Annotated in this window: 95 protein-coding genes, 2 pseudogenes and 1 riboswitch; of the genes and pseudogenes, 61 read left to right on the top strand and 36 right to left on the bottom strand. The window is 72.5% G+C overall.

All coding sequences use genetic code 11. From position 1 onward, the window contains the following. The 4 genes and pseudogenes from ACFU97_RS07775 to ACFU97_RS07790 form a co-directional block, all read right to left on the bottom strand. A pseudogene (locus ACFU97_RS07775) lies at positions 1 to 364 on the bottom strand (glycosyl hydrolase); the annotation flags it as partial. 50 nt (positions 365 to 414) lie between these two features. Next, positions 415 to 1,314 (bottom strand): carbohydrate ABC transporter permease, encoded by a 900-nt coding sequence (locus ACFU97_RS07780; RefSeq protein WP_384252283.1) that lies wholly within the window; start codon positions 1,312 to 1,314, stop codon positions 415 to 417. Positions 1,315 to 1,318: 4 nt separating this feature from the next. Further along, positions 1,319 to 2,200, bottom strand: a complete 882-nt coding sequence (locus tag ACFU97_RS07785; RefSeq protein WP_384252286.1) for a carbohydrate ABC transporter permease — start codon at positions 2,198 to 2,200, stop codon at positions 1,319 to 1,321. Continuing rightward, positions 2,197 to 3,531, bottom strand: coding sequence for an ABC transporter substrate-binding protein (locus ACFU97_RS07790; RefSeq protein WP_384252288.1), 1,335 nt, complete (start codon positions 3,529 to 3,531; stop codon positions 2,197 to 2,199). The genes ACFU97_RS07785 and ACFU97_RS07790 overlap by 4 nt, the downstream gene beginning before the upstream one ends. Positions 3,532 to 3,638: 107 nt before the next feature. Between ACFU97_RS07790 and ACFU97_RS07795 the strand changes: the two genes are divergently transcribed. The 7 genes and pseudogenes from ACFU97_RS07795 to ACFU97_RS07825 all read left to right on the top strand — a co-directional run bounded on the left by ACFU97_RS07795 (position 3,639) and on the right by ACFU97_RS07825 (position 10,396). Continuing rightward, entirely contained in the window at positions 3,639 to 4,670 is a 1,032-nt protein-coding gene (locus tag ACFU97_RS07795) for a LacI family DNA-binding transcriptional regulator (protein ID WP_384252291.1), read from the top strand. A gap of 108 nt (positions 4,671 to 4,778) precedes the next feature. Next, positions 4,779 to 5,949, top strand: a pseudogene (locus ACFU97_RS07800) (endo-1,4-beta-xylanase). Positions 5,950 to 6,032: 83 nt separating this feature from the next. After that, positions 6,033 to 7,088 (top strand): LCP family protein, encoded by a 1,056-nt coding sequence (locus ACFU97_RS07805; RefSeq protein WP_384252293.1) that lies wholly within the window; start codon positions 6,033 to 6,035, stop codon positions 7,086 to 7,088. A gap of 69 nt (positions 7,089 to 7,157) precedes the next feature. Next, positions 7,158 to 7,910 carry an FG-GAP-like repeat-containing protein gene (locus ACFU97_RS07810; protein ID WP_384252295.1) on the top strand — a complete coding sequence of 251 codons (753 nt, stop codon included), beginning with the start codon at positions 7,158 to 7,160 and terminating at the stop codon, positions 7,908 to 7,910. Between the two features lie 20 nt (positions 7,911 to 7,930). Next, on the top strand, positions 7,931 to 8,554 hold the full coding sequence (locus ACFU97_RS07815; protein WP_384252297.1) for an FG-GAP repeat protein: 624 nt from the start codon (positions 7,931 to 7,933) through the stop codon (positions 8,552 to 8,554). A gap of 148 nt (positions 8,555 to 8,702) precedes the next feature. Continuing rightward, a complete protein-coding gene (locus tag ACFU97_RS07820) occupies positions 8,703 to 9,059 on the top strand; it encodes a YciI family protein (RefSeq protein ID WP_384252300.1) in 357 nt (118 codons plus the stop codon). Between the two features lie 68 nt (positions 9,060 to 9,127). Continuing rightward, on the top strand, positions 9,128 to 10,396 hold the full coding sequence (locus ACFU97_RS07825; protein WP_384252303.1) for an RNA polymerase sigma factor: 1,269 nt from the start codon (positions 9,128 to 9,130) through the stop codon (positions 10,394 to 10,396). An 18-nt stretch (positions 10,397 to 10,414) separates the two neighbouring features. Here ACFU97_RS07825 and ACFU97_RS07830 read toward each other — a convergent pair whose 3' ends face one another. Further along, on the bottom strand, positions 10,415 to 11,581 hold the full coding sequence (locus ACFU97_RS07830; RefSeq protein WP_384252305.1) for a methyltransferase domain-containing protein: 1,167 nt from the start codon (positions 11,579 to 11,581) through the stop codon (positions 10,415 to 10,417). Between the two features lie 90 nt (positions 11,582 to 11,671). On the opposite strand from ACFU97_RS07830, the gene ACFU97_RS07835 reads away from it, so the two are divergent. From ACFU97_RS07835 to groL, 4 genes are all read left to right on the top strand, one after another. After that, on the top strand, positions 11,672 to 12,601 hold the full coding sequence (locus tag ACFU97_RS07835; protein ID WP_384252308.1) for a polysaccharide deacetylase family protein: 930 nt from the start codon (positions 11,672 to 11,674) through the stop codon (positions 12,599 to 12,601). Next, a complete protein-coding gene (locus ACFU97_RS07840) occupies positions 12,598 to 13,404 on the top strand; it encodes a polysaccharide deacetylase family protein (protein WP_384252311.1) in 807 nt (268 codons plus the stop codon). The genes ACFU97_RS07835 and ACFU97_RS07840 overlap by 4 nt, the downstream gene beginning before the upstream one ends. Before the next feature lie 264 nt (positions 13,405 to 13,668). Then, a complete protein-coding gene (gene groES, locus ACFU97_RS07845) occupies positions 13,669 to 13,977 on the top strand; it encodes a co-chaperone GroES (RefSeq protein WP_016434667.1) in 309 nt (102 codons plus the stop codon). A 117-nt stretch (positions 13,978 to 14,094) separates the two neighbouring features. Further along, positions 14,095 to 15,720: a chaperonin GroEL gene (gene groL, locus ACFU97_RS07850; RefSeq protein ID WP_384252315.1), complete on the top strand. Its 1,626-nt coding sequence runs from the start codon at positions 14,095 to 14,097 to the stop codon at positions 15,718 to 15,720. Between the two features lie 61 nt (positions 15,721 to 15,781). Here groL and ACFU97_RS07855 read toward each other — a convergent pair whose 3' ends face one another. The 3 genes from ACFU97_RS07855 to ACFU97_RS07865 all read right to left on the bottom strand — a co-directional run bounded on the left by ACFU97_RS07855 (position 15,782) and on the right by ACFU97_RS07865 (position 18,088). Beyond that, the gene (locus ACFU97_RS07855; RefSeq protein ID WP_384252318.1) at positions 15,782 to 16,489 is read right to left on the bottom strand and encodes an ester cyclase; all 708 of its coding nucleotides are present in this window, start codon (positions 16,487 to 16,489) and stop codon (positions 15,782 to 15,784) included. A gap of 80 nt (positions 16,490 to 16,569) precedes the next feature. Further along, positions 16,570 to 17,343 carry an SDR family NAD(P)-dependent oxidoreductase gene (locus ACFU97_RS07860; RefSeq protein WP_384252321.1) on the bottom strand — a complete coding sequence of 258 codons (774 nt, stop codon included), beginning with the start codon at positions 17,341 to 17,343 and terminating at the stop codon, positions 16,570 to 16,572. A gap of 76 nt (positions 17,344 to 17,419) precedes the next feature. Continuing rightward, on the bottom strand, positions 17,420 to 18,088 hold the full coding sequence (locus ACFU97_RS07865; protein WP_384252324.1) for an MOSC domain-containing protein: 669 nt from the start codon (positions 18,086 to 18,088) through the stop codon (positions 17,420 to 17,422). An 82-nt stretch (positions 18,089 to 18,170) separates the two neighbouring features. Here ACFU97_RS07865 and ACFU97_RS07870 point away from each other — a divergent pair, with 82 nt between their 5' ends. Continuing rightward, the gene (locus ACFU97_RS07870; RefSeq protein ID WP_384252327.1) at positions 18,171 to 19,076 is read left to right on the top strand and encodes a LysR family transcriptional regulator; all 906 of its coding nucleotides are present in this window, start codon (positions 18,171 to 18,173) and stop codon (positions 19,074 to 19,076) included. 45 nt (positions 19,077 to 19,121) lie between these two features. On the opposite strand, the gene ACFU97_RS07875 is transcribed toward ACFU97_RS07870, so the two are convergent. Further along, positions 19,122 to 19,445 carry a WhiB family transcriptional regulator gene (locus tag ACFU97_RS07875; RefSeq protein WP_384252330.1) on the bottom strand — a complete coding sequence of 108 codons (324 nt, stop codon included), beginning with the start codon at positions 19,443 to 19,445 and terminating at the stop codon, positions 19,122 to 19,124. 381 nt (positions 19,446 to 19,826) lie between these two features. Between ACFU97_RS07875 and ACFU97_RS07880 the strand changes: the two genes are divergently transcribed. The 4 genes from ACFU97_RS07880 (at position 19,827) to ACFU97_RS07895 (ending at position 24,189) form a co-directional block, all read left to right on the top strand. Continuing rightward, a complete protein-coding gene (locus ACFU97_RS07880; RefSeq protein ID WP_003948568.1) occupies positions 19,827 to 20,438 on the top strand; it encodes a response regulator transcription factor in 612 nt (203 codons plus the stop codon). A gap of 265 nt (positions 20,439 to 20,703) precedes the next feature. Then, positions 20,704 to 21,291 carry a sigma-70 family RNA polymerase sigma factor gene (locus ACFU97_RS07885; protein ID WP_115906402.1) on the top strand — a complete coding sequence of 196 codons (588 nt, stop codon included), beginning with the start codon at positions 20,704 to 20,706 and terminating at the stop codon, positions 21,289 to 21,291. A gap of 153 nt (positions 21,292 to 21,444) precedes the next feature. Then, positions 21,445 to 22,947, top strand: coding sequence for an IMP dehydrogenase (gene guaB / locus ACFU97_RS07890; RefSeq protein WP_384252334.1), 1,503 nt, complete (start codon positions 21,445 to 21,447; stop codon positions 22,945 to 22,947). A gap of 117 nt (positions 22,948 to 23,064) precedes the next feature. Next, a complete protein-coding gene (locus tag ACFU97_RS07895; RefSeq protein WP_384252337.1) occupies positions 23,065 to 24,189 on the top strand; it encodes a GuaB3 family IMP dehydrogenase-related protein in 1,125 nt (374 codons plus the stop codon). A 75-nt stretch (positions 24,190 to 24,264) separates the two neighbouring features. Here ACFU97_RS07895 and ACFU97_RS07900 read toward each other — a convergent pair whose 3' ends face one another. Continuing rightward, complete coding sequence (locus ACFU97_RS07900) at positions 24,265 to 25,473, bottom strand: nucleotide sugar dehydrogenase (protein ID WP_384252340.1); 1,209 nt, start codon at positions 25,471 to 25,473, stop codon at positions 24,265 to 24,267. 273 nt (positions 25,474 to 25,746) lie between these two features. Between ACFU97_RS07900 and ACFU97_RS07905 the strand changes: the two genes are divergently transcribed. Then, complete coding sequence (locus tag ACFU97_RS07905) at positions 25,747 to 27,453, top strand: glycerol-3-phosphate dehydrogenase/oxidase (protein ID WP_384252343.1); 1,707 nt, start codon at positions 25,747 to 25,749, stop codon at positions 27,451 to 27,453. Positions 27,454 to 27,587: 134 nt separating this feature from the next. On the opposite strand, the gene ACFU97_RS07910 is transcribed toward ACFU97_RS07905, so the two are convergent. Beyond that, positions 27,588 to 28,631 carry a serine hydrolase domain-containing protein gene (locus ACFU97_RS07910; protein ID WP_384252346.1) on the bottom strand — a complete coding sequence of 348 codons (1,044 nt, stop codon included), beginning with the start codon at positions 28,629 to 28,631 and terminating at the stop codon, positions 27,588 to 27,590. Positions 28,632 to 28,802: 171 nt separating this feature from the next. On the opposite strand from ACFU97_RS07910, the gene ACFU97_RS07915 reads away from it, so the two are divergent. The 8 genes from ACFU97_RS07915 to ACFU97_RS07950 all read left to right on the top strand — a co-directional run bounded on the left by ACFU97_RS07915 (position 28,803) and on the right by ACFU97_RS07950 (position 44,495). Next, a complete protein-coding gene (locus ACFU97_RS07915; protein ID WP_384252712.1) occupies positions 28,803 to 30,968 on the top strand; it encodes a serine/threonine-protein kinase in 2,166 nt (721 codons plus the stop codon). A 164-nt stretch (positions 30,969 to 31,132) separates the two neighbouring features. Then, on the top strand, positions 31,133 to 33,922 hold the full coding sequence (locus ACFU97_RS07920; protein ID WP_384252349.1) for a protein kinase: 2,790 nt from the start codon (positions 31,133 to 31,135) through the stop codon (positions 33,920 to 33,922). 162 nt (positions 33,923 to 34,084) lie between these two features. Further along, complete coding sequence (locus ACFU97_RS07925; protein WP_384252351.1) at positions 34,085 to 35,722, top strand: serine/threonine-protein kinase; 1,638 nt, start codon at positions 34,085 to 34,087, stop codon at positions 35,720 to 35,722. Between the two features lie 59 nt (positions 35,723 to 35,781). Beyond that, positions 35,782 to 37,440, top strand: a complete 1,659-nt coding sequence (locus ACFU97_RS07930) for a serine/threonine-protein kinase (protein WP_384252354.1) — start codon at positions 35,782 to 35,784, stop codon at positions 37,438 to 37,440. Between the two features lie 106 nt (positions 37,441 to 37,546). Continuing rightward, complete coding sequence (locus ACFU97_RS07935) at positions 37,547 to 39,166, top strand: serine/threonine-protein kinase (protein ID WP_384252356.1); 1,620 nt, start codon at positions 37,547 to 37,549, stop codon at positions 39,164 to 39,166. A gap of 70 nt (positions 39,167 to 39,236) precedes the next feature. Beyond that, positions 39,237 to 40,955 (top strand): serine/threonine-protein kinase, encoded by a 1,719-nt coding sequence (locus ACFU97_RS07940; RefSeq protein WP_384252359.1) that lies wholly within the window; start codon positions 39,237 to 39,239, stop codon positions 40,953 to 40,955. Between the two features lie 136 nt (positions 40,956 to 41,091). Continuing rightward, complete coding sequence (locus ACFU97_RS07945; protein WP_384252361.1) at positions 41,092 to 42,705, top strand: succinic semialdehyde dehydrogenase; 1,614 nt, start codon at positions 41,092 to 41,094, stop codon at positions 42,703 to 42,705. A gap of 14 nt (positions 42,706 to 42,719) precedes the next feature. Further along, entirely contained in the window at positions 42,720 to 44,495 is a 1,776-nt protein-coding gene (locus tag ACFU97_RS07950) for a GMC family oxidoreductase N-terminal domain-containing protein (protein ID WP_384252363.1), read from the top strand. 87 nt (positions 44,496 to 44,582) lie between these two features. Here the strand turns inward: ACFU97_RS07950 and ACFU97_RS07955 are convergent, their stop codons facing one another. Next, the gene (locus ACFU97_RS07955; protein WP_384252365.1) at positions 44,583 to 45,629 is read right to left on the bottom strand and encodes an LAETG motif-containing sortase-dependent surface protein; all 1,047 of its coding nucleotides are present in this window, start codon (positions 45,627 to 45,629) and stop codon (positions 44,583 to 44,585) included. A 680-nt stretch (positions 45,630 to 46,309) separates the two neighbouring features. Continuing rightward, a complete protein-coding gene (locus ACFU97_RS07960) occupies positions 46,310 to 46,597 on the bottom strand; it encodes a chorismate mutase (RefSeq protein WP_384252367.1) in 288 nt (95 codons plus the stop codon). A gap of 315 nt (positions 46,598 to 46,912) precedes the next feature. On the opposite strand from ACFU97_RS07960, the gene guaA reads away from it, so the two are divergent. Next, positions 46,913 to 48,493, top strand: a complete 1,581-nt coding sequence (gene guaA, locus ACFU97_RS07965) for a glutamine-hydrolyzing GMP synthase (protein WP_384252369.1) — start codon at positions 46,913 to 46,915, stop codon at positions 48,491 to 48,493. Between the two features lie 6 nt (positions 48,494 to 48,499). Here guaA and ACFU97_RS07970 read toward each other — a convergent pair whose 3' ends face one another. Beyond that, on the bottom strand, positions 48,500 to 48,973 hold the full coding sequence (locus tag ACFU97_RS07970) for a pyridoxamine 5'-phosphate oxidase family protein (RefSeq protein ID WP_384252372.1): 474 nt from the start codon (positions 48,971 to 48,973) through the stop codon (positions 48,500 to 48,502). A 138-nt stretch (positions 48,974 to 49,111) separates the two neighbouring features. Between ACFU97_RS07970 and ACFU97_RS07975 the strand changes: the two genes are divergently transcribed. Then, positions 49,112 to 49,921 carry a class II aldolase/adducin family protein gene (locus ACFU97_RS07975; protein ID WP_384252375.1) on the top strand — a complete coding sequence of 270 codons (810 nt, stop codon included), beginning with the start codon at positions 49,112 to 49,114 and terminating at the stop codon, positions 49,919 to 49,921. Positions 49,922 to 49,955: 34 nt separating this feature from the next. Here ACFU97_RS07975 and ACFU97_RS07980 read toward each other — a convergent pair whose 3' ends face one another. Next, positions 49,956 to 50,834 carry a DUF4429 domain-containing protein gene (locus tag ACFU97_RS07980; RefSeq protein ID WP_384252377.1) on the bottom strand — a complete coding sequence of 293 codons (879 nt, stop codon included), beginning with the start codon at positions 50,832 to 50,834 and terminating at the stop codon, positions 49,956 to 49,958. Between the two features lie 182 nt (positions 50,835 to 51,016). Between ACFU97_RS07980 and ACFU97_RS07985 the strand changes: the two genes are divergently transcribed. Both ACFU97_RS07985 and ACFU97_RS07990 read left to right on the top strand, forming a co-directional pair. Beyond that, positions 51,017 to 52,300 carry a hypothetical protein gene (locus ACFU97_RS07985; RefSeq protein WP_384252379.1) on the top strand — a complete coding sequence of 428 codons (1,284 nt, stop codon included), beginning with the start codon at positions 51,017 to 51,019 and terminating at the stop codon, positions 52,298 to 52,300. 135 nt (positions 52,301 to 52,435) lie between these two features. Continuing rightward, positions 52,436 to 52,966, top strand: a complete 531-nt coding sequence (locus tag ACFU97_RS07990; RefSeq protein WP_384252382.1) for a DoxX family protein — start codon at positions 52,436 to 52,438, stop codon at positions 52,964 to 52,966. 91 nt (positions 52,967 to 53,057) lie between these two features. Here the strand turns inward: ACFU97_RS07990 and ACFU97_RS07995 are convergent, their stop codons facing one another. Further along, positions 53,058 to 53,309 carry a hypothetical protein gene (locus ACFU97_RS07995; RefSeq protein ID WP_384252384.1) on the bottom strand — a complete coding sequence of 84 codons (252 nt, stop codon included), beginning with the start codon at positions 53,307 to 53,309 and terminating at the stop codon, positions 53,058 to 53,060. Continuing rightward, positions 53,296 to 54,732, bottom strand: coding sequence for a PspC domain-containing protein (locus ACFU97_RS08000; protein ID WP_384252386.1), 1,437 nt, complete (start codon positions 54,730 to 54,732; stop codon positions 53,296 to 53,298). The genes ACFU97_RS07995 and ACFU97_RS08000 overlap by 14 nt, the downstream gene beginning before the upstream one ends. A 179-nt stretch (positions 54,733 to 54,911) precedes the next feature. Here ACFU97_RS08000 and ACFU97_RS08005 point away from each other — a divergent pair, with 179 nt between their 5' ends. Both ACFU97_RS08005 and ACFU97_RS08010 read left to right on the top strand, forming a co-directional pair. Beyond that, positions 54,912 to 56,201, top strand: coding sequence for a PspC domain-containing protein (locus tag ACFU97_RS08005; protein WP_384252389.1), 1,290 nt, complete (start codon positions 54,912 to 54,914; stop codon positions 56,199 to 56,201). After that, positions 56,201 to 56,920 carry a LuxR C-terminal-related transcriptional regulator gene (locus ACFU97_RS08010; protein ID WP_384252391.1) on the top strand — a complete coding sequence of 240 codons (720 nt, stop codon included), beginning with the start codon at positions 56,201 to 56,203 and terminating at the stop codon, positions 56,918 to 56,920. The genes ACFU97_RS08005 and ACFU97_RS08010 overlap by 1 nt, the downstream gene beginning before the upstream one ends. A 52-nt stretch (positions 56,921 to 56,972) precedes the next feature. On the opposite strand, the gene ACFU97_RS08015 is transcribed toward ACFU97_RS08010, so the two are convergent. Then, positions 56,973 to 58,055, bottom strand: coding sequence for an NlpC/P60 family protein (locus ACFU97_RS08015; protein ID WP_384252394.1), 1,083 nt, complete (start codon positions 58,053 to 58,055; stop codon positions 56,973 to 56,975). A 366-nt stretch (positions 58,056 to 58,421) separates the two neighbouring features. On the opposite strand from ACFU97_RS08015, the gene ACFU97_RS08020 reads away from it, so the two are divergent. Then, positions 58,422 to 58,775, top strand: coding sequence for a hypothetical protein (locus tag ACFU97_RS08020; RefSeq protein WP_384252397.1), 354 nt, complete (start codon positions 58,422 to 58,424; stop codon positions 58,773 to 58,775). On the opposite strand, the gene ACFU97_RS08025 is transcribed toward ACFU97_RS08020, so the two are convergent. Beyond that, on the bottom strand, positions 58,753 to 59,727 hold the full coding sequence (locus ACFU97_RS08025; protein WP_384252399.1) for a tellurite resistance/C4-dicarboxylate transporter family protein: 975 nt from the start codon (positions 59,725 to 59,727) through the stop codon (positions 58,753 to 58,755). The genes ACFU97_RS08020 and ACFU97_RS08025 overlap by 23 nt on opposite strands. Before the next feature lie 92 nt (positions 59,728 to 59,819). Further along, positions 59,820 to 60,983, bottom strand: a complete 1,164-nt coding sequence (locus ACFU97_RS08030) for an NlpC/P60 family protein (protein WP_384252401.1) — start codon at positions 60,981 to 60,983, stop codon at positions 59,820 to 59,822. Positions 60,984 to 60,990: 7 nt separating this feature from the next. Next, a riboswitch (cyclic di-AMP (ydaO/yuaA leader) is annotated at positions 60,991 to 61,161 on the bottom strand. A 261-nt stretch (positions 61,162 to 61,422) separates the two neighbouring features. Between ACFU97_RS08030 and ACFU97_RS08035 the strand changes: the two genes are divergently transcribed. From ACFU97_RS08035 to pcrA, 3 genes are all read left to right on the top strand, one after another. Further along, the gene (locus tag ACFU97_RS08035) at positions 61,423 to 61,941 is read left to right on the top strand and encodes a hypothetical protein (protein ID WP_384252404.1); all 519 of its coding nucleotides are present in this window, start codon (positions 61,423 to 61,425) and stop codon (positions 61,939 to 61,941) included. After that, positions 61,845 to 62,501, top strand: coding sequence for a ScyD/ScyE family protein (locus tag ACFU97_RS08040; RefSeq protein WP_384252406.1), 657 nt, complete (start codon positions 61,845 to 61,847; stop codon positions 62,499 to 62,501). Before ACFU97_RS08035 ends, ACFU97_RS08040 begins: the two co-directional genes overlap by 97 nt. Positions 62,502 to 62,579: 78 nt before the next feature. Next, positions 62,580 to 65,066 (top strand): DNA helicase PcrA, encoded by a 2,487-nt coding sequence (gene pcrA, locus ACFU97_RS08045; RefSeq protein ID WP_384252409.1) that lies wholly within the window; start codon positions 62,580 to 62,582, stop codon positions 65,064 to 65,066. A gap of 56 nt (positions 65,067 to 65,122) precedes the next feature. Here pcrA and ACFU97_RS08050 read toward each other — a convergent pair whose 3' ends face one another. Next, a complete protein-coding gene (locus ACFU97_RS08050) occupies positions 65,123 to 66,676 on the bottom strand; it encodes a M23 family metallopeptidase (protein WP_384252715.1) in 1,554 nt (517 codons plus the stop codon). 236 nt (positions 66,677 to 66,912) lie between these two features. Further along, complete coding sequence (locus ACFU97_RS08055) at positions 66,913 to 67,779, bottom strand: lipase family alpha/beta hydrolase (RefSeq protein WP_384252412.1); 867 nt, start codon at positions 67,777 to 67,779, stop codon at positions 66,913 to 66,915. 355 nt (positions 67,780 to 68,134) lie between these two features. Here ACFU97_RS08055 and ACFU97_RS08060 point away from each other — a divergent pair, with 355 nt between their 5' ends. Next, positions 68,135 to 68,545 carry a cobalamin B12-binding domain-containing protein gene (locus tag ACFU97_RS08060; protein ID WP_384252415.1) on the top strand — a complete coding sequence of 137 codons (411 nt, stop codon included), beginning with the start codon at positions 68,135 to 68,137 and terminating at the stop codon, positions 68,543 to 68,545. An 11-nt stretch (positions 68,546 to 68,556) separates the two neighbouring features. Here the strand turns inward: ACFU97_RS08060 and ACFU97_RS08065 are convergent, their stop codons facing one another. Further along, a complete protein-coding gene (locus tag ACFU97_RS08065) occupies positions 68,557 to 70,176 on the bottom strand; it encodes a DUF5691 domain-containing protein (protein ID WP_384252417.1) in 1,620 nt (539 codons plus the stop codon). A gap of 92 nt (positions 70,177 to 70,268) precedes the next feature. Further along, complete coding sequence (locus tag ACFU97_RS08070; RefSeq protein WP_384252420.1) at positions 70,269 to 71,624, bottom strand: SWIM zinc finger family protein; 1,356 nt, start codon at positions 71,622 to 71,624, stop codon at positions 70,269 to 70,271. A 133-nt stretch (positions 71,625 to 71,757) separates the two neighbouring features. Between ACFU97_RS08070 and ACFU97_RS08075 the strand changes: the two genes are divergently transcribed. The 9 genes from ACFU97_RS08075 to sucD all read left to right on the top strand — a co-directional run bounded on the left by ACFU97_RS08075 (position 71,758) and on the right by sucD (position 83,086). Further along, positions 71,758 to 72,888, top strand: coding sequence for an AAA family ATPase (locus tag ACFU97_RS08075; RefSeq protein WP_384252423.1), 1,131 nt, complete (start codon positions 71,758 to 71,760; stop codon positions 72,886 to 72,888). Further along, entirely contained in the window at positions 72,885 to 73,055 is a 171-nt protein-coding gene (locus tag ACFU97_RS08080) for a hypothetical protein (RefSeq protein ID WP_384252425.1), read from the top strand. The genes ACFU97_RS08075 and ACFU97_RS08080 overlap by 4 nt, the downstream gene beginning before the upstream one ends. 13 nt (positions 73,056 to 73,068) lie before the next feature. Then, entirely contained in the window at positions 73,069 to 75,564 is a 2,496-nt protein-coding gene (locus ACFU97_RS08085) for a DUF5682 family protein (protein ID WP_384252427.1), read from the top strand. Then, a complete protein-coding gene (locus ACFU97_RS08090; RefSeq protein ID WP_384252430.1) occupies positions 75,561 to 75,725 on the top strand; it encodes a hypothetical protein in 165 nt (54 codons plus the stop codon). The genes ACFU97_RS08085 and ACFU97_RS08090 overlap by 4 nt, the downstream gene beginning before the upstream one ends. Positions 75,726 to 75,751: 26 nt before the next feature. Beyond that, positions 75,752 to 76,948 carry a vWA domain-containing protein gene (locus tag ACFU97_RS08095; RefSeq protein ID WP_384252717.1) on the top strand — a complete coding sequence of 399 codons (1,197 nt, stop codon included), beginning with the start codon at positions 75,752 to 75,754 and terminating at the stop codon, positions 76,946 to 76,948. A gap of 312 nt (positions 76,949 to 77,260) precedes the next feature. Then, complete coding sequence (locus ACFU97_RS08100; protein ID WP_384252432.1) at positions 77,261 to 78,400, top strand: hypothetical protein; 1,140 nt, start codon at positions 77,261 to 77,263, stop codon at positions 78,398 to 78,400. A gap of 192 nt (positions 78,401 to 78,592) precedes the next feature. Next, positions 78,593 to 80,479 carry a hypothetical protein gene (locus tag ACFU97_RS08105; RefSeq protein ID WP_384252434.1) on the top strand — a complete coding sequence of 629 codons (1,887 nt, stop codon included), beginning with the start codon at positions 78,593 to 78,595 and terminating at the stop codon, positions 80,477 to 80,479. A gap of 524 nt (positions 80,480 to 81,003) precedes the next feature. Next, positions 81,004 to 82,182 (top strand): ADP-forming succinate--CoA ligase subunit beta, encoded by a 1,179-nt coding sequence (gene sucC, locus ACFU97_RS08110; RefSeq protein WP_384252437.1) that lies wholly within the window; start codon positions 81,004 to 81,006, stop codon positions 82,180 to 82,182. 19 nt (positions 82,183 to 82,201) lie between these two features. Then, complete coding sequence (gene sucD / locus ACFU97_RS08115) at positions 82,202 to 83,086, top strand: succinate--CoA ligase subunit alpha (RefSeq protein ID WP_384252439.1); 885 nt, start codon at positions 82,202 to 82,204, stop codon at positions 83,084 to 83,086. Positions 83,087 to 83,148: 62 nt separating this feature from the next. On the opposite strand, the gene ACFU97_RS08120 is transcribed toward sucD, so the two are convergent. Continuing rightward, the gene (locus tag ACFU97_RS08120; protein WP_384252441.1) at positions 83,149 to 84,234 is read right to left on the bottom strand and encodes a helix-turn-helix domain-containing protein; all 1,086 of its coding nucleotides are present in this window, start codon (positions 84,232 to 84,234) and stop codon (positions 83,149 to 83,151) included. 96 nt (positions 84,235 to 84,330) lie between these two features. Here ACFU97_RS08120 and ACFU97_RS08125 point away from each other — a divergent pair, with 96 nt between their 5' ends. After that, positions 84,331 to 86,331, top strand: coding sequence for a DUF6350 family protein (locus tag ACFU97_RS08125; RefSeq protein ID WP_384252444.1), 2,001 nt, complete (start codon positions 84,331 to 84,333; stop codon positions 86,329 to 86,331). Between the two features lie 18 nt (positions 86,332 to 86,349). Here ACFU97_RS08125 and ACFU97_RS08130 read toward each other — a convergent pair whose 3' ends face one another. Then, a complete protein-coding gene (locus tag ACFU97_RS08130) occupies positions 86,350 to 87,123 on the bottom strand; it encodes a hypothetical protein (protein ID WP_384252446.1) in 774 nt (257 codons plus the stop codon). Between the two features lie 276 nt (positions 87,124 to 87,399). Between ACFU97_RS08130 and purN the strand changes: the two genes are divergently transcribed. Together purN and purH are read left to right on the top strand one after the other, a co-directional pair. Beyond that, the gene (gene purN, locus ACFU97_RS08135) at positions 87,400 to 88,029 is read left to right on the top strand and encodes a phosphoribosylglycinamide formyltransferase (RefSeq protein WP_384252448.1); all 630 of its coding nucleotides are present in this window, start codon (positions 87,400 to 87,402) and stop codon (positions 88,027 to 88,029) included. Further along, positions 88,026 to 89,588 carry a bifunctional phosphoribosylaminoimidazolecarboxamide formyltransferase/IMP cyclohydrolase gene (gene purH, locus ACFU97_RS08140; protein ID WP_384252451.1) on the top strand — a complete coding sequence of 521 codons (1,563 nt, stop codon included), beginning with the start codon at positions 88,026 to 88,028 and terminating at the stop codon, positions 89,586 to 89,588. The genes purN and purH overlap by 4 nt, the downstream gene beginning before the upstream one ends. Positions 89,589 to 89,714: 126 nt before the next feature. On the opposite strand, the gene ACFU97_RS08145 is transcribed toward purH, so the two are convergent. The 3 genes from ACFU97_RS08145 to ACFU97_RS08155 form a co-directional block, all read right to left on the bottom strand. Further along, positions 89,715 to 91,265, bottom strand: coding sequence for a protein kinase (locus ACFU97_RS08145; protein WP_384252453.1), 1,551 nt, complete (start codon positions 91,263 to 91,265; stop codon positions 89,715 to 89,717). Continuing rightward, on the bottom strand, positions 91,262 to 92,008 hold the full coding sequence (locus ACFU97_RS08150) for an FHA domain-containing protein (protein WP_384252456.1): 747 nt from the start codon (positions 92,006 to 92,008) through the stop codon (positions 91,262 to 91,264). Before ACFU97_RS08150 ends, ACFU97_RS08145 begins: the two co-directional genes overlap by 4 nt. A gap of 153 nt (positions 92,009 to 92,161) precedes the next feature. Then, positions 92,162 to 92,728, bottom strand: a complete 567-nt coding sequence (locus ACFU97_RS08155; RefSeq protein WP_384252459.1) for a hypothetical protein — start codon at positions 92,726 to 92,728, stop codon at positions 92,162 to 92,164. 272 nt (positions 92,729 to 93,000) lie between these two features. Here ACFU97_RS08155 and ACFU97_RS08160 point away from each other — a divergent pair, with 272 nt between their 5' ends. From ACFU97_RS08160 to ACFU97_RS08185, 6 genes are all read left to right on the top strand, one after another. Then, entirely contained in the window at positions 93,001 to 93,855 is an 855-nt protein-coding gene (locus tag ACFU97_RS08160) for a bifunctional methylenetetrahydrofolate dehydrogenase/methenyltetrahydrofolate cyclohydrolase (RefSeq protein WP_384252461.1), read from the top strand. Continuing rightward, on the top strand, positions 93,845 to 94,330 hold the full coding sequence (locus ACFU97_RS08165) for a DUF3017 domain-containing protein (protein WP_384252463.1): 486 nt from the start codon (positions 93,845 to 93,847) through the stop codon (positions 94,328 to 94,330). The genes ACFU97_RS08160 and ACFU97_RS08165 overlap by 11 nt, the downstream gene beginning before the upstream one ends. A 283-nt stretch (positions 94,331 to 94,613) precedes the next feature. Next, positions 94,614 to 95,072 (top strand): helix-turn-helix domain-containing protein, encoded by a 459-nt coding sequence (locus tag ACFU97_RS08170; RefSeq protein ID WP_384252466.1) that lies wholly within the window; start codon positions 94,614 to 94,616, stop codon positions 95,070 to 95,072. Positions 95,073 to 95,313: 241 nt separating this feature from the next. Next, positions 95,314 to 96,561 carry a helix-turn-helix domain-containing protein gene (locus tag ACFU97_RS08175; RefSeq protein ID WP_384252468.1) on the top strand — a complete coding sequence of 416 codons (1,248 nt, stop codon included), beginning with the start codon at positions 95,314 to 95,316 and terminating at the stop codon, positions 96,559 to 96,561. A gap of 343 nt (positions 96,562 to 96,904) precedes the next feature. Next, a complete protein-coding gene (locus ACFU97_RS08180) occupies positions 96,905 to 97,894 on the top strand; it encodes a malate dehydrogenase (RefSeq protein ID WP_384252471.1) in 990 nt (329 codons plus the stop codon). A 145-nt stretch (positions 97,895 to 98,039) separates the two neighbouring features. Further along, complete coding sequence (locus ACFU97_RS08185; protein ID WP_384252474.1) at positions 98,040 to 99,032, top strand: hypothetical protein; 993 nt, start codon at positions 98,040 to 98,042, stop codon at positions 99,030 to 99,032. Between the two features lie 2 nt (positions 99,033 to 99,034). On the opposite strand, the gene ACFU97_RS08190 is transcribed toward ACFU97_RS08185, so the two are convergent. Both ACFU97_RS08190 and ACFU97_RS08195 read right to left on the bottom strand, forming a co-directional pair. Further along, entirely contained in the window at positions 99,035 to 99,724 is a 690-nt protein-coding gene (locus tag ACFU97_RS08190; RefSeq protein WP_384252477.1) for a siderophore-interacting protein, read from the bottom strand. Between the two features lie 47 nt (positions 99,725 to 99,771). Further along, positions 99,772 to 101,175 (bottom strand): MFS transporter, encoded by a 1,404-nt coding sequence (locus ACFU97_RS08195; RefSeq protein ID WP_384252480.1) that lies wholly within the window; start codon positions 101,173 to 101,175, stop codon positions 99,772 to 99,774. Between the two features lie 94 nt (positions 101,176 to 101,269). On the opposite strand from ACFU97_RS08195, the gene ACFU97_RS08200 reads away from it, so the two are divergent. After that, complete coding sequence (locus tag ACFU97_RS08200; RefSeq protein WP_384252482.1) at positions 101,270 to 102,208, top strand: LysR family transcriptional regulator; 939 nt, start codon at positions 101,270 to 101,272, stop codon at positions 102,206 to 102,208. Between the two features lie 111 nt (positions 102,209 to 102,319). Here the strand turns inward: ACFU97_RS08200 and ACFU97_RS08205 are convergent, their stop codons facing one another. Beyond that, on the bottom strand, positions 102,320 to 103,255 hold the full coding sequence (locus tag ACFU97_RS08205; protein WP_384252484.1) for a GNAT family N-acetyltransferase: 936 nt from the start codon (positions 103,253 to 103,255) through the stop codon (positions 102,320 to 102,322). Between the two features lie 175 nt (positions 103,256 to 103,430). Between ACFU97_RS08205 and ACFU97_RS08210 the strand changes: the two genes are divergently transcribed. From ACFU97_RS08210 to ACFU97_RS08230, 5 genes are all read left to right on the top strand, one after another. Next, the gene (locus ACFU97_RS08210; RefSeq protein WP_384252487.1) at positions 103,431 to 104,960 is read left to right on the top strand and encodes an aldehyde dehydrogenase family protein; all 1,530 of its coding nucleotides are present in this window, start codon (positions 103,431 to 103,433) and stop codon (positions 104,958 to 104,960) included. A 78-nt stretch (positions 104,961 to 105,038) separates the two neighbouring features. Continuing rightward, on the top strand, positions 105,039 to 106,568 hold the full coding sequence (locus tag ACFU97_RS08215) for a GMC family oxidoreductase (RefSeq protein ID WP_384252489.1): 1,530 nt from the start codon (positions 105,039 to 105,041) through the stop codon (positions 106,566 to 106,568). Then, positions 106,568 to 107,665 carry a glycine betaine/L-proline ABC transporter ATP-binding protein gene (locus tag ACFU97_RS08220; protein ID WP_384252491.1) on the top strand — a complete coding sequence of 366 codons (1,098 nt, stop codon included), beginning with the start codon at positions 106,568 to 106,570 and terminating at the stop codon, positions 107,663 to 107,665. The genes ACFU97_RS08215 and ACFU97_RS08220 overlap by 1 nt, the downstream gene beginning before the upstream one ends. Next, positions 107,665 to 109,617: an ABC transporter permease gene (locus tag ACFU97_RS08225; RefSeq protein WP_384252494.1), complete on the top strand. Its 1,953-nt coding sequence runs from the start codon at positions 107,665 to 107,667 to the stop codon at positions 109,615 to 109,617. Before ACFU97_RS08220 ends, ACFU97_RS08225 begins: the two co-directional genes overlap by 1 nt. A gap of 130 nt (positions 109,618 to 109,747) precedes the next feature. Continuing rightward, positions 109,748 to 110,629 carry an ABC transporter substrate-binding protein gene (locus tag ACFU97_RS08230; protein WP_384252719.1) on the top strand — a complete coding sequence of 294 codons (882 nt, stop codon included), beginning with the start codon at positions 109,748 to 109,750 and terminating at the stop codon, positions 110,627 to 110,629. Here the strand turns inward: ACFU97_RS08230 and ACFU97_RS08235 are convergent, their stop codons facing one another. The 3 genes from ACFU97_RS08235 to ACFU97_RS08245 are packed head-to-tail and all read right to left on the bottom strand — an operon-like array spanning position 110,630 to position 112,322. After that, on the bottom strand, positions 110,630 to 111,358 hold the full coding sequence (locus ACFU97_RS08235) for an isocitrate lyase/phosphoenolpyruvate mutase family protein (RefSeq protein WP_384252496.1): 729 nt from the start codon (positions 111,356 to 111,358) through the stop codon (positions 110,630 to 110,632). Beyond that, positions 111,355 to 111,798 (bottom strand): carboxymuconolactone decarboxylase family protein, encoded by a 444-nt coding sequence (locus ACFU97_RS08240; RefSeq protein ID WP_384252498.1) that lies wholly within the window; start codon positions 111,796 to 111,798, stop codon positions 111,355 to 111,357. Before ACFU97_RS08240 ends, ACFU97_RS08235 begins: the two co-directional genes overlap by 4 nt. Then, positions 111,795 to 112,322 (bottom strand): carboxymuconolactone decarboxylase family protein, encoded by a 528-nt coding sequence (locus ACFU97_RS08245; protein ID WP_384252501.1) that lies wholly within the window; start codon positions 112,320 to 112,322, stop codon positions 111,795 to 111,797. The genes ACFU97_RS08240 and ACFU97_RS08245 overlap by 4 nt, the downstream gene beginning before the upstream one ends. Before the next feature lie 47 nt (positions 112,323 to 112,369). Between ACFU97_RS08245 and ACFU97_RS08250 the strand changes: the two genes are divergently transcribed. Continuing rightward, entirely contained in the window at positions 112,370 to 113,884 is a 1,515-nt protein-coding gene (locus ACFU97_RS08250) for a PLP-dependent aminotransferase family protein (RefSeq protein ID WP_384252504.1), read from the top strand. 50 nt (positions 113,885 to 113,934) lie between these two features. Here the strand turns inward: ACFU97_RS08250 and ACFU97_RS08255 are convergent, their stop codons facing one another. Continuing rightward, positions 113,935 to 114,780, bottom strand: coding sequence for a hypothetical protein (locus ACFU97_RS08255; RefSeq protein ID WP_384252722.1), 846 nt, complete (start codon positions 114,778 to 114,780; stop codon positions 113,935 to 113,937). Between the last annotated feature and the right edge of the window lie 69 nt (positions 114,781 to 114,849).

Genomic DNA, 114,849 nt, shown 5'->3' on the forward strand with positions numbered 1-114,849 from the left:
TGCCCCCCCGGCCCGTAAACCCTACAGGCCCCTCTTTGTGGGCGACGATCGGGCTACAAAAATGCCCCCCCCCAACATTCTGCTCTTGGCCTCCCCCCGTCCCCTCCCCCCCCCCCCCCGGGTCGACGGGGGCGGTGCCGAAGGAGCGGGTGAGCTGGCCCAGGCCGTGCGTGATCAGCTCGTCCCAGTCGTAGTCGGCCGTCATCTCCGACTGCAGGGGGGCGACTCCGTCGCCGTCCGTGGCGGCGCCCACCCAGACGCCGTAGAGCTGGGCGGTCTTCTCCTGCAGGGTCATCCGGGAGAGGAGGTCGTCGACGCGGGAGGCGGCGGGCAGGGCGGGGTCACGCCAGGGCGCGATGGTCATGGAACTCCTGTCGGGGGAGAGGGGGGTGGGCTGCCCGGACGGGTTCGCTGTCACTTGCCACCCACACCCATCAGGCCGCCCACCAGGGCTCGGCGGGCCACCAGGTACACGGCGAAGATGGGGATGCCGGAGAGGACGACCGAGGCGAGCAGGGCGGGGATGTTCACGCCGAACTGGCTCACGTAGTTGAACAGGCCGAGGGTCAGCACGCGCGGACCGTCGGACTGGGTGAAGATCAGCGGGAAGAGGAAGCCGTTCCAGGCCTGCAGCGCCGCGTAGATGACCACGGTGCTGATGCCGCCCTTGGTCATCGGGATGACCAGCTGGAACAGCATGCGGGTGGTGGAGGCGCCGTCCAGGGCCATGGCCTCGTACATCTCCTCCGAGATGTCCCGCAGGGTGCTGGTGAGGATCAGCACCGACACCGGCATCGCGAAGGCGGCCGTCGGCAGGATGATCGCGAGGAGGCTGTCGTACAGGTTCAGCTTGGCGATCATCAGGTAGAGGGGGACCACGACGGCCTGCGCCGGGATCGCCACACCCATCAGGAACATCCGGAACGCGGAGGTCGACCAGATGTTCCGGGTCCGTACGGCGACATAGGCGAACGGCACGCACAGGACGAGGACGATCGCCACGACCGCCGCGGCCACGACGACCGTGTTCCACAGGAAGTGGCCGAATCCGTTGTGCAGGACGGTGTTGTAGTTGTCCAGGGTCGGATCGCTCGGCGGCTTCAGGGCGTTGCTGCCGAGCGCCTTGTCCTGCTTGGTGAGCGAGGCCGAGATCATCGCGTAGATCGGGACGATCACGACGACGAGCCAGATCGCCGAGCTGATTCCGGCGAGGGGGTTGGCACGCCTGGTCCAGTGGGTGCGGCGGCGGCCGGCGGGTTGCCCGGCGGGCGGCCGGGCGGTCTTCACGGGACGGGGCAACGTGTCGTGTGACATCGCGTCACATTCCTTCCCGGGTGCTGCGCATCGCGCCGAAGCCGGACAGCTTCACCATCAGCAGGGACAGCGCGGTCGCGATCACCACCAGGGAGGAGGCGATGGCGCTGGCGTAGCCGAAGTCGTAGCTCTTGAAGCCCGCCTCGTACATCAGGTACGGCAGGATCGCCGTGTCGGTGCCGGGGCCGCCCTGGGTCAGAATCAGGACGGTCTCGAAGTAGGTCAGGGAGCCGACCACCATCAGCACGCTCGACGTGGCCGCGGTGTTGCGCAGCTGGGGCAGGGTGATCGAGAAGAACTGGCGCAGGCGTCCCGCGCCGTCGATGGCCGCGGCCTGGTACAGGACCTCGGGGATCTGCCGCGCCCCGCCCTGGTAGATCAGGGTGTGGAAGGGGATGAACTGCCAGCCGCCGACGAACACGATCGCCAGGAAGGCGCCGTTGGTCGAACCAAGGGTGTCCCCGTGGACGATGCCGAAGTTCGGGTCCAGCAGTGCGTAGAAGAGCAGTGAGATCGCCGTCGAGGACAGCAGGAACGGCACGAAGAAGATCGCCGACAGGATCGCGCGGTTCTTCTGCCTGCCCGCCGCCCAGACGCCGAGCAGCAGGGAGACGACCGTCTGGAAGGCCCAGCTCACCACGGTCAGCAGGACGGTGACCGTGAGGGACTGGGTGAGCCGGTCGTCGCTCAGCAGCTTCTGCCAGTTGGCGAGGCCGACCGGCTGGGGGTCGCCGAGGCCGTTCCACTTGGTGAAGGACAGGTAGAACGCCAGCGCCATGGGGGTGACGGCGAAGAGCGCGAAGAACAGGACGCCGGGCAGGGCCCAGGCGGCGTGCGGGCGGCCCGCGCCGGAGCGCGAGCCGCCCTTCACTGCGGTGGTGCTCACTTCAGGCCTTTCAGAGCCGCCACGAACTGGCTCGGTGAGGACTTGCCGACGAACAGCTTGTTGATCTCGGTGAGCATCGGCGTCGACACGTTCGGGTCGACCGCCTGGTCCCAGCTCAGCGTGAACGCCGGGGCCTGCTGCACCATCCGGTACTGGAACTTGGCGAACTCCGGGTTCGGCGAGGCGTCGAGCAGCTTCTCGGCGTTCGCCGTGGCCGGGATGTCACCGTTGGCGATCAGGTCCTTGGCGTACTGCTCCGAGGCGCAGTCGCGCAGGAACGCCAGTGCCGCGTCCTTGTTGGACGTACGGGCGTTGACCGTCCAGTAGTTGGTCGGGTTGCCGACCACGTTGCGGATGTCGCCGGCGCCGCCGTCGAAGGACGGGAACGCGCACCAGCCGAGGTCCTTCTTGGCGAAGTCGGGGAACTTGCCGAGCTGCGTGGAGTACTCCCACGAGCCCATCAGGTGCATCGCGGCCTTGCCCTTGGCGAAGACGGCCGGGGCGCCGCCGTTGGTGTAGGCGACCGAGCTGTAGCCCTTGCCGAAGGCGCCGTCGTCGATGAGCTGCTTGACCGTCTGGGCGGCCTTGAGGACGGCCGGGTCGCCCCAGCCGGAGGCGTCGCCGTTCTTGATGCGGTCGAAGACCTGGGGGCCGCCGATGCGGTCGACCAGGTACTCCAGCCACATCAGCTCGGGCCAGATGTCCGCGCCGCCGAGCGCGAACGGGGTGATCTTCGCCTTCTTGAGCTTGGCGTTGATGTCGAGGAGCTGGTCCCAGGTCTTGGGCGGGGTGAGCTTGTGCTCGGCGAAGAGGGACTTGTTGTAGAACAGGATCACGGGCTGCATGCCGCGCATGGGTATGCCGTAGTTGCGCCCGTTGAGACCGCCCGCCGCGAGGACCGCGGGCAGGAAGCCGTCCTTGAGGACCGGGTCCGACGTGATGGTGTCGGTGAGGTCGACGAGCTGGTCGGCGTCCTTGTACGCCTTGATCGAGCCGCCGCCCCAGTTGAAGAACACGTCGGGGGCGTTGGGCGAGCCCATCGCGGTACGCAGCTTGGCCGGGTACTCGGCGCCGGGCACCTTCTCGATCTTGACCTTGCCCTTGGCCTTCTTGGCGGCGGCCGAGGCGTTGAACCGGTCGACGGCCTTGACCTGGACCTTCACGGCGTCGTCGCCGTACACGAAGGCGGTGATGGTGCCACCGCCCCCGCTGCCGGTGCCTCCGGAGGAGCCGCAGGCCGAGAGTCCGGCGGTGAGAACTGTGGTGGCACCTGCGCCTAGCACCCAGCGTCTGCTGAACGTGCGCCCGCCGTTGGACGTGGTGGACTCCATGGACCGTGGCTCCTAGCGAATGTTTCGAGTTGCTTTTCGAATGTTCCGGGAACGTATGGTGGAAGAGTGGCTTCGTCAAGGGGTCTCGCAGCGTTACGATCCCGGGCATGAAGTCTGGGAAGCCCACAGAAACGCAGACGGCGACGCTCGCCGAAATCGCTCGCGAGGCCGGAGTTTCCGCCCCGACTGTTTCGAAGGTCCTCAACGGCCGCGCCGATGTCGCACCCTCGACCCGCACCCGCGTCGAGGAGCTGCTGCGTTCGTACGGCTACCGGCGGCGGCGTGCCGAGGCTTCCCGTTCACCCTTGATCGACCTGGTCTTCCACGAGCTGGAGAGCGCCTGGGCGATGGAGGTCATCAGAGGCGTGGAGAACGTGGCCCGGGACGCGGGCCTGAGCGTGGTCCTGTCCGAGTCCGCCGGGCGGCTCACCCCCGGCCGGACCTGGGCCGACCAGGTCGCCGCGCGCCGTCCGCACGGCGTGGTCCTCGTGCTGTCCGGCCTCGACGACTCCCAGCGCGCACTGCTGACCAGCCGGTCGATCCCGTTCGTGGTGATGGACCCGGCCGGCGATCCCGGGGCCGATGTGCCGTCGATCGGCGCCACCAACTGGCAGGGCGGCCTCGCCGCGACCCGGCACCTGGTCGAACTCGGCCACACCCGTATCGGCGCGCTGAGCGGACCGTCCCAGATGATGTGCAGCCGCGCCCGGGTGGACGGCTACCGGGCGGCCCTGGAGACGGCCGGACTGCCCTTCGACCCCTCGCTGATCGTCCCGGGTGACTTCCATCACGAGGCGGGCTACCGGCAGGGCCTGGAGCTGCTGCGCCGCCCGGACCGCCCCACGGCGATCTTCGCGGGCAACGACCTGATGGCGCTCGGCCTGTACGAGGCCGCGCGCGAGCTGGGCCTGCGCATCCCGGAGGACCTGAGCGTGGTCGGCTTCGACGACCTGCCGGTCGCCCGCTGGGTGGGACCGCCGCTGACGACCGTGCGGCAGCCGCTGACCGAGATGGCGGAGGCGGCCGCCAAGCTGGTGCTCGACCTGGGGCGGCAGGACCAGCCGCCGGTGGCGACCCGGGTGGAGCTGGCCACGAGCCTGGTGGTGCGCAGCAGCACGGGAGCGCCGCCGGCGCTCTAGCGGGACCGTGCCGAGGGCCGTGGGGCTGTGGCGACGGCTGTGACGGACGCCCCCACACTGCTCCGACGCCAATCGGTTGCCCAACCGAAACTTTCGGAGGCATCCGCGATGAGATCTCCGAGAACGGGCTTATCCCTGGCGGCACTTGTCACCGGCGCCGCGCTGCCGTTCACGGCGCCCGTGGCACACGCCGCCGACACTTTCCTCCGCGACCTGGCCGACGCCCGGGGCAAGGCCGTCGGCACGGCGGTGACCGGCTCCAAGCTCACCGGGAGGTACGGCGACATCGCCGGGGCGCAGTTCAACTCGCTCACCCCCGGCAACACCCTGGTCCGGCACAGCCAGAACCCGAGCTGGCCGACCAGCGGGGACCTGGACGCCCGCCCAGCTCGGCAGCCTGCTGCGGAACCACATCAGCACCGAGGTCGGCCGCTGCAAGGGCGAGATCGCCGCCTGGGACGTGGTCAACGAGCCGTTCAACGAGGACGGCACCTACCGCTCGACGCTCTGGTACGACGGCCTCGGCGCCGACTACATCGCCAACGCCCTGACCTGGGCCCACGTCCGCCGACCAGGCGGCCAAGCTCTGCATCAACGACTACAACGTCGAGGGCGTCAACGCGAAGTCCACCGCCCTCTACAACCTGGTCGGGGGGGGCAGGCGCATCTGATCCTCGGCCAGGTGCCGTCGTCGCTGCAGCAGAACATCCAGCGCTTCGCCGACCTCGGCGTGGACGTGGCGATCACCGAGCTCGACGTCCGCATGGCGCTCCCGCCGGACGCCACGAAGCTCGCGCAGCAGGCCACCGACTACAGGTCGGTGGTCAACGCCTGTGTGGCGGTGGCCCGTTGCGCCGGCGTCACCGTCTGGGGCTTCACCGACGCCGACTCCTGGGTGCCGAGCACCTTCCCGGGCTACGGGGCGGCGACCCCGTACGACGAGAACTACGCGCCCAAACCGGCGTACTCCGCGATCGCCGCCCACCGGCGCCGGCGCGGCGGCGTACAGCGTGACGAGCCGGTGGAACACCGGGTTCACCGGCCAGGTCACGATCGCCTGTTCCGGGGCGTCGCTCTCGTCCTGGAGGTGAGCTGGACCTTCGGTGCGGGGCAGCGGATCACCCAGGCGTGGAACGCGACGTGCACGCAGAGGGATTCGGCGGTCAGTTGCGCCAACGCGTCCTACAACGGCCCGGTCGCGGACGGCGGTTCGGTGACGTTCGGCTTCAACGGCTCCTGGAGCGGCGGCAATCCGGCACCGGCCGTGACGCCGGGCTGAGAAACATGAAATTCTCCGAAGAAATCCGCCTCACGTTCCCGTCCCTAACAATCCCCTAATAATTCGGACTTACGTTCCTGCCCGTGACGGGACACGACGAGAACGGCGACGCGGGCAGACCCAGGGGCCGGCGGTCGAGATTGCTGAAGGCCGCCGGCCTCACCCTGGCGGGCCTGCTGGTGCTGGGCGCGGGTGCGGCGGGCTGGGCGTACTGGCACCTCAACGGCAACATCAAGAGCGTCGACATCAACAACGCACTCGGCGACGACCGCCCGGCGAAGCCGGTGACGACCCCGTCCGCCGGCGCGTCCGCCTCGGCCTCCCCGCTCCCGACCGGCTCCCTGAACATCCTGGTCCTGGGCTCGGACTCGCGCAGCGGCAAGGAGAACAAGGCGCTCGGCGGGGGCGACAGCTCCGGCGCCCGGTCCGACACGGCGATGGTGGTGCACATCGACGCGGGCCGCCGGAAGGCCACCGTCGTCAGCATCCCGCGCGACACCCTGGTCACACGCCCGTCCTGCCCGCTGAAGTCCGGCGGCTCGACGGCGGTGGCGTACGGTGCGATGTTCAACAGCGCGTACTCGGTGGGCGGGGCGGTGTGCGCGGTCAAGACCGTCGAGTCGATCACGGACGTACGCATGGACCACTACGTCGAGATCGACTTCTCCGGGTTCGCCCGGCTGGTGGACGCGCTGGGCGGCGTCACCGTGACGCTCGACCAGGACATCGACGACGACGACAGCCACCTGCACATCAAGGCGGGCACCCGCAGGCTCGACGGCACGCAGGCCCTGGCCCTCGCCCGCACCCGGCACGGCATAGGCGACGGCAGCGACCTGGGCCGCATAGGACTGCAGCAGAAGCTGGTCAAGGCCCTGCTGGAGCGGATCTCCTCGACCGACCTGTTCACCGACCCGGCGAAGCTCTACACCGTCGCCGAGGCGGTGACCAGCAGCCTGACCACCGACACCGGCCTCGACTCGCTGAAGGAACTCGTCGACCTCGGCCGGAGCCTGGAGGGCCTGTCCGCCGCCGACGTGAAGACCGTGATGATGCCGGTGGTGCCGGCTCCCTCGGATCCCAACCGCGTGGTGGCGAAGGAACCGGCGGCGAGCGAGCTGTGGAAGTCGCTGCGCTGAGCGCCGGTACAACTCCCGCACCGGGTCACGTGTCTCCCAGGGTGTCGGCGTCACGAGGGAGGTCACCCGGTGTTCTCCGTTCCCCTGCCCGCCCGCTGGACGATCCCGGTCGTCGCGGGGCTGGTCGCGCTCGGCGTGGCTCCGCCCCAGGACCTCGGCCGCGCCCAGGCGGCGCCGTCCGCCCCCGTCCGTGAGGACTTCGACGGCGACGGCTACGGCGACCTCGTGGTCGGCGCCCCCGGCGCCACGGTCGACGGGAGGAAGGCGGCGGGCTACGTCACCGTGCTGTACGGCGGCCCGCACGGCCTGTCGACCGGCCGGCGGTCCGTCATCAGCCGTGCCACGCAAGGGATTCCAGGCGGCCCGACGGCGAACGAGGGCTTCGGGAAGCAGCTCTCCCGGGGCGATCTGGACGGGGACGGCTACGCGGACCTGGTCGTCGGCCTGCGCACCAAGGGCGACGCGGTGATCGTGTGGGGCGGCGGACGGGGCCTGTCCGGCGCGGCCACCTCCATCCCCGCGAGCCGTACCGTCCAGGGCGACTACGACGGCGACGGCCACCTCGACCTCGCCGCCTTCCGCACCTCCGAGTCGCCGGGCGACGATCCCATGGGCACCACGGCGGCCGTCTGGTCCGGCCCGTTCACCCGGGCCGGGAAACCGGCCGCCACCGGCGGCCTGGACGGTGTGGGGGGCTACGACGTCGTCGACGGCGCGAGCGGCGACGTGACGGCGACGGCCGCGACGACCTCGCGCTCAACGTCCACATCGGCGACGGCGGCTTCTCCACGGCCTTCTACCTCGCCTCCACCACGCACCTGACGGCGCTCGGGTCCGAGGCGGTGCCCCAAGGGGTCCACGCCGACGCCGTCGCGCTGGGCGACTTCGACCACGACGGGTACGACGACCTCGTGGTCGGCCTCTGCGGCGACCAGCGGATCGAGGTCGCCCGGGGCTTCGCGAACGGCCTGCGGCCACGGTCCACCTGGACGTCGTACAGCCTGGACACCCCGGGCGTGCCGCGCGCGGCCGAACCGAACGACTGCTTCGGGTCCGCCCTCTCCGCCGGGGACGTCACCGGCGACGGCGTCGACGACCTGGCCGTCGGGGTGAGCGGCGAGGAGATCGGCCACGCCGACGGCGCGGGCGCCGTCACGCTGCTGCACGGCGGCCGCGCCGGCCTGACCGGCAAGGGTGCCCAGACCCTCACCCAGGACACCGCCGGCATCGTCGGCACCTCGGAGGCCGGCGACGGGTTCGGCAGCGCCGTACGGCTCCTCGACGTCAACGGCAACGGGTACGCGGACCTGGCGGTCGCGGCGGCCGGCGAGGACAAGGGCGACGGCCGCGTCTGGGAGCTGCGGGGCAGGCCGGAGGGCATCGTGACGGACGCGGCGCTGCGCTTCGACGGGCGGTCGGTCGGGGCGCCGTACGCGCGCGCGGGCTTCGGGGCCGCGCTCCAGTAGCCCTCCGCGGACGCCTCTGACCTGCGCAGACGTACCCGCCGGAAAATTCTTCGAAGAAATCCGGTGAGTGTGTCGATCCGGCGGGGTCCCGATCGACGCACAGGTGAGAGGCCGGGAGGGACCGGCCGCGCCGACCGAGGAGGCAGTCATGCCGCGTTACCTGTCGCTCGTGAAGATCGACGAGTCCACCGCCCCCGCCGAGGGCCCGAGCCCGGCGCTGATGCAGCGCATGGGCGAGCTGATCGAGGAGGTCACCAAGGCGGGGGTCATGCTCGACACCGCAGGGCTGACGCCGTCCGCGCAGGGCACCCAGGTGCACTGGGAGGGCGGGCGGATCTCCGTCACCGACGGCCCGTTCACCGAGGCCAAGGAGGTCGTCGGCGGCTACGCGATCATGCAGTGCAAGGACATGGCCGAGGCGCTGGAGTGGACCAAGAAGTTCCTGAAGGTGCACGAGGAGTTCTGGACCGTGACGTGCGAGGTCCGGGAGATCGCGGAGGGCTGAGAGCCTGTGAACAGGCTCTGAACGTCTTTCCTTGGCCGTGGGCCGGGAGCGGTGTCGAATGGAGGGCTGTGAGCACACAGCCCTCCGCCGGCGCCGACCCGCGCCACGCCATCGAGACGGTCTTCCGCATCGAGTCGCCCCGCATCATCGCCGGCGTCGCACGCATCGTGCGCGACGTCGGCATCGCCGAGGAGCTCGCGCAGGACGCCCTGGTCGCCGCCCTGGAGCAGTGGCCGCGGGACGGCGTGCCGGACAACCCGGGCGCCTGGCTCATGTCCACCGCGCGGCACCGCGCCGTCGACCTGGTCCGGCGCCGGGAGAACTACGCCCGCAAGCTCGCGGAGATCGGCCGCAGCCTGGAGACGGCGGCCCCGCCCGAGGAGCCCGCCGACCCCGAGGACATCGACGACGACCTGCTGCGCCTGGTCTTCACCGCCTGTCACCCGGTCCTGTCGGCCGAGGCCCGCATCGCGCTGACCCTGCGCCTGCTCGGCGGTCTGACGACGGCCGAGATCGCTCGCGCCTTCCTGGTCCCCGAGCCGACCGTCGCCCAGCGCATCGTCCGCGCGAAGAAGACCCTCGCCACCAGGAACGTCGCCTTCGAGGTGCCCTACGGCCCCGAGCGCGAGGCCCGGCTCGGCTCGGTGCTCGACGTCATCTACCTGATCTTCAACGAGGGGTACGCCGCCACGGCCGGCGACGACTGGGTGCGCCCGGCCCTGTGCGAGGACGCGCTGCGGCTGGCCCGCGTGCTGGCGGGCCTGATGCCCAAGGAGCCCGAAGTGCACGCGCTGGCCTCCCTCCTGGAGTTCCAGGCGTCCCGCACGGCCGCCCGCACCGGCCCCGACGGCGAGCCCGTGCTCCTGAAGGACCAGAACCGGCGCCGCTGGAACCGCATGCTCGTCGCCCGCGGCATCACCGCCCTGCACCACGCCGACGCCACCGCCACCGGCGCCCCGGGCCCGTACGCCCTCCAGGCCGCCATCGCCGCCTGCCACGCGCACGCCTACACCTACGAGGAGACCGACTGGGTGAGCATCGCGACGCTCTACGGCCTGCTCGCCGTCCGCGCGCCCTCACCGGTCGTCGAACTCAACCGCGCCGTCGCCGTGTCGATGGCGCGGGGCCCCGCCGAGGGCCTCGTGATCGCCGACGCGCTCGCCGCCGAACCCGCCCTGCGCGACTACCACTTGCTGCCCAGCGTGCGCGGCGACCTGCTGGCCCGGCTCGGCCGCACGGCCGAGGCCCGCGAGGAGTTCGCCCGCGCCGCGGAACTCGCCCGCAACGAACGCGAACGGGAGCTGCTGCGCGGCAAGCTCCGGTCCCTCGACGTCTAGGGCCCGTCGCGAACGGTCCTACAGGGGAGCGCCGATCAGCATGGTCGGTGCCCCCGCGACCCGGGTCAGGAACACGGTGGCCGCCTTCGAACCCTGCGCCTTCGGGAGGGCCTTGCGGCGCAGCTCCTCCGGCTCGACGGCCGAGCCGCGCTTCTTCACCGTCAGCACCCCGACCTCCCGCTCCCGCAGCAGCGCCTTCAACTTCTTCACGTTGAAGGGGAGTTGGTCGGTGATCTCGTAGCCGGAGGCGTACGGGCTCACGTGCCGTTCGTCCGAAGTGACGTAGGCGATGGTCGCGTCGATCAGCCCGCCGTTCAGCTCCTCGGCCACCTCGGCGACCAGGTGGGCGCGGATGACGGCGCCGTCCGGCTCGTACAAGTACCGCCCGACGGAGCGCACTTGGGGGTCTGGAAGCCCCCTGCCGAGCAGGGTGCGCGGTCCGGGCAGCAGCGTGGCGCGCACGGCGCCCGGCCGGGTCCCGAACCACAGCACCGCCTCCTTGACGTCCCCGCCGTCCGAGATCCACTCGGCCTCGGCGTCCTCCGGCACGGCCTCGTGCGGGATGCCGGGCGCCACCTTCAGCGCCGCGTGCGGGGCCCTGCGGGCGGCCTCGACGGCCCACGACAGCGGCGGCGAGTAGGCCTCGGGGTCGAAGATCCGCCCCCGTCCGCCCCGTCTGGCCGGGTCCACGAACACGGCGTCCCAGCCGTCCGTACTCACCTGGGTGACATCGTCCTCGCGCACCTCGATCAGCTCGCCCAGCCCCAGCGCCTCGGCGTTCGCCCGGGCCGTGGCCGCGGTCACCGGGTCCCGGTCCACGGCGAGAACGCGGATGCCCGCCCGGGCGAGCGCGATCGCGTCCCCGCCGATCCCGCAGCACAGGTCGGCGACGGACGTCACCCCCAGCGCCCGCAGCCGCTGCGCGCGATACGTGGCCACGCTCGCCCGCGTGGACTGCTCCACCCCGTTCGGCGTGAAGAACATCCGCTCCGCGTCCTCGGCGCCGAACTTGGCCGCCGCCCGCTGCCGCAGCCGCGCCTGCCCGATCGCCGCCGACACCAGGTCGGCGGGGTGCGCACGGCGCAGCCGGGTGGCGACGGCGAGTTCGTCGGCGGGGGCCGTGCCGCGCACCTCGTCGAGGAGGGCACGGCCTTCGGGGGTGAGGAGAGGGGCGAGGTCGTTCACCGGGTCATTGTGGGCCAGTCGGTGGACGGTCCGCCGCGAGCAGCGGTGTCGGGCCCGTTTCGACGCTTCGGCCTGCGAGGATCCGGCGCCATGCGAGCAGTAGGACAAAATGAAAAAAATCGGGCTCACCGTGACATGTGGGTCCGCGGCGGCCTCGCCGCCCTCGCCGCCGCGGCCGTCGTCTCGGGCTGCGCCTCGCCCGGCGGCCGCGACGCGCGCCCCGCCGCCGGACCGCAGGCGCTCAAGGCGCCTCCCGCCCGCGCCCTGGACTCCTACGCCACGAAGCTGCGCGCGGCCCACGCCGCCCGCGTCGCCGCGGCGCGGCACTGGAGCCTGGCGAGGGTCCCGCTCACGGCCCCGCCGCCACCCGAACACAAGCCGCGGATCACCGCCCGCGAGGGCTTCGAGGTGCGGGACCAGGAGGAACTGGACCTCCCGCCCGTCTTCACGACGATCCCCACCCGGCAGAAGATCGTCTTCCTGACCATCGACGACGGGTCCGACAAGGACCCGGACTTCTTGCGCATGATGAGTGACCTGAAGATCCCGTACACCGCGTTCCTGACCGACAAGGAGATCAAGGACGACTACGGGTACTTCCGCCGGATGCAGGCCGAGGGCCACACCCTGAACAACCACACCCTCACCCACCCCTACCTGCCCGGGCTGTCCTACGAGGAGCAGAAGCACGAGATCTGCGGCATGCAGGCCGTCATGAGGAAGCAGTTCGGCAGGGCGCCGACCGTCCTGCGCCCGCCGTTCGGCAACTACAACCGCGACACCCTGCGCGCCGCCAAGTCCTGCGGCATCAAGTACGCGCCCATCTGGGACGAGGAGGTCTACGTCGACCACTGGGAGTACCGCGAGGACGACCAGGACCTGCACCCCGGCGACATCGTGCTCACCCACTTCCGCGGCCGCGACGAGTGGAAGGGAACGATGGTCGACGACATGCGCCGCTTCCTGAACATGGTCACGGCCAAGGGCTACGCGGTGGCCCGCCTGGAGGACTACCTGTGAGGCCGAGGGTCCTGGCGGCCGGCGGGCTGGCCCTCGCCCTGCTCACCGGCTGCGCCCAGTCCGTCGACCCCATCGAGCGGCTGAGCGAGAAGGCGGCCCAGCGGGTGCGGCCGCACGAGCCGGCCGGGCGGGCGTACCACCGCTGGGGCCTCGCGGCCCCGCTGGCGCCCGCCCCGACGCCGTCCCGCGCCTCACCGGCCCGGGCGGCGGGCCGCGGCCTGCCCCCGGTCGTGCACCGCGTCCGCACCCGCGACAAGGTCGTCTTCCTGACCTACGACGACGGGGCCGAGAAGGACCCGCGGTTCGTCGACATGGTCCGCGAACTGCGCCTGCCCGTCAGCGTGTTCCTCACCGACAGCGTCGTGGGACCGGACTACGGCCACTTCGCCCGGCTCCGCTCGGCCGGCGCGGGCATCGAGAACCACACCCTGGACCACCCGTCCCTGCGCGGCCTGCCCTACGCCCGCCAGCGCGCCGAGATCTGCGGCCAGCAGGACAGGCTCCGCGCCCGCCTCGGCACCCGCCCCCGCCTCTTCCGCCCGCCCTACGGCGCCTACGACACCACCACCCGCCGGGCGGCCGCCGACTGCGGCATCTCGGGCCTGGTCCTGTGGCACGCGTCCATGACGGGCACCGGCGACCTGACGTACCCGCGGGGCGGCGAGAGCCTCCGGCCCGGCGACGTCGTCGCGGTGGACCCGGACGAGGGCACCGGCCTGACCCTCCGCCAGCGCACCGCGCGCCTGCTGCGCCGCGTGCAGGAGCAGGGGCTGACGGTGGGCCGCCTCGAGGATTACGTCTGACGTCCCCGGTGCCGGTCCGCTGCATTCAGGCCCGTCCGGCGTTCGAGGACGAGGCCCTTCAGGCCGGCAATCCCGGCCGACGCGCCGCGGGCATTGGCACTCCGCTTGACCGAGTGCTAATCCCGGTCATAGTCTCGGCCCTGGCACTCCCCACCGGAGAGTGCCAACAGCGACGGGCAGGTCCGGCACCCGCGACGACGGATCGACCTGGTCGCCACCTCAGACAGTTAACCCCGTGAGATCTCCGAAGGGGGAGGTCGGATCGTGACGACCGCCAGCTCCAAGGTTGCCATCAAGCCGCTCGAGGACCGCATCGTGGTCCAGCCGCTGGACGCCGAGCAGACCACGGCCTCTGGCCTGGTCATTCCGGACACCGCCAAGGAGAAGCCCCAGGAGGGCGTCGTCCTGGCCGTGGGCCCGGGCCGTTTCGAGAACGGCGAGCGTCTTCCGCTCGACGTCAAGACCGGCGACATCGTGCTGTACAGCAAGTACGGCGGCACCGAGGTGAAGTACAACGGCGAGGAGTACCTCGTCCTCTCGGCTCGCGACGTGCTCGCGATCGTCGAGAAGTAAGTCATCTCGCACACATTGCTTTGAGCTGCGCCCCTGGCCCCCGCGACCTTTAACAAGCCGGGCGCCCGGGGCGCAGCGCATTTTCCACCCCTGAAATCCGAGAGGGCTCCCGCTGTCATGGCGAAGATCCTGAAGTTCGACGAGGACGCCCGTCGCGCCCTCGAGCGCGGCGTCAACAAGCTGGCCGACACGGTCAAGGTGACGATCGGCCCCAAGGGCCGCAACGTCGTCATCGACAAGAAGTTCGGCGCTCCCACCATCACCAACGACGGCGTCACCATCGCCCGTGAGGTCGAGGTCGAGGACCCGTACGAGAACCTCGGTGCGCAGCTGGTGAAGGAGGTGGCGACCAAGACCAACGACATCGCGGGCGACGGCACCACCACCGCCACCGTGCTCGCCCAGGCGCTGGTGCGCGAGGGCCTGCGCAACGTCGCCGCGGGTGCCTCCCCGGCGCTGCTGAAGAAGGGCATCGACGCGGCCGTGGCCGCCGTCTCCGAGGACCTCCTCGCGACGGCCCGCCCGATCGACGAGAAGTCCGACATCGCCGCCGTGGCCGCGCTGTCCGCCCAGGACCAGCAGGTCGGCGAGCTCATCGCCGAGGCCATGGACAAGGTCGGCAAGGACGGTGTCATCACCGTCGAGGAGTCCAACACCTTCGGTCTGGAGCTGGACTTCACCGAGGGCATGGCCTTCGACAAGGGCTACCTGTCGCCGTACTTCGTGACGGACCAGGAGCGCATGGAAGCCGTCCTGGAGGACCCCTACATCCTCATCAACCAGGGCAAGATCGGCTCCATCTCCGACCTGCTGCCGCTGCTGGAGAAGGTCATCCAGGCCGGCTCCTCCAAGCCGCTGCTGATCATCGCCGAGGACGTCGAGGGCGAGGCCCTGTCGACCCTGGTGGTCAACAAGATCCGCGGCACCTTCAACGCCGTCGCGGTGAAGGCCCCCGGCTTCGGCGACCGCCGCAAGGCGATGCTGCAGGACATGGCCACCCTCACCGGTGCCACGGTCATCTCCGAGGAGGTCGGCCTCAAGCTCGACCAGGTCGGCCTGGACGTGCTGGGCTCCGCCCGCCGCATCACGGTCACCAAGGACGACACGACCATCGTGGACGGCGCCGGTGACTCCGCCGACGTCCAGGGCCGCATCGCCCAGATCAAGGCCGAGATCGAGAACACGGACTCCGACTGGGACCGCGAGAAGCTCCAGGAGCGCCTCGCGAAGCTGGCCGGCGGCGTGTGCGTGATCAAGGTCGGCGCCGCCACCGAGGTGGAGCTGAAGGAGAAGAAGCACCGTCTGGAGGACGCCATCTCCGCGACCCGCGCCGCGGTCGAGGAGGGCATCGTCTCCGGTGGTGGCTCCGCTCTGGTCCACGCCGTGAAGGTGCTCGAGGACAACCTCGGCAAGACCGGCGACGAGGCCACGGGTGTCGCGGTCGTCCGCCGCGCCGCCGTCGAGCCGCTGCGCTGGATCGCCGAGAACGCCGGCCTGGAGGGCTACGTCATCACCTCCAAGGTCGCCGAGCTCGAGAAGGGCCAGGGCTTCAACGCCGCCACCGGCGAGTACGGCGACCTGGTCAAGGCCGGCGTCATCGACCCGGTCAAGGTCACCCGCTCCGCCCTGGAGAACGCCGCCTCCATCGCCTCCCTGCTGCTCACGACCGAGACCCTGGTCGTCGAGAAGAAGGAAGAGGAAGAGCCGGCGGCCGCGGGCCACGGCCACGGCCACGCCCACTGACACCGGTCAGTACGAAGGCCCGGCACCCCGAGGGTGCCGGGCCTTCGCCCTTTTCCGCTGCCTAGCGCTCGAGCCCTTCCAGCGCTCCCAGCTGCGCCATCAGCCCGAGCCGGTCGTACTGCCACCAGCCCTCCACGATCTTCCCGTGGTCGCCGAACCGGAAGACGGTGGTGCCGGTCATGACCACCTTCCGGCCGGTGGGTGCGAGCCCCATGAACTCGCCCTTGTGCAGGGCGTTCCCGGTCCAGCGGGTGCACACGCGGTCGCCGTCGCAGATCTGGTCCTCGATCGTGAAGTCGAGGTCGAAGCCGCCCCGCCACATCTCGACCTCGCGCCGCATGGCGTCCATGCCCACGGCGTCCTGCTCGTTGCCGGGGTCGTGGTCGTGGTAGTTCTCGGCGAACAGGTTGTCGAGCGGCGGCAGCTCGCCGCGGGTGGCCACCGTCTCGAAGAACCGCCGCGCGGTGGCCGCGTACAGCTGCTCGTCCCGTACGACGTCGAGATCCGTGAAGGTGGGCATCTCGTCGCACAGGGCGACCATCTCCCGGAAGATCTTGTCGGTCTCCGGCAGGCCGGAGTTCCGCATCGCCTCCTCGTACGACGGGAACTCCACGATCTCGATGTAGTGCGACGCGTCCGACCGGTCCTTGCCGATCACGCTGTGCGTCGCCGTCCGCTTCCCCCTGGTCTGCTCGACCCATGTGTCCATCAGCCGGTTCATGTCGTCGAACCGGCTCGTCCTGCAGTCGATGATCTGAACGAAGGTCATGGTCGCCTCCGGTCCCTCCGGGTCCGGTTGAACAGCACCATTTTCCCACCATGGCGCCCTCGCGCCCGCTCACCGGAGGACTACTGCGGCCCGTACTTCCGCCCGGTGCGCGAGGTGATGCCGCCCAGCAGCCCGCGCGGGGTCACCTTCACGAGCCCCATCAGCGCCTTGTACCGCGGATCCGGGATCGACAGCGACTTCCCGCGCGCCAGGTCCGCGAGCGCGGCCGCCACCAGCTTGTCCGCGTCCAGCCACATCCAGCCGGGGATGTTGTCCGTCCCCATGCCGGCCCGCTGGTGGAACTCCGTCCGCACGAACCCCGGGCACAGCGCCATCAAGCGCACGCCGCTGCCCGCCAGATCGCGCGCGGCCCCCTGTGTGAACTGCACGACCCACGCCTTGGAGGCGCCGTAGGTGCCGCGCGGCACGAAGGCGGCCACGGACGCGACGTTGACGACGCCGCCGCGGCCGCGCTCCCGCATCGCCTCGGTGGCCGCCGCCGTGAGCCGCAGCACCGCCTCGCAGTGGACCTTCAGCATGGTCAGCTCGTCGGCCATCGCCACGTCGAGGAAACGGCCCTTGTTGCCGAAGCCGGCGTTGTTGATCAGCAGGTCGACGGGGTTTCTGCGGTCGGACACGCGCGCGGCGACGGCCTCGATGCCGTCGTCCGTGGCGAGGTCCGCGGTGAGGACCTCCGCCTCGATGCCGTGCCGGTCGTGCAGTTCGGTCGCCTGCTCCTGGAGCCGCTTGGTGTCGCGCGCGACGAGAACCAGGTTGTGCCCGTCGGCCGCCAGCCGACGTGCGAACGCGGCACCGATGCCCGCGGTCGATCCCGTAATCAGAGCCGTTGTCATGGCCCAAGGGTAGTGACCAGGACCGACAGTCCCCGCCTCGCGGGGCGCCGTGCGCCGGCCGTGCTCTGACGCTACGTCAGCCGCCGTTCCGTGCCACGTACTTGTGGGCCAGCGCCCGTGCCTCCGAGTGCAGCGCGGGTCCGGCGGCGAGCAGGCGCGGCAGCAGCTCGCGCTCCGTGGTGACCGCGCGGAACTGCAGCGCGGCCGTCACCCCGTGGTCCGGCCGGTGCACGATCTCGACCGGGTCGCCGGCCCGGATCTCACCCGCTTCGACGACCCTCAGATAGGCGCCGGTCACGCCCTTTCGGGTGAACCTCCTCACCCAGCCCCGCTCGTCCATGTGGCCCTGGAACGTACGGCACGGGATCCGCCCCGAGGTGACCTCCAGGACCACCTGCGAGCCGATCCGCCAGCGCTCGCCGATCAGCGCGTGGGTCACGTCCAGGCCGTCGGTCGTGAGGTTCTCGCCGAAGCAGCCGTTGGCCAGCGGCCGGCCCAGCTCGCGCTCCCAGTCGTCGAGGTCCTCGCGCGCGTAGGCGTACACCGCCTGTTCGTCGCCGCCGTGGTGGCGGGTGTCGCACACGGCGTCCCCGCCGAGCCCGCTCGCCCCGACCCCCTTCAGCCCCGGCGCCGCCACCCGCACCGGCCCGTCCACCGGCTGCTTGTCGATGCCGGTCAGACCCTGCGGCTGGTCCGTGTACGGCACGGGCCGGGCGCGGCCGACGTTCACAGACAGAAGCTTCATGCCCGGCACGTTAGGCCACCGGACACCAAAGCGTCGACGCATTATCGGGTGCCGTATCAAAGGATCTCTTATCCTTGGTCCTGTGATCGAAGCCCGTCATCTGCGTGTCCTGCGCGCCGTCGCCGCCACCGGCTCCTTCTCGGCGGCCGGCCGTGAACTCGGCTGCACCCAGCCCGCCGTGAGCCAGCAGATGAAGGCCCTGGAGTCGTCCGTGGGCACCCCGCTGCTGGTGCGCAGCGGGCGCGAGATGCGGCTGACCCAGGCCGGCGAGGCCCTCGTCCGGCACGCCAACGGCATCCTCGCCGGGCTCACCGCCGCCGAGGAGGAGGTCGCGGCCATCGCCGGGCTGCGCGCGGGACGCGTCCGGCTCGTCTCCTTCCCCAGCGGCAGCTCCACGCTCGTCCCCACCGCCCTGGCCGCGCTGCGCGCCGCGCACCCCGGCACCCGGGTCTCGCTGGAGGAGGCGGAGCCCCCCGCCTCCGTCGAGCTGCTGCGCGAGGGCGACTGCGACGTGGCCCTGGCCTTCCGATACGAGGGCGCCGCGGGCGCGGAGGAATGGGACGACCTCGTCGTACGGCCGCTGCTGAGCGACCGCCTGGTGGGGCTCGTGCCGGAGCGCCACCGGCTCGCGGGGGCCGGCTCGGTCGCCATCGGCGACCTCGCGCGCGAGCCGTGGATCGCGGGATGCCCGCGCTGCCGCGGCCAGTTGGTGGAGGTGTGCGAGAGCGCCGGCTTCACCCCGCGCATCGACTTCGCCACCGACGACTACCCGGCGGTGGTCGGCCTGGTCGGTGCGGGCCTGGGCGTCGCCGTGCTGCCGCAGCTCGCCATCGAGTCCGTCCGGCCGCGGCACGCGCGCGTGCTGGAGCTGCGGCCGGCGGTGCGCCGGGAGATCGTGGCGCTGACCCTGCCCGACCTGGCCCAGGTGCCGGCGGTCGCGGCGACCCTGGAGCACCTCGCCAGCGCGGCGGCCCGCCAGCAAAAATGATGGGCACGCGGCGCGTGCCCATCACCAATAGGAAGAAACGTTCCTTCAGGTGTTCGATGCGCTGTCCCCACCAGCCGCAACCACCAGCCGGTTTCGCGCGCGCCCCATGAGTTCTTCGCGCTCGTCCTCGGTCAGGCCGCCCCACACGCCGTACGGCTCTCTCACCGCGAGCGCGTGCGCCGCGCACTGCGCGCGCACGGGGCACCTCATGCAGACCTCCTTGGCCGAGTTCTCGCGAGCGCTCCGGGCCGCACCGCGCTCACCCTCCGGGTGAAAAAAGAGGGAGCTGTCCACCCCACGACAGGCAGCCAGAAGCTGCCAGTCCCAAAGGTCCGCGTTCGGTCCGGGAAGGCGGGAGAAATCTGCCATTACGTGACCCCTTGTAGCCGTTCTGAGCGGATACGGTGCCAACGACCGTACATCTACGATCTAAGGAGATGAAAATATGACTCATTGCGAATCTAGCCTCAGACACCACTAGGTGGGAAGAAAAGGGGTCTAAATGGGGCATGGGTTGTGATGAAACATTGAGGGTCCGCGCCGCATGACTCCACCGTGTCCGGGCCCTCACGTAGAGTGCCGAAGATGGCACACGGCCCCGTAACTCTTTCGAGTGACCGTCGTTGAGAGGGCGAGGCGGTTGAAACAACAAGTGCTCGGGCAGGCGTCCGAGACGGTCGACCGCACAGGTGACGATTTCGTACCAGCCTGGAGGCTCAAGGTGACGCGCATCAGCTGCGGAGGGCGGCCATGACATCCGTCCTCGTCTGCGACGACTCCCCGCTTGCCCGAGAGGCGCTCCGCCGCGCGGTCGCAACCGTGCCCGGCGTCGAGCGCGTGACGACCGCGGCCAACGGCGAGGAAGTCCTCCGCCGCTGGGGCGCGGACCGCTCGGACCTGATTCTGATGGATGTGCGCATGCCCGGCCTGGGCGGCGTCGAGACCGTGCGGCGGCTGCTGTCCGCCGACCCCGGTGCGCGCATCATCATGCTGACCGTCGCGGAGGACCTGGACGGCGTGGCCCTCGCGGTCGCCGCGGGTGCGCGCGGCTATCTGCACAAGGACGCCTCGCGCGCGGAGCTGCGCGCGACGGTCACCCAGGCGCTCGCCGACCCGACCTGGCGGCTGGCACCGCGCCGGCTGCGCTCCGCCGAGATGGGCGCCGCGCCCACGCTCACCGCCCGTGAGATCCAGGTGCTCGAGGGCATGAGTCACGGCCGGTCCAACGCGGAGATCGGCCGCGAGCTGTTCCTCTCCGAGGACACGGTCAAGACGCACGCGCGGCGGCTGTTCAAGAAGCTCGGCGCCTCGGACCGGGCACACGCGGTGGCGCTCGGCTTCCGCTGGGGCCTGGTCCGTTAGGGCCTTGTGTGTGTCACAGCGGGGGTCCGGGAAATCCCCGCCTACCGCACGGTGGGCGGGGGTGGCAAAACGACCCGCCGGGTGCCCGCTGCTCGTTTCGGCGCGGATGCCGCATCCTTGAGGTGTGGAGTCTCTCGGGGACGAGTCGGTCGAGCGGAAGGGGAGGGCGCAAGGGATGAGTTCCGGCGCACCTGCTCATAACGCTTCGGTGCACAACATCGAGCGCGGTGCCACGGACCGTGCAGCCGCAAGGCACCATGGACCGATGCGCGACGACGAGGCGGCCAATGCCGCAGGGGCGATCGGTGCACTCGTCCATCGCGCCGTCGACGGGGACGAACAGGCGACACACGACCTGCTCGCCCACGTCCACCCCCTCGCGCTGCGCTACTGCCGCACCCGTCTGTCCCGTCTGCCGGGCGACGCGCGGCACTTCGTGGAGGACCTCGCGCAGGAGGTCTGCGTCGCCGTCCTGCTCGCGCTGCCGCGCTACAAGGACACCGGCCGCCCCTTCGAGGCGTTCGTCTTCGCCATCGCCGCGCACAAGGTCGCGGACCTGCAGCGCGCGGCGATGCGGCACCCGGGATCGACGGCGGTGCCGTCGGACGAGATGCCGGAGCGGCCCGACGACTCCCTCGGTCCCGAGGAGCGCGCGCTGCTCAGCAGCGACGCCGAGTGGGCCAAGAAACTCCTGGCCAACCTGCCCGAGAACCAGCGCGAACTGCTGCTGCTGCGCATCGCGGTGGGCCTCACGGCGGAGGAGACGGGCCAGATGTTGGGAATGTCACCCGGGGCGGTGCGGGTCGCACAGCACCGGGCCCTGAGCCGGCTCAGGGCGCTCGCCGAGCAGTGACACCCCCGTGTGGGCGCCTTCTTTGAACAGGTGGCTCACCGATTCCGTACGAACATACGAAGCCCGAGGTCATGCGGAACCGTGGAATTTGAGAAGCGCGCTTCCCGTTAGCATGGACATCCGCACCGATCAAGGCCATTTGGGGAAGGTGTCATGACTGCGAACGTCGACGGAGTGCCCGGAAAATTCGCGACACTCGGGCTGACCTACGACGACGTGCTGCTGCTGCCGGGCGCATCCGAGGTGCTGCCCAACGCGGTCGACACCTCGTCCCGCATCTCCCGCAACGTGCGGGTCAACATCCCGCTCCTGTCGGCGGCGATGGACAAGGTGACCGAGTCCCGCATGGCGATCGCGATGGCCCGCCTCGGCGGCGTCGGCGTGCTGCACCGCAACCTGTCGGTCGAGGACCAGGTCAACCAGGTCGACCTGGTCAAGCGGTCCGAGTCCGGCATGGTCACCGACCCCATCACCGTGCACCCCGAGGCGACGCTCGCGGACGCGGACGCCCTGTGCGCCAAGTTCCGGATCAGCGGCGTGCCCGTGACCGACCCGGCCGGCAAGCTCCTCGGCATCGTCACCAACCGCGACATGGCCTTCGAGACCGACCGCACCCGTCAGGTGCGCGACGTCATGACGCCGATGCCGCTGGTCACCGGCAAGGTCGGCATCTCCGGTGTCGACGCCATGCAACTGCTGCGCAAGCACAAGATCGAGAAGCTGCCGCTGGTCGACGACTCGGGCGTCCTCAAGGGCCTGATCACCGTCAAGGACTTCGTCAAGGCCGAGAAGTACCCGAACGCCGCCAAGGACGCCGAGGGCCGGCTGCTCGTCGGCGCCGCCGTGGGCGCCAGCCCCGAGGCCCTGGAGCGGGCCCAGGCTCTCGCCGGGGCCGGCGTGGACTTCCTGGTCGTCGACACCTCGCACGGCCACAACAGCAACGCCCTCAGCTGGATGGCGAAGATCAAGTCGAGCGTCTCGGTCGACGTGATCGGCGGCAACGTCGCCACGCGTGACGGCGCGCAGGCACTGATCGACGCCGGTGTCGACGGCATCAAGGTGGGCGTGGGCCCCGGTTCGATCTGCACCACGCGCGTGGTCGCCGGCATCGGCGTCCCGCAGGTCACGGCCATCTACGAGGCCTCCCTCGCCGCCCGCCCGGCGGGTATCCCGCTGATCGGCGACGGCGGCCTGCAGTACTCCGGCGACATCGGCAAGGCGCTCGCCGCCGGTGCCGACACCGTCATGCTGGGCAGCCTGCTCGCGGGTTGCGAGGAGTCGCCCGGCGAGCTGCTCTTCATCAACGGCAAGCAGTTCAAGTCGTACCGCGGCATGGGCTCGCTCGGCGCGATGCAGTCCCGCGGCCAGGCGAAGTCGTTCTCGAAGGACCGCTACTTCCAGGCCGAGGTCGCCTCCGACGACAAGCTCGTGCCCGAGGGCGTCGAGGGCCAGGTGCCCTACCGGGGTCCGCTGGCCAACGTCCTGCACCAGCTCGTCGGGGGTCTGCGCCAGACCATGGGCTACGTGGGCGCGGCCACCATCGAGGAGATGGAGTCCAAGGGCCGCTTCGTGCGGATCACCTCGGCGGGCCTCAAGGAGAGCCACCCGCACGACATCCAGATGACGGTCGAGGCGCCGAACTACAGCAGGCAGTGACGCGCACGCGCGCGTAGCGGTCGCACAAGGGCGGTCCCGGTACATCCGGGGCCGCCCTCGCCGTGCCCGTCGGCGATACTGGAAGACGCTGCAACGCATCAGGGAAAGGCCACAGACGTGACTGAGATCGAGATCGGGCGCGGCAAGCGCGGCCGCCGGGCGTACGCCTTCGACGACATCGCCGTCGTCCCCAGCCGCCGTACGCGGGACCCGAAGGAGGTCTCGATCGCCTGGCAGATCGACGCCTACCGCTTCGAGCTGCCGTTCCTGGCCGCTCCCATGGACTCGGTCGTCTCGCCGGCCACCGCGATCCGCATCGGCGAGCTCGGCGGCCTCGGCGTGCTCAACCTCGAGGGTCTGTGGACGCGGTACGAGGACCCGCAGCCGCTGCTCGACGAGATCGCCGGACTGGACGCGGACACCGCGACCCGCCGCCTCCAGGAGATCTACACGGCTCCGATCAAGGAGGAGCTGATCGGCCGGCGCATCAAGGAGGTGCGCGACTCCGGCGTGGTCACGGCGGCCGCGCTCTCCCCGCAGCGCACGGCGCAGTTCTCCAAGGCGGTCGTGGACGCGGGCGTGGACATCTTCGTCATCCGCGGCACGACGGTCTCGGCGGAGCACGTCTCCGGCTCGCACGAGCCGCTGAACCTCAAGCAGTTCATCTACGAGCTCGACGTCCCGGTGATCGTCGGCGGCTGCGCCACCTACACCGCGGCCCTGCACCTCATGCGTACGGGCGCGGCGGGCGTGCTCGTCGGCTTCGGCGGCGGCGCGGCGCACACCACGCGCAACGTCCTGGGCATCCAGGTCCCGATGGCCACGGCGGTCGCGGACGTGGCCGCGGCCCGCCGCGACTACATGGACGAGTCCGGCGGCCGGTACGTGCACGTGATCGCCGACGGCGGTGTCGGCTGGTCCGGCGACCTCCCGAAGGCGATCGCCTGCGGCGCCGACTCGGTGATGATGGGCTCCCCGCTGGCCCGCGCGACGGACGCGCCGGGCCGCGGCCACCACTGGGGCATGGAGGCCGTCAACGAGGAGCTGCCGCGCGGCAAGAAGGTCGACCTGGGCACGGTCGGCACGATCGAGGAGGTCCTGACGGGCCCCTCGCACACCCCCGACGGCTCCATGAACTTCTTCGGCGCCCTGCGCCGCGCGATGGCCACGACCGGCTACAGCGAGCTCAAGGAGTTCCAGCGCGTCGAGGTCACGGTGGCGGACTCGCAGCACAAGCGGTAGGGCGTACGGCGCCCCGAAGGCCGGTCACCGCGCTGCGGTGACCGGCCTTTCGCCTGCCCGAGGGGACGGACGCCGTCACAACCGGTGGGCCACCCCGGTGGGTGCGGCGCCCCTCGTGTCCAGCAGCAGCTGTGCCTTCACCGACAGGCCCTGGAGGTCGTACGTGCGGTGCTGCTGGAGCAGGATCGTCAGATCGGCGTCGGCCGCGGCCTCGTAGAGGGAGTCGGCGCGGGGGACCGGGCGGTCGAGGACGTTCCAGGACGGGACGTGCGGGTCGTGGTAGCTGACGGCGGCGCCGAGTTCCATGAGGCGGACCGCGATCTCCCGTGCGGGGGTGCCCTGTTGGTCGGCGAGGTCGGGCTTGTAGGTGACGCCGAGGAGCAGCACGCGGGCGCCCCGGGCCGACTTGCCGTGCTCGTTGAGGAGCGTGGCCGCGCGCCGGACGACGTAACGGGGCATCTGGCTGTTGACCTGCTGGGCCAGTTCGACCATGCGCAGGGTGCGGCCGGTGTGCCCGGTGAGGTCCTGGGGGACGGCGTGGCCGCCGACGCCGGGGCCGGGCCGGAAGGCCTCGAAGCCGAACGGCTTGGTCTCCGCGCAGCGGATGACGTCCCACAGGTCGACGCCGAGGCCGTGGCAGAGGACGGCCATCTCGTTGACGAGAGCGATGTTGACGTGCCGGAAGTTGGTCTCCAGGAGCTGCACGGTCTCCGCCTCGCGCAGCCCACGCGCGCGTACCACCTTGTCGGTGAGGCGGCCGTAGAACGCGGCGGCCGACTCGGTGCACGCGGGCGTGAGGCCGCCGATCACCTTGGGGGTGTTGGCCGGGGTGAAGTCGCGGTTGCCCGGATCCACCCGACTGGGGGAGTAGGCGAGGTGGAAGTCGCGGCCCGCGCGCAGCCCGGAGCCCTGCTCCAGGACCGGGCGCAGGAACTCCTCGGTCGTTCCGGGGGGAACGGGCGACTCCAGGATCACCGTGGTGTGCGGGCGCATGTGGGCCGCCAGCGTGTGGGCCGCCGCCTCCACCTGGCCGAGGTCGAGGCCGCCGTCCGCGCCGCGCGGCGTCGGCGCGCAGATCACCGCCGTGCGGACCCGGCCGAGCTCGGCGGGGGTGGTGGCGTGCTTGAAGCCCCCCGAGAACATGCGGCGCAGTTCGGCGGGGCTGAGGGACCCGGGTTCGGGACCGGTCCGGTAGCCGAGCGTGGGGATGCCCGCGGCGACGGCTGCCTGGGCCAGGGGCAGGCCGAACGGGCCGAGTCCGATGACGGCGAGATCTGCGGGCATGGCGTGGGCCGTCCTTCCCAGTAGCCGAAGCGGGACAGGTGCGCAAGCCCTGTGGACAGGACAGGTGAAGCGCAATGTCACACTAGGAGTAAATATGACCGTCTTGCGGTATTGGCCGACCGTGTTTTCCGCAGGTCCCGGGAATGTTGTCCACAGGCTGGGGGTGAGTGGTGGCTGAACTCGGGCAAGCCGGTCAGAATTTTGGGCAGGGGGGATAGAACACGGGCTTCGCCCGATGGGTGCGGCCGGCGCTATCGATAGCGGGAGGCAGCAGTGAGGACAGCGACACTGGGGCCGGCGCAGCGCGCCGAGTCACTGGCGGCAATGGCCGAGCGCGAGCTGGACGTGCTGGTCGTGGGCGGTGGCGTGGTCGGTGCGGGAACCGCCCTCGACGCCGTGACCCGCGGCCTGTCCACCGGCCTGGTCGAGGCGCGTGACTGGGCTTCGGGCACTTCCAGCAGGTCCAGCAAGCTGGTCCACGGCGGGCTGCGCTATCTGGAGATGCTCGACTTCGCGCTCGTGCGGGAGGCGCTGAAGGAGCGCGGCCTGCTGCTGGAGCGGCTGGCCCCGCACCTGGTGAAGCCGGTGCCGTTCCTCTACCCGCTGCAGCACCAGGGCTGGGAGCGGCTCTACGCGGGCTCGGGCGTCGCGCTCTACGACGCCATGTCGATGGCCCGCGGTCACGGCCGCGGCCTGCCCCTGCACCGTCACCTGACCCGCCGTCACGCCCTTCGCGTGGCTCCGGCCTTGAAGAAGGACGCGCTGGTCGGGGCCCTGCAGTACTACGACGCCCAGATGGACGACGCGCGCTATGTGGCCACGCTGGTGCGCACGGCGGCCTCCTACGGCGCGAAGGCCGCCAACCGTGCGCGGGTGACGGGCTTCCTCCGCGAGGGCGAACGGGTCGTCGGCGCGCGCGTGCAGGACGTCGAGGGAGGCGGGGAGTACGAGATCCACGCCAAGCAGATCGTCAACGCGACGGGCGTGTGGACCGACGACACCCAGGCGATGGTGGGCGAGCGCGGGCAGTTCCACGTCCGGGCGTCCAAGGGCATCCATCTGGTCGTGCCGAAGGACCGCATCAGCTCCTCCTCCGGGCTGATCCTGCGCACGGAGAAGTCCGTGCTGTTCGTCATCCCCTGGGGGCGGCACTGGATCGTCGGCACGACGGACACCGACTGGGACCTCGACAAGGCGCACCCCGCCGCCTCCAGCGCGGACATCGACTACCTGCTGGAGCATGTGAACTCGGTCCTCGCGGTGCCGCTGACCCGGGACGACGTGCAGGGGGTGTACGCGGGCCTGCGCCCGCTGCTGGCCGGTGAGTCGGACGCCACCAGCAAGCTGTCGCGCGAGCACACCGTGGCGCATCCGGCGCCCGGCCTGGTCGTGGTGGCGGGCGGCAAGTACACGACGTACCGGGTGATGGCCAAGGACGCGGTGGACGAGGCGGTGCACGGCCTCGACATGCGGGTCGCCGAGTGCGTGACGGAGGACGTGCCGCTGCTGGGCGCCGAGGGCTACCGGGCGCTGTGGAACGCCCGGGCGCGGATCGCGGCCCGGACCGGACTCCACGTGGTGCGCGTGGAGCACCTGCTGAATCGGTACGGCGCGATGGCCGAGGAGGTCCTCGACCTCATCGCCGCCGAGTCGTCCCTCGGCGATCCCCTCCAGGCCGCCGACGACTATCTGCGCGCCGAGATCGTCTACGCCGCCTCGCACGAGGGCGCCCGGCACCTGGACGACGTGCTCACCCGGCGCACCCGCATCTCCATCGAGACCTTCGACCGGGGGACGCGCAGCGCACGGGAGGCGGCCGAGCTCATGGCCCCGGTGCTCGGCTGGGACAAGGACCAGATCGAGCGCGAGGTCGAGCACTACGAGAAGCGGGTGGAGGCCGAGCGCGAGTCGCAGCGGCAGCCCGACGACCTCACGGCGGACGCGGCGCGACTGGGGGCGCCGGACATCGTGCCGCTGTAAATCCCGTCCTCGTCCCGGGCCTGACCTCGTATCACGCGAGGTCACCCGGGATCACCCCTGGTCATCCTTGGTCACCCGAGGTGTCACCCGAACGAGTGTCAGGATCTGGGATCTTCGTTCGGGACCCGGTCGTTCTACTGGGTGCGGGGGCAGAACTCGGCGTCGAGCAGCCGGGGTTCGAGACCGGGATCCGCGATCCCCGCCGTGTTCACGCGGAAGGTGAGGACACGACGGCCGTCGGCGGTGGCTGCGGTGCGCACGTAGCTGCCGAGGATGCGTCCGTTGTGTCCCCACACCGTGGTGCCGCACGGCAGCTTCACGGGAAACAGGCCCATGCCGTACGAGCCGTGTGCGGTGCGGGTGTCGAGCATCTCGCGCAGCCAGCGCGAGGGCAGCAGTTCGCCGTCGAGCAGGGCCGCGTAGAAGCGGTCCAGGTCGGCGAGCGTGGTCACCATCTCGCCCGCGGCCCCGGCCACCCGCGGGTCGAGATCGGTGACGTCGGTTCCGCCGGCGGTGTAGGCGCGGCCGTGCGGGGAGGGCAGAGAGGTGCGCGAGCCGGGAAAGGAGGTGCCCGTCAGACCCAGCGGGGCGATGATGCGCCGCTCGGCCTCCGTGGCGTAGGAGCGGCCGGTGACCTGCTCGATGACCAGGCCGAGCAGGACGTAGTTGGTGTTCGAGTACGAGAAGCGGCCGGAGTGGGCCGGGGGGTGGGTGAGCGCGATGTGCATGGCCTGAGGAGCGGTGACGGGGGTGACGCCTCGGGTGTCCCGGGTGTAGTCGTACAGGCCGCTGGTGTGGGTGAGCAGGGACCGCAGTGTCAGTGACCGGCCGTCGTTGCCCGCTCCGCGCACCAGTCCGGGCAGGTGCCGCTCGACGGTGTCGGACAGGGAGAGCCGGTGCTGCGCGGCGAGTTGCAGGACGACCGTGGCGACGAAGGTCTTGGTGATGCTGCCGGCGCGGAAGTGGTCGGCGCGGGCGATGCCGCGACCCGCCCGGGCGTAGCGGGTGCCGGACTGTTCCTGGGCCAGCAGGGCCGCGGCGGGCGCTCCACCCTGCGTGACCAGCAGCGGAAGGATCGCGTCCGTGGCGGGTGCCGGGGGAGTCGGCGAGCTGCCGGGGACGAGGGCGAGCAGGGCCAGGGACACAGGTACGGCCAGTAGTGTCCGAAGCGGCGTCATCACGCCTCCTCCCTAGTCACGGCCCATCATGCAGGGTGGCGGAATGCGAGGTTCAGCGGGGTCTTCGGGGCGCAAATCCCCCGTACGGCACCACGGGCACCCTGGGCACTGGGCACTTGTCGGGTGAGGGACAATGGAGGCTCTGTCAGGGCGGGTTGCATGAGGGGACGCATGTCGGAGGCGGAGCGGGCGGGGTCATCTCGTCAGGACACTCGTCAGGACAACCGTGATCGTCTACTCGCCGGGCGCTACCGGCTGGGACGGGTGCTCGGCCGAGGCGGCATGGGCACGGTGTGGCGGGCCGAGGACGAGACCCTCGGCCGGACGGTCGCCGTCAAGGAGTTGAGGTTCCCGTCGAACATCGACGAGGACGAGAAGCGGCGGCTGATCACGCGGACGCTGCGCGAGGCCAAGGCGATCGCGCGCATCCGCAACAACAGCGCGGTGACGGTCTTCGACGTGGTCGACGAGGACGACCGGCCGTGGATCGTGATGGAGCTCGTCGAGGGCAAGTCGCTCGCCGAGGTCATCCGGGAGGACGGCCTGCTGGAACCGAAGCGGGCGGCCGAGGTCGGGCTCGCGGTGCTCGACGTGCTGCGTTCGGCGCACCGCGAGGGCATCCTGCACCGTGACGTGAAGCCGTCCAACGTGCTGCTGGAGTCCGAGACCGGCAGGGTCGTGCTCACCGACTTCGGTATCGCCCAGGTCGAGGGCGACCCGTCCATCACCTCGACCGGCATGCTCGTCGGAGCGCCCTCCTACATCTCCCCCGAGCGGGCCCGCGGGCACAAGCCGGGCCCCGCGGCCGACCTCTGGTCGCTCGGCGGACTGCTGTACGCGGCGGTCGAGGGACTGCCGCCGTACGACAAGGGCTCGGCCATAGCGACGCTGACCGCGGTGATGACGGAGCCGCTGGAGGAGCCGAAGAACGCGGGGCCGCTGAAGGACGTCATCTACGGTCTGCTCACCAAGGACCCGGCCCAGCGGCTCGACGACGCGGGTGCGCGGGCCATGCTCAACGCGGTGATCCACGCGCCCGAGCGCAAGGAGGAGCCGGAGCCGCCGGCGGACGCGACCAAGGTCGTGCCGTTGCCGACGCAGCCCGACGGGCCCGAGGGCGGGCGGAGTTCGGGCGGCTCCGGCGGGAAGCGGGCCGAGGAGGCGGCGGAGAAGCTGCGCGGGGCGCTGCGTTCCGTGCGCAAGGCCGCGACGGCGGCGGGAGCGGCAGCCGGTGCGGCGGCCGCGGCGCGCGGCAAGTCCGGTGGCTCCGATGCCGGTTCGGGCTCCGGCGGTGCGTCCAAGGGGGCGGCGGGGACCGCTGGTTCCACGGCTCCGTTGCCGCCGGTGCCTCCCGGGTCCGCGTCGGCCTCGGCGCCGTCCTCGGCGCCGTCGGCTCCGGGAGGGACATCGGGCTCCGCGGCCTCTTCCGGGACCTCGGGTGCGCCGGCCGCGTCGCGCGGTGCGGACTCCGCGGGCGGGAAGAGTGCGGCGCCGAGCGCGAACACGCCGTCGGGCGGGCGCAGTTCGGGGTGGCCGGTCATGACGCCGCCGGACCTGCCGCCGCGGCCCGTGCCCAGGGCGCCGCTCAGCGACGTGGTGCCGAAGCGGACGCTGGTGATCATCGCGGTGGTGGTCGTGCTGGCCGTGCTGGGTACCGTGCTGGCGCTCACGCTCGGCGGGGACGACGGCAAGGACTCCAACGGCGCGAAGAGCGGTGGCGGGAAGGTCGCGGCGAGCGCGTCCGCCAAGGCCAGCACCAAGGAGGACACGAGCGGGGGGACCAGCAAGGACAAGGGCGACGGTGCCGCGCAGTCCGGCGGGGCCTCGCCGTCTTCCGGCACGCCGGGTGACAACCCGACCGCGACCGGCGGCAGCGCGGGCGACGGGTCGTCCGGGGGCGGCGGCGCGGTGGAGTCGACGTACAAGGGGAGCCAGGGCTACTCGATCGGGCTGCCCAAGGGGTGGAAGTACCAGTCCAACGGCGCGGCGGGGGACCGGTTCACCGGGCCCGACGGGCAGAAGCTGCTCATCGCCTGGACGTCCACGCCCAAGGGCGACCCGGTCGCCGACTGGAAGAACCAGGAGCGCTACATGGTGCGCTCGCAGTACCAGAAGATCCGAATAGAGAAGGTGGACTACCGCGGCTGGAACGCGGCCGACTGGGAATTCACCTACGTGGACGGCGGGACGAAGTACCGGACCATAGACCGGGGATTCGTCGTCAACGACCATCTCGGATATGCGCTGATGTACACGGCGAAAGCGGCCAATTGGGGCAGTGAACTCCGTAAGGACACGTGGAAGACACTCGCGAAGACGTTCGAGCCGAAGTCGTGATGTGACCGTCCCGGCGTTTGGGCCGTGAGATCTGGCATCCCCTCTTTGCGGGTTGCCTCCGGCACGTATCGTGAGTGCTTGCGGACCGTACGCATCCGGGTATCGGTCCGGAACGGCGCGCAAGGCGAACGGAATTGACCGACCGGGCTGCCGGGGGAGGCAACGTGGACGACTATGCGGGTCGGGTGCTCGCCGACCGCTACCGCCTTCCGCTGCCGCCCGCCGACGAGTACGAACTGACCGACACCCGCGCCTTCGACACCTACAGCGGACAGGAAGTCCTGGTCAGGCAGATTCCGCTGCCGGAGGTCGTCGAGGCCGAGGTGATCGACGCCGACGGCCTGCCCGACGGTTTCACGGCCCGTGGCCCGCGGGAGCGGGGCGCCCGGTCCGCGGCACGCAGCGGGACGCGGCGGCCTACCGATCCGGCCGTGCGGCGTGCGGTGGAGGCCGCCCAGGCGGCGGCCCGGATTCCCGACCATCCACGGCTCGACCAGGTCTTCGACGTGTTCGCCGAGGGCGGTTCGCTGTGGATCGTCAGCGAGTTGGTGGAGGCCCGCCCGCTGGCGGCGCTGCTCGCCGAGAAGCCGCTGACGCCGTATCGCGCGGCCGAGGTGGCCTCCGACGTCCTCATGGCACTGCGCGTGCTGCACGCCCACGGCTGGGTGCACCGCAACATCACGGCCAAGACGGTGCTCGTGTGCGACGACGGCCGGGTGATGCTGACCGGGCTCGCGGTCGGTGCCGCGGAGGAGGCACTGTGCGGGTACGACCCGGTGCCGGCTCCGGAGAGTGACGAGAACGGCGGCTTGGGCACCGTGCCCGGGCAGTCCTCGGGCTCGGCCGGGTCCGCTCCCGCCGGCGGCCTGGAGTTGCCGGGCGCCAAGGGGCAGCCGAGCGCTCAGGGCGGTCCCGGCGGCGATCCCGAGGCCGCTCGGCGCGCGGCGATCGCGGCACGGGCGGCCGGGGGACTGGCCGCGGCCGGCCCGGACGCGGCACATGCGGCGGGGGCGCCGGGCGCGGGCGGTGCCTTCGCGCCCAAGGCCCTGGAAAGCGGCGGGGACGTCCGGGCCGCGCGGGCGGGCGCGATCGCCGCGTACCGGGCGGGCGCCCGGGCCGCGGCCAGGGTGCAGCAGGCGCAGCAGAGTCAGCGGGCGGCCCTGCCGGGAGCCCGTTCCGCGCCCGAGGGCGGCCCCGCCTCCCAGGCCAACGGTTCGGCGCAGACGCACACTTCGGGCGACACGGCACCCGCGCCTCCGGGCCAGATAGCCGACCCCTACGGCGTGGGCGGCGCCCCCTGGCACGGCGCCGCACCGCGCCCCGGCGTCAACGGCGCGGCCGGCCTCACGAGCGGCCAGGGCGGACGCACGGCACTACCGCCCGGCGGCACGGAGCCCGGCGGCATGGAGACCACTGCTTTCGGCGGCGCGGAGTTCGGCGGATCGCCCCTCGACGACGGTGCCCCCCAGACCGGTGCCCCTCAAGCGGGCGGCGCCTACGGTGCCACCCAGCCGGGCGGCGCCCACGGTGCCACCGCTCCAGGATCCATGGCTGCCGGATCCACCGCTCCCGGAGCCCCCGCGCCGGGTCTGGACACCGCGCCCCCGGCGGGAGTTCCGCAGCCGTCCGGCGCGACGCCGCCGAGCCGGTGGGACGACCTGGTGGCCGGCAGTCCCTCGTCCCGGGGTCCCGCCACTCCGCTCGCCGCGGAGCGGGCGCGTCAGGCGCGGATGGCCGTCGTCGGGCCGGTGACCGAGCGCTGGGCGCCCGAGCAGGCCGGACCGGTGCACGAGAACTGGCAGTTGGCGCCGCCCATCGGCCCCGCGACCGACCTGTGGGCGCTGGGCGCGCTGCTCTTCCGGGCCGTACAGGGGCATGCGCCGTATCCCGAGGAGTCGACGGCCGAGCTGGTGCAGATGGTCTGCGCCGAGCCGCCCGCCTTCGCCGAGGAGTGCGGGCCGCTGAGGCCGGTCGTCGAGTCGCTGCTGCGCCAGGACCCCACCGAGCGGCTGGAGTTCGAGGAGCTGCGCGGCTGGCTGCGGTCGCTCGTGCGGTCCGCGCCCGAGCCCGACGCCGGCGCGCACGTCATCGCGGCACCGCCGACCGACACCAGCCGACTGCCGGTCGTACGGCGGCGGGGCGAGCTGGTGCGCAGGCGGCGCGCCGGACTCCCCGCGACCAGCCCGCACGGCCGGCACAAGCGGGCCAAGCAGGACGTCAAGTCACCGCGCAGACTGGGCCGCACGCTGCTTCTGCTGGTCCTGCTCCTGCTCGCCGCGGCGATCGCGTACGCCGTGCTGTTCATGCCGAAGGCCGGGGAGAACGGCGCGGCGGGCGACCGTACCGGCAGCGCCGGGGACGTCGGCCCCGTGCCCACGCAGTCGGAGCAGGGCGCGAGCAGCCAGCCGCGGCCCGACCAGACCTCGCCCGGGTCCAAGGACAGCCCCAGCAGCTCCAAGTCGGCCGGTGCGACGGAGAGTCAGACCACCGGCCCCGACCTGCCGGGCGGCTTCACCCTGCGCAAGGACCCGGAGGGCTTCCGGGTCGCGGTGGCCAAGGGCTGGTCGCGGACGCCGAGGAACGCGTGGAACCAAGTCGTCTACTCCCACGGCGACTTCCAGCTCATCGTGGTCAAGGGGCGGGACGGCGCGGTCACCTACGGCAAGGACCCGATGGCCTACCAGCGGGACACGGAGCACGAGTTGCAGCCGTACCGCAGCTCCAGCTGGGCCACCGCGACCGGGCTGCGTACCGTCACCGTGGGCACACGCACCATGGCCGAGGGGCAGTTCACCTGGACCGACGGCGCCGGACGCGACCTGTACGTGCGCAACCTCGCGATGCTCATCGACGGGCGGTACCACATCGTGCAGGTGCGCGGGCCCGAGTCGCAGCGCGACGAGGTGACGAAGCTGTACGAGCAGGCGTCGACCACGTACCAGGTGACTGGCTGAACTCATCCGTGAAGGCTCCGTGAAGGACCCGGATGGTTGCGCCATACGCACGGAAGCGACAACCGTCACAGTGCGGTCTCCTTGGCACCCCCCTGGTTCCGTGCGGGCGGCCCTGTCCTTAGTCTGACCCTGTCAAGAGCATTGCGGGGCAACGTGAATCAGATGCAGGGCCAGCTAGTCGCGGGCCGCTACCGGCTCGCCGACTCGATCGGCAGCGGTGGCATGGGCCGCGTGTGGCGCGCGCACGACGAGGTGCTGCACCGGGCCGTCGCGATCAAGGAGTTGACCGCCGCGCTCTACGTCTCCGAGAGCGACCAGGAACGGCTGCTCGCGCGGACGCGGGCGGAGGCGCGCGCCGCCGCGCGCATCAACCACTCCGCCGTGGTCACCGTGCACGACGTGCTCGAGCACGACGGCCGCCCGTGGATCGTGATGGAGCTGGTCGAGGGGTACTCGCTGGCCGACGCGGTCAAGGAGCGCGGCCGGGTCGAGCCCGCGGAGGCCGCGCGCATCGGGATGTGGGTGCTGCGGGCGCTGCGCGCCGCGCACTCCGCCGGCGTGCTGCACCGCGACGTGAAGCCCGGCAACGTCCTCATCGGGCACGACGGCCGCGTCCTGCTCACCGACTTCGGCATCGCCCAGATAGAGGGCGACTCCACCATCACGCGCACCGGAGAGGTCGTCGGCTCGGTCGACTACCTCGCCCCCGAGCGCGTCCGCGGCCACGACCCGGGCCCCGCCTCGGACCTGTGGGCGCTCGGCGCGACGCTCTACACGGCGGTGGAGGGCAGGTCGCCGTTCCGGCGCACCTCGCCGCTGTCCACGATGCAGGCGGTCGTCGAGGAGGACGCGGCCGCACCGCAGTTCGCCGGCCCGCTCGGGCCCGTCATGGCCGCACTGCTGCACAAGGACCCGGCGGCCCGGCCGGGCGCCGTCGAGGCCGAGCAGATGCTCGCCGAGGTGGCGGAGGGCCGGCGTTCCGACGCGGCCCAGGCGTACGTGGCGACGCAACACGGCGGGTCCCGCTACGAGACGGCGACCGGCACCGGTGCGCAGACGGGCTCCGCGACGCCGTATCCCTCGGCGACGGCGCCCACCATGCTCGGGCCGAACGGCGCGCCGGCGGGCCCCGCCGTCCGGCCGAAGCGCCGCCGGCTGCGCACCCTGCTGCTCACGGTCGCGCTCGCCGCGATCGTCGGCGGCGGCGCGGCCGTCGCCTGGCAGAAGTGGGAGGCCGGGCGGCCGGCCGGCGGCGGGCCCTCCTCGTCGCAGAGCCCCGCCCCGTCCAAGAGCGACGACAGCCGCCCGGTCGGCGGCGTGCCCGCCTCCTGGAAGCAGTACGACGACCCCTGGGGCTTCAGCGTCTGGCTGCCCAAGGGCTGGAAGCGCTCGGTCGTGGGCGTCCAGGGCGACCTGCGGCAGGTCGACTACTCGCCCGACAACGGCCGGCACTTCGTCCGGATCGCCCTCGACACCTCGCCGGACTTCAAGGACGCCTACTCGCACCAGCTCGACCTGGACCAGCAGCTCGACGACCGGCTGGTCAACTACACGCGCCTGCAGCTGCAGAAGAACATCTACCGCGACCGCGACGGCTCGGTGTGGGAGTACACCTGGACGGCGCTGCAGAAGGACTCGCCCAACGGCTACGGCCCGCGGCGCGCCATCGAGGAGACGTACTTCTCGCGTGACAACACGGAGTACGCGATCTACATGAGCACGCCCGCGAAGGACTGGGCCAAGACGAGCAAGCAGTTCGCCGCGGTCCTGCAGGGCTGGCAGGAAAAGACCTCGCAGTAGCCGGAGTTGGCCGATCACCGCCCCGGAGCCGGTCCGTCCGGTGGGGCATGATGGGGCGCATGGGGACCGAGGGGGAGAACGTCCGCGTCATCGCGGGCCGCTACCGGCTCGAGGCCAGGCTCGGGCGCGGCGGCATGGGCGTGGTGTGGCGGGCGACCGACGAGCTGCTCGGCCGGCGGGTGGCGGTCAAGGAGATCCCGCTCGACCTCGACGAGACGCTCTCCGCCGAGGAGGCCCAGCGACAGCGCGAGCGCACGCTGCGCGAGGCCCGCGCGGTGGCCCAGCTGCGCCATCCGCACATCATCGTGGTGCACGACGTCGTGGTGCACGACGAACGCCCCTACCTGGTCATGGAGTTGATCGACGGCGGCACGCTGGCCGACCGGGTCTCCGCGCACGGGCCGGTCGACGCCGCGGAGGCCGCCCGGATCGGCATCGGCCTGCTGAGCGCGCTGCGCACGGCGCACGCGGCCGGTGTCCTGCACCGCGACATCAAACCCGCCAACGTCCTGCTGGAGTCCGGCTCCCGGCGCGTCGTCCTCACCGACTTCGGCATCGCGCAGGTCGCGGGTGCCACCACGCTCACCGAGACGGGGTCCTTCGTCGGCTCGCCCGAGTACACCGCGCCGGAACGGATGTCCGGGGCGCGCACCGGCCCGGAGTCCGACCTGTGGTCCGTCGGCGCGCTGCTGTGCACCGTGCTGAGCGGCGAATCCCCCTTCAGGCGGGACTCGCTGGGCGGCATCCTGCACGCGGTGGTGTTCGACGAGATACGGCCACCGCCGCAGGCCGAGCCGCTCCTGCCTGTCGTACGGGGCCTGCTGGAGCGCGATCCGGACCGGCGGCTGGACGCGGACCAGGCCGAGCGGATGCTGCGCGCGTACCGTTCCACGGGCCGCATCCCGGCGGCCGACTACACCCCGACCCAGCGGGACGTGCCGCGTCCGCGTCCCGCGCCGGCCGCGGCACCGGCGCCGGTGGCATCGCCGCCGGTCACGGTGGAGCAGCCCCGGCACTCCACCCGCGGCATGCTCGTGGCCGCGCTGCTCGTCGCCGCGATGGCCGGGGCGGGGGTGTCGGCGGCGGCGCTGCTGATGCACCGCGGCGGCGAAGGGGGCGGCACACCGGCGAGTTCAAGCCCCGGGACGTCCGTGAGCGCGTCGGCCTCGCCCGGTGGTTCCGCCTCCCCTTCGACCGGCGGTACCGGCAGGACGCCGTCGCCCAGCACCTCCAGCGCGACCCCCTCGGCCCGTACGACCGTCGGTCGCCACCCCTCCGCCCCGTCCGGCTACCGCGTCGCGGACGACCCGGCCGGTTTCTCCCTCGCCGTACCGGAGGGCTTCACGCGGGAGCCGCAGGGGGAGCGTGTCTTCTACATGTCGCCCGGAGAGACGTTCCGCCTCAGCATCAAGGCCGTCGCACCGGACCCGGGCGGTCCGCTCGCGGTGATGCGGCGTTCCGCCGCCAAGGGCCCGGACACCAATCCCGGCTACCACGACGGCCGGGTCACCTCGACCGCGCAGCACGGACACCCGGCCGCCCTCTGGGAGTTCACCTGGAACGGCTTCAGCACGGCGGAGGGTCCCCGGCACACCTACGACCTGTGCTGGGAGGAAGGCGGGCGGATGTACGACGTGTGGGTGTCGGCGCCCGTCGGCAAGGTGCGGGAGGCCAAGGAGTACTTCGACGTCGCGATCGACACGTTCGTACGTACCTGAAAGTACGTTCTCAAAAGGGAGATAAACGGCAGGGTGCGTCACGGGTCTGTGACCGGAAAGCATTCCCTGTGGATACGGGAGCGCCTGACGCGATATGGATGGATCCATGAGCAGCAACGGGGGCGCGGGCCGGGAGTCCGACGAGACGACGAGTTTTGTTCTGCAACCGCCGCAGGAGCCGAACCCGTACGCGGTGCCGACCCAGGTCGCCGCGCCGCCCGACCCGGGCACCGGCCGCCTCATCGCGGGCCGTTACCGGCTGCTGGCGAAGCTCGGGCACGGCGGCATGGGCACGGTGTGGCGCGCCAAGGACGAGACGGTCGACCGTGAGGTCGCGGTCAAGGAGCCCCGCGTCCCGGATCACCTTCCCGACCGCGAACGCGCCAACGTCTTCGAGCGGATGCGCCGCGAGGCGCGTGCCGCGGCCCGGCTGGACCATCCCGCGGTCGTCGACGTCCATGACGTGGCGGTCGTGGACGGCCGGCCGTGGATCGTCATGGAGCTGGTGCGGGGCCGCTCGCTCGGCAGCGCCCTCCAGGAGGGCACGCTCGACGCGCGTGAGGCCGCCAGGATCGGCCTGGAGGTGCTCGGCGCGCTGGAGGCCGCGCACGAGGCGGGCATCCTGCACCGCGACGTCAAACCCGACAACGTCCTCCTCGGCCGCTACGACCGCGTCGTCCTCACCGACTTCGGCATCGCGCAGATCGAGGGCGAGACCAATCTGACGGACACCGGTGGCTTCGTCGGCTCGCCCGAGTACATCGCCCCCGAGCGCGTGCTGGGCCAGCGCCCCGGCCCGGCCGCCGACCTCTGGTCGCTGGGCGTGGTGCTCTACGCGGCCACCGAGGGCGTGTCGCCGTTCCGCCGCAGCAACACGCCGGCCACGCTCCAGTCCGTCCTCAACGCCACGCCCGCACCGCCCGCCTCGGCGTCCGGGCCGCTGGCCGAGGTGATCACCGGCCTGCTCCAGAAGGACCCGGCGAGACGGCCGGGCGCCGCCCAGGTCAGGGCCCTGCTGACGCTGGCCGCGAACCCGCCGGAGCCCGCGCCCGTGGCGCCCACCGCGCCGCTGCAGCCGGTCCATGTCGCCGAGCGGGGGATCCGGCTCGGGCGCAGGACGCTGCTGGGCATCGGCGCGGGCGTCGTCGTGGCGGCGGTGGCGGCGTACCTGGTGCTCGCGGACCCGTTCGCCGGACCGCTGCCCGACGGCTGGAAGAAGCGGGCGAACCCCAAGCTGGGCGTGAGTGTCGGCGTGCCGGCGGCCTACGAGGTGGGCCGTCCGGGCAAGGACGACTCCGACAAGAACTGGGTCACGTACACCGACCCGAGCGGCGCCGTCTGGATCGGCGTGAATCTGGCGCGGAAGAGCGAGGACCAGTCGGGCGACATCAAGAACTCCGCCGCCGCCCAGATGTACGCCGACAACGAGCACTTCAAGAGCGACGGCGAGTACGACCTCGACATGCCCTCCGGGGCGAGGACGAGGACGCACACGAACGGCAACATCACGCACGACGGCAGGCCCGCGGCCGAGAACACCGTCGTCTACACCACCGACGACAGCCAGAACCCGCGCCCGCGCGAACTCCAGATCTGGTACTACCGCACCAAGTCCGGCGACATGTACAAGGTGACCGTCAGCTACCCGGGCAAGGGGGACTTCACGGCCCGCGGGCGCGAGGTGGCGAAGACGGCGCTGGCCAACATCACGATCGACAAGCCGTAGCCGCCGGGCGGCGCGCGAGGTGCCGGGATGCGCGTCGACAACTCGCCGTGCCGCACGGTACTGATGGGGCATGAGCGAAGGCGGCGAACGTGTGCGCGACGGCCGGCTCGTCGGCGGGCGCTACCGGCTGACCGAGCGCATCGGCTCCGGCGGGATGGGCACGGTCTGGCAGGCATACGACGAACTCGTGGAGCGCGAGGTCGCCGTCAAGCAGCCGCGGCTGCCGGGCGATCCGGACGACGAGCAGCATCGGCGGGCCGCCCACCGCCTCTACCGCGAGGCGCGCGCGGCCGCCCGCGTCGACCATCCCGCCGCCGTCTCCATCCACGACGTGGTGGAGGAGGACGGACTGCCGTGGATCGTCATGGAGCTGGTCCGCGGCGAGTCGCTGCACGAGGTGCTGCGGCGCGGGCCGGTCGAGGCCGCCGAGGCCGCCCGGATCGGTCTCGCCGTCCTCGGCGCGCTGCGCGCCGCGAACGCCGTCGGCATCGTGCACCGGGACGTGAAGCCCGCCAACGTGCTGCTCGGCGCCCACGGCCGCGTCGTCCTCACGGACTTCGGCATCGCCCACGTCCAGGGCGAGGAATCCCTCACCGTGAGCGGGGAGTTCGTCGGGTCGCTGGAGTTCGTCGCGCCCGAGCGGATGTCGGGCCGGAGCGCGGGGCCCGCGTCCGACCTGTGGTCCCTCGGCGTCCTGCTGTACGCGGCCGTGGAGGGCGCCTCGCCGTTCCGGCGGACGACGGTGGAGTCCACGCTCGCCGCGGTCATCGCCGCGGATCCGCCGGAGCCGAAACAGGCGGGTCCGCTGGGCCCGTTGATATCCCGCCTGCTGACGAAGAACCCCGACGGCCGCCCCTGCGCGGAGGAGACGGCGACGGTACTGGAGGCGGTGACGGAGGGCCGGCCGGTCCCGCTGATCGAGCCCGGCCGGTCGGAGCCCCAGGACGCCGGGGACCTGAGGGAGTTCGCGGACGACTCGGGGACCGTGCGGTTGCAAGGGAAGGCGGCGTCGAGCGGAGTCGAGGTCGAGGTCGAGCCGCCCCCGGAGTCCGCCGCAACCCCGGAACCGCTCCCCGAACCCCCCACCACAACCCTCCCCGCACCGGCACCCCACCCCACCCCCACCACTACCCCCACCCCCCAACACCCCTTCCGTCGCCCCGTCTTACTCGCCGCCCTCGCCGCGCTGCTCGTAGGCGGTACCTGGGCCGCCGCGTCCTACGCCAACTCGCCCGACGGGAACGGAGCCACCGAGCGGGCCGCCACCCTCACCGAGGCCCCGGCCCGTGTCGCGACGCCGACGCCGACCGCCGTGCCCGCCGGATGGACCGCGCACCGTGAGGCCGCGATGGACGCCGTGCTCGCTCTTCCGGGCCGGTACCGGGAGTCCGCCCGGGAGGGGGACGCCGCCGACCCGCCCCGCCTGGTCGAGTACGACGCGGCAGAGGGCGCGGACGGCGGCGTCAGCGTCCGCCTCACCGAGTGGGACAAGGCCCCCCGCACCCCGATGGCCGAGGCGCAGGCCGCGCACGCCACCTGGAACGGCTACGCAGGGGGCGCCCGCACCCAGTACACGCGCACCACCTTCCACGGCGCCGAGGCCGTCCTCGCCGACACCACCTACGGCGCCTCCGGCACCCCGACCCGGGTCATGCAGCTGCTGATCGGCACCGACGGCGGCCGCCTGTACGAACTGCGCGTCGACATGCCCAAGGGCACCCCGGACGAGAAGAAGGGCACGGCGCTCTTCAAGGGCGCGCGTGACCTCCTCGTCATCGGAAAAAGCTGAACCGTGTCGGGCCGTCCCCGCACAAGTCCTGATCAGCGCATTCGTTGCCAGTGAGCACTGGCATCGTGTGAGCAGTCGGTGAAGTCGCGTTACCGACGGGTACCCAAAGGCTGCGCACCGGCATACCCTGCGCCTCATGACGGACGCGCAAGCCCCGGCCAAGACCGGCACGAATCCCCTCGCCCCCGCTCCGGAGGGCGCCCGTACCGCCGCCGACGTGGTGACGCCCGAACTGGTCGCCCAGCTGACCAAGGGCGTGGTCGGCTCCGGCCGCACCGCCAACCACACGCCGTTCACCGGCGAGAAGCTCGCCGACCTGCCGGAGTCCACCCCCGAGGACGTCGCCAAGGCCTTCGACGCGGCCCGCGCGGCACAGGCGGTGTGGGCGCAGACGCCGGTCCGGCAGCGCGCGGCCGTCCTGCTCCGCTTCCACGACCTGATGCTGGCCCGGCAGGCCGAGGTCCTCGACCTCATCCAGCTGGAGACCGGCAAGGCCCGCCTGCACGCCCACGAGGAGGTCCAGGCCGTCGCCGTGGCCTCCCGCCACTACGGGCGCAAGGCCCCCTCGTACCTCAGGCCGAAGCGGCACACCGGCGCCATCCCGACGCTGACGAAGGTCACCGAACTGCGCCACGCGCGCGGCGTCGTGGGTCAGATCGCCCCCTGGAACTACCCGCTGGAACTGTCGGTCGGCGACGCCCTCCCGGCGTTCGTGGCGGGCAACGCCGTGGTGATGAAGCCCGACACCGAGACCTGCCTCACCGCCCTGTGGGCCCGTGACCTGCTGATCGAGGCCGGCCTGCCCGCGGACGTCTTCCAGGTCGTGCTCGGTGACGGCCCGGTCGTCGGCCCCGAGGTCGTCCGGCACGCCGACTACGTCTCCTTCACCGGCTCCACCCGCACCGGCCGCGAGGTGGCCCAGGGCGCCGCCGCCCGTCTGGTCGGCGTCTCCCTCGAACTCGGCGGCAAGAACGCGATGCTCGTCCTGGAGGACGCCGACATCGAGAAGGCGGCCGCGGGCGCGATCCGCGCCTGCTTCTCCTCGGCCGGCCAACTCTGCATCTCCATCGAGCGGTTGTACGTCCACGAGTCGATCGCCGACGCCTTCCTGGAGCGCTTCGCCGCCCGCACCAAGGCCATGCGCCTCGGCAAGTCCCTCGCCTACGGCGCCGACATGGGCTCGCTGGTGGGGGAGCGGCAGCTGGAGACGGTCACCCGGCATGTCGAGGAGGCCGTCGCCAAGGGCGCGAAGGTCGTCGCCGGCGGTGTGGCCCGCCCGGAGATCGGACCGTACTTCTTCGAGCCGACCATCCTCGACGGCGTGACCGAGCCGATGTCGGTGTGCACGGAGGAGACCTTCGGCCCGGTCGTCTCGATCTACCGCTTCCGCACCGACGACGAGGCGGTCGAGCACGCCAACTCGACGCCGTACGGCCTCAATTCCTCGGTCTGGACGAAGGACGGCGGCCGCGGCCGCGCGGTCGCCGCGCGCCTGCGCACGGGAACGGTGAACGTCAACGAGGGCTACGCCCCCGCCTACGGCAGCGTCCAGTCCCCGATGGGCGGCATGAAGGACTCCGGCCTCGGCCGCCGGCACGGCTCCGAGGGCATCCTCAAGTACACCGAGGCCCAGACGGTGGCCCAGCAGCGCCTGCTGCCGATGGCGCCGTCGCTGGGGATGGACGACGAGAAGTACGCCCAGTTCATGAGCCGGAGTCTGCGGCTCATGAAGGCGTTCCGGTTCCGGTAGAGGAGAGAGTGCGCGTGAGCAACGACGCTTACGACTACGACGTCATCGTTGTCGGATCCGGTTTCGGCGGTTCCGTCACCGCCCTGCGCCTCACCGAGAAGGGCTATCGCGTAGGGGTCCTGGAGGCGGGCCGGCGCTGGACCCGCGAGTCTCTGCCCAGGAACTCCTGGGACCTGAAGAACTACCTCTGGGCGCCGAAGCTCGGCATGTTCGGCATCCAGCGCATCCACCTGCTCGGCAACGTCATGGTGCTGGCCGGCGCCGGCGTCGGCGGCGGCTCCCTGAACTACGCCAACACCCTCTACGTACCGCCGAAGCCGTTCTTCGACGACCCGCAGTGGCGTGACATCACGGACTGGCAGGAAGAGCTCAAGCCGTACTACGACCAGGCGCAGCGCATGCTCGGCGTGCGGCTGAACCCGACGATGACGCCGTCCGACGTGCATCTGAAGGCCGCCGCCGAGCGGATGGGCGTGGGCGACACCTTCCACATGGCTCCGGTCGGCGTCTTCTTCGGCGACGGCAAGGACGCCGAGGGGAAGTCGAGGACCGCCCCCGGCCAGGAGGTCGACGACCCCTACTTCGGCGGCGCGGGCCCGGCCCGCAACGCCTGCACCGAGTGCGGCGAGTGCATGACGGGCTGCCGCCACGGGGCGAAGAACACCCTCAACGAGAACTACCTGTACCTCGCCGAGAAGGCGGGCGCGGTCGTGCACCCGATGACCACCGTCGTCTCGGTCACGGACGACTCGCAGGGCGGGTACGCGATCGCGACCCTGCCCACCGACAACCGGAAGAAGGGCGCGGGGCGCACCTTCAAGGCGCGCCGGGTGGTGCTGGCGGCCGGCACCTACGGCACCCAGACCCTGCTGCACCGGATGAAGGCCGGCGGTCAACTGCCGTACATCTCCCCGAAGCTGGGTGAGCTGACCCGGACCAACTCCGAGGCGCTGGTCGGCGCCCAGACGGACAACCGCCGCTACCGCAGGGCGACGGGCGAGCCGAAGGTCGACTTCACGCGGGGCGTCGCCATCACCTCGTCCATCCACCCGGACGAGAACACCCACATCGAGCCGGTCCGCTACGGCAAGGGCTCCAACTCGATGGGTGGCCTGTCCATCCTCCAGGTGCCGTACGCGGAGGGCTCGTCCCGGGTGCTGGCCTGGCTGCGCAACGCCGTCCGCCACCCGATGCTCGTCCTGCGCTCGCTGTCCAACCGCCGCTGGTCGGAGCGGACCATCATCGGCCTGGTGATGCAGTCCCTGGACAACTCCCTGACCACGTACCTGAAGCCGGACGGCATGGGCAAGGGCCTGCTCACCGCCCGCCAGGGCCACGGCGCCCCCAACCCCAAGCAGATCAAGGCCGCTTCGGAGAGCGCCTCGGTCATCGCCGCCGACATCAACGGCTTCGCGGGCTCCAACGTCGGCGAACTCATGGGCACCCCGCTCACCGCGCACTTCCTCGGCGGCTGCCCGATCGGCTCCTCCCGCGAGACCGGCGTGATCGACCCGTACCACCGGCTCTACGGCCACCCGGGCATCTCGGTGGTCGACGGCGCCGCGGTCTCGGCCAACCTGGGCGTGAACCCCTCGCTCACCATCACCGCCCAGGCCGAGCGTGCGATGTCGTACTGGCCCAACAAGGGCGAGGCGGACCAGCGTCCGGAGCAGGGGGCGGCCTACGAACGCCTGAAGCCGGTCGAGCCGATGGCGCCGGCGGTCCCGGCGGACGCCTTCGGCGCGCTGAAGCTGCCCTTCCTGGGGATGCCGGCGGTGCCGAAGAAGTAACGCGGTCCGCGCGAGGCGGCAAAGAAGACGGAAGGACCCGCACCCCCCTCCGAGTGCGGGTCCTTCCGTTTCTTTCCGCCGGCTTCGTTACGCCTGCGCGCCGGCCTTGCGGCGGCGCACCACGAAGACCGCGCCGGCGCCCAGCGCGACGGCGAGGCCGCCGGTGAGGCCGATCATCGGCAGTGCGGAGCTGGAGCCGGTCTCGGCGAGGCTGCCGGTGGCGTCGACCTCGTTCACGTTCTTGATCGGCTTCATGCCACCGGTCTGCGGCTTGGCGTCGCCCGGCTTCCCGGGGTCGGAGCCGGCGGCGAGGATGTCGAAGAAGTAGACCCAGCCGTTCGGGTCGTCGGCGAGCCAGCAGCCCTGCTCGTCGGCGTACTCGGCGAGGCCGCCGGTCAGACCGAGCGAGTCCGGCACCTTGCCGCTGACGCTGAGGCGCAGCTGGTAGGAGACCGACTGGCCGGCGCCGAGCGAGAACGCGGTGAACGTGCCGCCCTCGCCCGCCGCGTCCGCGATGGTCTGCCACGACTTGGTGGACTTGTCGAAGACCTGGACCTTGATCTGGCCCGAGTAGTCCTGCGCGTCCTCCCAGCCGACGGCGGCGACGCCGATCAGCGGCTTGATGTCCTTGATCTCCTGGTCACCGTGGTTGGAGACGTTGAAGGAGAAGGCGGTCCAGCCGCTGCCCGCGACGATCGTGTCGGGCAGGCCGGACAGGCCGCTCTTGAGGGCGTCGCTCAGCTCGGCGGTGCTGTCGCCGTTCTCGTCGACGCACAGCTCGCCGCCGGCGGGGGTGCTCGCGCTCGGGCTCGGCGACGGGGAGGCGCTGCTGCTCTCGTCCCCGGCCGGGGTGCTCTCGTCCGCGGCGGGCGTGCTCTCGTCGGCCGCCGGGGTGCTCTCGTCGCCGGCGGGGGTGCTCTCGTCCGCGGCGGGCGTGCTCTCGTCGCCGGCGGGGGTGCTCTCGTCCGCGGCCGGGGTGGTCTCGTCGGCCGCGGGGGTGCTCTCGTCGGCGGCAGGGCTGCTCGTGGAGGTGCTGGGAGTCTCGTCCGCGAAGGCAGTCGGGGCCGAGAGCAGGGCGAGGGGCGCTATGACAGCGGTCGCGGCCGCAGTGGCCATGGCACGACGCAGCTTCATGAAAACCTCAAGGGAGTCCGTGTGGAGGGCTCCGCGTGTGGGGCGCGGCTGTTGGCCCTGGTTCGCCTGGTTGGATTCGTGACGCCAGTGAATGGTTGTGCCGAGGCTGACAGAATTCTTATGTGGCCTGGATCACCCTTGATGCGGGCAAGCGAAGGGCCCCGCGGGCTCGAGCCGCGGGGCCCTTCTCCGTCAGCACCGACGTCAGGGCAGCGCCGGTGCCTGGGAGCGGCGCCGGGGGGTTGCGCCGCTTGTCCTGTGTGCCCTGGGTCGCCTCCCCGGCGCAGGTGTGCACACGGGTGGTCTCGACCTCTGGCGGTACGGAAGTGCAAGCAATGCAGTTGTCTGCGGGGGGACTTGGGCTTTGTACGCATCGTGCTGGATGGGCGGTGGCTACGCAACCGTTTCACCCAGGGTTGTGCATTTTTGCATTTTCCGCCGGTCGGCCCCGGGCGTCCCCGGAGCCGACCGTTCTCTTGGGTGACCGGGCTGCTGTCCCCTGCCGTCCGGTCACATCCCTGGAGCGAGGTCCCACGACGCACGGCACGACCCGTGCGTCTCATCGCTCCAGCAAGCCACGCGTGGTTCTTTCGGGCCCGCCCCTGGCTGGCACGGACACCTCCACAACGAAGGGGTCCGCGGGGCGGTCACGCGCCGTACGGGTGAGAGGCGGCCCGAACTCAGATGCGACCGCGGCACAGTTCGAGCAGCGTCATGGCGAGCGCGGTTCCGGGCCTGCCGAGGGCCTCGCTGTAGTGGCCGAGGACCTCCATCTCGCGGGAGAGGTTCACGCGCCGCCCGCCGGAGGCGATGCGCGCCTCCTGGATGACGGCGGAGACGGCCATCCGTTCCTGGATCAGGCCGATGATCCGGTCGTCGAGCGCGTCGATGCGCTCACGGGCGCCGGTGATCACGCCGGCGGCCTCGGGGGTACGGGCACCGGTCTTCTCGTTCGCGACGGCGGTCATGTCGGGGCTCCTCGAAGGGTCGGAGGTCGGTGCCCCGGAGCGGCAGGATCCGGTGAAACGCCAGGCGCCCCGGACCTTGTCGGCCCGGGGCGCCTGGGAAGTCGCTTGTCAGTTGCTCAAGCAGCACGACCATGGCAGCCGGTGGGCCGGTTGCCATAGGTAAAGAGGAAGGTCGTCTGCGTAAGCATGAGGTCAGTATGCACGGGCGGCGGGCCGCGTCCAAGGCGCGTCCACGATCCGGGCGGGAGGTGCCCCACGGGCACCCCGTTAGAATCGGAGACCACAGACCCCCGCCCCACCGCCGGAAGGCACCCCGTGTCATCAGCGACCCCCGCTGCCGCCGCCCCCGACACCGTCCTGGTGGTCGACTTCGGCGCGCAGTACGCCCAGCTCATCGCCCGTCGCGTCCGCGAGGCCCGGGTCTACAGCGAGATCGTGCCGAGCACCATGCCGGTCGCCGAGATGCTCGCCAAGAACCCGGCGGCGATCATCCTCTCCGGCGGCCCCTCGTCCGTGTACGAGGAGGGCGCCCCCGGCCTCGACCGCGCGATCTTCGAGGCCGGCGTCCCCGTGTTCGGCATGTGCTACGGCTTCCAGCTGATGGCGCGCTCCCTCGGCGGCACGGTGGACAACACCGGCGCCCGCGAGTACGGCCGTACCGATCTGCACGTATCGAAGTCGTCCTCCACCCTCTTCGAGGGCACCCCGGCCGAGCAGCACGTGTGGATGTCGCACGGCGACGCCTGCTCCGCCGCCCCCGAGGGCTTCACCGTCACCGCCTCCACCGAGGTCGTCCCGGTCGCCGCCTTCGAGAACGACGAGAAGAAGCTCTACGGCGTCCAGTACCACCCCGAGGTCATGCACTCCACGCACGGCCAGCAGGTGCTGGAGCACTTCCTGTACCGGGGCGCGGGCCTGAGCCCCGACTGGACCACCGGCAACGTCATCGACGAGCAGGTCGCCGCGATCCGCGAGCAGGTCGGCGACCGGCGCGCGATCTGCGGCCTGTCCGGCGGCGTCGACTCCGCCGTGGCCGCGGCCCTCGTGCAGAAGGCCATCGGCTCCCAGCTGACCTGCGTCTACGTCGACCACGGCCTGATGCGCAAGGGCGAGACCGAGCAGGTCGAGAAGGACTTCGTGGCCGCGACCGGCGTCCAGCTGAAGGTCGTCGACGCGGAGGAGCGCTTCCTGACCGCGCTGAAGGGCGTCTCGGACCCGGAGCAGAAGCGGAAGATCATCGGCCGTGAGTTCATCCGCGTCTTCGAGCAGGCGCAGGCCGAGATCATCGCGGACGAGGGGCCCGAGGTCGCCTTCCTGGTGCAGGGCACGCTCTACCCGGACGTCGTCGAGTCCGGCGGCGGCACCGGCACCGCGAACATCAAGTCCCACCACAACGTGGGCGGCCTGCCCGAGGACCTCGAGTTCCAGCTGATCGAGCCGCTGCGCAAGCTGTTCAAGGACGAGGTCCGGATGGTCGGCCAGGAGCTCGGCCTGCCGGACGAGATCGTCCAGCGCCAGCCCTTCCCGGGCCCCGGCCTCGGCATCCGCATCGTCGGCGAGGTCACCAAGGAGCGCCTGGATCTGCTGCGCGAGGCCGACGCCATCGCCCGCGAGGAGCTGACCGCGGCCGGCCTCGACCGCGACATCTGGCAGTGCCCGGTGGTCCTGCTCGCGGACGTCCGCAGCGTCGGCGTCCAGGGCGACGGCCGCACCTACGGCCACCCGATCGTGCTGCGCCCCGTCTCCAGCGAGGACGCCATGACGGCCGACTGGTCGCGGCTGCCGTACGACGTCCTCGCCCGGATCTCCACGCGGATCACCAACGAGGTCGCCGAGGTCAACCGGGTCGTGCTCGACGTGACGTCGAAGCCGCCGGGCACCATCGAGTGGGAGTAGTCCCCGCTAGGTCCGCCTGAGAGTGCGCACCGGCTCTCCGGGCTTCCAGACCTGGGCGACCAGATACGTGTCGTCCTCGACGTAGGTCCGTACGACCTCCGTCAGCTCGGTGCGGAAGAGGTGGAACGGCTCCGGCGGTTCCACCTCTTTCGTGTAGGCGCCCTTCGCGGCCGGGTCCTCGACCTCGACCGCGCGGCCGCCCACCCGGATGTCGCCCGCGCCCGGGTCCTTGCCGGGGCCCGGGTTCGCCTGCAGCGCGAACCGCGGGTCGCGGCGCAGGTCCAGCGCCTTGAGCGAGTCCGGCATCATGCCGAGCCAGAGCTCGCCGTCCAGGAAGCGGACCTCCAGGCCGCTGGTGCGCGGGGAGCCGTCCCTGCGAAGGGTGGCGAGCACGTGGTGGGTGAAGGCGCCGAAGCGTTCCTCGGCGATCTTCGCCAGTTCGGGTTCGGCGGCCGTGAAGGCCGCCCAGTTCCATGCCATACGCCGAGTCTCGCCCCGATACCGGACATCTGCTGTCGGGTATCGGCCGCGCGCGTCATCTTTACAAAACAGCTCTGTTCTCCTTCGCTGACCGGCGGTAACTTCCGCCCCGTACAACAATCCAGTCCTGGAGGACACATGCACGGCACCCCCGGGGCCGGGCCCACTCCGCCCCCCGCCCTCCCGTCCGACCGGCTCCAGTTCGCGATGCCGCCGATGCACGACTCGGTCGACGACGAACGGCGCCACCGCAAGGAGCGGCTCGCGGGCGCGCTGCGGATCTTCGGGCGGCTCGGCTTCGAGGACGGCGTCTCCGGACACATCACGGCGCGCGACCCCGAGTACAGCGACTGCTTCTGGGTCAACCCGTTCGGGATGCCCTTCAAGCACGTCACCGTGAGCGATCTGGTGCTCGCCAACTCGGAGGGGCAGGTCATCGAGGGCCGCTACCACGTCAACCAGGCCGCCTTCACCGTCCACTCCCAGGTCCACGCGGCCCGCCCCGACGTCGTCTCGGTGGCCCACTGCCACTCCGTGCACGGCCGCGCCCTGTCCGCGCTGGGCGAGCTGCTCGACCCGATCACCCAGGAGAGCTGCGCCTTCTACGAGGACCACGCCCTCTACGACGCCTACACCGGTGTCGCCGTCGACGCCGAGGAGGGCCGCCGGATCGCCACCGCGCTCGGCACCCGCAAGGCGCTCGTGCTGCGCAACCACGGCCTGCTGACGGTCGGCGACTCGGTGGACGCCGCGGCCTGGTGGTTCGTGTCCATGGAGCGTTCCGCCCAGGTGCAGCTGACCGCCAAGGCCGCGGGCCGCCCGGTCCTCATCGACCACCGGGCGGCGGTGGCGACCCGGGAACAGCTCGGCGGCGACCTGGTCGCCTGGATCAACTACCAGCCCCTGTGGCAGGACATCAGCCGCAGCGAGCCCGACCTGCTGAGCTGAGCACACCGGCGGCGGCCCCGCACCCCGCCGCCGTCTAGAAACCCCGCAGCACGGCCGCCTTGGTCATCGCGAACTCCTCGTCCGTGAGCACGCCGTCCCGGTGCAGCTCGCCCAACTCCCGCAACCGCCGCAGGAGTACGTCGTGGTGGTCGGCCGGGGGCGCCACGGCCGCCTGCTGGCGCCGGTCGACCAACTCGCCGCCCCGGGTGGACGGGTGCGGCAGACGCGCGGTGATCGCGGTGGCGACGAGCGCGGTGAGCAGGTCACGGCGGGCGCTGCCCCACAGGTCCAGGGCGTAGGGGTCCTTCTCCGGCGGTAGTTTGGAGAACGCCGTCTCGCGGGTCACGAAGCGCAGGAAGCCGTCCTCGTAACCGGAGTTGGGCAGCCACTCGACCTGCACCAGATCCGCCACGGAGATGATCCGCGGCCCGGTCGCCCGCTTGACCCGGTCGGAGGTGTCGGCCCAGTCGATGCGCACCTGGTTGCCGTCGAAGGAGATGGTGCCGTCGGAGGAGCGGACCGAGACCGGGACGGGTGGCCCGGGCAGCAGGTACGCCTTGGTCGGCTCCTTGGGGATCTGGTCCAGCATCAGCGCCCGGCGGATCTCCTCGGCGACGTACTCGGCGACGCCGGCCCGGTCCACGTCCACCACCAGCCGGTACGGATCGGCCGGATCCGGCAGCCGCCCGCCGGTCGCCTGGAGCAGCGGATCCGCCCCCTCGCGCAGCCGCATCCGCAGCCGTCCGCGCTTGCGCTCGGGCTCGAAGACCACGCCCGCGACGGCTTCGAGGGGTACGGCGACCTCCCCGTACGTCTGCCGGAACAGTGGCACGGAGCGGTGGAGACCCGGCGTGATCCTGACCATGGTGCCGTCGAAGGCCCAGGTCCCGTCCCGCTGGATGATCTCGGCCATAGGGAAATTCTCGCAGCCGGGTCAACACGGCGGCCCTCGCTTCACCCGCGCCGACCGGACCTGCCGGACGCGCAGGGGGTGGTGTAGGGCACAATTCGCTGTCATCACACAGGAGTTGCCGGGCCGGGGCCGACGGCCGCAAGGGCGCCGGCGGCACGGTTCTGGGAAGGCGGGCGTCGGGCGTGGCGGTGCAGGAGGCGAGAGGCGGCGCGGACGCGCCGGGCGGCGTCCATGCGGGCGGCTGCACCTGCGGGGACTGCCCGCACGGGGCGCGGGCGGGGCACCGGCGCGCGGTCGCGGAGTTCCTGCTGCTGCGCGACGGGTTCGCGGCCGGAGAGGGGCTGCCCGCCGCGGTGGCCCACTCGGCCTCGGCCTCCCGCCAGTGGGTCTCGGAGGAACTGCGCCAGTCCGCCGAACTCGTCGCCGAACGCGGCCGCGCCGAGGGCGAGGCCTGGCTGGCCCGCCTGTGGCGCTGGACGGCGTGCACGGTGTGGGCGCTGGTGGTCGCGCTGCTGCTGGTGCAGACGCTGACCGCGATCGGCGCGGGCTGGACCGCGGCCCGCACGGCCGGCCTGGTGGCGGCCCTGGTCACGGGCGTCGCGCTGACCGCCGCGTCCTGGTTCCACCGTGCGCGCGGCGGCGTGCTGGCGCCGGTCATCGGCGAGGACAACCGCCTGTCCACCTCCCGCACGGTGGCCGCGGCCTGGGTGCTGTTCGCCGGCTACGCCGTACTCGTCCTCGCCGGGCGCCTCGCCATGGCCTCCAGCCACGCGGAGCGCGACGCCCTGATCGCCGGCCTCGACCTCGCCCGCGGCGCCGGCATCGTCACCGTCCTCGCCGTGATCTGCGGCGTCGCCGTGCTGGTGCGGCGCGTGGTGGGCCTGCGGGTCCTCGGCCAGCGGCTGCAGAAGGTACGGGCGGACCGGCCCCGCTCCGCCGACCTGCTCACGGACGACGCGGGCCGGGGCACCTTCGCCGACATCCAGTACGTCGTGATCAGCGCCGTGGCCCTCGTGTTCGCCGCGGTGCGGCTGGCCCGCCGCCCGGACCAGCTCCCGGACCTCCCCTGGGGCCTCGCGGTGCTGGTGCTGGTGTCCGCGGCGACCTACGTGGCCGGCAAGTACGCCGAGGGCGGCCGCCCCGTGATCCTCTCCGTGGTGCGCGCCCGCGAGGCCGGCGACCTCGACGCACCCATCCGCACCGGCGACGACATCGAGATCCGCGGCGCGGGCTTCGTGCCCCCCGGTGCGCAGGGCGCCGACCGGCTCACGCGGATGGTGGTCCGCATCGGCGCGGTCAACGTCCATGTGCCCCTGGTCCCCGTCTCCGGAGGCTTCAGCAACCCGACCGACGCCGTCCTGACGGTGCCCGTCCCGGTGGACGTGGAACCGGGGAGGGTCGAGGTGCAAGTGGTGACCGCTGCGGGGGTAGAGACCCATCAGTACGCGATCGACGTGACGGACTGATGTGACCAGCCGGGACGCCGTGGCCGGCCACCTGGCACGCGGCCGGAAATCGGCACGAACGGATTGAGCGCACCGTCCCTTACGTACGTATCGTCTTCTGAGGGGTCCCGGCACTGCGGGCGAGAGGCGAGAGCGATGACTCACGGCATGCGCACGGACACGCACACCCCCTATCTCGAAGGCGACCGGACCTGGCGCGACACCGCCACCCGGTACGCCCTCCTTCCACTTCGCGTCTTCCTCGGTGTCACCTTCATCTACGCGGGCCTGGACAAGCTCACCAACAGCGACTTCCTGAAGGCGTCCGGAGCCGGCTCCATCGGCGACATGATGCACCAGGTGCGCGGCACCGCCGCGATCCCGGCGATGGTCGACATGGCGCTGAAGAACCCGGTGGGCTTCGGCTACGCCATCGCCCTCGGTGAACTCGCCGTCGGCATCGGCACCCTGATCGGCCTGCTCGCGCGCCTCGCGGCGCTCGGCGGCGCACTGATCTCCCTCAGCCTCTGGCTCACGGTCAGCTGGGCCTCGGACCCGTACTACTACGGCAACGATCTCGCCTACCTGATGGCCTGGCTGCCCCTCGTCCTCGCGGGCGCCTCCGTGTTCTCCCTGGACGCGGCCCTGCGCGCGCGGCGAAGGCAGCGGGCGGGAGGTTACCGGTAGCCCCTGTTCGGCGGGGGCTACCGGTGGCGGGTCCCCGGGCGTGACCCGGGGCCGCACCACGGCACCCGCTCCCAAGCGGCCGCCGCCCTCATCACGACGCGTCCTGCGGCGCCTGCGCCGGGTCCGCCGGGTCCATCCGCCCGGCGACGGCCCGGCGCCTGCGTATGCCCCGGCCGATCACCCCCGCGGCCCCGCCGAGGCAGAGCCCACCCACGACCATCGGAATCACCGCGAACCACGGCGTCTCCCACAGCCCGCCCGCGTCCCCGGCGAAGACCGCGCCCGCCAGGGCGAGGAAGAGCCCGGCGACCAGCCTTCCCGGCTGGAACTCATGACGCAGCACGGCTCACCTCCGCCTGTCCGACGCCGACCCGCAGATCCAGGTCGAGCGTGCCGGTGTTCCTGCCCCCCGAGACCGGCGGCAGGGTCAGCTCCTTGTGCTTGCCCGGCTCCACGTCCACGTCCTTCTGGCCGTCGCCCGGCAGCTGGATGTCGCCCACGCCCACGTCGATGCTCAGCTTCACCGCCGCGTCCTTCGGCACGATCACCTTCAGCCGGCCCGCGCCGACCTCGGCGCTCGTGCTCACCGTCTGCCCCTTCGTCACGGACAGGCGGCTCAGGTCCAGGGTGCCGACGCCGCTGCCGAGCTCGTACGCCGGCCGGACGTCCGCGACCGCGGCCGGCTGCCATGTCGTGCGTATCCAGTGGTTGTTGATGTCCTTGGGCAGCGCGGCCGACGCCGCGAGCAGGGCTGCGGTGACGAGGGCCAGGAAGATCGAGCCCGCACCCGTCCGCCCCAGGAACGCGCTGAGCGCGATGCCCAGGCCGAAGACGATCAGTGCGGCGGCGAACCCGGCCTGCAGGCTGGTGCCCAGCGCATCGCCGCCCCACGTCAGGCGGGTGGTGAGGCCGCCCGCGATCAGGGCGAGCAGGAAGACCCAGCCGCCGATCCAGCGCGGTCCGCGCGGCTTCGGCGCCGCGGGACGCGCGGTCCGCGGGCCGGCGCGGTCGGTCCAGGAGTTGCCGAGGCTGATGTTGACCGCGGCGGCGATGTCCCGGTCGCGGGAGTCGCCGGGGCCCCAGAGATAGCCCGTGCCCCCGTCGTGCGTGCCGTCCTTGACGATGGGGTCGCGCCACCACGACGGGTAGGCCGCGGGCACCGGCGGCGCCTGGGCCTCCGGCGGGGCGTCGGCGGCGGCCTGGGCGGCGAGCGGATCCGGATCGAGGGTCCCGCGCTGCCGCGACCAGTACCCGGCGCCGGCGAGGAGCAGGGAGAGGACGACGGCGAAGGCCAGCACCCCGCCGTTCTTCAGCATCGTCAGGAAGACTCCGCAGCCGACCAGCGCGAACAGCACGGCCGCCAGCGCCTGGCCGTCGACGCGGCCGGTCAGCAGCTTGCGCAGCTCGTTCTCCTCCTCGTCCTCGTACGGGACGAGGAGCCAGGCGAAGCCGTAGAAGATCAGGCCGATGCCGCCGGTGGCGGAGAGCACCGCGAGCGTGATCCGGAAGATCACCGGGTCCATGTCGCACTGCCGCCCGAGCCCGGCGCACACGCCCGCGAGTGTCTTGTTGCGGCGGTCGCGGCGGAACCTGCCGGGCGCCGCGGCCTCCGCCTGCGGGCTCCCCTCCTCCTGCGCGCCCGCGCCGGATCCCGTCCCGGCCGCGGGGTCCGCGGCGGGCGCGGCATCCTGCGGCCCGGCACCCCCGGCGGGGTGCGGGCCGGAGCCGGGTCCCGGACCCGTCGCGGCGCGCTCGTGATCTGTCATGTGTCCATGGTGACGGCCGAGCGGCTCCGGCGGGAGTCGGTACGACCCTGGCCGGACCCTGATATCGCCCCTGAGCCGGCGCCGGGGAAGCGTTCGACGGACCGGGCGTTCGAAGATCAGGGGAGTATCGGGGGTCGACCCTGATGCCCGTGTCCGCCGACCGTGTGAGTATCGGTGGCATGCCGGAAGCCGCTGCAGCGCCACTCGCCGAACCGCGGCCGCCGCGCAAGCTCTACCGCAGCAGCGACGGACGCTGGCTGGGTGGCGTGGCGCGGGGGCTGGCCGGACATCTCGGCCTGCCCGTCATCTGGGTGCGGCTCGTGTTCGTCGGCCTGTTCATGGCGGACGGTCTGGGCGCCCTGCTGTATGCCGCGTTCTGGTTCTTCGTGCCGCTCGGCGTCGGCGGCGTGGGCGACCAGAAACCCCCGTCGCTGGTCACCGCCGAGACCTCGGCGGACGGCCGCCGCAGACTCGTCGCCCGCAGGCCGGACCGGGGCCAGATCGTGGCCCTGCTGCTGATGGTCGCGGTCGCCATGATCTTCGTGGGCAACGTCAATCTGAGCGGCGGTGCCAAGGTCTACCTCTGGCCCGCCGTCCTCGTCGGCGCGGGCGTCGCCCTGGTCTGGCGCCAGGCGGACAACGTCCGGCGGGCCCGCTGGGTCGAGGTCGGCGGCCGGCGGCGCACCCTCACCCTGCTCCGCGCGGCGGGCGGTGTCCTCCTCGTCACCGCCGGCGTCTCCGGCATCTTCGTGCTCCAGGGCTCCGCCGCCCATCTCGGTTCCGTCCTCCAGGCCGCCCTCGCGGTCCTCGTCGGCATAACGCTCCTCGCGGGGCCGTACCTCGTGCGCATGACCCAGGACCTCTCCGAGGAGCGCCTGATGCGCATCCGCGCGCAGGAGCGCGCCGAGGTCGCCGCCCACGTCCACGACTCCGTGCTGCACACCCTGACCCTGATCCAGCGCAACGCGGAGAACGCGAACGAGGTGCGCCGCCTGGCCCGCGCCCAGGAGCGCGACCTGCGCACCTGGCTCTACAAGCCCGAGGGCACCGGCAAGGAGGAGGCCGACGAACCCACCACCCTCGCCGACGCGGTGCGGCGCAACGCGGCGGAGGTGGAGGACAAGCACGGCGTCCCGATAGAGGTCGTCGTCGTCGGCGACTGCCCGCTCGACGAGAGAATCGGCCCGCAGATGCAGGCCGCACGCGAGGCGATGGTGAACGCCGCCAAGTACGGTGGCGAGGGCGGCGCGGTGCAGGTCTACGCCGAGGTCGAGGGGAGGACGGTCTTCGTGTCGGTCCGGGACCGCGGTCCCGGCTTCGACCTGGACTCGATACCCGACGACCGCATGGGCGTCAGAGAATCGATCATCGGCCGCATGGAGCGCCACGGCGGCACGGCGCGGCTTCGCGCGGTGCCCGACGGCGGCACGGAGGTCGAGCTGGAGATGGAGAGGGCGGAGAAGACGTGATGAGCGACCCGACCGAGGCGAACGAGCCCATGGAACCGGCCGGCTCGGGCACCGGCGAGCGCCGCGTGCGCGTGGTCCTCGTCGACGACCACCGCATGTTCCGTACGGGAGTGCAGGCCGAGATCGGCCGGACCGACGAGACCGGCGTGGAGGTCGTGGGCGAGGCCGCCGACGTCGACCAGGCGGTCACGGTCATCACCGCGACGCGCCCCGAGGTGGTCCTGCTGGACGTGCACCTGCCGGGTGGCGGCGGGGTCGAAGTCCTGCGCCGCTGCGCGGCGTTGATGGCCGACGCCGAGCAGCCCGTGCGCTTCCTCGCGCTGTCCGTGTCGGACGCGGCGGAGGACGTGATCGGCGTGATCCGGGGCGGTGCCCGCGGCTACGTCACCAAGACCATCACCGGCACCGACCTCGTCGCCTCCATCTTCCGTGTGCAGGAGGGCGACGCCGTCTTCTCGCCGCGGCTGGCCGGGTTCGTGCTGGACGCGTTCGCCTCCACCGACGCCCCGCCGGTCGACGAGGACCTGGACCGTCTCACCCAGCGCGAGCGCGAGGTGCTGCGGCTGATCGCCCGGGGGTACGCGTACAAGGAGATCGCCAAGCAGCTCTTCATCTCCGTGAAGACGGTCGAGTCCCATGTCTCGGCGGTGCTGCGGAAGTTGCAGCTGTCCAACCGGCACGAGCTGACCCGCTGGGCGACGGCGCGACGGCTGGTCTGAGGCGCCGGGCCCGGCAGCCCGCGTCCCACGACCCGCGTCCCACGATCCGGCGTCACACGATCCGCGTCGCCCCCGCGAACGGCATCTCGTCGATCGGCGCGATCCGCACCGGAGCCGACGGGTTCGGGGCGTGGATCATCTGGCCGTTGCCGATGTAGATGCCCACGTGGCTGATGCCGGAGTAGAAGAACACCAGGTCGCCCGGGGCCAGTTCGGAGCGGGAGACACGGCGGCCGGCGTCGATCTGGGCGTAGGTCGTGCGGGGCAGGGAGATGCCGGCGGAGTGGTAGGCGGCCTGGACGAGGCCCGAGCAGTCGAAGGCGTTCGGGCCGGTCGCGCCCCAGACGTAGGGGCTGCCGAGCTTGGAGTAGGCGTACGAGACGGCGGCCGCGGCACGGGAGCTGGGCGCCTCGGCGGCGGAACCGGAAGCCTGCAGAGCGTCGCGCGCGCCCGAGCCGGAGCGTGAGGCACGGCCGGCGGCGCCGGCGGCCCCCGAGTCGCCGCCGAGGCCGAGCCGTTCGCGCTCGGCGGCCGGAAGAGCGGCCAGCAGCCGGCGTGCCGCGTCGAGTTTCCCGGTGATCGTCGTCCTGGTCCGCTTCAGTTCGGCCTGCCGCGCCTTCAGCCCGGCGAGCTCGACGCGGGCCGCTCCACGCAACCGCTCGATCTCCCGCAGCTGTTCGCGTACCCCGGCGACGGCCGCCGCCTGCCGGGTGCCCGCCCGGTCGGCGAACTCGGCACCCTCGAGATAGCGGTCGGGGTCGTCCGACAGGGCGAGTTGCAGCGCCGGATCGAGACCGCCGTCGCGGTACTGCGCGGCGGCCATCGAACCCAGCGCGTCGCGCGCCGAGTTGAGCTTGTCCGTCTTGCGCGCCGCCTCGTCCCGCAGGGTGGAGAGCCGGTGCTCGGCGGCCTTGGACTTCTCCTTCGCGCCGTCGTACTTCTGGGTGGCGGACTCCGCCTCCTGGTACAGCTTGTCCACCTTCGCCTTGACCTGGGCCGGTGTCAGATCGGGCTCCGCGTGGCCCGTGCCGTCGAAGCCGGTCGCGGTCGCCGCGCCCGCCAGGGCGATGGTGAAGGCGGTGCGGGCCGTGCCCCCGCCGAGTGAACGCCGACCGGTCTTGCGGTGCGCTGCCACGTGGACTGCACGTCCTTTCCGTTCGGCCGCCTCGCCCCGGCGGCTTTACGCGTCCGGCGGTGGTGGCCGACTGCCGCCCCTGGCCCGGGCGGCGGTGGGGAGCCGGTCACCTGGGGCAGGACGCTAAACCTGACCGTGACCGTTCGGTGACACGATGTGCGGAAGTGCCGCCGCCGGATCGCCGGGTGACCGTTTGCGACCGTGATCCAGGAGCCGCGCCGTCGACTTCACGCAGCGCGCTGACCGAAACGCCGGTTCCGGGCCACGGCCGTGACGCGGGCTGCTATGCGCCGCATATATGCATGACCGGTGAAAGGGCAGGCCGGTGTCGGGCGCCCCGTGCGTCCCTGTTTAAGCTCCAGCCCCATGGACGTACTCATCCATCTGTTCGTCGCCCTGCACATCATCGGCATCGCCGCGCTGCTCGGCGGGTTCCTCACCCAGATGAAGGCGATGGGGCAGGGCACGGCCCGCTTCGTCCCCGGCATGCTGCACGGGGCGCTGACGATGCTGGTCACCGGCGCGGTCCTGGTCGGCCTCAACCAGGCCGACGACCATCACGTCAACAACATCAAGATCGGCATCAAGCTGGCCATCCTGGTCGTCATCCTCGGCCTGGTCTACGTCAAGCGGGACGACGAGAAGGTGGACAAGGGCCTGTTCGGGCTGGTCGGCCTGCTCACCACCGCGAACATCTTCATCGCGGTGCTGTGGACCTGAGGCCCGCGCGGACCTCCGCCGTGGCGCCGGCGGCGACGGCCCCCCACGCCGCCACCACGATCCACAGCAGCACCTGCCCGGGCCCCCTCAGCCACGGGGCACCCAGGGCCGTGGCGGCGGACAGCACCGCCGCGGCCGTCATCCCGAGCGGGAACACGGTCGCCCAGCGGCGCGCGTCGTAGTCCAGCCGCGGCCGGGCCGCCTCGGCGACGAGCAGCACGGCGTACCAGGCGAGGTCGAGCACGAGCAGGGCCGAGGTGACGAAGCGCAGGACGCCGCGGTCGTCGTCGTTCCACAGGTAGAGGCGCGCACTGTCCGCGGCGAGGAGCTTGGACCCGGCGAGCGCCGAGATGGCGAGCGCGCCGCCCGCCAACCAGTGGTCCCCCTGCCCCTCCGTCACCTGCCGCAGGTCGAAACGGGACAGGGCGAAGCCGTAGAGGACGAGCCCGAGGCCGAACAGCACGAGCGCGGTGTGCGCGAGCCAGGCCGTCGCCTCGGCCCCGGCGAGCGTGGCGCCGAGCACCGCGAGCCCCTCCGTGGCCACGCAGCACAGGAACACCGAACCCGGCATACGGCGCTGCCAGTTCCGTACGACCTCGACCAGCAGCAGCGGCCACAGCACGGCCGCCAGCGCGAGCAGGGTCTCGGCCAGGGTCGGCAGGCCGGCGAGGGAGAACCGGGTCCCGAGCACGGTGGTCGCCGCGACCGCGGTGAGCGACTGCGGCCTGCGCGCGTCCGCCCACCACCGTTCCCGCTCCCGCGCCAGACGCACACCGAAGTCCGCCGCCAGCCCCAGCCAGGCCGCACAGGCCAGGACCAGGGCGATGCGCGACAGCACCTCGTGCGCCGTCAGATGCAGTCCGACCGACACGATGCCGGTCGCCATCACGGCGGCTCCGGCCGCCGGCGGACGCTGCGCCCACCAGGCGCGGAAGGAGGTAGGGCCGGACATGGGGCCGATGCTAGGGAGCGCGAGCGGTGTTGCCCGGCGGGCACGCGCGCGTGCCCGGGAAAATACGTGCGGGGGAGTGCCCCGCGCGTGACTCAGGCGGGCCGCACCACGCTGTGGATGATCGACGAGCCGGCGTAGTAGATCGACTCCTCGCGGACGTACGCGCCGGGCTTCGGGGCGTGGATCATCATGCCGTTGCCGATGTAGATGCCGACGTGGCTGATGTCGTCGTAGAAGAAGATCAGGTCGCCCGGCTGGGCGTCGGTGAGGGAGACCGTGGTGCCGGCGTCGACCTGGTCGTAGGTGGTGCGCGGGAGACTGACGCCGGCGGCCTTCCAGGCGGCCTGGGTGAGCCCGGAGCAGTCGTAGGAGTCGGGGCCGGTGGCGCCCCAGACGTACGGCTTGCCGATCTGCGCGCGGGCGAAGGCGAGCGTCTTGGCGGCCTTGGTCGCGTACGTGGAGTCGCCGTTGGAGGTCGAGGTGGAGCCCGTGTCCGAGGACGAACCGGAGGAGGAGGTGGAGGCGGCCTCCTCCTGGGCCTTCTGCTCGGCCGCCTGCTTCTTGGCCAGCTCGGCGGCCTGGCGCGCGGCCTCCTCCGCCTTCTTCTTCTGGATCGCGGCGAGCCGCGCCTTCTCCTCGGCGTTCAGCTTCGACAGCAGCTCGCGCGCGTCGGAGAGCTTCTTCTGCACCGTGGACTTGGCGGTCCGCAGGTCGCTCTGCGTCGAGGTGAGCGTCTGGAGGTCCTTGGACGCCTGCTCGCGCTTCTTCATCGTCGCGGACTGCTCGGTGAAGTAGTCGTCGACCGCGGTCTTCTGACGGGAGGTCAGACGGCCCATCAGCTGCGTCTGGTCGAAGTAGTCCTGCGGCGAGTCGGCGAGCAGGAAGGTCGCGGTGTCGGGCGCGGCGGCGCCGGTGCGGTACTGGGCCGCGGCGAAGGTGCCGAGCTGCTCCCGCTCGTCGTTGAGCTTCTGGGTGCGCTTGGCGACGTCGTCGAGGAGGGTGTCCACGCGCTTGCGCTGCGTCGTGGTCTTCTCCTTGGCCGCGTTGTACTTCTCGGTGGCCGATTCCGCCTGGCGGTAGAGGTCGTCGACCTTCTTCTCCACCTCCTCCACGCTCGGCTTGCCGTCGGTCACCGGAGCGGCGTTGGCCGACTGGGACAGCAGGGCCACGGAGGTGAGGGCGGCCGTGGCGAGAGCGGGGGTGCGTATGCCTGCGACGCGTGAAGCTGAGGGGCGCGACTTGCGGTGCGACGCCAAGGGAGGCGACTCCTTCCACGTTCCGCCTACCGGGTTAGCTGTCGGGTTCGGGCGGGTGGTTCGGAAGGCTTGCCCTACGGTCCGGGCCCCGTACGGGAGTCGGGCCGATTCACCCCGGGAACGGTGGGTCCCCGGTTCCGGATGCACGGTGGCGTACCGGATTCGGCGGAGGCCGCGCGGCCCGGCGACGTTCGCCGGTGGGGGTCGTACGGCCTGCCCGGAACCGTAGCCAACTCGTGTGGCCCCTGTGAAGGTTGATGTTCGATATGCCCGATACATTTTCGTGACCTTTGGTCAGGACGTCGCGTGCCGCGGTCGTTCCGGAATGATCTGCGTGGATTTATGCGTATTTTGACCGGACTGGCGCCGTGCGCCCGCTTCCGAGCGTTAATTTCCAGCCAGCCGCGGCCGGTGCAGCGGTGGGTGAGGGGGTACGGCCATGAGAACGCGCACAGCACTCGTCGTCGGCACACCGGTCGTCCTGGCGGCCACCGCGGGCGTCGTGCCCGCGAGCGCGTCGGGCGGACACTCCGGCGGGAAGCCGGCCGTCGGCGTGATCGCCAAGGGCCTCGACGATCCGCGCCAGCTCTCCTACGACCACGGCCGTCTGTACGTCGCCGAGGCCGGCCGGGGCGGCGGGACCTGTATCGGCCAGGGCCCCGAGGGCCCGACCTGCGTCGGCCTGACGGCGGCGGTCACCGAGGTCGTCCAGGACGGCCGCGACTGGCACCGCCACCGCCTGGCGGGCGGACTGCCCTCGGCGGGCGCGCCCGACGGCGGCTTCGCGGTCGGCCTGAACGGCGTCTCGGCCCGCCACGGCAGCGTCTGGGGGGCGAGACCTGGGCCGCGCCGGAGACCGGCGTGCCCACGACGCCGCCCTGGAACAAGCTCGGCAAGCTGCTGTCCGTCGAACGGGGCAGGGCGCGGATCGCCGCCGACGTCACCGCCGTGGAGCTGAGGCACAACCCGCACAAGACAGCCGTCGACTCCAACCCGTACGCCGTCCTCGCCCTCCCCGACGGCCGCAGGATCGTCGCGGACGCGGCCGGGAACGACCTGATCGAGGTCTCCCGCCACGGCAGGGCCCGCCCCTTCACGGTCTTCCAGGACCACGACCACCACGAGGCGGTCCCGCCCTCGCTGGCCCTCGGCCCCGACGGCAACCTCTACGTCGGCGAGCTGAACGGCGAGCCCGCGAGGCCCACCGCGCGCGTGTGGAAGGTCGACGCCCGCAGCGGCCGGATCCTCGGCTGGAAGTCCGGCTTCGGCGCGATCACCGGCGTCGCCTTCAACCGGCACGGCGACCTCTACGTCAGCCGGCTCTTCGCCGGCGTCGTGACGAAGGTCTCGCACGGCAGGCGTACCGAGGTGAAGGTGCCCTTCCCGGCGGGCCTCGCCGTGAGCCCGCGGGACGGCAGGGTCTACGTCTGCGCCTGGTCGGTCGCCGACCGTGACGGCACCGTCCTGGACGGCAGGAGGACGCCGGGCGGCCAGGTCCGGCGGATCAGCGGCTTCTGAGCGCCGCACCGCCCCGATCCGGCGAAGTTCCCGGGGTGGCGGCGGGCTGTCAGTGAGGCGCCCTAGACTCGGAAGGCGATGAGCAGCCTCTTTGACGACAGCTTCCTGGCGGACCTCAAGGCCCCTCGTGGCCACGAGGAGGAGCCCCCGCCGCCGCCCGAGGACGAGCACGTACCGGAGCCGGTTCCGGACGATCTGTTCGGTGGGAAGTTCGACGTGCCCCCGGACCGGGACGCCTACTACCGCGACGGCGCCCCGCGCCCGGCCCTCGACCCGGCCGCCCTGCTGGACGGGCTGAACGAGAACCAGCGCGCGGCCGTCGTCCACTCCGGCACGCCCCTGCTCATCGTGGCCGGTGCCGGCTCCGGCAAGACCCGTGTGCTCACGCACCGCATCGCCCACCTGCTCGCCGAGCGGAGCGTGCACCCGGGCCAGGTCCTCGCGATCACCTTCACCAACAAGGCCGCGGGCGAGATGAAGGAGCGCGTCGAGCAGCTCGTCGGCCCGCGCGCGAACGCGATGTGGGTGATGACCTTCCACAGCGCGTGCGTGCGCATCCTGCGCCGCGAGTCGAAGAAGCTCGGCTTCACCTCGTCGTTCTCGATCTACGACGCGGCCGACTCCAAGCGCCTGATGGCCCTGGTCTGCCGCGACCTGGACCTCGACCCCAAGCGCTATCCGCCGAAGTCCTTCAGCGCCAAGATCAGCAACCTGAAGAACGAGCTGATCGACGAGGAGGACTTCGCCGCCCAGGCCACCGACGGCTTCGAGAAGACGCTCGCCCAGGCCTACGCGATGTACCAGTCGCGGCTGCGCGAGGCGAACGCCCTCGACTTCGACGACCTGATCATGACGACGGTCAACCTGCTGCGCGCCTTCCCGGACGTCGCCGAGCACTACCGCCGCCGCTTCCGGCACGTCCTGGTCGACGAGTACCAGGACACCAACCACGCCCAGTACGCACTCGTACGGGAACTGGTCGGGACCGGCGCGCACGACGAGGACGTACCGCCCAGCGAGCACGACCTGCCGCCCGCCGAACTGTGCGTCGTGGGTGACGCGGACCAGTCGATCTACGCCTTCCGCGGCGCGACGATCCGCAACATCCTCCAGTTCGAGGAGGACTACCCGAACGCGACGACGATCCTGCTGGAGCAGAACTACCGCTCCACGCAGACCATCCTGACCGCGGCCAACGCCGTCATCGAGCGCAACGAGTCCCGCCGTCCCAAGAACCTGTGGACCAACGCGGGCGCGGGCGCGCGCATCACGGGCTACGTCGCCGACACCGAGCACGACGAGGCCCAGTTCGTCGCCGACGAGATAGACCGTCTCACCGACGCGGGCGACGCGAAGGCCGGCGACGTCGCCGTCTTCTACCGCACCAACGCGCAGTCCCGTGTCTTCGAAGAGGTCTTCATCCGCGTCGGCCTGCCCTACAAGGTCGTCGGCGGCGTCCGCTTCTACGAGCGCAAGGAGGTCCGGGACGTCCTGGCCTACCTGCGCGTGCTGGCCAACCCGGAGGACTCGGTCCCGCTGCGCCGGATCCTGAACGTCCCCAAGCGCGGCATCGGCGAGCGCGCGGAAGCGATGATCGACGCGCTCTCCCAGCGCGAGAAGATCAGCTTCCCGCAGGCGCTGCGCCGCGTCGACGAGGCGTACGGCATGGCGGCGCGCTCCGCCAACGCCGTCAAGAAGTTCAACACGCTGATGGAGGACCTCCGTACGATCGCCGAGTCCGGCGCGGGCCCGGCGACCGTCCTGGAGGCGATCCTCGAACGGACCGGCTATCTGGCCGAGTTGCAGGCCTCGACCGACCCGCAGGACGAGACCCGCATCGAGAACCTCCAGGAACTCGCGGCCGTGGCCCTGGAGTTCGAGCAGGAGACCGGTGAGGGCGAGCAGTCCCCCGGGCTCGCCGACTTCCTGGAGCGGGTCGCGCTGGTCGCCGACTCCGACCAGATCCCGGACGAAGAGGAGGACGGCTCCGGAGTCATCACCCTGATGACCCTGCACACCGCCAAGGGCCTCGAGTTCCCGGTCGTCTTCCTGACCGGCATGGAGGACGGCGTCTTCCCGCACATGCGTGCCCTCGGCCAGACCAAGGAGCTGGAGGAGGAGCGCCGGCTCGCCTACGTCGGCATCACGCGCGCGCGGGAGCGGCTGTATCTGACGCGCTCGTCGCTGCGCAGCGCCTGGGGCCAGCCGTCGTACAACCCGCCCTCCCGCTTCCTGGAGGAGATCCCGGCCCAGCACGTCGACTGGAAGCGGACGGGTGGCACGGCCCCGGTCTCCTCCGGCCCGGCGTCCGGCGTGGCCGCCTCCCTGTCGTCCTCCCGCTCGCGCTCCTCGGCGTCGGGCGCGTCCGGCTTCGCCACCAGCCGCGCCTCCGACAAGCCGGTGGTCTCGCTGGCCGTCGGCGACCGGGTCACGCACGACCAGTTCGGGCTCGGCACGGTCGTCGCCGTGAAGGGCACGGGCGGGAACGCCGAGGCGACGATCGACTTCGGCGACGCGAAGCCGAAGCGGCTGCTGCTGCGGTACGCGCCGGTCGAGAAGCTGTAGCTCCGACACGTGAGCCCCCGCTCAATGGCGGGGGCTCGCAAGGAAGTTGCTCAGGTCTACGTCGGGTCCAGCCCGTGGCTGCGCAGCCACGGCAGCGGGTCGATCGCCGCGCCGCCGCCCGGCCGGACCTCGAAGTGCAGGTGCGGCCCGGTGGAGTTGCCCGAGTTGCCGGAGTACGCGATCGGCGTGCCGGCCTTCACCTCGGTGCCGGAGGAGACGCGGTAGCTGGAGAGGTGGCAGTACCACGTCTCCGTGCCGTCCTTCGCGGTCACGATCATCATGTTCCCGTACGCGCTGTTCCACTGCGTGCGGACCGTGCCGTCGGTCGCGGCCATCACCGTCGTGCCGTACGAGACGGGGAAGTCGATGCCGGTGTGCACGGACATCCAGTTGACGCCGGCCTGGCCGAAGTAGGCGCTGAGGCCCTTCTGGGTCACCGGCAGCACGAACTTGGGGCGCAGCCGCTCCTTGCGGGCCGCCTCCTCCGCCGCCTTCTTCTTCTCGGCCGCCTGCTGGGCCTTGAGGTCGATGCGCTCCTGCGTGCGGCTGGCCCGGTCGGCGAAGTCGTCGGCGCCCGCGGACAGGCTCTGCAGCTGGCTGTCCAGCTTGTTGTTGGCGGAGGACGGCTTCACCGCGTGCGCGTCCGACGCGGTCGTCGCGGTGTCCTTCCCGTCGCTGAAGGTGCCCACGGAGGCGGCGGCGATACCGGCCACGCCCATCACACAGGCCGAGGGCACGGCGACGGTCAGCAGCGCGGAGCGTTTGGCGGGGGCGCGGCGGCGGGAGCGGGACGCGTTGCGCGCGGCGCTGCGCGACGCCGGAACCGGCACGACCTCTTCCTGGTCCTCCAGCAGCGGTGCCACGGCGGGGAGTTCACCCGTGCCGCCCGTGGCCGACCGGCCGTCGTCCTCGGCGAGTTCCTCGTACGGGTGCTGGTCCGCGTACGGATCGTGCTCCGTGTGCGCGTCCTGCTCCGCGTACGCCTCGTGTTCCGGGTAGGCGTCGTGATCGGTGTACGCGTGGTGTTCCGGGTAGGCGTCCGGCTCGGTCTGCTCGAAGACGGCGGTCGCCTGCTGGTCGAACGGTTCTGCGGTCCGCTCGCCGTCGGAGTTCCACTGCGTGGCGTCGTACGTGCCGGTCTCGAAGGTCTGCGTGCCCCATTCCCAGTGCTGGGTCTGGTCGGCGGCGTGGCCCTGCTGATCGGGCTGGAGCCAGGCGCTCGCGTCCCACTGGCCGGAGACGTCGTGGCCGGTGGACTGCGGCGGGATGACCGCGAGCGGCTGCTGGTAGCCGGCGGCCCAGGCGTTCGTCTCGTAGGCGCCGGTGTCGTAGCCGGTGTGGTGCCCGGCCGCGTACGCGTCGTGGTGCGCGGTCTGGTGGTGGCCCGTGCCCCACTGGGACGCGTCGTAGGAGCCGGTGCCGTCGCCCGGGAGGCTGCCGAAGAGGGGGTCGGCGTCGAAGGTCGAAGTCGCGGCCGCATGCCCGCCGGTCGCAAAACCATTGGCGTCGTAGTCGCCGTACGTGGTGAAGTCGCCGTACTGGGCTTCCTGCGTGCCATAGGGCGCGAAGTGCGCCGAGGCGGCATCGGAAGCCGGGGCCGGGGTGGTCATGGTCCCCGACGGGTGACGGTCGTTCACCAACTTCTCTTTCGCCTCGACAACAGGGGCTGCCAGAGCAGTGCGGCGACTGTACCCGGCGGTATGCGGGCGCGACAATCTTCAACTGGTTTCGGGCGCGCAGGAAACGGGCATTCGGCCGTGTTTCGGCGGAGTGCGGACCCGGCCTTGGCCGAGTGTTCGAGCGCTGTTCGATGTGAGATCGCTGAGGGGCGCCTGTCGCGCCTCTGTCACGCCACTGTCAGGCCGCCGGCGTGGTCGGCGGCTTCGGCTCCTGTCCGCTCGGCGTCGAGGGCCTGGCGTATGCCGGTCGCGACGGCGGGGTGCACGGGCAGGGCCAGATGACCGATCCCGCTCACCCGGACGTTCTGCACCATCAGGTCCGGGTGGTCGATGCAGGCGGTCTCCAGCGGGTCCATCAGATGGTCGAGGTCGCTCCAGAAGCTGACGAAGTGCGTGCGGCAGCCCGGCGCGGGCCGGGCCAGCTCCTCGAGCAGCTGCGAGCCGGGGCGCATCTGGCGCACGATCGGGTGCGCGTTGGCCAGCGGCACCACCCGGGTCCCGGAGTGCGGGGTGCCCAACGTGACCAGGGTGCGTACGCGGATGTCGCCGCCGAGCCGCTGCACGTAGTAGCGCGCGATCAGGCCGCCGAGGCTGTGCCCGACGATGTCGACCTGCCGGGAGCCCGTGCGCTCGCAGATCTCCTCTATGTGCCGGCCGAGCAGCTCGGCCGCGGTGCGGATGTCGCAGGTCAGCGGCGAGTAGTTGAGCGACTCCACCTGCTGCCTGCCCTGCTGGGCGAGGCTGCGGCGCAGCAGCACGAAGACCGAGCGGTTGTCGATGAAGCCGTGCAGCAGCACGACCGGGGGCTTGGTCTCGGTCGGCAGCTGTGCGGCGGCGTCCGGCGAGGGGAGCGGGGCCGATGGTCCTCTGCGTTCCGCTGTGATGCCGGTGGGATAGAGCAGGAGGTGGCCCGCGAGGATCGCGAGCTCCAGGGCGGTCGCCTTCAGCAGGGCCAGTGAGAGCCCCGCAAGCCTGCCCGGAAGCAGCCTCTGACAGAGCGGCGGAAAGGGCAGTGCTGCCCTGGTGACCTTCATGGCCGACCTCCTGTCGGCACGCAGGAGGACGCCTCTGTCCCCCGTGTGCCCTCGTGGGAAGCCGCGAGGACGGCTGTCGACGGCCTTGTCCCGCCGCCGTCGACGCACCGCACCGGCACGGCCCGCTGTCCTACGGTGCCGTGGTACGGCGACCTCATTGCGGCTCCTGTTGCGCGTGCTCCCGCCGGAACGCCGCGCGGTGAACGTGTCCCATCGTGTGATTTCCCCCTCGGTCTGGACCGCGAAACTGCCGGTTGCGGGATGCTGGGGATAACGTTCGTTCACTTCCCTGGTGGGCGCGGGTACGCCTGTACCTGTCGGTAGGGATGAATGCAGTCGTTTCATGGAGGCAGTGATGGGTGTGGCAGCCGGTCCGATCCGCGTGGTGGTGGCCAAGCCGGGGCTCGACGGCCACGATCGGGGAGCCAAGGTGATCGCGCGGGCGCTGCGCGACGCCGGTATGGAGGTGATCTACACCGGCCTCCACCAGACCCCCGAGCAGATCGTCGACACCGCGATCCAGGAGGACGCCGACGCGATCGGCCTCTCCATCCTCTCCGGCGCGCACAACACCTTGTTCGCCGCCGTGATCGAGCTGCTCAAGGAGCGGGACGCGGAGGACATCCTGGTCTTCGGCGGCGGGATCATTCCCGAGGCCGACATTGCGCCGCTGAAGGAGAAGGGCGTCGCGGAGATCTTCACGCCGGGCGCCACGACGCAGTCGATCGTGGACTGGGTGCGGGGCCACGCGGGGCAGCCGGCCTAGCCGCAGCCGGCCTAGGCCGCTTCCAGCTCCTCCGCCATCGCCCTGCGCAGCCGCAGGGTCGTGACGAGACGCTGGAACGCCTCCGCCCAGTAGCCGCCGGCTCCGGGCGACGCGTCCTCGTGCTCGTCGGGTATGGCGAGGAGGCCGTCCAGGCGGCCCGCCTCCGCCGGGTCGAGGCAGCGCTCGGCCAGGCCCATCACTCCGCTGAAGCTCCATGGGTAACTCCCCGCGTCCCGCGCGATGTTGAGCGCGTCGACCACCGCCCTGCCGAGCGGTGGGGTCCAGGGCAACGCGCAGACTCCGAGCAGCTGGAACGCCTCCGACAGGCCGTGTGCCGCGATGAATCCGGCGACCCAGCCGGCCCGTTCGGCGGCGTCCAGGGTGCCGAGCAGCTTGGCGCGCTCGGCCAGTGAGACCGCCCCGGGGCCGCCGGCCTCCGGTGCGGAGGGGGCGCCGAGGAGCGCGCGGGCCCACTCGGGGTCCCGCTGCCGCACGGCCGCCCGGCACCAGGCCGCGTGCAGTTCGCCCTGCCAGTCGTCGGTGACCGGCAGCGCCACGATCTCCTGAGGCGTACGCCCGCCCAGCCGCGCGGGCCAGGTCGTCAGCGGTGTCGCCTCCACCAACTGGCCCAACCACCATGACCGTTCACCCCGTCCTGCCGGAGGCTTGGCCACGACACCGTCGCGCTCCATGCTCGCGTCGCACTCGTGCGGCGCCTCGACCGTCAGCGTCGGGGAGTCCTGTGTGTGGTCGACGGCCACGCATGCCGCGGCTCTGACCGCCATCCGCGCGGCGAGCGCGGAGCCCGGCAGCGCGGAGAGCAGCTCGGCCGCCGTCGCCCGTACGTTCCGGCTGCGGTCGGACAGGGCCTGTTCCAGGAAGGGTTCGTCCTGCGGGCCGAGACCGGTGCGCAGCGAGTCCAGGAACATCAGGCGGTCCTCGGCCCGCTCCGTGGTCCAGGTGGTCGACAGCAGTGCGCGGGCGGCGGCGGGCTCGCGGGCGCGCAGGGCGGACAGCAGTGCGACCCGCTCGGCGAACAGGCCCTCCTCCCACAGGCGCAGGGTCCGCTCCGCGTCCTCGGGCTCCGGCAGCGCGGTGCCCCCGCCCGGCGTCGCGCGCAGGGCGAAGCGCCAGTCCGGGTTCAGCCGGGCCAGCCACACTGCGCGCGGGCCGGCGAAGGCCAGCGCCGCGGGCCGCAGATCCGTGCGTCCCCGGGCCGCGTCCAGCAGTGCGGGCAGCGTCTGCGGGGGTGCCGCGAAGCCGCGGGCGTTCGCCGCCGCGAGCCACTGGGGCAGCAGCTCCATGAGGTCCGGTGCCGTGCCTCTGCGGCCACCGCCCGTGCCGGGGCGGTCGGCCAGCAGCAGCGCGAGTCTGCGGGCCGCGGCCGCGGGCAGCGCCGGACGCGGGTCCTCGGCGGCCGGCTCCGGCCGTACTGCGGCGCCGGCGGGCCGCAGCCCGGCCCGCCGCCGTACGGTCTCCACGGCCGCCGCGTCCAGCAGCACCACCGGCGCTTCCCGTCCCGGCGCGCCGCCCGGCGGAGTACGCCGCTCCGTGCCGAGCAGGGCCGTCGTGACGAGCTCCTCCCAGGCGCCCGGCGCCGGCGCGTCCACGGGTGCGGGCGTCCTGTTCATGGGGGTTCCTTTCCGTGAGGTGCCGAGGAGAAGACAGGGGCCGGACGGACCGGCGGTGCGGGGGGCGCGGGAGGTCCGGGGGCCCTGGGGGCTCAGCACAGCGCCACCGCCTCTCCCGGCTTCTCCGGCCAGGCCGTCAGCGGGGTGAAGCCCCGGTGGCCGCACTCGCCGAAGACCTTGACCGGGGTGCCGCCCGACAGGGCGGCGAGGCGCCACAGGCCGGGGCGGGAACGGGCGGCCGGGGTCAGGGGGAGCGCTGTGTCCCCGTCCGCGTCCGCCAACTGCCAGGAGTCGCCGTCCGGGACCGGCACCACGCGGTCCAGGGTCACCGGGACGGAGTCCAGCCAGGGGTCGTCCCGCAGCGCCTCGCCGTACCGCGCCGCCGCTTCGGCCGTCGTCACCCCCGGCGGCCGTATTTCGGCGGGCGCCGGCGGGGCGAACTGCTCACCCATGGCCGCCCGCAGCTGCCCGGCGCCCGGATAGGCGGACACCTCGGCGTCCAGGGCCAGCCCGACAGGCAGGGCCAGCTCCGGTGCGCGGCCCGCCGCGCCGTAGGAGAGGAGCAGTGCCGTCCGGCCCGAGTCGGCGCCGTGCAGCCAGATGCGGCGGGTCGTCAGGCGGGCGTCCGCCGTGTCGTACTGGGCGAGGACCAGCCAGCGGTCGCGCAGCGGCGGGCCGTCCGCGGTGCCGGACAGGCCGATGCGGGAACGGACCGTCGCCGCGAGGCCGCCCGGCAGTTCCGCACGGTGCAGCCAGCCCTGGTCGAGCAGGTGCAGCAGCGCGCACTCCTCCAGCAGCCGCACCGGCCAGCCGGGCCCGGACGACGGGATCGCCCCCAACTCCCGCACGCGGGCGGCCAGTCCGGGTGCCTGGGCGTCGACCATGCGGGCCGCGGTCTCCTCCCACAGCCCGTATCCCGCCTGCTCCGCGCCCGCGAGGCCGCCGCGCAGCAGGTCCGCCAGACGCTGCTCCAGCTCGGTGGCCCCCGCCGTCACCCGCTCGGCCCGGCGCTCCGCCCGGCGGCGCGCGGCCTCCGGATCACCGGAGCGGGACGGGGCACCGGCCGCGGGCGCCGCCCGCTTCCGCTCGGCGCGCTGCCGTCTCCCCTCCATCCACTGCTCCGCCCAGTCCGGTGCCTCGCCGGCCGGCACCGCGCCGTCCTCGCCAGCCCAGAGCAGCAGCAGCCCGAGGGCGTGCTTGCACGGGAACTTGCGGCTCGGGCACGTGCACTTGTACGCGGGGCCCGCCGCGTCCGCGATGTCGACGACCGTCTGATACGGCTTGCTGCCGCTGCCCTTGCACAGCCCCCACACCGCCCCCTCGTCGGAACTCCCCGTCTCGGACCACGGCCCGGCCGCGCCGAGTTTGCTTCCCGCTTTGCGTGACGCGGCGTCAGGCGCCATTGCCAGCACCTGATCCGCGCTCCAGCGCACCCCCTGCTGAGTCATGTCATCGAAGGTAGATCCCGGCACTGACAATCGGCCCGGCGAGCGCGTTCACGCAGGTCAGAACGCATTGTCAGTGGCGTGGTGCACGGTTGGTGACAGATCCGAACCGGCCGAGCTGGAGGGGGCCTCAGCCATGTCTGTGTCCGTGGAACCGACGTCTGTGGAAGATCTCGCGAAGGAGCCCGCCGAGGCGTTGCGACCGCACGCCGAAGACGCGTTCGCCGGTGAGCTGGCGGCGCTGGCCGCGCAGGACGACCGCCCGCGCCCGGCCCGCTGGAGGCTGTCGCCGTGGGCGGTGGCGACGTATCTGCTCGGCGGCACGCTGCCGGACGGCACGGTGATCTCACCGAAGTACGTGGGCCCGCGCCGCATCGTCGAGGTCGCCGTCACCACGCTCGCCACCGACCGTGCCCTGCTGCTGCTCGGCGTGCCCGGCACCGCGAAGACCTGGGTGTCCGAGCACCTGGCCGCGGCGGTCAGCGGTGACTCGACGCTGCTCGTGCAGGGCACGGCGGGCACGCCGGAGGAGGCGATCCGCTACGGCTGGAACTACGCGCAGCTGCTGGCCAACGGCCCCAGCCGGGACGCCCTCGTGCCCAGCCCGGTCATGCGGGCCATGGCGGAGGGGATGACGGCGCGGGTGGAGGAGCTGACCCGCATCCCCGCGGACGTGCAGGACACGCTGATCACGATCCTGTCGGAGAAGACGCTGCCGATACCGGAGTTGGGCCAGGAGGTGCAGGCGGTCCGCGGCTTCAACCTGATCGCCACGGCCAACGACCGCGACCGCGGGATCAACGAACTCTCCAGCGCGCTGCGCCGCCGCTTCAACACGGTGGTGCTGCCGCTGCCGGAGAGCGTCGAGGCCGAGGTCGACATCGTCTCGCGCCGTGTCGACCAGATCGGCCGCTCGCTGGACCTGCCGGCCGTGCCCGACGGCATCGACGAGATCCGCCGCGTCGTGACCGTCTTCCGCGAGCTGCGCGACGGGATCACCGCCGACGGCCGTACGAAGGTCAAGTCGCCCAGCGGCACGCTCTCGACGGCCGAGGCCATCTCCGTCGTCGCCAGCGGGCTGGCCCTGGCCGCCCACTTCGGCGACGGCGTGCTGCGGGCCGGCGACGTCGCCGCTGGCATCCTCGGCGCCGTCGTCCGCGACCCGGCGGCCGACCGTGTCGTCTGGCAGGAGTACCTGGAGGCGGTCGTCCGCGAGCGGGACGGCTGGAAGGACTTCTACCGGGCCTGCCGGGAGGTCAGCGCGTGAGCGACCTGGGCTGGGGCCGCACGGGCGGCGGCAAGGACTCGGGCGGGAGCAAGGACTCCGCCGGGTCCAAGGGGTCGGGTGGGTTCGTGTTCGCGTACGACGGGCTCTGCAGGGGCCGGGCGGGTGTCAGGAAGGCGCCCGGCGGCGGCAGCCGGGCGTGGCGATGACGAGGGGGACGGTGTGACAGCGCTGGACAGGGGCGGGAGCGGGGCGGCCGGTGGCGGGCCCTTGCTGCTCGGCGTGCGGCACCACGGACCGGGCTCGGCGCGCGCGGTGCGGGCGGCGCTGGACGCGGCCCGGCCGCAGGTCGTGCTGATCGAAGGGCCGCCCGAGGCCGACGCGTTGATCCCGCTGGCCGCCGAGGAGGACATGCGGCCGCCGGTCGCCCTGCTCGCCCACGCCGTGGACGAGCCCGGCCGCTCCGCCTTCTGGCCGCTCGCGGAGTTCTCCCCGGAGTGGGTCGCGATCCGCTGGGCCCTGCGGCACGAAGTCCCGGCGCGTTTCATCGACTTGCCGGCGACGTACTCGCTGGCGTGGAGTGGGCAGGCGGCTTCCGGCGCCGGCGAAGAGCCCTGCGACGGAGACCAGCCTGATGCCGCAGACCTGCCCTCCGACGGCGATCAATCCGATGCCGCAGACCAGTTCTCCGACGGAGGCCGGCCTTCCACCGTCGACCCGGCCGCGGACGTCGGGCCCGCCGCAGAGGCCGACATCCGTATCGACCCGCTCGCCGTGCTCGCCGAGGCCGCCGGCTATGACGATCCCGAGCGGTGGTGGGAGGACGTCGTCGAGCACCGGGGGATCGGTGAGGGGGACGCGTTCGCGCCGTTCGTCGTGCTCGAGGAGGCCATGGGGGCCTTGCGGGACGCGTACGGCACCGGGGGACACGACCGGGATCTCGTGCGGGAGGCGTACATGCGGCTCCAAGTGCGCGCGGCGCAACGGGAGTTCGGAGGTGACGTGGCCGTCGTGTGCGGGGCCTGGCACGTGCCCGCGCTGCGGCGGAAGACGGCCGTCGCCGCGGACCGGGCCCTGCTGAAGGGGCTGGCCAAGGTCAAGGCGGACATGACCTGGGTGCCGTGGACGCGCCGGAGGCTGTCGCGGGTCAGCGGGTACGGGGCGGGGATCGACTCGCCGGGCTGGTACGGCCATCTGTTCGCCACCCCGGACCGGCCGGTCGAGCGGTGGATGACCAAGGTGGCGGGGCTGCTGCGGGACGAGGACCGGATCGTCTCCTCCGCGCACGTGATCGAGGCGGTGCGGCTGGCCGAGACGCTCGCCGCGATGCGCGGCCGGCCGCTGCCGGGGCTCGGCGAGACCACCGACGCCGTGCGGGCGGTGATGTGCGAGGGCTCGGACGTGCCGCTGGCGCTGGTGCACGACCGGCTGGTCGTCGGTGACGTGCTGGGGGAGGTGCCGCAGGCCGCGCCCGCCGTGCCGTTGCAGCGGGACCTGGACCGGACGCAGCGCCGGCTGCGGCTCAAACCGGAGGCGCTGGAGCGGGAGTTGGAGCTCGACCTGCGCAAGGAGACCGACGCCGGACGCAGCAGGCTGCTGCACCGGCTGCGGCTGCTGGGCATCGCGTGGGGCGAGCCTGCGGTGTCACGCGGGAGCACGGGCACCTTCCGGGAGACATGGCGGCTGCGCTGGGAACCGGAGCTGTCCGTGCGGGTCGCGGAGGCGGGGGTGTGGGGCACCACCGTGCTCGCCGCCGCGACCGCCAAGGCGGAGGCGGACGCCCTCGGCGCGCAGGCCCTGGCGGACGTCACCGGGCTCGCGGAGCGCTGCCTGCTGGCCGAACTGCCGGACGCGCTGCCGGTGGTGATGCGGGTGCTCGCCGACCGCGCGGCGCTCGACGCGGACGTCGGCCATCTCGCGCAGGCCCTGCCCGCCCTGGTCCGCTCCCTGCGGTACGGCGATGTGCGCGGCACCGGCACGGGGGCGCTGGCCGAGGTCGCCGCGGGCCTTGCCGAGCGGATCTTCGTCGGCCTGCCGCCGGCCTGTGCCGCCCTGGACGCGGACGCCGCCGAGGAGATGCGGCGCCATGTGGACGCGGTGCACGGTGCGGTGGGGCTGCTGGTCGACGTGCCCGGGCCGGAGCACCGCGATCTGCGCGGCCGCTGGCAGTCCGTGCTGCACCTGCTGTCGGTCCGGGACACCGTGCCCGGCGTGATCCGGGGCCGGGCCGTACGGCTGCTGCTGGACGACGGGGAGCTCGGGCAGGACGAGGCGGCACGGCTCATGGGGCTCGTGCTGTCGCCGGGGATGCCGCCGGGGGACGCGGCCGCGTGGATCGAGGGCTTCGTCGGCGGAGGGTCCGGCGGCGGCATGCTCCTCGTCCACGACGAGCGGCTGCTCGGGCTGGTCGACGCATGGCTGACCGGGGTTCCCGCGGAGGCGTTCACGGACGTACTGCCGCTGCTGCGGCGGACGTTCTCGGCGTACGAGTCCGGCGTGCGCCGGACGCTGGGCGAGCTGGTCCGGCGCGGACCGGGGGAGCGGCGCGGTGTGACGGCCGCCGGCTCCGGCATACCCGGCTTCGCGGCCGATCTCGATCCCGCGCGTGCGGACGCCGTGCTGCCGGTACTCCGGCTGCTGCTCGGGCTGGAGGGCTCGGCGCGACCGGGCGACGTGGAAGAGGACATCGACAACGACCTTGCGGGGGTGGCGGGATGACGAAGATCCGACGGACGGAAGCGCGGGAGGGCGTCGGCGTACCGGTGGCCGGCCGGGACGGCGCGGGCCGCGGGCACGGGAGCGGTGCGATGGAGCACCCGCCGGTCACCGTCGCGGTGATGCCGCTGTGGGACCGGCCCCGTCCGGTGGTGTGCCGATGACCACCGACTCGATGACCACACACTCGATGACCACCGACTCGACGGCCACGGAGCCGACGCCCACCGAGGCGACGGACCCGGCGCGGGAGCGGCTGCGGCGCTGGCGGCTCGTGCTCGGGGGCGACGCGGCCGACGGCACGGGATGCGCGCTGTCGGGGCAGGACGCCGCGATGGACGGAGCGCTGGCCGCGCTGTACGGAAAGGCGGACAAGAAGGCGCAGGCGGGGCGGGACCGTTCGGCGGGGCTCGGGGCGTCGGCGCCGTCCGTGGCCCGCTGGCTCGGGGACATCCGGACGTACTTCCCCTCCTCGGTCGTCCAGGTCATGCAGCGCGACGCCATCGACCGGCTCGGTCTGTCCACGCTGCTGCTGGAGCCGGAGATGCTGGAGGCGGTGGAGGCCGACGTCCACCTCGTCGGCACCCTGCTCTCCCTCAACAAGGCGATGCCCGAGACGACGAAGGAGACGGCACGGGCCGTCGTGCGCAAGGTCGTCGAGGACCTCGAGAAGCGGCTCGCGACCCGCACCCGCGCCACCCTCACCGGGGCGCTCGACCGCAGCGCCCGGATCAGCCGGCCGCGCCACCACGACATCGACTGGAACCGCACCATCGCGGCCAACCTCAAGCACTACCTGCCCGAGTACCGAACGGTCGTGCCGGAGCGGCTCGTCGGGTACGGGCGGGCGGCACAGTCCACCAAGAAGGAGGTCATCCTCTGTATCGACCAGTCGGGATCCATGGCGGCATCGGTCGTGTACGCATCGGTGTTCGGAGCGGTGCTCGCCTCGATGCGGACGATCTCCACGCGACTCGTCGTCTTCGACACGGCGGTCGTCGACCTCACCGACCAGCTCGACGACCCGGTGGACGTCCTGTTCGGGACGCAGCTCGGCGGCGGTACGGACATCAACCGTGCGCTCGCCTACTGCCAGTCGCAGATCACCCGGCCCACGGAGACGGTGGTCGTGCTCATCAGCGATCTCTACGAGGGCGGGATCCGCAACGAGATGCTGAAGCGGGTCGCCGCGATGAAGGCGTCCGGGGTGCAGTTCGTGACGCTGCTCGCACTGTCGGACGAGGGGGCGCCCGCCTACGACCGGGAGCACGCGGCCGCGCTCGGGGCGCTGGGGGCACCGGCGTTCGCGTGCACGCCCGACCTCTTCCCGGAGGTGATGGCGGCGGCGATCGAGAAGCGGCCGCTGCCGATACCGGACACGGCGTGACCGCCGGCCGGGCGCTGCGTGCCGGGCCTGACGGGAGTCGCGCGCCGGGCCGGACAGAACATGTGCACCGCGTCGACGCGGGCGGTCGGTGACGATTTGTCGACCCGTGGCCGCCCGACTTGGGCCAGCAAAAGGGACATGACTACCCATCGGTAACAGGGGGCTTGCGCAACCGCGGGAGTCCCGTGCGAGGATCGACGCTCGCCGGCGGTGCGCCGCGCTCCGCACGCCCGTACCGCGCCGCGCCGACTCGTGGCTCGTCACGGTTCGTTGCGTGTCATCAGTTCCGCCGCACGGGAGGACCCGCCCCCCTTGACCTGGTCAGCCGCTCTGCCCGGTGCCGCTGTGCGCATGATGCGCACGGCGGCCGGCCGGCGCGCGCTGCAAGTGGTCCTGCTGGTGGGCGGGTTGTTCGCACTCGGCTTCCTGTGCGGCGAGCAGGCCCACGCGGCGGAGGCGGCACCGGCCCTCTCCTCCGCGACGTCCGAGGCCACCTCCTCCGGGAAGACACCCCTCTCCGGGCAGGCCGATCCGACGGGCGCCGTCCGCTCCCTGGTGGGCAGCACCCTCGGCACCGTCGACCGGCTGACCCACGCGCCGACAGCGGCCGCCACCGAACCGAACCCGGCCACCCCGGCCGACCCCAAGCCTGCCCACCCGGCCGACCCCGAGCCGGTCCCGCCGGCCACTCACGCCCCCGCGTCCAACCCCGCCCCCGCACCCGCCCCGCACCACCCCGCACCGTCCCACCCGGTCACCACGTCCCCCGGCCACCCGTCCACCGGCAGCGGCTCCCTCACCGGTGCCCTGACGGAGCCGGGTGCCGCGGACCCCGTCCTCGGGTCGCTGACGGACGAACTCGTCCGGACCGTGGGCGAGCGCGTGGTGCAGCCGGTGGGCGACCTGGTGGAGACCGTGAGTGCCGGGCTTGGCCAAGTGACCGCGCAGATACCGCCGTTGGAGTCCCTGCCGGCCGTGCCGTTGCCCGGGACTCCGTCCGTGCCCGTGCCGCCGAGCCTGCCCGGTGTCCCGGCGCTGCCCGGTCACACGCTTCCCGCGCCGGTCGTCCGGGCCCCGCAGCCCGGTGGCGCCGGGCACGTGGCGGAGGCGGCCGTGGACGAGAGACGTTCGGCGGCGGGAGCGAGCGGTGCGGCGTTCGGGCCGCAGCTCGGCACCGACATCAGCCAGGCCATGGCCGGAACCACCCGTGTGCAGCGTGCGGCCGCCGCCGGGCGCGCCCCGGCGCGCCCGCACCAGGCTCCGGACGGCGACCCGGCCGACGAGCTGGTGAGCCACGCCGCCGTCGACAACGGCGGCTCCCGGCACGGTGACGCGCACGCCGTCACCCTGAACCACCGGGCGCCCGTGCTGTTCGTGGCCGGCTCCGCCGCGCGGTCCGACGCCGCCGGCACCCGCGACAGGCACCGGGACATCCCGGTCTTCCCCGGCTAGGGCACGGCAGACCCTTCCCCCGCCAGACCTGCCGCGCGGGGGCGGAACAGGTCTGCCCCGCCCGTCCGGGCCCCCTTCGTTCCCCGGACGGCAAGCCGCCGCCACCGCTGGTTCCCGACTCCCCGGACCAGGACAGGACGCGGCGCCGCACATGCCCCCAGCCTTTCGAAGATCTAGGGATCTGACGCACGCATGAACAAGAACATCCGCCGTTCCATCGTCATAGCCGCCGGTGTCACCGGTGCATGGGCGCTCGGTTCGGCCGTAGCCAGCGCGGACGAACTGCCCGCATCCTCCCTGTCCGTGTCCGACCCGGCCGGTGACACCGGCAGCACCCTCGGCTCCGTCACCGACGCCGTCACCGGCACGGTCGACGGCGTGGTCACCGGTGTGCACGACACCGTCTCCGGTGTCACCGGCACGGCCGGCGAGACCGCGGGCAAGGCGACCTCCACGGTCACCGACACCCTCGGCGGCGTCCGCGGCACCGCGCCCGCCGCCACCGCCGAGCAGGCCGGCCGCCAGGTCGCCGCCAAGTCCTACACCGCCCGGACCGCGGAGCGGACGACCGGTACGGCGTCCCGCATCAAGGGCGCCGCCGCCATCCAGGGCGCCAAGGCCGCCCGCGCCGCGCAGGCACGGGCGTACGCCGACGTGCACGCCACGGCCGAACACACCGTGGCCGCCGCCCGGACCACCGTCTCCGGCGCCACCTCCTCGACCGGCGGCGAGGTCGACTACCTCTTCGGTCCCCTCGGCGCCTTCGCGCCGGAGGTCGAGGAGGCGCTCGCCGCCGCCCAGACCAAGCTGCAGGGCGTGCAGTCGGCGGCCCGCACCCGGACGCAGGGCGTCGACGGCGCCGTACGGACGAAGGCGCAGTACGCCGTCGCGGGCGCGGGCCGTACCGCGGAGGGTGTCCACGGCGCCGCGCACGAGGCCGTCGCGGCGGTCCCCGGCCATGTCACGGGCACCGTCACCGGCCTCGAGCAGCAGGTCGTCGGCACGGTCGGCAACGTCCCCGGCCTGGTCGCGCCGGTCGCCGAGGAGGCCGTGCCGCCGGTCGCGGCCAGTGCCGTGCACGGCGTGACGCCGGTCGCCGGGCAGGCCGTGACGGGTGCCGTCCCGGTCGCGGGCCGGGCCGTCGCCGGAGTCGCACCCGTCGCCGGTCGTGCGGTGGACGGCGTGGTGCCGGTCGCCACCGGTGCCGTGCACGGCGTGGCGCCGGTCGCGGGCGGGGCCGTCGCCGGGGTCGCTCAGACCGCCGGTCACGCGGTCGACACGGCAACGACGCTGGCGTACGGCGTCGTGGCCGACGTCCAGCCGGTCGCGGGCGGAGTCGTCCAGGGCGTGCGGCCGGTCGCCGGTGGTGTGGTGCAGGGCGTGCCGCCGGTCGCCGGCGCAGCGGTGTCCGGCGTGGGCTCCGTGGCCGGCGGCGCCGTGTCCGGCGTGGTGCCGGTCGCGGGCGGTGTCGTCGCGGACGTGCCGCCGTACGCCACCGGCCTGGTCGGCCAGATCGGCGACGACGTCACGGGCTCCGTGCTGCCGCCGGTCGTGCACACCGCGGTGGACGGCGTGCTGCCGGTCGCCGGGCAGGCCGTGACGGACGCGGGCGCGCTGGCGTACGGCGTCACCGGCGACGTGCGGCCGTTCGCGGGCGGCGTCGTCGAGGCCGCGGTGCCGTTCGCGTACGGCGTCGCCGGTGACGCTACCGGTCTCGCCCACGGCGTCACCGGCGAGGTGCCGCAGTTCGCGCAGGGTGTCACCGGTGCCGTGCAGCCCGTCGTGGACACCGTCACCGAGACGGTCCGGCCGGTCGTGGCGGGTGTCGGCGGCAGCGCGACGGCGCTGGCGTACGGCGTCACGGGCGATGTCGCCCCGTTCGCGGGCGCGGTGGCCGGCGAGGCCGGCCCCTTCGCGTACGGCGTCGTGGACCAGGTCGCGCCCTTCGCCGGTGATCTGACCGGCACCGTGCGCTCCACCGTCGGCCCGCTCGCCGGGCACGCCGTCAGCGGCGTCGAGGGTGTCGCGGGTTCCGTCGCGCCGCCGCAGTTCCGGGACGGCGGCGTGTACGGCCTCTGACCCCCATGGGACGCGTCGCGTGAGCGGCGCGTCCCGACCGGCGCGCTCGCCGAGCGCGCCGACCAACCGACTCCACGGGGTGACGAGACCCGGACGGCCGAAAGCCGTCGGTCCGTCCGGCCGAGACCCCGCGGAACGGGGCGGACGGTCACCATTGGGGTGGTGATCGCCCGTCCGCAGCCCTCAGGGCGGCCCCTTCGTGGCCGTTCGGGGTGTTCAAGGGGCCTCACCGGGTCAACCCCAGCCCGGTGAGGCCCTTCCTGTCCGGTGGCCGAAACCGCCCGCGTGCCTCACACGCGGCACGCCGTGCCAGTGAGCACGGCATCATGTGACAGGTATCACCGCTCAGGTGTGACCCGCGATTTAGAGGCCCCTCGCAAGCAGCGATAACCTGCGAGACGGACATGCCGCGCGCTCGGACACCGTGTGCGCCTCCCTTGTGACACATGCGGACGTCACGTTGCCCTTCGCGGCACGCCCACGCATCCAACGAACCGCGAGATCACTGATAGGGACGGAAGCGCGTGGACCTGTTCGAGTACCAGGCGAGGGACCTCTTCGCCAAGCACGATGTACCGGTGCTGGCCGGTGAAGTCATCGACACGCCTGAGGCGGCCCGCGCAGCCACCGAGCGTCTCGGTGGCAAGTCTGTCGTCAAGGCCCAGGTGAAGGTCGGCGGCCGCGGCAAGGCCGGTGGCGTGAAGCTCGCCGCCACCGCCGACGAGGCGGTCGAGCACGCGACCAACATCCTCGGCATGGACATCAAGGGCCACACGGTCCACAAGGTGATGATCGCCGAGACCGCGCCCGAGATCGTGGAGGAGTACTACGTCTCCTTCCTCCTCGACCGTGCCAACCGCACCTTCCTCTCCATCGCGTCCGTCGAGGGCGGCATGGAGATCGAGGAGGTCGCGGAGACCCGCCCCGAGGCCGTCGCCAAGACGCCCATCGACGCCAACGTCGGTGTGACCCCCGAGGTCGCCCGCCAGATCGTCGAGGCCGCGAACTTCCCGGCCGAGGTCGCCGACAAGGTCGCCGACGTCCTCGTCACCCTGTGGAAGACCTTCGTCGAGGAGGACGCCCTCCTGGTCGAGGTCAACCCGCTGGCCAAGGTCGCCTCCGGCGAGGTCATCGCCCTCGACGGCAAGGTCTCCCTGGACGAGAACGCCGAGTTCCGCCAGCCCGAGCACGAGGCGCTCCAGGACAAGGACTCCGCGAACCCGCTGGAGGCCGCCGCCAAGGAGAAGAACCTCAACTACGTCAAGCTCGACGGCGAGGTCGGCATCATCGGCAACGGCGCGGGTCTCGTCATGAGCACCCTGGACGTCGTCGCGTACGCCGGTGAGAACCACGGCGGCGTGAAGCCCGCCAACTTCCTCGACATCGGTGGCGGTGCCTCCGCGCAGGTGATGGCGAACGGCCTGGAGATCATCCTGGGCGACGCGGACGTCAAGTCCGTCTTCGTCAACGTCTTCGGCGGCATCACCGCGTGCGACGAGGTCGCCAACGGCATCGTCCAGGCGCTGAAGCTCCTGGAGGACCGCGGCGAGGACGTCACCAAGCCGCTGGTCGTGCGTCTGGACGGCAACAACGCCGAGCTGGGTCGTCAGATCCTCACCGACGCCAACCACCCGCTGGTCCAGCGCGTGGACACCATGGACGGCGCGGCCGACAAGGCCGCCGAGCTCGCGGCTGCGAAGTAAGGGACGAGGACACACAGCCATGGCTATCTTCCTCAACAAGGACTCCAAGGTCATCGTCCAGGGCATGACCGGCTCCACGGGCATGAAGCACACCAAGCTCATGCTCGGCGACGGCACGAACATCGTCGGTGGCGTGAACCCCCGCAAGGCGGGCACCTCCGTCGACTTCGACGGCACCGAGATCCCGGTCTTCGGCACGGTCGCCGAGGCCATGGAGAAGACGGGCGCGAACGTATCCGTCCTCTTCGTACCGCCGGCCTTCTCCAAGGCCGCCGTCGTCGAGGCCATCGACGCCGAGATCCCGCTCGCGGTCGTCATCACCGAGGGCATCGCCGTCCACGACTCGGCCGCGTTCTACGCGTACGCCGTGGCCAAGGGCAACAAGACCCGGATCATCGGCCCGAACTGCCCCGGCCTCATCACGCCGGGCCAGTCGAACGCCGGCATCATCCCGGGCGACATCACCAAGCCGGGCCGCATCGGCCTGGTCTCGAAGTCCGGCACGCTGACGTACCAGATGATGTACGAGCTGCGTGACATCGGCTTCTCCTCCGCCGTCGGCATCGGTGGCGACCCGGTCATCGGCACCACCCACATCGACGCGCTCGCCGCGTTCGAGGCCGACCCCGACACCGACCTGATCGTGATGATCGGTGAGATCGGCGGCGACGCCGAGGAGCGGGCCGCGGCCTTCATCAAGGAGAACGTGACCAAGCCGGTCGTCGGCTACGTCGCGGGCTTCACCGCGCCCGAGGGCAAGACCATGGGCCACGCCGGCGCCATCGTCTCCGGCTCCTCCGGCACGGCCGCCGCCAAGAAGGAGGCCCTCGAGGCCGCCGGCGTCAAGGTCGGCAAGACGCCGACCGAGACCGCCAAGCTGGCGCGCGCCATCCTGGCCGGCTGAACAGCCGCCTCCTGGTTGCCCGTCGACGGGCCCGCTCCCTTCCGGGGGCGGGCCCGTCCGCGTCACCGGAAGACCGGAACCAGCCGCTCGGGCCCGTGCGCCGCGGCCTGGCGCAGCTTCGTCCTCAGCTGCGTCTCCTCGTGCGACAGCGGCCCGAGCGCCACCCGCGGCGGCACCCCCTGCACCCGTTCGCCGGCGGGCACCGGCGGCTCGTAGTGCGTCGGGGCCGTGCGCAGGGTGAACGTCGTCGCCCCGATCAGCGCCACCGTGAAGGCGATGGCGGCCCGCGTCCAGAACAGCGACCTGCGCTCGCCGCCCGTCCGCACCGCCGGCGGCCTGGGCGCGTTCAGCCGCTCCGCGGAGGCCACTTCGGCCAGCCGCCGGTGCAGCACCGACGGATCGGCCAGCTCGGGCAGGTGCCTGGCGATCACTTCACGCGCGTGCAGCAGCCGCCCGGCCGCCGCGGGCGTGCTCGCCTCCGTCTCGGCCGCCGTCTCGGGCAGGTCGAGCCCGACGCCGTCGTAGAGCAGCAGCGTCCGCCGGTACGGCGGCGGCAGCTTCAGGAGCACGTCCAGCAGCGCGCGGTCGTGCGCGTCCGGCGGGGGCGGCTCGGGGTGCCGGTGGCGCGGGCGGAAGCGGTGCCAGGGGGAGAGCGCGTACTCGTACGCCGCCGCCCGCACCCATCCCGCGGGGTCCCGGTCCACGGCCACCTCGGGCCAGCGCTGCCAGGCGAGCTGGAAGGCCCGCTCGACCGACTCGCGCGCCAGCTCGCGCCGCCCGCACAGCAGGTACGCCTGGCGTACGAGGGCGGGGGCGCAGAACGCGTAGAGCGCGTCGAAGGACTGAGCGGCCGTCAGGGGAGCCGCGGCCGGAGCGGGTTCGGGGGCCGGCGCGGGTTCGGGGGCCGCGGGGCGCTTCTCCAGACAGACCGTCACCTTGACCTCGCCGCCGGAGAGTTCGGCCAGCAGGGCGACGTAGGCCTCGCGCTTGCGGCCGCGCGGGGTGGTGCGGCCGGACTCCCAGGCGTCCACGGTCCTGCTGGGGATGCGCAGCCGCTCGGCGAGCTGAGCCTGCGTCAGCGAGCCCGCCTCGCGCAGGCGTCGGCGTTCCGTGGGCGGGGGCAGTGGGCTCGCGGGGTTCGGCGTCACGGTGCGCCCTTTCGAACGATAAAGAACATAAACGTATATTGGGCGACACTTCCGGGGTTTGCCTGTTACGACGAGAAAGCGCGTGTCGTTGGGAGCATGGCGGGCGTGATCCAGACGACCGCTCGCCGACCTCCGTTGTCGTCCCTGCCCGCCCGGCTGCGCGACCGCTCGCCGGGGCTGGCCGCCGGCCTGGTCGGCGGTGTCCTGGCCGCCGGACTGGGGCTCGGGTCGTTCGCCGTGCTCGTGGTGGTGATGTGGATCAGCTCGCCGTACCCCGACAGCGGACCGGGCGGCTCGCTGCACGTCGCGGCGGCGCTGTGGCTGCTGGCGCACGGCGCCGAGCTGATCCGCACCGAGACCCTCTCCGGAGTCCCCGCGCCCGTGGGCGTCACCCCGCTGATGCTGCTCGCGCTGCCCGTGTGGCTGGTGCACCGGGCGGCGCGGGACGCGGTGGAGGGCGGCGAGGAGGACGGGCCGCTCGGCTCCGGCGGCGTGGTGTGGACGGGCGTCGTCCTCGGCTACCTCGGCGTCGGCCTGGCCGCCGCCGTGTACGCCTCGGGCGGTGAGCTGCGGCCCAGCTGGGAGTGGACCGTGGTCAGCGTGCCGGTGCTCGTCATGGGTGCGGCGGCGAGCGGGGTGTGGGCCGCGTACGGGCGGCCGCTCGAGGTGGTCGACGGCGTGCCGAGACTGGTGCCGGCCGGACACCCCCTGCTCACGTCGGACGGCCGTGCGCGCCTGGCCACGGCGGCGCGGGCCGCGGGCGCGGGCACGGCCGTGCTCGTCGGGGGCGGGGCGCTGCTGGTCGCCGCCTCCCTGCTGTGGCACGGCGAGGCGGCGCAGGCGGCGTTCCGGCAGCTCACGGAGGGCTGGTCGGGCCGGGTCGCCGTGCTGCTCCTGTGCGTGGCGCTGGTGCCGAACGCGGCGGTGTGGGCGGCGGCGTACGCCCTTGGACCGGGCTTCGTGCTGGGTGCGGGGCATCTGGTGGGGCCGCTGTCCTCGGCGCCGGCTCCGCTGCTGCCGCCGTTCCCGCTGCTGGCCGCTGTGCCGGACGCCGGGACCGGGGCGTGGGTGAACTGGGCGTCGGGCGGGGTGCCACTGCTGTCCGCGCTGACCGTGGGCTGGTTCGTGGGCCGCGCCGAGCCGTCCGGCGCCCGGCGCACCGCCGGGACCGCTGTGCTGGCGGCGCTGCTGAGCGCGGTCGCCACGGCCCTGCTCACCGGACTGGCGGGCGGCCCGCTCGGCGTCGCGGAGCTGGCCCGGTTCGGGCCGGTGTGGTGGCAGACGGGCGCCGCGGCGCTGGTGTGGACGGCGGCCGTGGCGGTGCCGGCGGCGCTGGCGCGGTGGGCCTGGGGATGCCGCAGCCGCCGGCGGGCGGCCGAGCGGCGGAGCCGGACGAAGAAGACCGTGGAGCTGAGGATCAAGGAGCCGAGGACCGTGGACCCGAAGACGGTGGACCCGAAGACCGTGGATCCGAAGACCGTGGATCCGAAGAGTGTGGGGCCGAAGATCGTGGCGCCCAAAGGCGGAGAGGCCGCGGCGCCGGCGCCGGCGCCCGTGCGCGGCGGCCGGGTCCGGCGGACGGTCACGTCGGTCGCGGCGTGGTTCGGTTTCCAGAAGGCGGCCGGCCAGGAGACTCCCGGCCAGGAGGAGCGGGCGACGGCGGGAGCGGCGGTGAAGCCGCCGGCCGTGCCCTACGACCAGGGAGACGTGTACGGTCCGCTGAGCGAGAGGGACGAGACGCCCTACGACTTCCTGCCCGCCGAACCGTTCCCCGCGCCGCCCGCTCCCCGCCGCGACGACACCAGCCGCGAGGCCCGGGAGGCCCGCTGGGCGGAGCTGGAGGCGCGCTGGGCGGCGCTCAAGCAGGAGTCGGCGCTGTCACGCACGCAGGAGACGCTCAAGGCACCGCAAGTCCCCACTGCACCGGAGCCACCGGCCACGCCGGCCGCACCGGACGTGGCGAAGACTTCGGACGCACCCAAGATCTCAGACGCACCCAGGACCTCGGACGCACCCAGGACCTCGGACGCACCCGAGAACTCGGACGAACCGAAGGCCCCTGACACCGACGTCCCGGACGCGGACGACCGGCCCTGACGCCGTCCGGCCCGCCCGTCAGGGGTTGGTGCCCAGCAGCCCTCGCAGCTCCTTCGGCAGCAGGTCGCTGCAGGACTGCTTCGCCTGGTTGGTGAGGGCGTCGTTGGTGCAGGAGTAGTAGTCGCTGTAGACCAGCTGGGCCGTGAAGGTCGCGGCGACCAGGGCGAGGGCCAGCGAGGCCGTCACCAGGCCGGTCACCGCCGCCGTCGTCTGGGGGCGGCCGGCCGCCGGGTCGTGCGAGGACTCCTTGGCGCCGGTCTTGGCGCGCAGAGCGCTCACGCCCCAGTACAGGGCGAGGGCGCCGAGCAGCAGGGCCACGTAGGGCCAGCTGAAGAGGGCGAAGAAGAAGGCCCACATGCCGCACAGCAGGGCGTAGCGCGCGCGGCGCTGGGCGGGGTCCGACGGGTCCCAGCGCATCCCCTGGCCCGGGGTGTTGCCGCCCTGGCCCTCGGGTCCGGCCGGCGGACGGCCGGGCCGGTCGCCGAAGCCGCCGGGGGAGCGGCCCGGCTGGCGGTCGCTCCACTGGCTGCCCCACGGGGAGCTGCCGTCGCCGTCAGATCCGTCTCCGCCGGCCGGCCGGCGTGGCCGCCACGGCTGGTCGGGCGTGCCCTCCGGCGGCGGCGCGAAGGGGTTGTCCTCGTCCTGGCCGCCGCCGTCCTTCTTGCCGTCCTTGCGGTCGGAGGGCGCGTCGGGCGGAGAGGCGGGGCGCTCCCGCAGCAGCACGCCGCGGCGCTCCCCTCCCTGCACCTGCTGCGGCGGGAGCGTGAGGAGTCGCAGGCTGCGGTCCGGCATCAAGTGAGCGTCTTCCCCTAGGTATACGGCGTTGATCAGGCGTTCGTACGGCCGTCTTGCGTGAGTCTTCCCTCAGGGAAACGCACCGCACGACGACCACGTTCCCGACGGAGCTCTCCCAGACGCTACCTTCCGGCCACGCCCCCGTCCCGTGGGGGCCGTCCGGAGTGCCGGTATCGTTGCTGACGTTCGGCCGCTTCGTAGACTTCCCCGTATCCCGGGGCCCGAAGCATTCGTACGACCGTACAAACGCTCCTTCGAGAAAGGGCCCCACCCGTGGCCGCCAAGCCCGTGGTCAAGCGCCTCGTCGTGCTGGTCTCCGGATCCGGTACCAATCTGCAGGCGCTCCTCGACGAGATCGGGGCCGCCGGCGCCGAGGCCTACGGCGCCGAGATCGTGGCCGTCGGCGCCGACCGTGAGGGCATCGAAGGGCTCGCGCGCGCGGAGCGTGCGGGGCTGGCGACCTTCGTCTGCCGGGTGAAGGACTTCGGCAGCCGCAAGGAGTGGGACGCGCGCCTCGCCGAGGCCGTCGCCGCGTACGAGCCCGACCTCGTGGTCTCCGCCGGATTCATGAAGATCGTGGGGGAGGAGTTCCTCGCACGCTTCGGCGGGCGGTTCGTGAACACCCACCCCGCCCTGCTGCCCAGTTTTCCCGGAGCCCACGGTGTGCGGGACGCGCTCGCGTACGGCGCCAGGGTCACCGGATGCACCGTCCACTTCGTCGACGACGGCGTCGACACCGGGCCGATCATCGCGCAGGGCGTGGTGGAGGTCAGGGACGAGGACGACGAGAGCGCTCTGCACGAGCGCATCAAGGAAGTCGAGCGAAGGCTGCTCGTCGATGTCGTGGGGCGGCTCGCCCGCAACGGCTATCGCATTGAGGGACGAAAGGTAGTTATCCAGTGACCGCCGAGAGCAACAAGCGGCCCCTTCGCAGGGCGCTCGTCAGCGTCTACGACAAGACCGGCCTGGAGGAGCTCGCCCGCGGGCTGCACGAGGCAGGCGTGGAACTCGTCTCCACCGGCTCCACCGCAGCGAAGATCGCCGCCGCCGGCGTCCCGGTCACCAAGGTCGAGGAGCTCACCGGCTTCCCCGAGTGCCTGGACGGCCGCGTCAAGACCCTGCACCCCAAGGTGCACGCGGGCATCCTCGCCGACCTGCGGCTGGAGAGCCACCGCGAGCAGCTGGCCGAGCTGGGCGTCGAGCCCTTCGACCTCGTCGTCGTGAACCTCTACCCGTTCCGCGAGACCGTCGCCTCCGGCGCCTCGCCCGACGAGTGCGTCGAGCAGATCGACATCGGTGGTCCCTCGATGGTGCGCGCCGCCGCCAAGAACCACCCGTCGGTCGCCGTCGTCACCAGCCCGGCGCGGTACGGGGACGTCCTCGCCGCGGCCGAGGCCGGCGGCTTCGACCTCGCCACCCGCAAGCGGCTGGCCGCGGAGGCCTTCCGGCACACGGCCGAGTACGACATCGCCGTGTCCTCCTGGTTCGCCTCCTCCTACGCGCCCGCCGACGACTCGCAGTTCCCCGACTTCACGGCGAGCAGCCTGGAGCGCGCCCACACGCTGCGCTACGGCGAGAACCCGCACCAGCCGGCCGCGCTCTACACCTCGGGCACGGGCGGTCTGGCCGAGGCCGAGCAGCTGCACGGCAAGGAGATGTCGTACAACAACTACACGGACACGGACGCCGCGCGCCGTGCCGCGTACGACCACGACGAGCCGTGCGTCGCGATCATCAAGCACGCCAACCCCTGCGGCATCGCGGTCGGCGCGGACGTCGCCGAGGCGCACCGCAAGGCGCACGCCTGCGACCCGCTGTCGGCGTTCGGCGGCGTCATCGCCGTCAACCGCCCGGTGAGCAAGGAGATGGCGGAGCAGGTCGCCGAGATCTTCACCGAGGTCATCGTCGCGCCCGACTACGAGGACGGCGCGCTGGAGGCCCTCGCCAGGAAGAAGAACATCCGCGTGCTGCGCGCCCCGGGCCGTCCCGACGCCCCGGTCGAGGTCAAGCCGATCGACGGCGGCGCCCTCCTTCAGGTCACCGACCGCCTTCAGGCCGAGGGCGACGACCCGGCCAACTGGACGCTGGCGACCGGCGAGGCGCTCACCGCGGACGAGCTCGCGGAGCTCGCCTTCGCCTGGAAGGCCTGCCGCGCCGTCAAGTCCAACGCGATCCTGCTCGCCAAGGACGGCGCCTCGGTCGGCGTCGGCATGGGCCAGGTCAACCGCGTCGACTCCGCGAAGCTCGCCGTCGAGCGGGCCGGCGCCGAGCGCGCCCAGGGCTCGTACGCCGCCTCGGACGCGTTCTTCCCCTTCCCCGACGGCCTGGAGATCCTGACCGGCGCCGGCGTGAAGGCCGTCGTCCAGCCGGGCGGCTCGGTCCGTGACGAACTGGTCGTCGAGGCCGCGAAGAAGGCCGGCGTCACGATGTACTTCACCGGGACGCGCCACTTCTTCCACTGACATCCGGATCGCACCGGCCCGGACACGACGCGGCCTCCGGCCCTCCCCCGAGGGAGCCGGAGGCCGCGGTCGTGCGTACCACCGTGCCGCCGCCCGTCCGCGCGCGCTACCTCGGACCTCTCAGGGTCACTTTCCGCCCGCGGGGGCGTACTCCTTGAGGTAGTGGGCGACGCGGGTGGCGTAGTCGCGGTACTTCGGGGGAACACCACCCGCGGCGTTCACCTTCTTGTACGAGGTCCGGTAAGCGGCGGCGAGCAGCACGCGGCGGTCGCCCGGCAGGGAGGTGTGCAGCAGGGGCTCCATGAAGCACAGGTAGCGGCCCATGGCGGGGATGGACACGGCCGGGGACAGCGGCGGCGTGGGCGTCGCCGAGGCGGGCACGCCGTCGGAGCGGATCCACCAGCGCAGCACGCCCGGCGTCCAGCGGGCGATGCCGTACTCGCCGCCGTCCACGGAGGGATCGGAGACGTTCGGATCGAAGTCGCTCTCCACCTTCAGCATCGCCGCGATCAGCACCGGGGAGACCTCCCGCTGGAGGCAGTCGTGGGCCGAGTCGACGATGAGGCGGCGGTAGCGCACCGGGATGCCCTTGTCCGTACGGAGTTCGGCGGCGCCGTAGGCGGCGGTGCCGGTGGCGGTCTCGGCCTCCCGCCCGCCCGAGTCGGCCCAGCTGCTGATGCCGTAGCCGAGCCCCGCCACGGCCACCGTCGCCAGCGCGGAGGCCAGCGCCACGGCGCCGCGGCGCCGGCGCGGGAGCAGGGCCCTGGGCAGCCGCGGCGAGCGGCCCGTGCCGGCCGCCCGCTCGACCCGCCGCAGCAGCGCGTCGGTGCCGACCCGGTCCGCGTGCGTGCGGGCCAGGCAGTCCCGCACGATCTCCCGCCAGGCGTCGGGGAGTTCGGGCGACAGCCGCAGCTCGTCGGTACCGCGGGCGTAGGCCACGGCCGCGTCGCGGCGGGCCGTCGGGGTGCCGCCGGGCAGCGGGAAGGAGCCGGTCAGCACCAGATGGGCCAGCACGCCGAAGGCCCACACGTCGGCCGACGGGCGGATGCGGCGGCCCCGTTCGCCGATCTCCGCCCAGAGCAGCTCCGGCGGGGTGTAGTCCGGCGTGGAGAAGGCGGGCGTGTACGCGTGCGTCCCCTCCAGCTCCGCGGCCATGTTGAAGTCGGCCAGCCGTGCCGAACCGTCCTTCATCAGCAGCACGTTGGCGGGCTTGAGGTCGCCGTGCACCCAGCCGGCGCGGTGCAGCTGGGCCAGGCCCTCGCAGATCTGCGCGAGCAGCGCGGGCCCCGCCTCGGGCCGGGGCGAGCGGTCGAGCAGCGCGCCGAGCGACCCCTTTGCCCTCTCCAGGACGAGGACGGTGGCGCCGTCGAGGGCGGGGCGCTCCTGGTCGTCGACGACCAGTGTCTCGTACATCCTGATCAGCCGCGGCTGCTTCAGCCGGCGGTGCAACTCGACCTCGCGGTCGATGAGTTCACGCAGGTGCGTGAGCTGGCGGGGGGTGCCGGTGCCGGTGGGCAGGAACTTGAGGGCGGCCGTGCGGGGCAGGCCGGCCGCCGCGTCGCCGACGCGCCGGCCCTCGTACACGCTCCCGAAGGCGCCCGTCGCGATCGGCTCCCGGACCTCCCAGGCGCCCACCCGGTACCCCTTGGGCACCGGCACGGCATACGACTCGGTCACCGGGCCGCCCGGCCCGAGCGTGCCGCCGCCAGCACGATCAGGTCGTCCTCGCGCACCAGGTCGAAGCGGAGCGCGAGCGAGACGAGCGACTCCTTCTTGCCGTTCAGGCGCGGGCCGGTGTCGGCCTCCTCCGGGCCGGGCTTCAGGCGCAGCTTCACGGCGAGGTAGTCGATGTTCCACTGCACCGAAGTGCGCGACGCGCTCGGCCAGTTCGGGCGCAGCCGGTCGACGACCTGGTCCACCGTGGGCAGTGGCGCGTGCGGCCGGCCGCGCAGCCGCGGCTCGCACAGGGCGGCCAGCACCGCGAAGTAGCGCTTGGTGCGGTCGACGGAGAAGGCGGGCGCGGTGGTGGCGCCGTCGAGCCCGCCCTCGGCGTGCAGGTAGTCGTGGCGCGGCGCCCACACCTCGAGGGGCAGCAGGTCGCCCGCCGCCGGCAGCACGATCCGGGAGAACTCGAAGGGGACGGGGGCGTCCAGCCGGCCCGGCCCGACCTTGATGTGCTCCCCGGCGCCCTCCGGGTTCTCCACGACGTACGTCTGCTCGCGGCTGAGGTTGCTCAGTATCCAGAAGGCGCCCTGCGCGGTGATCTCACCGGCTCTTCTGGACACGCCCTCGTGCGGGATCGGCACGTCGACGTCGTGCGCCGAGCGTCCGAAGGTGAGGCGCTCGCCGGGGGCGAGCCGGAACTGGGTGCGGTGGCGTTCCTCCGTGGTCGGCGGAGGTACCACGATGATGCTGTACAAGGTGCGTCTCCCCGTGCCTGCAGCTATCCCCGTCAGGGTAGGGCGACGCGCGCGGGCCGTGTCCCCCTCATACGGGTGAGACACGGCCCGGGGCGATTTATTGGCGCGAACTGTTCAGTGCGGCGCGCGTGTTGGTGCGGTGGTGCGGGACGTTCAGTAGCGCGGGCGGTTGAACCAGGCGGCGCCGTTGGCGTTGCCCACGAACACGGCGACCAGAATGGCCAGCACCGTGTGGATGAGGCCCACCACGAGGAACGGGTAGATGCCGAGGATCGCGGTGATGATGGCGAAGACCAGGGTGGTGATCCGGACGCCGTTGCCACCGGTGTTGAACTTCACCGCCAGCACGATCGCGAACACCGCCCAGGCCACGGCGAACGCCGCGAAGCCCCACAGCATGCCGGACGAGTAGTCGGCCAGCTGCTGGAAGGCGGCGTCGTCCTTGAGCTTGTCGTCGTTCTTGGCGGCGTTGACGCTCGCGGCACCGAACGCGAACAGGGCCACACCGAGGACCTGCAGGCCGACGATGACCCACAGCATCACGCGGGCCGCGCTCACCGTGCCGGGCATCGACGTCATCACCGGGCCGCCGCCGTAGGGGCCGACCGGGGGCGCCGCCGGGTAGCCGTAGCCCGGCGCCTGCGGCTGCTGCGGGTAGCCGTACCCCGGCTGCTGGCCCTGAGGGGGGCCGTAGGGATTGTTCGGGTCGCCGAAACTCATGGCGGGTCTTCCTCCGTCGGGTCCAAGTGCGGGGACGACGCGCGGCTCCGTGCGGAGGAAATTCTCGAAGTGCGCTCGATCCCCCCGATGAGCTGCCCGCGGCACTATCACGCCATCGTTCTTCACCGCTGACTTGCTTGTCCAGCGGGAAGCCATATGTGTTGTGCAAGTGCAACATCCGTGATCTTGGCCGGATACGGACGGTGGTGTGACGGACGGGCCGGTGGCCCCCTGATTGGAACCGCGAGGCGGTCATCCGCGAGGATGGGGGTATGACCGCCCAGATTCTCGATGGCAAGGCCACCGCAGCCGCGATCAAGTCCGATCTGACCGCCCGCGTGGCGGCGCTGAAGGAGAAGGGCGTCACGCCCGGCCTCGGCACCATCCTCGTCGGGGACGACCCCGGCAGCCAGAAGTACGTAGCCGGCAAGCACCGCGACTGCGCGCAGGTCGGCATCGCCTCCATCCAGCGCGAACTGCCCGCCACGGCCACGCAGGAGGAGATCGAGGCGGTCGTCCGCGAGCTCAACGAGGACCCGGCGTGCACCGGTTACATCGTCCAGCTCCCGCTGCCCAAGGGCATCGACGAGAACCGCATCCTGGAACTCATGGACCCGGACAAGGACGCGGACGGCCTGCACCCGATGAACCTCGGCCGCCTCGTCCTCAACGAGCCGGCCCCGCTGCCCTGCACCCCCAACGGCGTCCTGACCCTGCTGCGCCGCTACGGCGTGGAGATCAAGGGCGCCGAGGTCGTGGTCGTCGGCCGCGGTGTCACCATCGGCCGCCCGATGCCGCTGCTGCTGACCCGCCGCAGCGAGAACGCGACCGTGACCCAGTGCCACACCGGCACCCGCGACCTCTCGTCGCACCTCAAGCGCGCGGACATCATCGTCGCGGCGGCGGGCTCGGCCCATCTGATCCGGCCCGAGGACGTCAAGCCGGGCGCGGCCGTCCTCGACGTCGGCGTCTCGCGCAGCGCCGAGGGCAAGATCGTGGGCGACGTCCACCCGGGCGTCGCCGAGGTCGCCGGCTGGATCTCGCCGAACCCCGGCGGCGTCGGCCCGATGACCCGCGCGCAACTGCTCGTCAACGTGGTCGAGGCGGCGGAGCGCAGTGCCGGCTGAGGCGAAGGACCCCCAGGAGCAGGCGGAGGAGACCGTGCGAGACGCGATCAGCGCTCCTGACGCGACGGGACACCCGCGGCGTACCACGCGCCGCTTCCCGCTGTTCACGAGGGACACCGCGCGCCCCGAGGGCGGCGGCCGGGCGGCGCCCTCGGACGCCCCCGCCCCCGCACGGCAGTGGCCGATCCTCGCCGTCTGCGGCGTGGTCGGCCTCGGCCTGCTCCTGACGGCGCTCGACCTCTTCCGCTACGGCACCCTGCTGATCGGCCTGGCCCTGGTGGGCGGTGCCGTGCTGCGCTGGGTCATGCCGGGCGTCGGCATGCTCGCCGTGCGCTCCCGCTTCACGGACATCGTCACCTACGGCGTCCTCGGCCTGGTGATCGTGCTGCTGGCGATGATGGTGCAGCCGAACCCGTGGCTGCAGATCCCGTTCCTGAAGGACACCCTGCACTTCACGGTCAGCAGCGGCGGCTGACGCCGGCACCGGCCGGCACACGACGGCACCGGCCCGCCCTCTCCCCCGAGCAAGGACGGACCGGCGCCGGGATCCACCCTCCTGCACGGAGAACTGCCTGTTCAACGGCTGTCAGAGCGCTGTGGCACGGAGGTGACCGTTCCGCAACGCGGGAACCATCGACGGGCCCGCGTCGTCACCTGCTCAGACCGGACATCGAACCGGACATCGAACCGGACATCGAACCGGACATCGAACCGGACATCGAACCGGACGACGGAGACAAACGCGGTGGAGGTGGGCGATGGGCGGCTGGCAGCCGCTGCCGGACGATCTGCCGTCGGAGGTGCGGCACTTCGTGGAGCAACTGCGGCTCCTGAAGGACCGTACGGGGCTCAGCCTCGTCGCTCTCGGCGCCCGTACCGCGTACAGCAAGTCCTCGTGGCACCGCTATCTCAACGCCACCCAGCCGCCGCCCCGGCAGGCCGTCGCCGCCCTGTGCAGGATCGCGGGCCTGGACGAGACCGACGCCGAGCGGTACGTCGTGCGCTGGGAACTGGCCGTCCAGGCCTGGCCGCGCCCGGCGAAACCCGCCGGTGAGGAGAGCGCGCCCGAGTACGAGGACGACCCCACCCTGCCCTGGTGGGACACCCCCGAGGAGGACGCCGGCCGCAGACCCGTCGGCATGGTCCTGCTCTACTTCGCGCTGCTCCTCGTCCTCATGCTGCTGATCCTGCTGGTCGCCGCCGTCGTCCTCGGCTGAACCGGGCGTCCGGGCACCCGGCGGGGGTCGCCGGTGGGACACTGGACCCCGGCCGGGTCGGCGTGCGACGGTGCATGCCGAGCGGCGCGAACGCTCCCGTGCGCCCCCATCCCGGGAACTGAGATCCTTGTCGGGCGCATCCCTGTGGGTAGCCAGAACGGGCACCACGCACGGGGGAGTCGCGAGGTAGACCAGCACGAACCGGGGGGAAGAGGGGGAAGCAATGCCTCGTTGGAGGGCCTTGCCGGACGAACTCGATCCGCAGGTCAGGGAGTTCGCGAGCCAGCTGCGGCGGCTCGTGGACCGCAGCGGCCTGAGCATCGCGGCGGTGGCCGACCGTACGGGCTACAGCAAGACGTCGTGGGAGCGTTATCTGAACGGCCGGCTGCTCGCGCCGAAGGGCGCGATCGTGGCGCTGGCCGAGGTCACGGGCACCAATCCGGTCCATCTGACGACCATGTGGGAACTCGCCGAACGCGCCTGGAGCCGTTCGGAGATGCGCCACGACATGACCATGGAGGCCATCCGCATATCCCAGGCGCGCGCCGCGCTCAGCGAGTTCGGGGCGCCGCCGCCCAACGCCAAGGGCGGCAGGTCGGCCCGCAAGTCCGGTCCCGCGACGGCGACGCCCGGGGTGGCGGGGCCGGCGGGAGTGGCTCCGTCGGTGCCCGCGCAGCCTGCGGCGCCCGCACAGCCGTCGGTGCCGTCCCAGCCGGCGGCGCCGGACGCCCACGACGCACGTGATGCCCGCGACGCCCGCGACCCGGAGGCCTCCTCCTCGCAGGCGAGTTCGTCCGGCACCAACTCGTGGCGGCTGGCCGGTTACAAGGGTCCGTCGCAGGCGGGCGGCCAGGTTCCGGGAGCCACCGGAGTGCCGGGGACCCCGGCCGTGGCGCCGTCCGCGGACGGTCCCGGCTGGACGCCGGGGACGCCCAGTCCGTTCGGTGAGCCGCCGCAGGGCACGCGGCCCGGCCCGGACCCCTCCGCCGGAGGGGGCAGGCGGCGGCTGACGATGTTCCTCGCGGGCGTCGTCGGCGTGCTGGTCGTGATCGCGGCCGTCTTCTTCCTCACCGACAACGGCGGGGGCAAGAAGAACGAGGGCGGCGGCAAGCCGTCCCCGTCGGCGAGCAAGCAGACCGACCTGCCGCCCGGGGTGAAGTGCGCGGGCGCCTCCTGCACCGGCAAGGACGCGGAGGCCATGGGCTGCACCAAGGACACCGCCGCGGTGACCACCGCCAAGACCGCGGTGGTCGGTTCGACCACGCTCGAGGTGCGCTACAGCAAGACGTGCGGCGCGGCGTGGGGCCGTATCACCCAGGCCGCACAAGGGGATTCGGTGCAGGTGAGCGCGGGCTCCGCCAAGGAGAACGACAGCATCACCGCGACCGGCGACACCATCGCCTACACCCCGATGGTCGCCGTGAAGGACGCGGGCGACGCCAAGGCCTGCGCCACGCTGGCGTCGGGTCAGAAGGGGTGCACCCCGTAACAGGCCGCGCGGCAGGGCCGCGGGGCAGAGGGGGGCGGCCGCCCGTCCGGGAGAGGAGAGACTGCGACGGCCGCCGTTGGGGGGTACCGACCGTGCCGGACTCCCGTGGGGGTACGGTTCGCGTGCCCGGGATGGGGGCGGGTATTCCTGCCAGCCGGGAATTCTTCGTACCGGCCCCGCTCTGTGGGGTGGGCCACAGGGGGCCGGGCATCCGGGATGACGGATGCGCGATAGCCTGACCGGTGGATCTCTCTTGATACCAAGAGATCGATCATTTGTACGTCCGTCCGCACCCCAGGGCAAGGACGCTACGCCCACCGCCAGCTGTCATACGGAGAACGCCATGACCCGCACTCCCGTGAACGTCACCGTCACCGGCGCGGCCGGCCAGATCGGTTACGCCCTCCTCTTCCGCATCGCCTCCGGCCAGCTGCTCGGCGCGGACGTGCCGGTCAAGCTCCGCCTCCTCGAGATCACGCCCGCGCTGAAGGCGGCCGAGGGTACGGCCATGGAGCTGGACGACTGCGCGTTCCCGCTGCTCCAGGGCATCGACATCACCGACGACCCGAACGTCGCCTTCGACGGCGCCAACGTCGGCCTGCTCGTCGGCGCCCGCCCCCGCACCAAGGGCATGGAGCGCGGTGACCTCCTGGAGGCCAACGGTGGCATCTTCAAGCCGCAGGGCAAGGCCATCAACGACCACGCGGCGGACGACATCAAGGTCCTCGTCGTCGGCAACCCGGCCAACACCAACGCCCTGATCGCGCAGGCCGCCGCGCCGGACGTACCGGCCGAGCGCTTCACCGCGATGACCCGCCTCGACCACAACCGCGCGCTGACCCAGCTCGCGAAGAAGACGGGCTCCACGGTCGCCGACATCAAGCGCCTGACCATCTGGGGCAACCACTCCGCCACCCAGTACCCCGACATCTTCCACGCCACCATCGCCGGCAAGAACGCCGCCGAGGTCGTCAACGACGAGAAGTGGCTGGCCGAGGACTTCATCCCGACCGTCGCCAAGCGCGGTGCCGCGATCATCGAGGCCCGTGGCGCCTCCTCCGCGGCCTCCGCCGCCAACGCCGCCATCGACCACGTGTACTCGTGGGTCAACGGCACCGCGGACGGCGACTGGGTCTCCATGGGCATCCCGTCGGACGGCTCCTACGGTGTGGCCGAGGGCCTGATCTCCTCCTTCCCGGTCACCACCAAGGACGGCCGGTACGAGATCGTCCAGGGCCTGGACATCAACGAGTTCTCCCGCGCCCGCATCGACGCCTCCGTCAAGGAGCTCGAGGAGGAGCGCGAGGCGGTCCGTTCGCTCGGACTCATCTGACCGCTCGGACCCGTCCGAACCCTTTACGGTTCTGTCACGAGCCTGCACGGGCCCCGTTCCGGATGTCGCCGGAACGGGGTCCGTGGCCGTTTTCACCGCTACCGTCTGAAAGCGATACCCAATGGGGTGATTCGGGGGGCGTGTCATGGGCGAATGGGACGGCTACGACGACGGCCGGCACTCCGGTTCCGGGCCGGAGCGCGAACCCAGCGAGGAGAGAGGCCAGGCGGCCTGGGCCGCCGGGCAGCCGGGGAGCGTGCCGCCCTGGGCCTCGGCCGAGACGCAGGCCGGGCAGACACCGCCGCCGTGGGCGTCCGCCGCGACCCACACGGGCGGTCCGGCGCCGTCGGCCTGGCCGCCCCCGCCGCCGCCCCCTCCGGTCCCGGGCCCCGGCCCGGCGCCCGCGACGACCGTGCTGACGCCGTCGGTCGCCCCCGCCCGGCGCCGCGGCGCCCACAACGTGCTGCTGGCCTTCGTCGCGGTGGCCGTCCTCGGCGCCGGCGCCGGAGCGGGCGCCTGGTACCTCACCCGCGACCACTCGACCGGCAACGGGGCCGGTCCCGGGTCGAGTGTCAGCGTCACGGTCACCACCACGCCGTCGCAGAGCGCGCCGCCGTCGGACACCCCGTCGGCCACCGGCACCCCGTCGGCCTCGACGTTCTCGTCGCCGTCGTCCGCGCCCTCGGTCGGCTACCGCCGCGCGCAGGACCCCGTCGGCTACTCGGTCGACGTCCCGGAGAGCTGGACCCGCCGCCAGACCCAGGGCAAGCTCGCCCCCGTCGTCTACTACGACAACGCCACCGACGGCCGCCAGCTGCAGATCTTCGAGGTCACCGAGGACACGCCCTACCAGTCCCTGACGCTGGCCGAGACCGACCCCGGCTTCGGCTTCGCCAAGCAGCGCGGCTACCAGCCCCTGGGCCGCGACCGCGGCGACACCTGGGCCGAGCTGACCTACCGCTACGACGACCGGGACAAGGGCGCCCGCCAGGTCATCGACCACCGCTTCCGGGCCGCCGACGGCACTCTGTACGCGATCCGCTCCAGCGGTCCCGCGGACATGGACCCGGTGTCGGTGCGGGAGCCGCTTGCGGCGGCGGTGGGGTCCTTCTGCCCGACCGGTGCGCGGTGCTCGTAGCGCTATTCCAGTCCCCGCCTGCCGGGCGCCCAGAAAGGCTTGGTGACCACGGCCCGCCGCTCCCAGCCCGCCTCCCGCACCAGCACCTGCCGGATCTGCTGCACGGTCCGCGCCTCCCCGGCGACATAGGCGATCCCGCCCGGTGCGGGCGCGAGCCGGCGTACGGCGTCCGGGAGTGAACTCCCGCCCCTGGTCAGCCACTCGAGCCGGCCGGCGTGTGCCAGCGGCAGCCGGTCCGCCGCCGTCTCCGTCTCCACGCAGCCCGAGATCCGCGCCCCCTCGGGCAGTGCGGCGAGCATCGCGCCGAAGGCCACCGACGCCGTCTCGTCGCCGACGAAGACATGGTGGGCGGCGTCGGGCCGCAGCACGAACGTGCCCTCCGGCTTGCGCAGCCGGACCCGGTCGCCCACCGCGGCGCCGCGTGCCCAGCGCGCCCCGGGCCCGTCGCCGGGATGGTCCAGGACGCACAACTCGACGGCGCCGGCGGGGTCGTGGCGCCAGATCGAGTACGTGCGCAGGGTCAGCCCGCCGCCCACCATGACCCGCACCTGCTGGCCGGGCCGGACGGCCACGTCGGCCAGCGCCGGGCTCTCGATGCGCAGCCGCCGGATGCGGGGCGTGACGGCTTCGGCCTCGGTGACGGTGCCCTGGAGCGTCAGCAGGTCCAGGACCGGGGAGAGCAGGGCGGGCATCGCGGGGCTCCTCGGGAACTCGCGGGCGGGGGAGGGGAGTTGGGCGGTCACATCTGGGTTGAACGCGATAGTACGCGTTCCTTGCCCGACGCGATAGTGCGCGTCTTCCCGCGACTGCCGTAGCCCGCCACGACCGCCGCCGTCGCCGCCAGCACCAGCAGGGCCACCGTGCGCAGGGCCGGGCCCATGCCGTGCGAGAGGTCGGGATGCGCGGACAGGACCGTGCCGGTGACGGCGACGCCGAGGGCCGCGCCCACCTCCCGGGCCGAGGTGCCGAGTCCGGAGCCGAGGCCCGCCTGGTGGGCGGGCAGCGCGGTGACGACGCCGAGCGTGAGGGCCGGCATCGACAGGCCCGTGCCGGCCGAGATGACCAGCAGCCAGCAGGCGTACACCGGGTAGGGCGTGCCGGCGTCCGCGGTGGACGCGCCGAGCAGACCCAGGCCGATCAGGGCGAGCCCGGTGCCGATGACCGGCCGCGGGTGCGAGGCCCAGCGCGCCGCCAGCCTCGGCACCAGCGCCATGCCGACGATCAGCGGGACGATCGCGACGCCGGTGACGGCGGGGCCGTAGCCCTTCACGCCCTGCAGATACTGCGAGTTGACGTAGAAGAGGGCGAAGAGGCCGAAGAAGCCGGTGGTCATGCCGAGGGAAGCGGCGCGCAGTTGCGGGGAGGCGAACACGCGCGGGTCGAAGAGCGGGGTGCGGGAGCGCAGGGCGTGCCGGGTGAACGCGCCCGCCAGCAGCGCGCCCGCGGTGAAGACGCCCACGATGCGCGGTGAGCTCCAGCCGTAGGCGGGGCCCTCGATGATGCCGAACAGCAGGGCCACCAGGGCGGCGGTGAGCAGCAGGGTGCCGACCGGGTCGGGGTGGTTGGCGGGGGCGCGCTCGGTGCGCGGTGTGGTGAGAGCGACCGTGAGGGCGAGGAGCGCGGCGAGCGGGACCATCGCGCCGAACAGGGCCCGCCAGGTGAGGAACTGGCCGACCAGCCCGCCGCCCAGGTTGCCGGACATCCCGCCCAGGCCGATCGCCAGCGTCCAGGACGCCATGGCCTGGGCCCGGCGCTCGGGACCGGCCAGGCGCAGCAGGATCGACAGGGTGGCCGGTGTGATCAGCGCAGCGCCCGCGCCGGAGAGGCCCCGGCCGGCGATGAGGACCGCCGGGTCCGGCGCGAGCGCGCTGGTGGCGGCGCCCGCCGCGAACAGGCCGAGACCGGTCAACAGCGCACCCTTGCGACCGTACCGGTCGCCGAGCGCCCCCGCCGGGATGAGCAGGGAGGCGAAGACGATCACGTATGCGTCGACCGTCCACAGGACCTGGGGTTGCGAGGGGTGCAGGGAGGACGAACTCAGCTGCGGGATCAGGAGGTTGATGGCGGCGACCATGGACTGGGCGACCAGGACGCAGGCGCACATCGCCAGCAGGGTGGACCGTTTCAGGGCATGCGGGGGCACGGCTCCTCCAGAGGAGTTCGGGCTGGTGTGGGATGCCCTGTCACCGTAGGCTCGGGTCCGCCCTGCACTCCAGTGCAACCTTTGCAAGGGATCGATGCGTGTGACGCAATCCGAGAACCCTCCTGGTCCGGGAGGCGTCGACCTCAATCTGCTCGTCGCCCTCGACGTGCTCCTGGAGGAGCAGAGCGTGGGCGGCGCCGCCCGTCGTATGCATCTGTCCGAACCCGCGATGAGCCGCACCCTCGGCCGGATCCGCAAGGCGCTCGGCGATCCCGTCCTGGTCCGCGCCGGGCGGCAGATGGTGCCCACCCCGCACGCGCTCGCCGTGCGCGCCGAGGTGAGCGCGGTGGTGGAGCGGGCCCGGGCGCTGTTCGCGCCGGGGCGGGACGCCGACCTCGCGACCGTGCGCCGCACGCTCACGATCATCGGGAGCGACGCCGTCGCAGCCACCCTCGCGCCCGCCCTGTTCGCCCGCGCCGCGGCCGAGGCGCCCGGCGTCCGGGTCCGCTTCCTCGCCGAGAGCCACGCGGACGAGCCGTATCTGCGCGAGGGCACCGCCGACCTGGAGGTCGGCGTCGTCGACACCGTCGCGCCCGAGGTGCATGTGGAGACGCTGCGCGAGGACCGGATGCTGGGTGCCGTACGTGCCGGACACCCGCTGCTGGAAGGGGAGTTGACGGCCGGGAGGTTCGCCTCGGAGGTCGATCACCTGATCGTGTCACGGCGGGGACGGCTGCACGGCCCGGTCGACACCGCGCTCGCCGAACTCGGCCTGAAGCGGCGGGTGGTGGGCACGGTGGGTACCTTCCCGGCCTCCCTGTTCGTCCTGCGCGAGACCGATCTGACCGGGCTGATCACCTCCTGGTCGCTGCCGCTGGTCACCGCGCTGGGCCTGGTCGCCTACGACATTCCGCTCGAACTTCCGCCACTCCAGGTGGGGTTGGCCTGGCATCCGCGGCACGACGCCGACCCCGCGCACGCGTGGTTGCGGCGGACCGTGCGGGAGCTGCTGGCCGCGTGGTCCAGGGCCTAGCGTTGTTCGTCGGGTGCGGGTTCGTCGTGGTTGATCGCGCCGTTCCCCGCGCCCCTGTGGGGGTTGCCCAGCCGTTTTCGGAGTCAGTGGCCCGCGCGCGGTGCGGGGTGCCTAGCGTTGTTCGTCGTGGTTGGTCGCGCCGTTCCCCGCGTCCCTCAGGGAGTTGTCCAGCCGTTTCTCGAACCAGTGGGCCGCGTAGACGTGGTCCGTGTACGACGGGATCTCCGTGTACCCGGACGTCCGGTACATGGCCTGTGCCTCGGTGAGGGTCGCGTGCGTGTCGAGGCGTACGACGCCCAGCCCGCGCTCAGCCGCCGCGCCCTCCAGTGCCGTCAGCAGACGGCGGGCCAGGCCGAGGCGGCGGGCCCCCGCGTGCACCCACACGTGCCGGATCTCGCCGACGCCCGGCTCCAGCCGGCGCAGCGCCCCGCAGCCCACCGGGCACCCCTCCTCGTACGCCACGAAGAAGGCGCCCGCCTCGCCGGACACCTCCTCGGGCGAGACGAGGTCGGACCGGTCGAAGCCCTCCGGGAAGCGCGCGTCGATGTCCGCGGCGTAGGCGTCCAGGCAGGCGCGGGCGTCCGGGGCGGCGCCGTCGACGAGCTCGACCGTGATGGCGGCCAGCCTGAGCAGGCGCTGTGACGTGGTCATCGCCTCGATCAGCTGGGCGCGCCTGCCCGCGTCGAGGGTGTCGAGCAGGCCCGCCGCGAGGGCGTCGGCCCGCCGGTTCTGCTCGTCCACCTCGATCCGCCCGGCCGGGGTGAGCTCGATCATCCGCACCCGGCTGTCCTGCGGGTGCACGCTCACCCGGACCATGCCCTGCGCCTGGAGCGCCTTGGTCATCCGGCTCAGATAGCCGGCGTCCAGTCCGAGCCGGGCCCTGAGCTCGCGCAGCGGGAGCCCGTCCCCGATCTCGAACAGCAGCCGGGCCTCGCCGAGGGGGCGGTCCTGGCCGAGGTAGTGGTCGTCGAGCGCCCCGATGCGGCGCGTGAAGTAGCGGTTGAAGCGGCGGAGGGCCGCCACCTGTTCCGTGGACACTGGCTCCATATTTCTTTGACTTTAGTCAAAGGATTCGCGGACGTCGACGGTTTTGCGTGACGCGGCGCACTTTGCACCCCGGACGCGCATGTATCCGAGGGCGGGGGGCAGGCGCTCACGGTCCTTGTGGGTGACACCTGTGTCACCCAGGGATGTGGAACAGGAACGGAAGGCAACACGGATCATGGCGGACCGAGCGGAAAACCAAGGGCTGGACGCACAGGCGACCATCCACGTGGCGGGGGAGTGGCACGAAGCCGTCTCCGGCGCCACGCGCGAGATTCTCGACCCGGCGGACGGACAGCCCTTCGCTCTGGTCGCGGAGGGTGACGAGAAGGACGTGGACCTGGCGGTCGCGGAGGCGCGCCGGGCCTTCGACGAGGGCGACTGGCCCCGCACCCCGGTGGCCGAGCGGGCCGCCCTGCTGCGCCGCGTCGCCGACCTCCTGGTGCGCGACCGCGAACGGCTCGGACGGCTGGAGAGCCGCGACGCCGGCAAGACCGTCGAGGAGGGCCGGGTCGACATCGACTGCGTCGCCGACGCCTTCCGCTACTTCGCCGACCTGGTCGCGGGCGAGGCCCCCGGACGGGTCGTGGACGCGGGCTCGCCCGACATCCACAGCGTCGTCGTGCACGAGCCCGTCGGCGTCTGCGCGCTGATCACCCCCTGGAACTACCCGCTGCTGCAGGCCAGCTGGAAGATCGCCCCGGCGCTCGCCGCGGGCAACACCTTCGTGATCAAGCCGAGCGAGATCACCCCGCTGACCACGATCGCGCTGATCGACCTGCTCTCCGAGGCGGGGCTGCCCGCCGGTGTCGCGGGCATCGTCACCGGCCCCGGCCACTCGGTCGGCGCCCGGCTCTCCGAGCACCCCGACGTCGACCTGGTCTCCTTCACCGGCGGCCTGGTCAGCGGCACCAAGGTCGCCCAGGCCGCGGCCCCCACGGTGAAGAAGGTCGCCCTCGAACTCGGCGGCAAGAACCCGAACGTCGTCTTCGCCGACGCCTGCGCGACGGACGAGGACTTCGACACCGCCGTCGACCAGGCCCTGAACGCCGCCTTCATCCACAGCGGCCAGGTCTGCTCGGCCGGTGCCCGCCTGATCGTCGAGGAGTCCGTGCGCGAGCGCTTCGTCGCCGAGCTCGCCCGCAGGGCCGGCCGTATCCGGCTCGGCCGCGGCAGCGAGGACGGTGTCGAGTGCGGCCCCCTCGTCTCGGAGCAGCAGCGCGCCAAGGTCGAGGGCTACGTCGCCTCCGCGCTGGAGGAGGGCGCGGTGCTGCGCACCGGCGGCCGGCGGCCCGAGCCCGCGCCGCAGCGGCCCGAAGGCGGCTTCTTCTACGAGCCCACCGTCCTCGACCAGTGCCACCGCGAGATGCGCGTCGTACGCGAGGAGGTCTTCGGACCCGTCCTCACCGTGGAGACCTTTCGCACCGAGGACGAGGCGGTCGCCCTCGCCAACGACACCGAGTACGGCCTCGCGGGCGCCGTGTGGACCACGGATGCCGGCCGCGCCCGCCGCGTCGCGGGACGGCTGCGCCACGGCACCGTCTGGATCAACGACTTCCACCCCTACCTGCCGCAGGCGGAGTGGGGAGGCTTCGGCAAGAGCGGCACGGGCCGGGAGCTCGGCCCCGCCGGTCTCGCCGAGTACCGCGAGACGAAGCACGTCTACCAGAACCTCGCGCCGAGGCCGGTGCGCTGGTTCGCGGGCTGAGCCGCTCTCCCCCGGCCGATTCCCCCTCCGGCCGCTCTCCCCCACCGGACCTCCCCACCCCCCTTGGAGCACCACCCCATGCCCGAGAACACCCGGATATACGACTACGTCGTCATCGGCGGCGGCACGGCGGGCTCCGTTATCGCCTCCCGCCTCACCGAGAACCCGGACGTCACCGTCGCCGTCGTCGAGGGCGGCCCCAGCGACGTCGGCCGCGAGGACGTCCTGACGCTGCGCCGCTGGATGGGCCTGCTCGGCGGCGAGCTGGACTACGACTACCCGACCACCGAGCAGCCGCGCGGCAACTCCCACATCCGGCACAGCCGCGCCCGCGTCCTCGGCGGCTGCTCCTCGCACAACACGCTCATCGCCTTCAAGCCGCTGCCCTCCGACTGGGACGAGTGGGAGGCCGCCGGCGCCAAGGGCTGGGGCGCGGTGCCGATGGAGGCGTACTACGCCCGGCTGCTGAACAACATCGTCCCGGTCGACGAGAAGGACCGGAACCCGATCGCCCGGGACTTCGTCGACGCGGCTCAGCACGCGACGGGGGTTCCCCGCATCGAGGGCTTCAACCGCGCCCCGTTCACCGACGGCGCCGGCTTCTTCGACCTCGCCTACCACCCCGAGAACAACAAGCGCTCCTCCGCGTCGGTGGCGTATCTGCACCCGGTGATGGACGAGCGCGAGAACCTGACGATCCTGCTGGAGACCTGGGCGTACCGGCTGGAGCTGAACGGCACCCGCGCCGAGGGCGTGCACGTGCGCACCAAGGACGGCGAGGAGATCCTCGTCAAGGCGCGCCACGAGGTGGTGCTGTGCGCCGGCGCCGTCGACTCGCCCCGGCTGCTGCTGCACTCCGGCATCGGCCCGAAGGCCGACCTGGAGGCGCTCGGCATCCCCGTCGCGCACGACCTGCCGGGCGTCGGCGAGAACCTGCTCGACCACCCCGAGTCGGTGATCGTCTGGGAGACGGACGGGCCGATCCCGGAGAACTCCGCGATGGACAGCGACGCCGGCCTCTTCGTGCGCCGCGACCCCGAGCACGCGGGCCCGGACCTGATGTTCCACTTCTACCAGGTCCCCTTCACGGACAACCCGGAGCGCCTGGGCTACGAACGCCCGCCCTACGGCGTCTCGATGACCCCCAACATCCCGAAGCCGAAGAGCCGCGGCCGCCTGTACCTGACGAGCGCCGACCCGTCGGTCAAGCCCGCCCTCGACTTCCGCTACTTCACCGACGAGGACGACTACGACGCCCGCACCCTCGTCGACGGCATCCGCATCGCCCGTGAGATCGCGCGGACCGAGCCGCTGGCCGGCTGGCTGAGGCGCGAGGTGGCCCCCGGGCCGCACCTCACCGGCGACGAGGAGCTGAGCGAGTACGCCCGCAAGGTCGCGCACACCGTGTACCACCCGGCGGGCACCTGCCGCATGGGCGCCGTGGACGACCCGCTGGCCGTCGTGGACCCCGAGCTGAGGATCCGCGGCCTGGACGGCATCCGGGTCGCCGACGCCTCCGTGTTCCCCACCATGACCGCCGTGAACCCGATGATCGGAGTGCTGATGGTCGGGGAGAAGGCCGTCGAGCTGATCGGAAGTGGTGCGTGATGAGTACCGGTACCCCTGTCTTCTCCGTCGAGGGCCTGTGGAAGGTGTTCGGCCCGAAGGCCGACCGTGTCCCCGGCGACCCCGAGCTGACCGCGCTGGAGCCCGCCGAACTGCGCTCCCGCACCGGCTGCACGGCCGCCGTCCGTGACGTCTCCTTCGACGTCCGCAAGGGCGAGGTCTTCGTGGTGATGGGCCTGTCCGGCTCGGGCAAGTCCACCCTCGTGCGCTGTCTGACCCGGCTCATCGAGCCGACCGCGGGCTCGATCGCCATCGACGGCGAGGACGTCCGCGCCATGGACCGCTCCCGGCTGCGCGAACTGCGCCGCCACCGCGCCGCGATGGTCTTCCAGCACTTCGGCCTGCTGCCGCACCGCACGGTCCTCGACAACGTGGCGTACGGCCTGGAGATCCAGGGCGTGAGCCGGTCCGAGCGGCGCGAGCGCGCCCAGCAGGTCGTCGCCAAGGTGGGCCTGGAGGGCATGGAGCAGCGCCGCCCGGCCCAGCTCTCCGGCGGCCAGCGCCAGCGCGTGGGCCTGGCCCGGGCGCTCGCGGTGGACCCGGAGGTCCTGCTGTTCGACGAGCCGTTCAGCGCGCTCGACCCGTTGATCCGGCGGGACATGCAGGAGGAGGTGATCCGCCTGCACCGCGAGGAGGGCCGCACCATGGTCTTCATCACCCACGACCTCTCCGAGGCGCTGAAGCTGGGCGACCGCATCGCCCTGATGCGCGACGGCCGCGTGGTGCAGCTCGGCACCCCGGAGGAGATCGTCGGCCACCCCGCCGACGACTACGTGCGCGAGTTCGTCCGCGACGTGCCGCGCGAGCAGGTCATGACGGTCCGTACGGCGATGCGGCCCGGCGCCTGCGACGGGACGGAGCATCCCGGTGCGCTCGCCCCGGGCGAGGTCGTCGCCGACGCCATCAAGGTCGTCGCCCGCAGCGGCAAGGCCGCCTGTGTCGTGGAGGACGGCCGCTGTCTCGGCGTCGTCGACCACGAGCGCCTCCTCGGCGTGGTGGCGGGCACGGAGCCGCAGCAGGAGGCAGGCACGGAGCCGCAGCAGGAGGCGGGGACGGAGCCGCAGAAGGAGGCGGTCTGATGGCCACGGTCACCGCGTCCTCCCCGCGCCTCGCGCTGCCCGGGGTCCTCAGGCACCACGCCGTGCGCAAGCTGCTGCTGCTCGGGCTCGCCGCCGCGGTCCTCGTGCCGCTCGCCGACGCGCGCTGGGCGAGCGGCAGCTGGCCGCACGCCCTCACCGTCGACGTCTCCAAGCCGCTCGCCGACGCCAGCAACTGGATCATCGACAACCGCGACAGCCACCCGCTGTTCCTGTACTTCTTCGGCTACATCAGCAACGCCGTCGTGCTCTCCGTACGCGCCGTCTACCTGCTGCTCCTCGCGGCGGGCTGGGCCGGTGTCACGGCGATCGGCGCCGTCGTCGCCTGGCGGGTCGCCGGCGTCAGGCTGGCCGTCGGCACGACCGCCGCGTTCCTGGCCTGCGGTCTGCTCGGCATGTGGGTGCCGACCATGCAGACGCTCGCCCTCATGGTGGTCGCCGTCCTGGTGTCGGTGCTGGTCGGACTCGTGCTCGGCCTCGCCGCCGGCCTCTCCGGCCGCTTCGACCGGGCACTGCGCCCCGTCCTGGACACCATGCAGGTGCTCCCGGCCTTCGCGTATCTGCTGCCCGTGGTGCTGGTCTTCGGCATCGGCGTCCCCGCGGCGGTCCTCGCCACGGTCGTCTACGCCGCCCCGCCCATGGCCCGCCTCACCGCACTCGGCCTGCGCGGCGCCGACAAGGAGGTGCTGGAGGCGGTCGAGTCGCTCGGCTCCACCGCACCCCAGCGCCTGCTGACCGCCCGCATCCCGCTGGCCCGCAAGGAACTCATGCTGGGCCTGAACCAGACGATCATGATGGCCCTGTCCATGGCCGTCATCGCCTCCGTCATCGGCGCGGGTGGCCTCGGTGACCGCGTCTACCAGGCGCTTGCCTCGGTCGACGTGGGCGCGGCCCTCGAAGCCGGCATCCCGATCGTGCTGCTCGCCGTCGTCCTGGACCGCATCACCGGCGCGGCCGGCGAGCACGCCGGCGACGAGTCCGGAAGCCGGCTCGGCCGCCGCGGCTGGCTCTACGCGGCCGTCGCCGCCGTCGCTGTCGCGCTCGCCGGACGGCTGGCCGGCCGGCTGGACTGGCCCGACGCCTGGACCGTGAACATCGCCGACCCGGTCAACCGGGCCGTCGACTGGATGACCGCGCACCTGTACTCGGGCGTCCCCGTCGTGGGCGGCACCGCCGACTGGGCGGGCCGCTTCACCACCTGGGTGCTGGACCCGGTCCGCAGCGGCCTGCAGTGGCTGCCCTGGTGGTCGGTCCTGCTGCTGGTGGCCGCGCTCGCCTGGCTGATCGGCACCTGGCGCACCGCGCTCACCGCGGTCCTCGCGATGGCCGCCATCGGCGTGCTGGGCGTGTGGAAGCCGTCGCTCGACACGCTCTCCCAGGTGCTCGCCGCCGTCGCCGTCACGCTCGTCCTGGGCTTCGCGACCGGCATCGCGGCGGCCCGCAGCGACCGCTTCGAACGGGCCCTGCGTCCCGTCCTGGACGTCTTCCAGACGATGCCGCAGTTCGTGTACCTGATCCCGGTCGTGGCGCTCTTCGGCGTCGGCCGCGCCCCGGCGGTCGCCGCGGCCGTCGTCTACGCGCTGCCCGCCGTCGTCCGCATCACCACGCAGGGCCTGCGCCAGGTCGACCCGGCGGCACTGGAGTCGGCGCGCTCGCTCGGCGCGAGCAGCACCCAGCAGCTGCGCCAGGTCCAACTGCCACTCGCCCGGCCCGCGTTGCTGCTCGCCGTCAACCAGGGCGTGGTCCTGGTCCTCGCCGTCGTCATCATCGGCGGCCTGGTCGGCGGAGGCGCGCTCGGCTACGACGTCGTCTTCGGCCTCGCCCAGGGCGACCTGGCGACAGGTCTGGTGGCCGGTGCCGCGATCGTCTGCCTGGGGCTGATGCTGGACCGTGTGACGCAACCGACGCAGCGCCGCACGAAGGGCGGTGTCTGACATGGCACTTCATCTCAACCGCAGGACGGCCCGGACCAAGCGGAGGATCGCCCCGATCAACCGCAGGACGGCCCTGATCGCCTCCTCGGCCGCCGCGCTCTCGCTCGTCACCGGCTGCGGCGCCGCCGACATGACCAAGCAGGCGTCGCCGTTCGCCAACGCGCAGGGCGCCAAGACCGTGACCCTGTCCGTGCAGTCGTGGGTCGGCGCCCAGTCGAACGTCGCCGTCGCCCAGTACCTGCTGGAGCACAAGCTCGGCTACCGCGTCGACACCGTCCGGGTCGACGAGGTGCCCGCCTGGGACGCGCTCAGCCAGGGCCGGGTCGACGCGATCCTGGAGGACTGGGGCCACCCCGACCAGGAGAAGCGGTACGTCACCGACAAGAAGACGATCACCCGCGGCGGCGGCCTCGGCGTGACCGGCCACATCGGCTGGTACGTGCCGACCTACCTGGTCAAGCAGCACCCCGACATCACCGACTGGAAGAACCTCGACAAGTACGCCTCGCTGTTCCGCACCCCGGAGAGCGGCGGCAAGGGCCAGCTGATGGACGGCTCCCCGTCCTACGTCACCAACGACAAGGCCCTGGTGCACAACCTGAAGCTCAACTACCAGGTGGTGTTCGCCGGTTCGGAGGCCGCGCAGATCACCCAGATGAAGCAGTTCGCCAAGGAGAAGAAGCCCTTCCTGACGTACTGGTACGCGCCGCAGTGGCTGTTCAAGAAGGTCCCCATGACCGAGGTGAAGCTGCCGGCGTACAAGGAGGGCTGCGACGCGGACGCGGCGAAGGTCGCCTGCGCCTATCCGCACACCCCGCTGCAGAAGTACCTCAACAGCGGCTTCGCGAAGAACGGCGGCAAGGCGGCGGCCTTCCTGAAGAAGTTCCGGTGGACGACCGAGGACCAGAACGAGGTCTCCCTGATGATCGCCGACCAGAAGATGTCGCCGGAGCAGGCGGCGAAGAAGTGGGTGGACAGCCACGCGTCCACCTGGAAGGCGTGGCTGTCCTGATCACCGGCGCCGGTGCAGTTCGTCGGCCATCCCGCGCAGCGCCAGCGCCGCCCAGCGCTGCAGCCCCGGCCCGAACGTGACGCGAGTGGCCCCGAGTTCACCGAGTTCGGTGGGCGAGGGGCCCTTGCCGTCCAGGGTGCCGTGCACGTTGACCGGCCCCCGGATGCCGGACCGCAGCAGCGGCAGTACGCCCGCCGGGGCGCCGATCGGATAGACGCAGTCGGCACCGGCGGCGACGTACAGCGCGGCCCGCTCGATGGCCCGGTCGGGGTCTGACTCACCGCGGATGAAGGTGTCGACGCGGGCGTTGACGAACAGCTGGTCACCGGCCGCCGCCCGCACCTCGGCGAGCCAGTCGGCGTGCTCCCGCGGGTCCTTGAGGACGCCCTGGTGCGAGTCCTCGAGATTGCAGCCCACGGCGCCGGTCTCCAGCAGCCGCTCCACGAGCTCCTTGGGAGCCAGCCCGTAGCCGCCCTCGACGTCCGCCGACACCGGCACGTCCACGGCCCGCACGATCCGCGCCACCGCGGCGAACATCGCCTCGGCCGGGGTCGAGCCGTCCTCGTGCCCGAGCGACGCGGCGACCCCCGCACTCGGCGTCGCGAGCGCGGGGAAGCCGGCCTCGGCACACACCCGGGCGCTGACCGCGTCCCACGGCCCGGGCAGCACGAGGGGGTCGCCCGGGAGCCGGCCCCGGTGCAGTGCGCGGAAGATCTCGACCTTGCTCATGGCGTGTAACCCCCCGGTGGGATACGGCGGCTGACCATCACGCGGTTCCAGTTGTTGATGGCCACGATCAGGGCGACGAGATGGGCGAGCCGGGACTCGTCGAAGTGCTTGGCGGCGCGCTCGTAGACCTCGTCCGGCACGAACGTCTCGGTCAGCACGGTCACCGCCTCGGTCAGCGCGAGCGCGGCCCGCTCCCGTTCGTCGTAGACGTCCCCGGCCTCCTCCCAGGCGGCGAGCAGATCCAGCTGCCGCTCCGCGACCCCGTGCTTGCGGGCGATGGCCAGATGCATGTCCAGGCAGAACGCGCAGTGGTTGAGCTGCGAGGCCCGGATCACCACCAGCTCGGCGAGCGCGGGGTCGCCGAGCCCCCGCTTCGCGGCGGCGCTCACCGCGGAGAGGGCCTGCGCGACCTCGCGGTCGAGAAGCGTCGTCCGGCTCATGCGTGCTGCCCCGGCTCGTAGTGGCCGGGCGCCATCCGGCAGGTCACCCCGAACCGGTTCCAGGCGTTGATCACGGTGATGGCGGCGATCAGCTGCGCCAGCGCGGGCTCGTCGAAGTGCTTGGCCGCCCGCTCGTAGACCTCGTCCGGCACGAACCCTCCCCCAGAGCCGCAAGCCTGGGAGGTGCCCCCAGTCAGCACCGTCACCGCGTCCGTCAGCGCGAGCGCCGCGAGCTCCTTCTCCGTGTAGAAGTGCGCCGACTCCTCCCAGGCGCCGAGCTGGATGACGCGCTCCACGCTCTCGCCGGCCGCCAGCGCGTCCTTGGTGTGCATGTCCAGGCAGAACGCGCAGTGGTTGAGCTGCGAGGCCCGGATCTTCACCAGTTCCAGCAGCCGGGGGTCGACCCCCTTCCGGGCGGCCGCGTCAAGGCGGAGCATCGCCTTGTAGACCTCGGGCGCGTGCTGCGCCCAGCGCAGCCGCGGCTCGTGTTCGGGGGCGTATTCGACGGTCTCCTGTGTCGTCATGCCGTCGACCCTAGGAGCGGGGCAGCCCACGGGTATGGTCCAGTTCCATGGCGGAATCATGGGCCACTTTGGGTGTCGACCTGCATGTGGAGCCGACCGGGCCGCGGGTGCGCCGCGGCCTGACCGACGCCCTGCGCGACGCCGTCCGCACCGGCCGGCTGGCCCCCGGCACCCGGCTGCCCTCCTCCCGCGTCCTCGCCACCGACCTGGGCATCGCCCGCAACACCGTCGCCGACGCCTACGCCGACCTGGTCGCCGAGGGCTGGCTCACGGCCCGGCAGGGCTCGGGCACACGCGTGGCGGCGCGGGTGCCCACGTCCTCGGGGCGCTCGGGTGCCGCCGCCCTGCCCGCCGGCACCGCGTCACATCCCCGCCCCCGCAGCCGCCCGGCCTACGACCTGCTCCCCGGCGTGCCCGACCTCTCCTCCTTCCCCCGCGCCGAGTGGCTCAAGGCGGCCCGCCGCGCCCTGGTCGCCGCCCCGAACGAGGTCTTCGACTACGGCGATCCGCGCGGCCGCATCGAACTGCGCACCGCCCTCGCCGAGTACCTCGCCCGCGCCCGGGGCGTACACGCCGACCCCGGGCGCATCCTGATCTGCGCGGGCATCGCGCACGGCCTGCAGATCCTCGGCGCCGTGCTCCGGGCCCGCGGCGCGAGCACGGTGGCCGTCGAGTCGTACGGCCTCGACGTGCACTGGCGGCTGCTGGAGGGCACCGGACTGCGGACCGTGCCGCTGCCCTTCGACGAACTGGGCACGGACCCGCGGCAGTTGACGGACCAGGCCGCCGTCCTGCTCACCCCCGCCCACCAGTTCCCCATGGGCGGCACCCTGCACCGCGACCGCCGCGCGGCCGTCGTCGACTGGGCGCGCCGCACCGGCGGACTGGTCGTCGAGGACGACTACGACGGCGAGTTCCGCTACGACCGCCAGCCCGTCGGCGCCCTCCAGGGCCTGGACCCCGACCACGTCGTCTACGCCGGCACCGCCAGCAAGTCCCTCGCCCCCGGCCTCCGGCTGGCCTGGCTGGTGCTCCCGCCCGGCCTCGTGGGGGAGGCGGCGCGGGCGAAGGGCGGCAAGGACATGTGCGGCGTCCTCGACCAGCTGACCCTCGCCCAATTCCTCACCTCGGGCGCCTACGACCGCCATGTACGCGCCGCCCGCCTGCGCTACCGGCGCCGCCGCGACGCGCTCGTCGCCGAGGTCGCCCGCCGCGCCCCGCAGGTCCACGCCACCGGCATCTCGGCCGGCCTGCACGTGGTCCTCCGCCTGCCGCCCGGCACCGAGCAGGCCACGCTGCGCGCGGCCTCCTGGCAGGACCTCTCCGTCCACGGCCTGCACCGCTACCGGCACCCCCACGCACCGCTCGACCCTCTGGACGCCCTGGTCGTCGGCTACGGAACCCCGCCGGACCACGCCTGGTCGGGCGCACTGGAGGCGCTGTGCGCGGTGCTGCCGGAGGCGGAGGCGGAGGCGGGGGCGGGAGCGGGGGCGGGAGCGGAGACGGAGGCGGGGGCGGGCGAGACGGCGGGGGACGCGGAGGGGCCGGTGGGACCGAAGTAGGGCGGACAGCGGGGGCGTAACGAGGGGGCGGGCCAAGGGCGGGCGGCCGCTCAGGCCTGCTCGTCCACCTCCGGGGCCTCGCCGAATCGCGCCAGCGCCAGCGCCCCCGCGACCGCGATCACGAAGCCCAGGATCGCCAGCCAAGCGAGCCCCTCCCGGGTGCGGTCCCCGAGCCACACCACACCGACCAGCGCCGGTCCGATCGTCTCGCCGATCACCATTCCCGCCGTCGCCGTGGTGACCGAGCCGCGCTGGAGCGCCGAGGTCAGCAGCAGGAAGGCGCCGCCCCCGCCGAGGAGGAGCGCATACGTCGCCGGGTTGGTGAGCAGGTCCGACGGCGCGAGCGAGTCGATCAGCCGCACCGACACCTCCACCACCCCGAACCCGCAGCCCGCCCCCGACCCGAGCACCAGCGCCCGCCCCCGCCCGGTCCACCGTCCGCCGAACAACCCGAGCAGCAGCACCAGTACGGAGATCGCGAGCATCACCCACTTCAGCGCCGCCGGCCCCTCGCTGTCCCCCTCGGTACCGGACGCCAGCCCCAGCATCGCGAGCCCGGCGCACACCACACCGACCGCCGCCCACTCCACCCCGCTCAGCCGCACCCGCAGCAGCCGCGCCGCCACCACCCCGGTGACCGCGAGGCTGGACGCCAGGGCCGCAGCGACCGCGTAGATCGGGATCGACCGCAACGCGGCGATCTGGAGCAGGAATCCCAGCCCGTCCAGCGCCAGCCCGGCCAGATACCGCCACTGCCGCAGCGCCCGAAGCAGCAGCGCGGCCTCCCCGCCCGCGCCCCCGCCCGTGCTGCCTTCCGCACTCGCCGCCCGCGCGGCGACCGCCTGCAGCACCGTCGCGGTGCCGAAGCAGACCGCCGCCCCGAGGGCGCACAGCATCCCAAAGATCACAAAGCGACTGTAGGGGAGGCCCGGCACCGATGGGGGCCCTGGGCGCGCGCTCACACC

Origin of the sequence: Streptomyces sp. NPDC057616, assembly GCF_042800575.1 — a bacterium.
Classification (GTDB): Bacteria; Actinomycetota; Actinomycetes; order Streptomycetales; family Streptomycetaceae; genus Streptomyces.

Coding starts and splice junctions, on each gene's coding strand:
- ACFU97_RS07780 (WP_384252283.1), bottom strand. CDS start 1,314: ATGTCACACGACACGTTGCCCCGTCCCGTGAAGACCGCCCGGCCGCCC.
- ACFU97_RS07790 (WP_384252288.1), bottom strand. CDS start 3,531: ATGGAGTCCACCACGTCCAACGGCGGGCGCACGTTCAGCAGACGCTGG.
- ACFU97_RS07795 (WP_384252291.1), top strand. CDS start 3,639: ATGAAGTCTGGGAAGCCCACAGAAACGCAGACGGCGACGCTCGCCGAA.
- ACFU97_RS07820 (WP_384252300.1), top strand. CDS start 8,703: ATGCCGCGTTACCTGTCGCTCGTGAAGATCGACGAGTCCACCGCCCCC.
- ACFU97_RS07835 (WP_384252308.1), top strand. CDS start 11,672: ATGCGAGCAGTAGGACAAAATGAAAAAAATCGGGCTCACCGTGACATG.
- groL (WP_384252315.1), top strand. CDS start 14,095: ATGGCGAAGATCCTGAAGTTCGACGAGGACGCCCGTCGCGCCCTCGAG.
- ACFU97_RS07855 (WP_384252318.1), bottom strand. CDS start 16,489: ATGACCTTCGTTCAGATCATCGACTGCAGGACGAGCCGGTTCGACGAC.
- ACFU97_RS07860 (WP_384252321.1), bottom strand. CDS start 17,343: ATGACAACGGCTCTGATTACGGGATCGACCGCGGGCATCGGTGCCGCG.
- ACFU97_RS07865 (WP_384252324.1), bottom strand. CDS start 18,088: ATGAAGCTTCTGTCTGTGAACGTCGGCCGCGCCCGGCCCGTGCCGTAC.
- ACFU97_RS07875 (WP_384252330.1), bottom strand. CDS start 19,445: ATGGCAGATTTCTCCCGCCTTCCCGGACCGAACGCGGACCTTTGGGAC.
- ACFU97_RS07880 (WP_003948568.1), top strand. CDS start 19,827: ATGACATCCGTCCTCGTCTGCGACGACTCCCCGCTTGCCCGAGAGGCG.
- ACFU97_RS07885 (WP_115906402.1), top strand. CDS start 20,704: ATGCGCGACGACGAGGCGGCCAATGCCGCAGGGGCGATCGGTGCACTC.
- guaB (WP_384252334.1), top strand. CDS start 21,445: ATGACTGCGAACGTCGACGGAGTGCCCGGAAAATTCGCGACACTCGGG.
- ACFU97_RS07900 (WP_384252340.1), bottom strand. CDS start 25,473: ATGCCCGCAGATCTCGCCGTCATCGGACTCGGCCCGTTCGGCCTGCCC.
- ACFU97_RS07910 (WP_384252346.1), bottom strand. CDS start 28,631: ATGACGCCGCTTCGGACACTACTGGCCGTACCTGTGTCCCTGGCCCTG.
- ACFU97_RS07915 (WP_384252712.1), top strand. CDS start 28,803: ATGTCGGAGGCGGAGCGGGCGGGGTCATCTCGTCAGGACACTCGTCAG.
- ACFU97_RS07925 (WP_384252351.1), top strand. CDS start 34,085: ATGCAGGGCCAGCTAGTCGCGGGCCGCTACCGGCTCGCCGACTCGATC.
- ACFU97_RS07930 (WP_384252354.1), top strand. CDS start 35,782: ATGGGGACCGAGGGGGAGAACGTCCGCGTCATCGCGGGCCGCTACCGG.
- ACFU97_RS07935 (WP_384252356.1), top strand. CDS start 37,547: ATGAGCAGCAACGGGGGCGCGGGCCGGGAGTCCGACGAGACGACGAGT.
- ACFU97_RS07940 (WP_384252359.1), top strand. CDS start 39,237: ATGAGCGAAGGCGGCGAACGTGTGCGCGACGGCCGGCTCGTCGGCGGG.
- ACFU97_RS07945 (WP_384252361.1), top strand. CDS start 41,092: ATGACGGACGCGCAAGCCCCGGCCAAGACCGGCACGAATCCCCTCGCC.
- ACFU97_RS07955 (WP_384252365.1), bottom strand. CDS start 45,629: ATGAAGCTGCGTCGTGCCATGGCCACTGCGGCCGCGACCGCTGTCATA.
- ACFU97_RS07960 (WP_384252367.1), bottom strand. CDS start 46,597: ATGACCGCCGTCGCGAACGAGAAGACCGGTGCCCGTACCCCCGAGGCC.
- ACFU97_RS07970 (WP_384252372.1), bottom strand. CDS start 48,973: ATGGCATGGAACTGGGCGGCCTTCACGGCCGCCGAACCCGAACTGGCG.
- ACFU97_RS07975 (WP_384252375.1), top strand. CDS start 49,112: ATGCACGGCACCCCCGGGGCCGGGCCCACTCCGCCCCCCGCCCTCCCG.
- ACFU97_RS07980 (WP_384252377.1), bottom strand. CDS start 50,834: ATGGCCGAGATCATCCAGCGGGACGGGACCTGGGCCTTCGACGGCACC.
- ACFU97_RS07990 (WP_384252382.1), top strand. CDS start 52,436: ATGACTCACGGCATGCGCACGGACACGCACACCCCCTATCTCGAAGGC.
- ACFU97_RS08000 (WP_384252386.1), bottom strand. CDS start 54,732: ATGACAGATCACGAGCGCGCCGCGACGGGTCCGGGACCCGGCTCCGGC.
- ACFU97_RS08005 (WP_384252389.1), top strand. CDS start 54,912: ATGCCGGAAGCCGCTGCAGCGCCACTCGCCGAACCGCGGCCGCCGCGC.
- ACFU97_RS08010 (WP_384252391.1), top strand. CDS start 56,201: ATGAGCGACCCGACCGAGGCGAACGAGCCCATGGAACCGGCCGGCTCG.
- ACFU97_RS08020 (WP_384252397.1), top strand. CDS start 58,422: ATGGACGTACTCATCCATCTGTTCGTCGCCCTGCACATCATCGGCATC.
- ACFU97_RS08025 (WP_384252399.1), bottom strand. CDS start 59,727: ATGTCCGGCCCTACCTCCTTCCGCGCCTGGTGGGCGCAGCGTCCGCCG.
- ACFU97_RS08035 (WP_384252404.1), top strand. CDS start 61,423: ATGAGAACGCGCACAGCACTCGTCGTCGGCACACCGGTCGTCCTGGCG.
- pcrA (WP_384252409.1), top strand. CDS start 62,580: ATGAGCAGCCTCTTTGACGACAGCTTCCTGGCGGACCTCAAGGCCCCT.
- ACFU97_RS08050 (WP_384252715.1), bottom strand. CDS start 66,676: ATGACCACCCCGGCCCCGGCTTCCGATGCCGCCTCGGCGCACTTCGCG.
- ACFU97_RS08055 (WP_384252412.1), bottom strand. CDS start 67,779: ATGAAGGTCACCAGGGCAGCACTGCCCTTTCCGCCGCTCTGTCAGAGG.
- ACFU97_RS08060 (WP_384252415.1), top strand. CDS start 68,135: ATGGGTGTGGCAGCCGGTCCGATCCGCGTGGTGGTGGCCAAGCCGGGG.
- ACFU97_RS08065 (WP_384252417.1), bottom strand. CDS start 70,176: ATGAACAGGACGCCCGCACCCGTGGACGCGCCGGCGCCGGGCGCCTGG.
- ACFU97_RS08070 (WP_384252420.1), bottom strand. CDS start 71,624: ATGACTCAGCAGGGGGTGCGCTGGAGCGCGGATCAGGTGCTGGCAATG.
- ACFU97_RS08075 (WP_384252423.1), top strand. CDS start 71,758: ATGTCTGTGTCCGTGGAACCGACGTCTGTGGAAGATCTCGCGAAGGAG.
- ACFU97_RS08090 (WP_384252430.1), top strand. CDS start 75,561: ATGACGAAGATCCGACGGACGGAAGCGCGGGAGGGCGTCGGCGTACCG.
- ACFU97_RS08095 (WP_384252717.1), top strand. CDS start 75,752: ATGACCACCGACTCGACGGCCACGGAGCCGACGCCCACCGAGGCGACG.
- ACFU97_RS08105 (WP_384252434.1), top strand. CDS start 78,593: ATGAACAAGAACATCCGCCGTTCCATCGTCATAGCCGCCGGTGTCACC.
- sucD (WP_384252439.1), top strand. CDS start 82,202: ATGGCTATCTTCCTCAACAAGGACTCCAAGGTCATCGTCCAGGGCATG.
- ACFU97_RS08125 (WP_384252444.1), top strand. CDS start 84,331: ATGGCGGGCGTGATCCAGACGACCGCTCGCCGACCTCCGTTGTCGTCC.
- ACFU97_RS08130 (WP_384252446.1), bottom strand. CDS start 87,123: ATGCCGGACCGCAGCCTGCGACTCCTCACGCTCCCGCCGCAGCAGGTG.
- ACFU97_RS08155 (WP_384252459.1), bottom strand. CDS start 92,728: ATGAGTTTCGGCGACCCGAACAATCCCTACGGCCCCCCTCAGGGCCAG.
- ACFU97_RS08160 (WP_384252461.1), top strand. CDS start 93,001: ATGACCGCCCAGATTCTCGATGGCAAGGCCACCGCAGCCGCGATCAAG.
- ACFU97_RS08170 (WP_384252466.1), top strand. CDS start 94,614: ATGGGCGGCTGGCAGCCGCTGCCGGACGATCTGCCGTCGGAGGTGCGG.
- ACFU97_RS08180 (WP_384252471.1), top strand. CDS start 96,905: ATGACCCGCACTCCCGTGAACGTCACCGTCACCGGCGCGGCCGGCCAG.
- ACFU97_RS08185 (WP_384252474.1), top strand. CDS start 98,040: ATGGGCGAATGGGACGGCTACGACGACGGCCGGCACTCCGGTTCCGGG.
- ACFU97_RS08190 (WP_384252477.1), bottom strand. CDS start 99,724: ATGCCCGCCCTGCTCTCCCCGGTCCTGGACCTGCTGACGCTCCAGGGC.
- ACFU97_RS08200 (WP_384252482.1), top strand. CDS start 101,270: ATGCGTGTGACGCAATCCGAGAACCCTCCTGGTCCGGGAGGCGTCGAC.
- ACFU97_RS08205 (WP_384252484.1), bottom strand. CDS start 103,255: ATGGAGCCAGTGTCCACGGAACAGGTGGCGGCCCTCCGCCGCTTCAAC.
- ACFU97_RS08210 (WP_384252487.1), top strand. CDS start 103,431: ATGGCGGACCGAGCGGAAAACCAAGGGCTGGACGCACAGGCGACCATC.
- ACFU97_RS08215 (WP_384252489.1), top strand. CDS start 105,039: ATGCCCGAGAACACCCGGATATACGACTACGTCGTCATCGGCGGCGGC.
- ACFU97_RS08220 (WP_384252491.1), top strand. CDS start 106,568: ATGAGTACCGGTACCCCTGTCTTCTCCGTCGAGGGCCTGTGGAAGGTG.
- ACFU97_RS08225 (WP_384252494.1), top strand. CDS start 107,665: ATGGCCACGGTCACCGCGTCCTCCCCGCGCCTCGCGCTGCCCGGGGTC.
- ACFU97_RS08230 (WP_384252719.1), top strand. CDS start 109,748: ATGACCAAGCAGGCGTCGCCGTTCGCCAACGCGCAGGGCGCCAAGACC.
- ACFU97_RS08235 (WP_384252496.1), bottom strand. CDS start 111,358: ATGAGCAAGGTCGAGATCTTCCGCGCACTGCACCGGGGCCGGCTCCCG.
- ACFU97_RS08240 (WP_384252498.1), bottom strand. CDS start 111,798: ATGAGCCGGACGACGCTTCTCGACCGCGAGGTCGCGCAGGCCCTCTCC.
- ACFU97_RS08245 (WP_384252501.1), bottom strand. CDS start 112,322: ATGACGACACAGGAGACCGTCGAATACGCCCCCGAACACGAGCCGCGG.
- ACFU97_RS08250 (WP_384252504.1), top strand. CDS start 112,370: ATGGCGGAATCATGGGCCACTTTGGGTGTCGACCTGCATGTGGAGCCG.
- ACFU97_RS08255 (WP_384252722.1), bottom strand. CDS start 114,780: ATGCTGTGCGCCCTCGGGGCGGCGGTCTGCTTCGGCACCGCGACGGTG.